A 114723-nucleotide genomic window follows, 5' to 3' on the forward strand; every position below is an offset into this window, starting at 1 on the left:
CGCTCGACTACGTCAGCCCCATGACGTTCGAGAAAAACTGGTTCGCCGCTCAACAGGGACGAGCCGCATAAATCTCTCAGCTATGGGATTCGCTAAACAGGGGCAAGGTCAAGCTTCCACCGCCGCCCTATGGACATCTCGTCTGCTCTCGAAACCTTCACCGTCGCGCTCGCTCTCTTTTGCGTCGCGCTGGTGCCGTTCGCCATCGGCCACGATCCCGGTCTCGCGCGGCGCATCGTGCAAATGGACAGCCTGCCTCGCGCACGCTGGCCGAATCTGCTGACACGCGCCGGCATTGCCTGCGTCCTCATGTCGTTCGCGCTTCTGCTGGTCGGCTGTTATTACATCATTGCCGGCGCAGGCCACTAACCATGCTAGCGGCGTCATATGCCGCCCCAACCGGCCGCGTACCCATCGCCCGGCGATCAATTCGCGGCTGCTTGATTTCCCGCCTTATCTCCCGCCTTATATCCATCCGTGAGCGTGTTCAAAAACGCCACCACGTCCTTGATTTCAGCCTCGTCGAGCACCGGCTTGTCACCCGGCTTGCGATCGAACGGCGGATCGGTATTCAGGTTGGTCCAGTAACGCTGCGGCAGATCGTCGAACTTCTGCACTTTGCCCTTCACGACCGGATAAAACTTTTCCGGGTTTGTGTCGCGTTGCGCATAAAAACGCACTGCCTGATCCAGCGAATGATAGATGCCGTTGTGGAAGAAACTCTTCTTCAACGCGACGTTGCGCAGCGTCGGCGTGCGGAAGATGCCGCAGAACTCGGCGCGGCCCTTCAGGTCGGTACGCTCCGGCCCGCATGCGCCGAGGTCGTAGAAATGCGGATCGCGATTCACCTGCAGCGCACGGTTGCGCGGCACGCCGATCGCAATCAGACCGAAGTCGCTAAACTGCGGCGGCGCACCGTCCATGGTGCGCTGGCTGATATGGCAGCTCGCGCAATTGCCCTTCTTTTCGTCGTTGAAGACTTCCAGACCGTGTAGTTCGGCCTTGGTCAGTTGCGTTTTGCCCGCCAGATACGCGTCGTACTTGCTGGTGTACGGGTAGAAAATCTCCGGCGCCTGTTCGAAGGTTTCCAGCGCTTGCAGCACGGCGTTGAAAGTGGCTTCGTCGCTATCGAAAATATGCGCGCCGAATGCCGTGCGGAAAACCGCCGCATACGGCGCGGCCTTCACCGCCGCCGTGACCTTCGCCGGTGTGCTGCCCATTTCGAACGACGACAGCAGCGGAATACGCGCCTGGTCCGAGCCGCGGTCGACCCGCCCGTCCCACGTCAAGCCGCCAGTCGGCCCGGCATCCACGCTCTCATCGCCTTCGTCGTCCGACTCGTGATAGTGCTCGGCGAACGCCGGCACCGATTGCAGGTACTTGAGCGTCGGCGCGGCGCGCATGCCGGTGCGGTGCATGTCGTTGCCACCCAGTTGTACCGACAGCGAGTTCGCCGGCGAAAAGCCGTGATCGGGGCTATGGCACGACGCGCAGGCCAGCTTGCCCGAGCCGGATAGCGACGCGTCAAAGAACAGTTGCTTGCCGAGGGCCGTCATCTGCCGCACGGATTCGTAGACTTGTGCGCGGGTCTGACCGGCTTCATGCGCCGCCACCTTCACGGAAGAGGCCGCCGTAGACGTAGAGGCCAGCGAAGCACTCGCCTGGGTCCCGACGCCTGTATTGGCATTGGCATTGCCGTTGGCGTTCGTATTCACGTCGGCACTCACTTGCGCGTTGCCGCTCCCGTCGGACTTCGCCCCCGCTGTCTGCGAGCCTGCGTCGCACGCCGCCAGCGTCACGGTCATAGCCGCAAGCGCAATCGCCAGCATCGAGCCAATGCCTGCCGCCCCTATGCGCCGCCGCGCCAGCGGCCGAACCGTCATTTTTCGAATCCCCGCGAGACCAGGCCGCATATGAATGATGTGAGTTTGCGATATTGAAGTCCGCGAGCGTATTTCATCGACATGTCGTTTAAATGACATACAGCCGACGGAAATATCGAAACCAAAGCTATTCGTAATTAGTTACATGTTTCTGTCAAATTCCTTGTTCAAACTTTCGCTCGCGGCCATCCGTGTAAGCAATGCACGCGGCCCGTCCCCAACGCGAGAGAGAGAACACATACCAAATGAACAAGAAACTGATCTGCGCGGCGCCTATCGCGATCGCGGCAGCGTTGAGTCTGTATGCGTGCGGCGGCGACAATGTCACCGCGCCACCGGACATCACGTCGATCAAGACGGTCGTGGTGATCTACGCGGAGAATCGCAGCTTCGACAATCTGTACGGCAACTTCCCCGGTGCTAACGGTCTGCAGAACGTGACGGCGGCGAGCGCCACACAGTTGGACCGCAACGGCACGGCGCTCGCGACGCTGCCGCAAGTGTGGAACGGTCTGACGCAAACCGGCGTGACGCCGGTCGTGACGCAAGCGATGACGGCCAACCTGCCGAACAGCCCGTTCGCCATCGACGACCCGAATGGTTTCAACACGCCGATCACCGCCACGACGCGCGATCTGTATCACCGCTTCTATGAAAACCAGATGCAGATCAATGGCGGCAAGAACGACAAGTTCGCCGCGTGGGCGGATTCCGGCGGCCTCGTCATGGGTCACTACACGCCCAACGCCGACAAGCTGCCATTGTGGAAGATCGCCCAGCAATACACACTGGCAGATAACTTCTTCATGGGCGCGTTCGGCGGCTCGTTCCTGAATCACCAGTGGCTGGTCTGCGCGTGCACGCCGACCTATCCGAATGCGGACAAGAGCCCGGCAGCCGCCTCGATCTCGTCAGTCGAAAGCGACGGTGTCACGCTAAAGCTTGCGACCAACTCGCCGGCTTCGGCGCTGAGCGGTCCGCCGAAATTCGTACTCTCGGGCAACCTGACGCCTGACTTCTACGCGATCAACACGATGCAGCCGCCGTATCAGCCGAGCGGCAACAAGGCGGCTTCGGGCGGCGACGCCAACCTGGCCGACCCGACTGCGGCCACTACGTTGCCGGCGCAAACGCAGCAGCACATCGGCGATCTGCTGAACAACGCGAAGGTGTCGTGGGCGTGGTACGGCGGCGCGTGGGGTGCGGCGGTCTCAGCGGCGCAAACCGGCACGGCGAATGTGATCTACGGCGCGAACCTGACGGCGCCGAACTTCCAGCCGCATCACCAGCCGTTCAACTACTTCGCCGATCTCGCACCGGGCTCAGCGAACCGTTCGCAGCATTTGCTCGACGGCGGTCTGGCAGGCTCCGAGTTCATCAAGGCGATCGACGCCGGCACGCTGCCGCAAGTGTCGTTCTACAAGCCGCAGGGCAACCTGAACGAGCACGCGGGTTACACCGACGTCGCCTCGGGCGACCAGCACATCGCCGACGTGATCTCGCATCTGCAGAAAAGCCCGCAGTGGAACAACATGCTGGTGGTCGTGACCTACGACGAAAACGGCGGCTTCTGGGACCACGTCGCGCCGCCGAAGGCCGACCGTTGGGGTCCGGGCACGCGGATTCCGGCGCTGATCATTTCGCCGTTCGCGAAGAAGGGGTTCGTCGATCACACGCAGTACGACACGACGTCGATTCTGCGTTTCATCACGCACCGCTTCTCGCTGCCGACGCTGCCGGGCATCGCCGCGCGTGATGCCGCACTGGTCAGCAATGGCAGCAAGCCGATGGGCGATCTGACGGCCGCGCTGAACATCAGGCAGTAATCCGTTAGCAACGGTCCGCCTGACGGTGGGAATTTGACGGGGCAGCTTCGGCTGCCCTTTTTTGTTTTCGTCGCGCGGATCACCCCATGGCGCACGCGACTCGTTATCGACGCAAACAGCGACACAACGCGTTTGCACGACCGGCGTATGCTTCGACGCAGGACTCGATCATTCCCGCCGATGGCGGCTCGAAACCCATAGCAACGTGTTGCAGGCTTGCCCACCTATTCAGGAGTTCGACAGCATGACGGAAAAAATCATCAAGGTACCCGGTCCCGATCATCCGATCACAATCGAGCCGGACAAAGCCCACGTGGTGGTGACGGTCGCCGGCCGCGTGATCGCGGACACGCGCAATGCACTCGTGCTGCGCGAGGCGGCGTATCCGCCGGTGTATTACATCCCGCGCAATGACGTCGAAATGACGCTGCTGGAACGTACCGATCACGTGACGTATTGCCCATACAAAGGCGATTGCGCGTACTACAGCATTCCGCTTGGCGGCGAGCGGGCAGTGAACGCGGTCTGGACCTACGAGTCGCCCTACGCGCCCGTGAAAGAGATCGCGCAGCATCTGGCGTTCTATCCGAACCGCGTCGATTCCATCGACGTGCAACCGGCGGAGTAAACGGCCACGCGCGCATCGCAGCGGTGAGGCTTCGATGCGCGGCGCAAGGCTTTTGAAGTACGGCAGGAGGGACTCGAACCCCCCACCCTCGGCTTAGAAGGCCGATGCTCTATCCAGCTGAGCTACTGCCGTATTGACGTGAGGCGATGCAAACACAAACGTGACCAACCTGCATCGCCCGCAATGAGAACCCGTAGAGGGCATTGGAACCTGTGCTGTATGACCGCCACAGGGTTCATGGGATACCGAAATTCTAACTGACCGGGCCGGGGACCGTGAAAATCCGATCCGGCACACGGCAACGCTGATCGGCAATCACCACACAGCATCACAAAACAAACGGGCCCGACGCGTTGAGCCGGGCCCGGATTATAACCGATCGCTTCTTACCCGCCAGTCGCACGCCAGCATCTGGCGGGCTGTAGCGGGCATGCCGAACGCAATCAGACCGGTTGCGGATGCAGCATGAACCAGCCGAGGAACACAATCCCCGCGATCACGCAGTACACGCCGAACGAAGCCAGACGTCCGCGGCCTTCGAAATAACGCATCAGGAAACGCACGCTGAGATACGCGGCGATTGCGGTCAGCACGCCGCCGAGCAAGGCATCGGCGAGCTGGTCCGGCGCATGGAACAGTTTCGGCAATTCGAGCACGCCGGCCGCGAAGATGATCGGCGTGCCGAGCAGAAACGAAAACTCGGCGGCCTTCTCCGTCGTCAGGCCGGCCGCGTTACCGGCAATCATCGTCAGACCGCTGCGCGAGAAGCCCGGAATCAACGCGCCGATCTGCGCGAGGCCGACGAAAAACGCCTGGCGGAAAGTCAGCTTCTCCGGCGCCTGATGCACGCGCGAACGTTGCAGGCGATCGCCGAACCACAGCAGCACGCCGTTCACGATCAGCGCGACTGCGACAATGCGCAGATCGTGAAAAATCAGCTCGAGACGTTTCTCAAGAATCAGCCCGACGAGGCCCGCCGGAATCGTGCCGATGATGAGCGCCCACATCATGTGCGCGTCGTCGTTGCGACGGCCGCCGAACGAAGCGAAGAAGCCACGCACCAGCGCGCACCAGCGCTTGCGGAAGTACCACAGCAGCGCGAACGCCGTACCGAGGTGCAACGCGACGAGGAACGGCAGCAATTGCGGCGCGTGCTTGTCGATATGCATGCCGAACAGGCCAGGCACGAGCAAAGTGTGGCCGAGGCTGCTGACCGGGAACAGTTCGGTGACGCCTTGCAGCACGCTCAGGAAAATCAGAAACGACAGGTTCACGCGGCGGTCCTTGTAAGGAAAATGTCGGGGAACAGCGCGCCGCACAAGGAAAACGACGGCGCGTCAAAAGCGCACCGATTATGCCTGGCTGCAAAGTCAGCGCCAAGCGTTTGAACCGCATTCGGGGAAATATTGATGCGCTGCGTCACAACTGGAAACCGTTGTTACGTCGCCGCAAAGAAACAGAGCGCCACCGGTGGCCGCCCTGCGTTTATGAAAAATTCAATGTACTGATGCGCGAGAGTTGTGCCAGGCCCGTCGTACTAGACCCGTCGTACCAGGCCCGCATTGACGGCCCAGCAGAAGGCCAAGCAGATGACTGGATCAGCGCTCGAGCTTGTAGAAAAAGTAGACCGTGCTTGCCGCGAACATGCCGAACAGCGCCACACCCATTGCCATTGCGAGATCCATAAAGCCTCCTGAGCCGATCTCGCCCGGTCGTTGATTGGCCGGGCAGTCAGTGGATTATCGACAAGGATAGTGCTTCCCGGACACCCGCAATTTCCCGAGAAGGGTTTCCCCGTAGCGCAAAGCAGCGCAAAATCGTTGCTTCGCGAGCGGTTATGCGGCGCAGTTCGAACGTCCACAACCCGCGTTCGAGCCGCGCTCAACTCACGTTTGAACGTCCCCCACCCTTTTCTCAACCAGCCCATCGACCATGCCCCTCTCCCCGCAACAGGACATTCTCGAGATCGCCCAGGACGCCTCCGTGCTCCGTTTCTCGCCGCAAGCCGGCGGCCGTCTTTTGTCGTGGATTATCGACGGCGAAGAGGTCATTCACTGGCCCGAGAACGCCGACTGGAGCCAGCCGGCCAGGATTCGCGGCGGCAATCCGCTGCTGTTTCCGTTTCTGGGCCGGCATCGCGTCGACGGCAAGATCGGCTTCTGGCGTGACGCACAAGGCACGGTGCGCGAATTACCGATGCATGGTTTCGCACGCGACCTGCCCTTCGAAGCCCACGCCGACGTGCACGGCGCCGGTTTGCGCATGACCCTCGCCGACAGCGACGCGACACGCGGCGGCTACCCGTTCGGCTTCCGTTTCGAGGCGACGTACCGGCTCGTCGATACACATACGCTGGAAGTCACACTGAGCACCGCCAATACCGGCGACACGCGCCTGCCCTACTACGCCGGCCATCACTTCTATTTCACGCTGCCGCACACACAGCGCGCCGAGACCTCGCTGGAGCTGCCACCCACCGAACGATGCTACCAGCAGAGCGACGGCTCGATCAGCGCGACCGAGCCGGGCGCAGCGCGCTACACGCTCGACGAGGCGCGCATTCTCGACCGCTTCCATTGCCTCGTGGGTGCGCCGGACCAACCGGTGCGCCTCGTCGCGCCCGGACTGAACCGGGTCATCACGATCGATCTGCAACGGCCGGACTCGGTGCCTTGGTACGCGGTCACGACATGGACCGAAGCCGCTGAGTCAGACTTTTACTGCGTCGAGCCATGGCTGGGTTTGCCGGATGCGATCCACAACGGCCTGGGACTGCGCTGGCTCGAACCAGGGCAAAGCGAGACAGCCGCACTGCGTATCAACGTCAGCAAGCTGCGCTGATGGCAGGTTTTCCGCTCATCTCGACGTGACGGGTTACGCGGCTTTTCGCCGCGTTCCCGCCGTGCCCGCCCGCCTCTGCATCCGTTTTTCGGATGCTGCAGCGCAAAACCGTTAGAATCGGACGCTTTGCATCTACCTGCCGCGTGATCGGGATCGGCGCGTGGCAGCGCTTTGCGAGGTCCAATGCTTAACACAACAAGAATGATGAAACGGCTCGCCTGCGCGTCGTTGCTGGCGGTGCTTGCCGCCTGCGGGTCCGCTCCGGTGGGGCCAGGCTTTTACCGCGTCGAACGGGGCGATACGCTGTCGAAGATCGCGCGCAGCAACCGGCAACCGGTGCAGAACATCGTGCGCTGGAACAACCTGACCAACCCGGACAGCATCGAGGTCGGGCAGGTGCTGCGTGTCGCGCCGCCGGGCAATGTGGCGTCCACAGGTGGCATCGCAGGTGGTGCAACGCGTAGCAGCGGTGCAGGAAGCGCGAGCGCTTCGGCGGCGCCCCGCGCGGCACCCGCCGATAGCGCGCCGTCGTCGGCACCGGCTCCGTCGATCTCGCTGATTTGGCCGGCCGACGGCACGGTGATCCGGCGCTTCGACGGCTCCAATTCGAAGGGCATCGATATCTCAGCGGCGACGGGCACCCCGGTGGTTGCCGCGGCGTCCGGCACGGTGGTCTATGCGGGTAACGGCTTGCGCGGCTATGGCAACCTGCTGATCCTCAAACACAACGCCGACTATCTGACTGCCTACGCGCACAACCGCGTGCTGCTGGTGAAGGAAGGCCAGTCGGTCTCCCGCGGCGATAAGATCGCCGAAATGGGCGACACTGACACCGACCGTGTCATGCTGCACTTCGAACTGCGCTATCAGGGCCGCTCGATCGACCCGTCGCGGGCGCTGCCGGCGCGCTAGCCGCCCGGCCTCAGGCATGCGCCCTGCAACAGCAGTTAAGGGAACCGCGCGTGCTAGAAAGCGCCCAATCCTATGCATGACGCGGCTTCGCGCCGCGTCTTCCCCTGTCATCTGTAAGGAACCTGCAATGAAGAGCGCTCTTGCGTCCATAACAACAGCTGCGGCGATCGGCCTCGGCCTGCTGACGCTCGGCAGCCTCGGCGGCTGTTCCAGCACCACCACCATGACTTACCTGCCAAGCGGCGATACTGGCTTTGCAATCAACTGCAGCGGCAGTGACGCGAGCTCCAGTTGGGCCGAATGCTACAAACGCGCGGGCGAGGTCTGCGGCAATTACGGCTACGACGTCGTTTCGAAGGACGTCGACAACGGCGCAACCTCGGGCGGCTCGGTTGGCGGAATTTTCGGTGCGAACGTCAAGAACCGGTCGATGGTGGTTCGCTGCAAGCAGTAAAAGGCAAACTGGCAACGCAATAACGCAGGCGCCAAGGCTGCTCGAGCTGGCGGCGCCGGCAGCCAGAGCGCAGATCGACGCGTGCGGCGAATGCGTACGACGAACGCGAACAGCGCGCCGAGCGCAATCGGCCCCAAAAAAAAGCCCGGCACGAGGCCGGGCTAACGGGGGTTCGGCGCATATCGGCAAAGGACCGGTTCACCATGCGCCAGAAGGAAATCTAACAACCCCCTTTTACAAGCGCAATCGATTAATTGCATGAGCAATGTGATGCGGCGTACGGATTCCGCATTACGTGAAGAGAAAATGTCGGAAATAAGCGAGATAAATGGCCTTGTCTGCCCCGTATGAAACCTCATAAAAGCGGCAAGTTAAAGTCGCGTGCGTGGCTCACCAAGCCTTATAAATCAACCACCTACCCGCGCACGCAGAAAAAGCCTGATGAAAGCCCGCTGGGCGATTCCCGTCAGCCCCGCCCAGCATGATCCGGACGCTTTATGTATTGCGAACCTTTGGTGCGCCAACGCACCATACAGATGCATTAGCGATTATCGAGCGGCACGAATAAGCAATCGCGCTTCTTCATAACAAATTCGCAAATAGCGAATACATTAAAAATCTTCAAATCCGCTGACAAATTGCGAGCTTGAAAATCGACCGCAGTTATTGACTCGATGAATTAGATGATAAGCACAGGCCTTGGTTCGTTCAAGCTGGCCGAATGGCTAAAATCGGCCAGCTTGCAGCGCAATCACATGACTCGCAGGCCCAGTTCGGTCACAAGCACCGCCGCCTGCTGATGCGAAATCGTCGCGCCCTTGAAGAGCGCCGCATCGACCAGCCGCACGCCGCTCAGATCCGCCTCGCGCAGGTCCGCGCCGTCAAAACGCGCGCCTTTCAGATGAGCATCCTTCAGACTGCCGCCGTCGAAGATCGCTTCGCGGAAATCGACGCCGGCCAGATCGGCGTCGGAGAAATCGAGCTGCTGGAGGGTGGCCTTGCGAAACGACAGGCCGCGCAAATGAGCGCCCACCAGCAAGGTCTCGACGAAGCTCAACCCAAGAGCCGTACAGGCTTCGAAATTGGCACCCGTCAGCTTGCAGCTGTGGAACGACGCCGAGGCAAGCTTGGTGCGCCGCCAACTGGTGTTGTTCAGATCGCTCGACTGGAACGCCGCGTCGACCAGATCCGCCGACGCGAAATCCGCCTGGCGGCCGCGGCAACGAACCCAGCGCGTGTGCGACAGCGTCGCGCCGAAGAACGACGTCTCGACGATCGTGCAGCGATGAAACTCAGCGCCGCGCAAATCGAGTCGCGACAGATCGGCGCCTTCGAAATCGCAGTCGGTGAAATGGAGCGGCTCTCTATTGCCCACCAAGCTCGTAGCGATGAGGCGCTCCACGTCGGTGCGCGTGAGTGTGGCGTCGGCCACTACGTGAGCCTGCGCGCCCACAGCGCGCGCCGTTGAATCCAGTGACATGAAGGTTCAGAATGAATTTTGCCGAAAGACCTCAAGCGTACCGGAACGCGCGCCGCCCTGGCGATCCGCGCCGATGGTTTATAGTAACGGCCCCGTCAGAACCCGCTTACGATGACTTCAAACGACGCCACTCATAGCCCGCTGTACGCCCAGTTGCTCGCCGAAACCGCCAAAATCGGCTGGACCGAACTCGAACGCTTTTTCGCGCGCGGCATGCTGCTGCGCGTCGCACGCGACCTCGATCTGGTGAGCGTCGCCGAAGCCATCGCCAGCGACGACACCACGCAGGTCACGCAATGGCTGTCTTCCGGCCTCGTCGAACGCGTGCAGGCGGAAACCGCAGCCGATTTCGCCGAGCGCGATCCCGACCTCTGGGCAGTGGTCGTCTCGCCATGGGTGTGCGTGCAGGAACGTAATTGAGCGACCCCGCGCACGCCCCAAAGGAAGCTCCCTTGGGGAATGGCGAGACAGCAAGCGTGGCGGCTCCCGCCGTCCCGGTGCACTGGCACCGCCGGGTGCTGACGCTGGCGTTTCCAATCGTCCTAGCCAATCTCACCCAGCCGATTCTCGGCGCAGTCGACACCGCCGTCGCCGGCCATCTGGACGGCGCGTCCTATCTCGGCGGCGTCGCGCTCGGCGGCCTGTTCTTCAACTTCGTGTTCTGGGGCTTCGGCTTCCTGCGCATGGGCACCACGGGCCTCGTCGCGCAAGCGCACGGCGCCAGGGATCAGGCTGAACTGAGCAACAACGTCGTACGCGCGTTGTTGCTGGCGGCGGCGATCGGCGCCGCGGTGCTTCTGTTGCAAGCGCCGTTGATCGATTACGCATTGCGCGTGATCGGCGGCAGCGACGCGGTGCAGCACCACGCGCAGATCTACTGCCACGCGCGCATCTGGGCCGCACCGCTCGCGCTCGGCAACTACGTGGTGCTCGGCTGGCTGCTCGGTACGCAACAGGTGCGGCTTGCGCTGCTGTCGCAAGTTTTCATCAACAGCGTGAACATCGCCGCGGTACTGTTATACGTGTATGTGTTCGATTGGGGCGTGGCCGGCATCGGCGCGGCCACGGCCACCGCCGACGCACTCGGCTTCGTGCTCGGCGCCGCGTTGCTGTGGCACGGCCGGCCGCGCGGCTTGCCTGCGCTAAACCGCGCCGCCCTCTTCGACGCCGCCGCGCTCAAGCGTCTCGTGGTGCTGAATCGCGATATCTTCGTGCGCACACTCTGTCTGCTGTCGTCGTTCGGCTGGTTCGCGCATCTCGGCGCGAAGCAAGGTGACGCCACGCTGGCCGCCAACGCGCTGCTGCTCAATTTTCAGACCTTCATGGCTTATGGACTCGACGGCTTCGCTCACGCGGCAGAAGCGCTGGTCGGCGCGGCGATTGGTGCGCGCGACCGGCACGCTTTCGCGCAGGCCATCAAGGTGACGGCGCTATGGTCCGCGCTCGGTGCGCTGGGCTTCTCGCTGGTGTATTGGGGCGCGGGCTCATGGATCATCGAAGGTCTGACCAATCAGGCTGTCGTGCGTGCCACGGCCGAGACTTATCTGCCATGGGCCGCGCTCTTACCGGTGATCTCAGTGTGGGGCTTTCTGCTCGACGGCGTGTTTATTGGCGCCACTCGCACGCATGAGCTGATGACGTCGATGGTGGTCTCGTTCGCGGTGTTCGTGGCAGCCTCGTGGGCCTTGCTGGCGCTGTATGGCAATCACGGCTTGTGGGCCGCGATGCTGATCTTCATGGCCGCGCGCGGCGTCACGCTCGCGCGCTTTTTGCCAGGCGTCGTGCGAGGCATGGCGAGGGCGGCGGTCTGAACGACAACGCCGCATACGCCGCACACGGTTACGGCTTGAAACAAGCGCACACATATCCCGCGTGCAGCTCGCCCTAGAATAATTGCAGCCCGCGCCGTCCGCGCGAATTATCTGCGCGGGTCAGAAGCGCCGGCGTGCCCGCGCCGGTGCTTCGCTTTCGTTCACGGCAAGCGCTCAGGGCGCGGGCGCCATGACGGGCGGACGGTCGTCGGTAGGCACACCGTGGTAGTCGACAGGATCTTTCGGCGGCGGGCCGCCATGGTGGCCGGAAGGTTCGTTGGCACAGCCGGCGAGTCCGGCAGCCAGCATCAACACAATCAACAAAACGCGGTTCATAGACTCTCGAAACAGAATGACAATAACGGCAACGAAGCGCCGAGAGTCTACCTGCAATTCGCATTCGACGATGTCGCGGCGGGCCGCGTCACCCTGCTACCCCCTGCCATTTTGTTACGCGTGTCCTACTATAGAGGCACGGCTGCGTGTCATAGGAGACTGCCATGGACGCTGAATCGATCGCAGGTCTGGTCGGACTTGCAATAGGCCTGCTCGTGCTGCTCGCTCTGTCGATTTTCGAATCGAGAACCTACCGGCGCGAACACGACGGCGAAGGCATGCTGCATCACTGGGTCACGCACCAGCACATGCCGCACTGGATGCGTCGCCGGCATTGAACGGACAAACCGGCGCGCCACACCGACACTTTTTTCACCCCGACGCAATTCGTGATTGACTCTGGCACCCAATGCCACGTAGAATCTCGGATTCGTCGGAGCGTAGCGCAGCCTGGTAGCGCATCTGATTTGGGATCAGAGGGTCGAAGGTTCGAATCCTTTCGCTCCGACCACGAAAAGCAATACGAAACCCGCGTAGCCTTCGGCTTCGCGGGTTTTTGCTTTTTGGGCGCCAAGGCCTCATGCGAACTGATGTGACCGTTCGGCACGTGCCACCGCCTTGCGCCCTCACAAGCCCGCATGCGACAGTGATTGAAAACCCGGCGCCGTTACCCACGCCGCAACCAGAGTCAAGGAGACACACATGAATCTGATCCTCTGGCGTCACGCCGAAGCCGAAGATTTCGCCGCTAGCGATCTCGCCCGCGCGCTCACCACGCGGGGCCGCAAACAGGCGCAAAACGTCGCCAAATGGCTGCGCACCCGCCTGCCCGACGACGCCGTGGTCCTCGCGAGTCCTGCGGTGCGCACCATCCAGACCGCAGAAACGTTGAGCGACCAGTATCGCGTGGTGCGCGAACTCGCGCCTAACGCCAGCGCAGACGACGTGCTCGAGGCCGCAGGCTGGTCAAAAGGCATCGCACCGACCGTCGTGATCGTCGGCCATCAACCGACGCTCGGCCACGTTGCGGCACGTTTGCTCGGCAACAGCGGAGCGAGTTGGCCCCTGAAGAAAGCCGGTCTGTGGTGGATCGAAAGCCGCGAGCGCGACGGCGACGACCAGGCCGTGCTGCGCGCGGCGATGAGCCCCGATCTGATCTGAGCGCTGGGCTGAACTGATCAGGTCACGCAACCCGGTTCTCAGAGAGGCCCAGCTGCGCCCGCCAGTCCCAGCGGTCGCGCGGAAACAACACATGACCCGCCCGGCCCACGACATTACAAGCCGCGCGCACGGAGCTTACGGGCAGTCATCCAATCGTCACAGCTTTGCCATGCGAGCGTCACCAGGCGTTACTACATTGGCGAAAAAAGAAATCTCCCTTTTTTCGACCAGGACGCCACATGCGAGAACTGCCGACGCCCACCCTGCCCCTGGCTTCGATCTTCGAAACGCGCCGCCTGCCGCGCGCCGAAGAGACAGTCACCGCCCAGCATCGCCTGCAAGTGACGTGGGCACGCACCGACGAGCAACTGCGCGAGGCCCAGCGTCTGCGCTACCGTGTATTCGCCGATGAAATGGGCGCCCGTCTGACGGGACCGGCCGGCCTCGACGTCGATGTATTCGATTCCTACTGCGATCACCTGCTGGTGCGCGATCTCGACACGCTGAAGGTGGTCGGTACCTATCGCGCGCTGCCGCCGCACCAGGCCGCCCGTATCGGCCGCCTGTATGCCGAAAGCGAATTCGACGTGTCACGTCTCACGCACCTGCGCGCGAAGATGGTCGAAGTGGGCCGCTCATGCGTGCACCCTGACTATCGCAGCGGCTCGGTGATCATGTCGTTGTGGGCAGGACTCGCCGCATACATGAAGCACAACGGCTACGAGACGATGCTCGGCTGCGCGAGCGTCGCGATGGTCGACGGTGGCCACTACGCGGCGAATCTTTACTGCTCGCTGCGCGACAACGCGATGACGGCGCCGGAATATCGCGCGTTCCCGCACACGCCGCTGCCGGTGGAAGAATTGCAAACCGGCGCCGACGTCGCACCGCCGCCGCTGGTGAAGGGCTATCTGCGCCTCGGTGCGAAGATTTGCGGCGCACCGGCCTGGGATCCTGACTTCAACACCGCCGACTTTCTGACGCTGTTGCGCCTGACGGATATCAACGCGCGTTATGCGCGGCACTTCCTCGGCGACGCAACGCCGCGCTGAACTGGGCTGGACACGCGAGCCGCCCGGCATATTCAGCGGGCGGCTGAGCGACTGAAAACTGATGCACATAAAAAAAGCCCGGCTCATCCACCGGGCTTTTTCATTTATCACGCATGATTCTCAATCGTCCGTGTACACCACGCGATAGGGAATGCCAACCTTCTCCCACTCCGCGGCTTCCTGGATCAGGCTGTAATCCGTCAGCGGGTTGTTAGCCACCCACTCGTTCGGCAAACGCACTTCATAACCGCCATTGACCTGCGCGACCGCGATACCCGGCAAGCCGACGTCCGCACGCCGGCGGCACAGCAGTGCCGCGAGCCGCAGGCAGAACAGCAGCGGCCATTCCACTTCGCGCGTTTGCGAGAGCTTGCCGAGTTTCCCCGCGTGGCCGAGCACCAGCGCGGCGAGCCGCGCCTGGTCGGTGCGCGAAAAGCCCGGCATGTCGGCGTTGCTGGCGATATAGGCGGAATGCTTGTGATAAGCGCTGTGCGAGATCGACAGTCCGATTTCGTGCAAGGCCGCAGCCCAGCCGAGGAACATGCGGTTCTCGGCGCGGCGCTCTTCGTCCGGTTCGGCAAACTGATCGTAAAAGCGCACCGCGAGTTCGCCGATACGCCCGGCCTGCGCGCGGTCCACGCCGTAACGGCGCATGAAGCCTTCCACCGTCACCGTGCGCATGTCCTCGTGCTGCGAACGGCCCAGCAAGTCGTACAGCACGCCGAGGCGCAGCGCGCCATCTGTCGTATCGACGTAATCGACGCCGAGTTCGTCGAACACCGCGATCATGATCGACAGGCCGCCGGCCAGCACCGGAATGCGATCGCCCTTCAACGCGACCAGCTTCAGACGATTGACGTTTTCCGCCTTGATCAACGCGCGCTTGAGGCGCTCCAGCCCACCGCGCGAGATGCCGTGCGTAACGCCCGGATCGTTGAAGCCGTTGGCCTCGACCAGTTCGGCGAGCGCCCGCGCGGTGCCGGACGAGCCAATCGCCTGTTCCCAGCCGGTTTTCTTGTATTCGGCGGAAATGATCTGAATTTCACGGCTCGCGGCAAGTTCGGCCTGGCGCATCGTGTATTCGTCGACATTGCCCGCCGGGAAGAATGCGCGGCTGTGGCTCACGCAGCCGATATACAGGCTCTCCATCTTGATCGGCGTGTAGTGCGACCCAATGATGAATTCCGTCGAGCCGCCGCCGATATCCACGACGAGACGTTTGCCCGCGCTGGCGGGCACGGAGTGTGCAGCCCCTGCATAAATCAGGCGCGCTTCTTCACGCCCGGCGATCACTTCGATCGGAAAACCCAGCGCGGCTTGCGCCTCGCCGAGAAACTCGCCCGCGTTCTTGGCGATGCGCAGCGTATTGGTGGCGACGGCGCGAACATGATCGGGATGAAAGTCGCGCAGGCGCTCGCCAAAGCGCTTGAGCGCGTCCCAGCCGCGCACTTGCGAGGCGCGGTCGAGCATCTTGTCGCGCGACAGGCCGGCAGCAAGGCGCACCGGCTCGCGCAAGGCGTCGACCTGATAGATCTGGCTGCCCGCGTCGGTTTCCTCGACCCGGCCCACGATCAGCCGGAAGCTGTTCGAGCCGAGATCGACGGCAGCAAGGAGTTGTGGAGTAGTGACCATCGAGTAAGCGGACTCCATGCGCGCGAGCGCGGCGGCGGTGGATGCGAAAGGTACCGGATGTCCACCGGATGCCTTGGGCGCCTTGTGGCCGGCCGCGCTGTTCAAAGACGCCATTCTAAGCGTACCGGACCTCACGATGTCGCCTCGCAGTAATGGGGGTGCCCTATGGTCCCACACACACTGCGTCATAATTACGACACGCAATGAATACGGCGTAGAATTTATAACTTCGAGAATGTCATAACAACGTCATCATACTGTGAGAATTTCCGAGCGTCTTTACGTCTCCCTTCCTGACATTCCATTCTCGCTGCCGATGTCCATCCGCTACCCCTTATTGAATCGCGAGCTGGGCATTCTGGGTTTCAACGAGCGTGTGTTGGCACAAGCTGCCGACCCTGCCGTCCCTTTGCTCGAACGCCTGCGCTTCATCTGCATCACCAGTAGCAACCTCGACGAATTCTTCGAAGTCCGCATGGCCGGACTGCAGGAACAGATGCGCGACAACCCGGGCGCGCTGTCACCAGACGGCATGTCGCTGCAGCACGTGTACGACCTCGTGGTCGAGCGCGCGCAGAGGCTCGTGCATCGCCAGTACACCATGCTGCACGACACGGTGCTCACCGCGCTCGAAGCAGAAGGCATCTATTTTCACGGCACTGAAGCGTGGAACGAAGCGCAGACCGAATGGGCGCGCAATTACTTCTTCGACGAACTGCTGCCGGTGCTCACGCCGATCGGCCTCGATCCGGCTCACCCGTTTCCGCGCGTGCTCAACAAGAGCCTGAACTTCGTCGTCGAACTCGAAGGCAAGGATGCGTTCGGCCGCCAGGCGATGATGGGCATCGTGCAGGCGCCACGTGCCTTGCCCCGGCTTGTGCGCATGCCGCAGGAGCTGTCGGGCTATCCGCATGGTTTCGTGCTGCTGAGCTCGTTGCTGCAGCGCTTTGTCGGCGAGCTGTTCCCGAATCTGGTGGTGCGTACCTGCAACCAGTTTCGCATCACACGCAATAGCGAACTGTTCGTCGATGAAGACGAAATCACCAATCTGCGTGTCGCGTTGCAGGGCGAACTGCCGGCACGGCATCTGGGCAATGCGGTGCGGCTCGAAGTATCGGCGGAGACGCCCTCGCATGTCGTGCGGCGCCTGCTCGACGAAAGCGGTCTGACCACCAAGGATTGTTATTTCGCCGACGGCCCCGTCAATCTGGTGCGGCTGATGCAATTGCCGGAAATGGTGGATCGGCCCGACCTGAAATTCGTTCCGCATATTCCGGCGATCCCGCCGCAGATCGCCAACAGCACCAGCATGTTCGACGTGATCGATCAGGGCGACGTGCTGCTGCATCATCCTTATGAGAGCTTTCAACCGGTGCTCGAGCTGCTGCTGCAGGCAGCCAAAGACCCGAACGTGATGGCCATCAAGCAGACCATCTATCGCACCGGCACCGACTCGCCGCTGATGGACGCGCTGATGCAAGCCGCGCGCAACGGCAAGGAAGTGACGGTGGTGGTCGAACTGCTCGCGCGCTTCGACGAAGAAACCAACATCAACTGGGCGTCGCAGCTTGAAGCGGTGGGCGCGCACGTCGTGTACGGCGTGGTGGGCCACAAGTGCCACGCGAAAATGATGCTGATCGTGCGGCGTGTGTCGTCGGGCGGCAAGACCACGCTCAAGCGTTACGTGCACCTGGGCACCGGCAACTATCACCCGCGCACCGCGCGTCTTTATACCGACTTCGCGCTGATGACCTCGGATCAGAAGATCTGCGAAGACGTGCACCACGTGTTCCAGCAACTGACCGGCATAGGTGGCGAACTGTCGCTGCACGAGTTGTGGCAGTCGCCGTTCACGCTGCATCCGAAACTGGTTGAAGCGATTCGTGCGGAAGCCGAGCATGCTCGGGCCGGCAAGAAGGCGCGCATCGTCGCGAAGATGAACGCGCTGCTTGAACCGACCGTGATTGCCGAGCTATACGAAGCGTCACAGGCGGGCGTGAAGATCGATCTGATCGTACGTGGCGTGTGTTCGTTGCAACCGGGTGTGCCGGGTTTGTCGGAGAACATCACGGTGCGCTCGATTGTCGGGCGCTTCCTCGAGCATCACCGCATCTTCTACTTCTACGACGGCGGCAAGGAGCAGGTGTATCTGTCGAGCGCCGACTGGATGGACCGTAACTTCTTCAGGCGTGTGGAAGTGGCGTTTCCGGTCAACAACCGTCGTTTGAAGCGGCGTGTGATTGCTGAAGGTCTGTCGGCCTTTCTCGGCGACAACCAATCCGCGTGGCTGATGCAGAGCGACGGCCACTATCGGCGCCGCCGGCCGGGCAAATCCTCGCGCAATGCGCAGATGAGTCTGCTGGGGAAATTCTGTTCGTGATTTCGTGATTCTCTGATCGCGTTTGGGCGCCGCTGAAGCAAGCGGCGCGGCGCATGAAAAAAGCCCGCCTGTATTGTTCCCGGCGGGCTTTTTTTCAGGTCAACGTTCTCATCTCAAGCCGGCGCCGGTTGCCGACGCGCCGTGCGAAACACCGGAAAGCGCACAGTGAACGTGCTGCCACGCCCCTCTTCGCTCTTCACGTCGAGCTGCGCATCGTGCCGTTGCAGCACATGCTTGACGATGGCGAGACCCAAGCCCGTGCCGCCTGTATCGCGCGAGCGGCTACGGTCGACGCGATAGAAGCGCTCGGTCAGACGTGGAATGTCCGCTGCCGGAATCCCCAAGCCGCTGTCCGTGACAGAAAAAACCGCACTGCCGCCGTTGGCCTGCCAACTCACCTTGATCGCACCGCCGTCGGGCGTATAGCGGATCGCATTGGTCACGAGGTTGCCAAGCGCGCTGAGAATTTCCGTTTCCACGCCAGTGACGGTGAGCCCTTCGTCGGCGTCGAACACGATCTTGTGATGGTCGCTCGACAGGCTTTGCGCGTCGTCCCGCAAATGCCGCAGCACCGCACGCATATCGATCATCTGATCGCTCGGCGGCTTGTTGTCGCCTTCGAGCTTCGCGAGCACCAGCAAGTCGTTGACGATATGGCGCATGCGCGAGGCCTGCTGCTCCATCAGTTCGAGATAGCGCCCGCGCTCGGCTTCGCTTAGCGGCAGCTCCCGCATCGTCTCGAGAAAACCCGACAACACGGTCAGCGGCGTCTTCAGTTCATGCGAGACATTAGCGACGAAATCGCGCCGCATCGCGTCGGTACGCTCCAGCTCGGTGATGTCTTGCGACAGCACCAGCTTGCGATTCTCGCCATACGGAAACACCTGCACCGACAGCACGTTCTGGCGCTTCTCGCCCATGCCGCGCATGATCAGCATCTGTTCGTAGCGCTGTGAATTCAGATAGCGCACGAAATCGGGCTGACGCACCAGATGCGTGATGTGCTGACGCAGATCGCGTTTCGCATCGAGCCCGAAATGGAGTTCGGAGATCGCGTTGCACCACTCGATCTGATCGTGATCGTCGAGCATCGCCACGCCGTTCGGCGACGCCTGGATCGCCTGGATGAAACGCGAATGCTGCTGCTCGACCTGACGCACCTGCGCATGCCAGCGCTTCGCGAGCTTATGCAGACGGTAGTAGATTTCGCCCCAGATGCCGGGAGCGCTCGGCACTTCGCCGTAGACCGGCGCATCGAGCAGGCGCCACAAACGCTGCTTGTGGAAGGTGCTAAAGAAGCTCTGCACGAGCAGCATGACGATCGCGAGGGCCAGCCCTGCCTTGACGTTCAGAAGTGCGCCGACCACCACGCACAGAACAGCCAGCAGCACGACCGACACGATGGAGCGCGCCCAGATGATGTTCATGTTCTAGCGATCGAAGAGAAAGGTGCTACCGCAGAGTCAGGCGCTCTTCGCGAGCCGGTAGCCGCTGCCGCGTACCGTCTCAATCATAGCATCGCACCCGGCCGGCTTCAGTGCCGCGCGCAGACGCTTGATGTGCACATCCACCGTGCGCTCTTCGACGAACACGTGGTCGCCCCACACCTGATCGAGCAGTTGTGTGCGGCTATGCACGCGTTCCGGGTGCGTCATGAAGAAATGCAGCAGACGGAATTCGGTCGGGCCGAGATCGAGCTTGATCTCGCTGCCTTCGGCGTGCGCGGCGACACGGTGCGTTGCCGGATCGAGCTTCAGACCGTTGATCGCAACCAGATCTTCGGTCAACTGCGGCGCACGGCGGCGCAACACCGCCTTGATACGCGCCATCAGTTCTTTTGGCGAAAACGGTTTGGTGACGTAGTCGTCGGCGCCGATTTCGAGGCCGAGCACCTTGTCCTGCTCATCGCCACGTGCGGTCAGCATGATGATCGGAATGTGCTTGGTGCGCTCGTTGTTGCGCAGATCGCGAGCGAACGCGATGCCCGACTTGCCCGGCAACATCCAGTCGAGCAGCACGAGGTCGGGCAGTACGTCGCTAATCAGGTTCTGCGCCTGCTCCGCGTTGTACGCGCGAATCGGGCAGTGTCCGGCGTGTTGAAGATTCACCGAAATCAGTTCGGAAATGGCGGGCTCATCTTCAATGACGAGAATGCTGCTGGGCATCGGCACCTCTGATCCTTATAACTGATTAACTGAGTGCTTCGCGTTCGAGCGCGTCGCGCGACTTGTGCCGCACGTCGGTGCCCTTGACGATGTAGATGATGAATTCAGCGATGTTTTTCGCGTGGTCGCCGATCCGTTCGATCGCCTTGGCGATAAACAGAAAATCGAGGCCCACCGAAATCGAACGCGGATCTTCAGTCATATACGAAATCAGCTTGCGAACGAAAGCGCGGAATTCTTCGTCGATTGCCTTGTCGTCGCGCATGATCTGCGCAGCGGCGACCGTGTCCAGACGCGCAAAAGCGTCCAGTGCGCGGCGCAGGATCGACACCGCCATTTCGCCCGACAATTTGATCTCGGCGATATTGATGCTGCGCGAAGCACCGTCTTCCATCAGACGCTTGGTCCGCTTGGCGATTTTTTCGGCTTCGTCGCCGGCGCGCTCGAGATTCGTGATGGTCTTCGAAATCGCGATCAGGAGGCGCAAGTCGCGCGCGGCCGGCTGACGGCGCGCGATGATGTTGCTGCACTCTTCGTCGATCTCGACTTCCATCGTGTTCAGGCGGTCTTCAGCGGCGATCACCTGCTCGCATACATCGAGGTCGAAGTTGTTGAGCGCGATCATCGCGTTGACGATCTGCGACTCGACCAGGCCGCCCATTTCGAGCACCTTCGAGGAAACGAGGTTCAGGTCGGCGTCGAACTGGCTGGACAGATGTTTATCGGACATGTCGTACTCCGTTGTTTTGCGCGGCGGCTTAGCCGAAGCGGCCAGTGATGTAGTCCTCGGTTTCCTTGCGGACCGGCTTGATGAAGATCTTTTCGGTGTCGCCGAATTCGATCAGTTCACCGAGGTACATATAGGCAGTGTAGTCCGAACAGCGTGCGGCCTGTTGCATGTTGTGCGTCACGATTACAACCGTGTAATCGCTCTTCAATTCAGCGATCAGTTCTTCGATGCGGCCCGTGGAAATCGGGTCGAGCGCGGAACACGGCTCGTCGAGCAGCAGCACTTCAGGACGGATCGCGATACCGCGCGCGATACACAGACGCTGTTGCTGACCGCCGGACAAACCGTAGCCGCTCTGGCCCAGTTTATCCTTGACCTCGTTCCACAGCGCGGCCTTGGTCAGCGCCCATTCCACGCGGTCGTCCATTTCCGAGCGCGGCAGCGTTTCGAACATCTTCACGCCGAACGCGATGTTGTCGTAGATCGACATCGGAAACGGCGTCGGCTTCTGGAACACCATGCCGATCCGCGCGCGCAGCAGCGAAATATCGCGCTTGGAAGTCAGCAGGTTTTCGCCGTCCATCAGAATCTCGCCTTCGGCCCGTTGCTCCGGATAGAGCGCGTACATCTTGTTGAGCGTGCGCAGCAGGGTCGACTTGCCGCAACCCGATGGGCCGATGAAGGCGGTGACCTTGCCTTCGGGAATCCGCAGATTGATGTTCTTCAGCGCGTGATACTTGCCGTAGAAGAAGTTCAGGTCGTTGATTTCGATCTTCGGACGCGACTGAGCTTGCGCCTGGCCGCTTTGGGCGGGATCGAAACCGGCGGGCGCCGTAGGACGCGTGCCCGGATTGAGTTGAGTTTCTGCCATATTCATCGGATTACACTCCGCCCTTACTTATTCGAAAAGATCGTGCGCGCGAGGATGTTCAATCCCAGCACCGCGAGCGTGATCAGGAAGACGCCGGCCCACGCGAGAGATTGCCACTGCGCAAACGGGCTCATCGCGAACTTGTAGATCGTGACCGGCAGGTTCGCAACCGGCTGGTCCATGTTCCACGAGAAGAACTGGTTCGACAGCGCGGTGAAGAGCAGCGGCGCCGTTTCACCGGCAATGCGCGCGACGCCGAGCAGGACGCCCGTGATAATGCCCGCGATCGAAGCCTTCAGCGTGATCGACATCACCATCTTCCACTTCGGCGTGCCGAGTGCGAAAGCGGCTTCGCGCAGCGCGTTCGGCACCAGCTTCAGCATGTTCTCGGTGGTGCGGATCACGATCGGAATCTGCAGCAGTGCGAGCGCGAATACGCCGGCCCAACCGCTGAAGTGGCCCATCTTCGCCACGACGAGCGCGTAGACGAACAGACCGACGACGATCGACGGCGCCGACAACAGGATGTCGTTAATGAAACGCGTGACACTGGCGAGCCAGCCCTTCTGACCGTACTCGGCGAGATACACGCCCGCCAGAATGCCGATCGGCGTGCCGACGAAAGTTGCGAGCGCAACCAGCATCAAGCTGCCGACGATCGCGTTGGCGAGACCGCCGCCATCGGTGTTCGGCGGCGGCGTCGACTGCGTGAACAATTCGACCGACAAGCCGCCGATGCCAAGGCGCAGCGTCGTATAAAGAATCCATACCAGCCACAGCAGACCGAACGCCATAGCCGCGAGCGACATGGTCAGCGCAACGGCATTCTTCGCGCGGCGGCGGCCTTGCAGGCGCACGCGCATCGCTTCGAGCGCAGCGGCGTCGTTCGAACCCGGCATATTCAAGGTGGGCTGGCTCATTTCGCGCCCTCCCCTTTTTCGAGGCGAAGCAGCATGATCTTCGAGATCGCCAGCACGATGAAAGTAATCACAAAGAGGATCAACCCGAGTTCCATCAGCGCGGACGTATGCAGGCCCGGATCCGCTTCCGCGAATTCGTTGGCGAGCGCCGAGGTAATACTGTTGCCCGGCGAAAACAGCGAGACGTTATCGAGCAGATTGGTGTTGCCGATCACGAACGTAACCGCCATGGTCTCGCCGAGTGCTCGGCCGAGGCCGAGCATCACGCCGCCGATCACGCCGCTCTTGGTGAAGGGCAGCACGATCTTCCACATCACTTCCCAGGTGGTGCAGCCGATGCCGTACGCCGATTCCTTCAACAGGACCGGCGTGACTTCGAACACGTCGCGCATCACCGAAGCGATGTACGGAATGATCATGATCGCGAGAATCACGCCCGCGCAGAGAATGCCGATACCGATCGGTGCGCCCTTGAACAACGCGCCGACGATCGGAATGCCGCTGAGGAGCGTGCCGAGCGGCTTTTCGAACCACGTCGCGAAGATCGGCGCGAACACCAGCAGACCCCACATGCCGTAGACGATCGACGGAATCGCGGCAAGCAGTTCAATGGCGACGCCGAGCGGACGGCGCAGCCACGCGGGCGCGAGTTCGGTCAGGAAAAGTGCGATGCCGAAGCTGACCGGCACCGCGATGATGAGTGCAATGAGCGAGGTCGCGATCGTGCCGTAGATAGGCACCAAGGCGCCGAATTGCTTGCTAGGTGGATCCCAGTCGGCGGTCCATAGGAACGCGAAACCGAATTGCTTGATCGACGGCAGCGAAGCGACGATCAGCGAAACGATGATGCCGCCGAGCAGCAACAAGGTGATGATGGCGGAGAGACGGGCAAGGCCGCCGAAGATAACGTCGCCAGCGCGGCTGGGCGCTTTCTGCTGCGACGTGCTGCCGGGCGGTGTCGACTTCGCCGCGCCAGACGCTAATTGGATATCGGACATGAGAGCCTGATGGACCTGTTTCCAGTTGCCGGACGACACTTGTCGCGCGGCGGACAATGCTGGCTGATGCCGGGGTAACGCCATTGGCCGTCCTCGAGTGAGGACGGCCAATGTATTGCTGGATGCTTACTGCATGCTACGTCGCTTAATTCTGCAGCTTAGTCAGCGATCGGCTTGCCCGCAGCGTCCTTCACCTTCGACTTCCACTGCGTGCGGATTTCCGACACAACCGAATCCGGCAGCGAGATGTAGTCCAGATCGTTCGCAGCCTGGTTGCCGTTCTTGAACGCCCAGTCGAAGAACTTCAGCGTTTCGGTGCCTTGCGCCGGCTTGTCCTGCGCCGTGTGCAGCAGCACGAACGTTGCGCCGACGATCGGCCATGCGTTCTTGCCCGGCTCGTTCGTCAGGATCTGGTAGAACGACTTCGACCAGTCCGCGCCCGCTGCCGCTGCCTTGAACGTTTCCGTCTTCGGCTCGACCACCGTACCCGACGAATTCTTCAGGCCGACATACGTCATCTTGTTCTGCTTTGCGTACGCCCATTCGACGTAGCCGATTGCGCCCGGCAGACGTTGCACGAAGGCTGCGACGCCGTCGTTGCCCTTGCCGCCCGTACCCGTCGGCCAGTTGACCGTCGAACCTTCACCAACCTTCGACTTCCAGTCTGCGTTGACCTTCGACAGGTAGTTCGTCCAGATGAAGCTGGTGCCCGAACCGTCGGCGCGGCGAACCACGGCGATGTCGGTATCCGGCAGCTTAGCCTTCGGGTTCAATGCAACGATCGCCGGATCGTTCCACTTCTTGATCTTGCCCAGATAGATGTCGCCGAGCACTTCGCCCGACAGCGTCAGTTCACCCGGCGTCACGCCCGGCACATTGACAACCGGCACCACGCCGCCGACAACCGTCGGGAACTGGAACAGGCCTTCCTTCGCGAGGTCTTCGTCCTTCAGCGGAGCGTCCGAACCAGCGAAGTCAACAGTCTTCGCGACGATCTGCTTCACGCCACCCGACGAGCCGATACCTTGATAGTTGACCTTGCCGCCACCCGACTTCTGGTAGGCATCGGCCCACTTCGTGTAGATCGGTGCTGCGAAGGTGCTGCCCGCGCCGGTGATGTCTGCGGCTTGCGCTGCGATCGCGAAAAGCGCGCCAGCGACGCCAGCGAACACGGTTTGCATCAATTTCATGAGACCTCCAAGGGTGTGAGCGGTGTGAGCGAATAACACGAACACCGCGAAGCTTAGGGTCTCTTTGTGACAGTAACGTGACTAACCGTGAAACGGATGTGACAGTGAGATTACTAAGGTGAAAGGCGCACGCGTGGACAAATCGCCGCTTTGGCGGCGTGGCAAGCGTCGCTTTACAGATTAGACGAAAAAAATGGGACGCGAACGTTTGCGAGTGTTTGGAGGGGCACTGCGGAGATGGACAGCGGAGGGGTGCGGCAGCGGGGACGCGCTCATGATCGTCCCTCGCCGCCGTAGGGCAGGCGCGGTTCAGGCCGTGGCCAGCTTGACCGCGTTGGCGATCGCTTCGGAGTGGCGAATGGCGTCGTCGACTTTTTCCGCCTCCACCATCACGCGCAGAACGGGCTCGGTGCCCGAGGCCCGAATCAGCACGCGGCCGCGGCCGTTCAGCGCTTCCTCGGCCGTGCTGATGGCGCGGCGGATGGCGTCGCTGCCTTTCCAGTCCGCGCCGGGCTGCATCCGCACGTTGATCAGCTTCTGCGGGAACAGCGTCACGCCGTGGAGCAGCTCGGCGAGCGTTTTGTCGCTGCGCTTCATCGCGGCCAGCACCAGCAGGGCCGACACGATGCCGTCGCCGGTCGAATGACGGTCGAGGGAGAGAATATGGCCGGAGCCTTCCGCGCCCAGCTGCCAGCCGTGTTCGCGCAACTGCTCGAGCACGTAGCGGTCGCCCACGGCCGCGCGGACGAACTTCACGCCAGCTTCCTGCAGCGCGACTTCGACCGCCATATTGGTCATCAAGGTGCCGACCGCGCCGTCCACTTTGCCGTCGGTCGCCATCCGGTCCTTGACCAGTACGTAGAGCAGTTCATCGCCGTTATACAGGCGGCCTGCCGAATCCACGACCTGCAGCCGGTCGGCGTCGCCGTCGAGCGCGATGCCGAGGTCCGCGTGATTTGCGCGCACCGCGCGCACCAGCGCGTCCGGCGCGGTCGCGCCGACGCCGTCGTTGATGTTGAAACCGTTCGGCGCGACGCCGATCGGAATCACATCCGCGCCGAGTTCATGGAACACGTGCGGCGCGACGTCGTACGCGGCGCCGTGCGCGCAGTCGACCACCAGCTTCAGGCCGCGCAAGTCGAACGCCGCTGGGAACGTGCTCTTGCAGAACTCGATATAGCGGCCGGCTGCGTCGTCGAGGCGCCGCGCCTTGCCGAGTTGCTCGGAGGCGGCGCATGCGAGCGGCAGATCGAGTTGTTCTTCGATCTGCAATTCCACTTCGTCGGGCAGCTTGTTGCCGTCGGCGGAGAAGAATTTGATGCCGTTGTCGTAGTACGGGTTGTGCGACGCGCTGATCACGACGCCCGCGGCGAGCCGCAGTGCGCGCGTCAGATAGGCAATGCCCGGGGTCGGCATCGGCCCGGCCAGCATGACGTCGACGCCCGCCGCGGAAAAGCCCGCTTCGAGCGCGGCTTCGAGCATATAGCCCGACACCCGGGTGTCTTTACCGATCAGCACCGTGGGCCGCGCGCCCGTTCTCGCCCAGCGGTCCGCGCCCGCGAGCACCTTGCCGGCCGCGTAGCCGAGCCGCAATACAAACTCCGGCGTAATCGGCCCTTCGCCGACCTTGCCCCGAATCCCGTCCGTTCCGAAATAACGACGTGCCATGTTTTATGTTCCTCCTTGGCTTGTGGGTTCAGCCGCGCGCGCGGCTGTGATTCGCCGCGTCGCGCATGGCCGCCCATACTTTCAATGCATCCACTGTTTGCGCGACGTCGTGCACGCGCAGAATTGCCGCACCGCGCCCGGCGGCACACACCGCAGCGGCGATGCTGCCCGCGACGCGCTCCGGCGCCGGGCGTCCGACAACCGCGCCGACCATCGACTTGCGCGACATGCCGGCCAGAATGGGGTACGGCGGCTCGGCCCGCGGCGCCGTGTCCGGCAGATGCGCGAGCAGGGCGTAATTGTGTTCGATCACCGCTTTGCCGAAACCAAAGCCCGGGTCAACGCTGATGCGAGCACGAGCGATGCCCGCCTGCTTCAGGGTCGTCACCCGTTCTTCGAGAAACTGCCGAACTTCGCTTACCACGTCGTCATAGGCAGGCTCACCGAGCTGCATGGTCTGCGGCTCGCCGAGCATATGCATCACGCACAGACCGCATTCGCTGTCGCGAACGGCGTCTACCGCACCGGGCATCCGGAAACCCCAGATATCGTTGATCAGGTCCGCACCCGCGGTCAATGCGTGACGCATCACTTCCGGCTTGTACGTATCCACCGACAACGGCACATTCGCGCCGCGCAGCAGTTCGACCAGCGGGATCACCCGCTCCAGTTCTTCGTCGAGCGGCACGGGCGGCGCACCCGGACGGGTCGACTCGCCGCCGATGTCGATGATGTCCGCGCCGTCGAGCAACATGCGCTCGGCCTGGCGCAGCGCATCGCCGCGCATCGCGTACTGGCCGCCATCGGAAAACGAATCGGGCGTGACGTTGAGGATGCCCATGACTAACGGGCGTTCAAAGGTCAGCTTGAAGCGGCCGCATTGCAGCGGTTCGGGGACGGGAAGAGAAGGGAATTCGACTTTCGACACGTAGCGGTCAATCACGTAAAACGAATAAATGCAAAACGGGCCGGTGTGAATCACACCGGCCCGCACTTTCTACTGGTCGCCGATCAGGCCGGCGCGGTCGCGCTGCCCGGCTTGACCTCGGTGCCCGGGCTGCCGCCCGACGAGGCGTCGCTTGCCGACGGCGGCGAGCTCTTCGGCGAACGCGGCGGACGGCCTGCCATGATGTCGTTGATCTGATCAGCGTCGATCGTTTCCCACTCCATCAGTGCGGCGGTCATCGCTTCGACCTTGTCGCGGTTCTCGTCCAGCAGGCGCTTGGCGAGGTTGTACTGCTCGTCGAGCACGCGGCGAATTTCCGCGTCGACCTTCTGTTGCGTCGCTTCCGAAATGGTGCGCGTGAAGCCACGGCCAAACGGCGTTGCGTCGTTTTCGTCGTCGACGTAAACCATCGGTCCGAGTGCGTCCGTCATACCGAAGCGAGCCACCATGGCGCGGGCCGTAGCCGTTGCCTTGTTGAAGTCGTCCGATGCGCCGGTGCTGATCAGGTTCAGGAACAGCTCTTCCGCGACACGGCCACCGAACAGGATCGCAAGGCGGTCCAGCAGGTAGTCTTTCGAATACGTTTCGTTGTCATGCTCCGGCAACTGCCACGTGACGCCCAGCGCACGGCCGCGCGGGATGATCGTGACCTTGTGCACCGGATCGGCTTTCGGCAACAGCTTGGCGATGACCGCGTGACCCGACTCGTGATACGCCGTAGCACGCTTCGATTCTTCGCGAATCACGGCCGACTTGCGCTCCGGACCCATGAAGATCTTGTCTTTCGCGTCTTCGAAGTCGTTCATTTCGACGATGCGCTTGCCGCGGCGAGCCGCGAACAAGGCTGCTTCGTTGACCAGGTTCGCCAGATCGGCGCCCGAGAAGCCCGGCGTGCCGCGTGCGATCACCGCCGCGTCGACGTCGTTCGAAATCGGCACCTTGCGCAGGTGAACCTTCATGATGTGCTCGCGGCCACGGATGTCCGGCAGACCGACGTACACCTGACGGTCAAAACGGCCCGGACGCAGCAGCGCCTTGTCGAGCACGTCCGAACGGTTCGTGGCAGCGATCACGATCACGCCCGAGTTCGCTTCGAAGCCGTCCATCTCGACCAGCATCTGGTTCAAGGTCTGTTCGCGTTCGTCGTTACCGCCGCCCATGCCGGCGCCGCGATGACGGCCGACCGCATCGATTTCGTCGATGAACACGATACATGGTGCATGCTTCTTGGCCTGCTCGAACATGTCGCGCACCCGAGCCGCACCGACACCCACAAACATTTCCACGAAGTCCGAACCCGAGATGCTGAAGAACGGCACCTTCGCCTCGCCGGCGATAGCGCGCGCCAGCAAGGTCTTACCCGTTCCCGGAGGGCCCACCAGCAGCACGCCGCGCGGAATGCGTCCGCCCAGCTTCTGGAATTTCTGCGGATCACGCAGGAAGTCGACCAGTTCGGAAACTTCTTCCTTGGCTTCGTCGCAACCGGCGACGTCGGTGAAATTGATAGCGTTGTTATTTTCGTCGATCAGACGTGCACGGGATTTACCGAACGAGAACGCACCGCCTTTCCCGCCTCCCTGCATCTGTCGCATCATGTAGAACCAGAAGCCGATGATCAGGATCGTTGGTCCGAGGTAATACAGCGCGGACACCAGCGCATTCGGTTCGTCATCAGCCTTGCCGCTCACCTGAACGCCATACTTCATCAGATCGCCAACCATCCAGATGTCGCCGGGCGACACGATCTGGTACTTCTGGCCGTCTGCTGGAGTGACCGTGAGGTTCCGCCCCTGGACAATGACGTTCTTGACTTTGCCGTTCTTCGCGTCGTCCATGAACTGCGAATAGGAAACGCCTTCCTGGACACGGGGCTTGTCGAACTGCTTGAACACCGTAAACAGCACCAGTGCGATAACCAGCCACACTGCTGCTTTCGAAAACATATTGTTGTTCAAAGCACCACTCCTTCACTTAGACGGGCGCCTACATTTGCCTTGCGGCACCACGAAAGCATTCTAATCCAGTCCGCAGACCCCTGCCATAAGGTTTCGCTACCACACAAATAGCGCAGCGGGCCATCACAGCGCCAATTTCTAGTGCTGTGGGCACATTATCGGCAGATGCGGAACCTTCCTGCAGCGCACCTACGCGGGGCGCTTCAGATGCTTACCCAAAATAAACGTTTCTGACGATTTGTCCCGCGAGGCTTTCGGCTTGCGGGCCGCCACCACCTTGAACTGGCGCTTGAACTTTTCGACAATCTGGCTATAACCGCTGCCATGAAAACATTTGACTAAAAGGGCGCCATCCGGCTTCAGGTGGTTTTGCGAAAATTCCATCGCGATATCGCACAGATGCTCGATTCGCGCGGCATCCGCCACCGCCACTCCCGACAGGTTGGGCGCCATATCCGAAATTACAAGATCAACCTGGCGTTCTCCGACTAATTCTTCGAGTTGCTCGAGAACCGAGTCTTCGCGGAAGTCGCCCTGAATGAAATGGACGTCGGCGATCGGTTCCATCGGCAGCATGTCCAGCGCGATGATCGTGCCGTCAATGCCGCCCTCGCGCTCGGCGTCGCGCTGCGAGCCCTTGGCGAGCTTGTTGCGGGCGTACTGGCTCCAGCTGCCCGGCACCGAGCCGAGATCGACAATCACCTGGCCTGGCCGGATCAGCTTGTCCTGCTCGTCGATTTCCTTCAGCTTGTAGGCTGCGCGGGCGCGATAGCCCTCCCGCTGCGCCATTTTGACGTACGGGTCGTTGATGTGATCATGCAACCACGCCGTGTTGAACTTGTTTTTTGCCATTAAAGGTGAACTCTTGCTGCGAAATGTGGCGCTTTAGGGGATAATACGCGGTTAATTCGCGCGGCCACCGCCAAAACTGGCAGTCATCCGCGATTCTGTTGTTCTGACGCGCCGCCCTGCGCTATTGGCCGAATCTCTCGGAAATGCAGGTGCCGCCATTTTAGTCGAGTCTCCCACTTTCCATGCCAGCCCTTAAAGTCTCTTCCGACCAACGCGCCGAGTTGCGCTCCCAGGCACATGCGCTCAAACCGGTCGTGCTCGTCGGCGCCGAAGGCTTGACCGACGCTGTGCTGTCGGAAATCAAGGTCCACCTTGGCGCGCATCAACTGATCAAGATCCGCGTGTTCGGCGACGAACGCGAAGAACGCATCGCCATCTACGAACAGATCTGCGACACGCTGAACGCCGCGCCGATCCAGCATATCGGCAAGCTGCTGGTGATCTGGAAGCCGGAAGCCGCAGTACAACCGGCTGTCAAGGCCAAGCGCGGCGCCCTGCCGAGCGCTCGTGAAGCGGCTGTCGAAGCCAAACCGGGTAAAGGCCGCGCACCGCGCGTGGTCACCGTGGTGAAGCCCAGCGAAATCCCGATGCGCAAGCCGAAGGCAAAAGCGGTCGTGGTGCGCGGCAATGAACGCGTCACGCAAGGCGGCAATATCAAACGCGCCAAGAAGCGCCAGACCAGCGCGAAGCGCGCGCATCAGTCGTCGAAGTAAGCGAATGATGAGGGTGCGGGCGGTGTCCGCACCTTCGGGTGAACTGCTCAGGCGGCCGGGGTGATGCCTACTTGGGTAGCGCGGCAGGTAAACCCGCTCAAGCACGGTAGAACCATACCACTCAACTGGTTACTTTCCCCGCAGCACCGCGAGCGCCCTGCTCCGCGGCCACGATGCCGACGCTCGCCGGCAGCTTCCACACCAGCGCCACACCGAGCAGGCTCTCGATCAGGTAAAACAGGCTCGATACGCCGTGCAGGATGCCGAAGCGCGTCGCATAAGCCGAATGCCCGACATCACTGCCCGCTTCCAGCGCGGCAATGCGCATGGCATTCATGAACGGCTGCAGCGCAAAGTAACCCACCAGCACGCACACCAGCATGCCGACGATCAACCAGCGCAAACGGCGATAAGCGTCGCTGCCCCGGCGCACCAGTACGTTCGCCAAGCCCAGCAGCAAAATGCCGCACACCGCACCCAGCACGCCCTCGATACGAAACAGTTGCGCCGCCACGGCGCCCGCCGTCATACGATCGAGCGACGTGAACAACACCGGCGCGACGGCATAGCCGATAGTCAACAGACTACCGACCCACACTACCGTCAGCAGACGGAACAGTCGATGCGGCATCAAGGACACCGGGGCCGCCTTCAAACGTAGCTAACCGCGATGATTTCGTACTCCCGCACGCCGCCCGGCGCCTGCACCGATGCAACGTCGCCTTCCGACTTGCCGATCAATGCGCGCGCGATCGGCGAGCTGATCGAGATCAGACCGTGGTCGATGTCCGCTTCATCGTCGCCGACGATCTGGTATTTGACCTTCGCACCCGAATCGAGGTCTTCGAGTTCGAGCGTCGCGCCGAACACCACGCGCCCGTCCGCTTCGACCGCCGCCGGGTCGATCACCTGCGCTCCGGCCAGCTTCGATTCGATTTCGGCAATACGGCCTTCGATGAAGCCCTGCTTTTCCTTCGCCGCGTCGTATTCCGCGTTTTCCGACAGATCGCCCTGGGCACGCGCTTCCGCGATCGAATTGATCACCGAGGGACGCTCAACCGATTTCAGGCGCTGCAATTCATCGCGCAACATTTCTGCGCCGCGCTTAGTCAATGGAACAGTGCTCATAAACAACTCTATGCAAAAAACAGCCGTAAAAAAAATCACCGCGGTTAAGTGCATTCCGCGGGGGCCAGAGCGCCGGACAAAGCCCGGGACCCAGCACCTGCGGAACGCCGCTTAACCGCGGCACTTACATCTTGGACAGGTATTCGAAGCCTTAGTTTAGGCGAGCGTGAAGACCTTGTAAATCATAGACTTCCAGGTCCTTCAAATAGCGCAAACCTTCAACCGCGGCCCGTGCACCGGACATCGTCGTGTAGTACGTGACCTTGTTCGCCTGCGCGCTCATGCGGATCGAACGCGAGTCGGCGATCGCGGCACGGGTTTCGTCGACGGTCGTGAAGACCAGCGCGATTTCACCGTTCTTGATCATGTCGACGATGTGCGGACGGCCATCCTTCACCTTGTTGACGACCTTGACCGGCACACCGGCCGCTTCGATCGCGGCTGCCGTGCCCTTGGTCGCGACGATCGGGTAGCCGAGTTCGTGCAGCATGCGCGCGACTTCAACGGCCTTCGGCTTGTCGGCGTCCATCACGGTCAAGAGCACCGTGCCCGACTCCGGCAGACGCGAACCTGCCGCGAGTTGCGACTTGAACAGCGCTTCGCCGAACGTTTGACCCACGCCCATCACTTCACCGGTGGAGCGCATTTCCGGTCCGAGCACCGGATCGACTGCCGGGAACTTGACGAACGGGAACACGGCTTCCTTCACGCTGAAGTACGGCGGATCGATTTCCTTCGTCACGCCCTGTTGCGCGAGCGTCTGGCCGACCATCGCGCGCGCGGCGATCTTGGCGAGCGGCAGGCTGGTCGCCTTCGAGACATACGGCACGGTACGCGAGGCACGCGGGTTCACTTCGAGCACGTAGATCACGTCCTCTTTCGAGCCATCCGCCTGCGGCACCTGCTGGATCGCGAACTGCACGTTCATCAGGCCGATCACGTTCAGCGCCTTGGCCATTGCGCCGGTCTGGCGCTTCAGCTCGGCAATGGTTTCCTTCGACAGCGAATACGGCGGCAGCGAGCAAGCCGAGTCGCCCGAGTGAACGCCAGCCTGTTCGATGTGCTCCATCACGCCGCCGATGAACACGGCTTCGCCATCCGAGATGCAATCCACGTCGCATTCGATCGCGTCGTTGAGGAAGCGGTCGAGCAGCACCGGCGAATCGTTCGACACCTTCACGGCCTCGCGCATATAGCGCTCGAGGTCACGCGGCTCGTGGACGATTTCCATCGCGCGGCCACCCAGCACGTACGACGGACGCACCACCAGCGGGTAGCCGATTTCTTCAGCGAGCTTGAGCGCTTCGTCTTCGGCACGCGCGGTACGGTTCGGCGGTTGACGCAGGCCGAGGTCCTGCAGCAGCTTCTGGAAACGCTCGCGGTCTTCCGCGGCGTCGATCATGTCCGGCGACGTGCCGACGATCGGCACACCGTTCGCTTCGAGATCGAGTGCGAGCTTCAGCGGCGTTTGACCACCGTACTGAACGATCACGCCAACCGGCTTTTCCTTGTCGACGATTTCGAGCACGTCTTCGAGCGTCAGCGATTCGAAGTACAGACGATCGGACGTGTCGTAGTCGGTCGAAACGGTTTCAGGGTTGCAGTTGACCATGATCGTTTCGTAGCCGTCTTCGCGCATGGCGAGCGCAGCGTGCACGCAGCAGTAGTCGAACTCGATACCCTGGCCAATCCGGTTCGGGCCGCCGCCCAGCACCATGATCTTCTTGTTGTTAGTGGGGTTCGCTTCGCACTCTTCCTCGTAGGTCGAGTACATGTAGGCGGTTTTCGTGGCGAACTCGGCCGCGCACGTGTCGACGCGCTTGTAGACCGGGCGCACGTTCAACTCGATACGGCGCTGGCGCACTTCCGCCGGCTTCGCACCGAGCAGCTTGGCCAGGCGGCGATCCGAGAAGCCGCTTTGCTTCAGATACTTGAGTTCTTCCTTCGACAGACTTGCCAGCGTACGACCGGCCAGCGCCTTTTCCTTCAGGATGATCTGTTCGATCTGCGCGAGGAACCACGGGTCGATCGAGGTCTCTTCGAAGATCTCTTCGGCCGTCATGCCGACCCGGAACGCGTCGCCGACATACCAGATACGATCCGGACCGGCTTCGCCGATCTCGCGGATAATCTCGTCGCGGTTATTGGTCTTTTCGTCGAGACCATCCACGCCCACTTCGAGACCGCGCAGCGCCTTCTGGAACGATTCCTGGAAGGTGCGGCCGATTGCCATCACCTCACCGACCGACTTCATTTGCGTGGTCAGACGCGCATCGGCTTCGCGGAATTTCTCGAACGCGAAACGCGGAATCTTGGTGACGACGTAGTCGATCGTCGGTTCGAACGATGCCGGAGTCTGGCCGCCGGTGATTTCGTTCTTCAACTCGTCCAGCGTGTAGCCGACTGCCAGCTTCGCGGCGACCTTAGCGATCGGGAAGCCGGTCGCCTTCGAGGCCAGTGCCGACGAACGCGACACGCGCGGGTTCATTTCGATCACGATCATCCGGCCATCTTTCGGATTGATCGAGAACTGCACGTTCGAACCGCCCGTGTCCACACCGATCTCGCGCAGCACGGCGAGCGATGCGTTACGCAGGATCTGGTATTCCTTGTCGGTGAGCGTTTGCGCCGGCGCGACGGTGATCGAGTCGCCGGTGTGGATGCCCATCGGGTCCAGATTTTCGATCGAGCAAACGATGATGCAGTTGTCCTTCTTGTCGCGGACCACTTCCATCTCGTACTCTTTCCAGCCGAGCAGCGATTCTTCGATCAGCAGCTCACGCGTAGGCGACAGGTCGAGACCGCGCTTGCAGATCTCTTCGAATTCGTCGCGGTTGTACGCGATGCCGCCGCCCGAACCACCCAGCGTGAACGAAGGACGGATCACGACCGGATAACCGCCGCTACCCGTTTGAGTCGCGATGTCGGCCTGCACCTGCAGTGCTTCTTCCATCGAATGCGCGGTGCCCGACTTGGCCGAACCGAGGCCGATCTTGGTCATCGCGTCTTTGAACTTCTGACGGTCTTCCGCCTTGTCGATCGCTTCCGGCGAGGCGCCGATCAGCTCGACCTTATACTTGTCCAGCACGCCGTGCGCGTGGAGATCGAGCGCGCAGTTCAGCGCGGTCTGGCCGCCCATCGTCGGCAGGATCGCGTCCGGGCGCTCCTTGGCGATGATGCGCTCCACCACTTCCCACGTGATCGGCTCGATGTAGGTGACGTCGGCCGTGTTCGGGTCGGTCATGATCGTCGCCGGATTGCTGTTGACGAGAATGACCTTGTAGCCTTCCTCACGCAGCGCCTTGCACGCCTGCGCGCCCGAGTAGTCGAACTCGCACGCCTGGCCGATGATGATCGGACCCGCGCCGATGATGAGGATGCTTTTAATGTCTGTCCGCTTGGGCATAACGCTCTCGCTAATGTATTCCTGAATTCTTTCCGTCGGCGCGCTGCGTTGATACGTTGCGCGCGCTCTGTTGTGTGCGGCTCGCTGCGCTCGTGCGCTGAGGCGCTGTTCGCGCCGCGAGCCGTGCGCCGCCTGGGCGCCTCACACTCTATTGCTTATGCCGCTGTCGCCTTGCCGGCCTTCTTCGTGTCCATCAACGCCGTGAAGCGATCGAACAGATAGGCGATATCGTGCGGACCGGGCGATGCTTCCGGGTGGCCCTGGAAGCAGAACGCCGGCTTGTCGGTCAGCGCGAAGCCTTGCAGCGTGCCGTCGAACAGCGAGATGTGCGTGACCTTGGCGTTGGCCGGCAGCGTGTCGGCGTCGACCGCGAAACCGTGGTTCTGCGACGTGATGACCACGCGGCCGTCTTCGAGATCCTTGACCGGATGGTTCGCGCCGTGGTGGCCGGTCTTCATCTTCAGGGTCTTGGCGCCGAGCGCGAGGCCCATGATCTGATGGCCGAGGCAGATGCCGAAGGTCGGGATGCCGCGCTCGATCAGCTCTTTGGTCGCCGCGATTGCGTAGTCGCACGGTTCCGGATCGCCGGGGCCGTTCGACAGGAACACGCCGTCCGGGTTGAGCGCGAGCGCATCAGCCGCGGAAGCTTGCGCCGGCAGCACGGTGACGTGGCAGCCGCGCTCAGCCAGCATGCGCAGAATGTTGTACTTCACGCCGTAATCGAACGCGACCACGCGGTACTTCGGCGCGTTCTGGGTGCCGTAGCCGGTGCCCAAACGCCACTCGGTCTGGGTCCATTCGTAGCTTTCCTTCGTCGACACGACCTTCGCGAGGTCCATGCCCGACAAGCCCGGGAACGAGCGCGCGAGTTCGATTGCCTTCGCTTCGTCATCCGAACCGGCCAGAATGGCGCCGTTCTGCGCACCCTTGTCGCGCAGCACGCGCGTCAGCATACGGGTGTCGAGACCGGCGATGGCGACCACGCCTTCGTCCTTCAGGTATTGCGGGAGCGTGCGCTCCATGCGGAAGTTCGACGCGAGAACCGGCAGATCGCGGATGATCAGGCCGGCGGCATGGACTTTCGTGGCTTCGACGTCTTCGGCATTCACGCCGACATTACCGATGTGCGGATACGTGAGGGTCACGATCTGGCGCGCGTAGCTCGGGTCGGTCAGGATTTCCTGATAACCGGTGATAGCGGTGTTGAACACGACTTCGCCGATCGTATGCCCGGGGGCGCCGATCGAGTAACCACGAAAGACCGTGCCGTCGGCGAGTGCGAGCAAAGCGGGAGAAAATGACGGCAACACGGGAGACTCCTTGGGGAACACCCTGTTGCCGACCTGTCTATCCGACTGCGAGCCGCAGCGAAACGCACCGGCAAGGATGCGCGCGCAGACTCGCTCGCGTACTGCTAGCGACGTCGCAAGGGGCGCGATGGGTCCATTGTGTGGACGGCTCGGCTGGGGTGCGGGGCGTCAAAAGCGCGCGGCGGATGAACGGTATGGGAGAGGTAGGCGCTAGGGTGCGGGTTGATAAGCTCAAACCTTGAAATTATAGCGTGAAACTACCCTTCCCTCCAAATCCGAGATGGGGAGCCGGCGTAGCGAAGCGCCCTCCCAAACGGGTCGAAGTCTTGCTGCACATGGCTCAGAAGCCGGTCGACAAAATTTGTGCGGCCCAGAATCGGGATAGAGCCGGTAAATATAACCCGGCCCGGCGAACCATCCACGACGGCCTTAAACCTGCCGTTCGGCGTGCGCGTGCGCCGGCTGAAGCCCTGCGCGGCCGGGCAATACGTACCAGATCGCGCTTAGCAATTGCAGCGCCATCAGAATGCCCCAGGCGGTCAGATGCGCGGCGGCCGGATAGTGTCCGCCACTGGCCGACCAGTGCGACAGCACCGCTCCAACACCAATCTGGAAGCCGAAAATCAGCAAAAAAATGATCAGCGTCAGAGTGGTATTCACCCGGCCGATCATCTGCGCCGGGAAGTGCCGCGCCATCACCGCGTAGCTGAGAATCCCGGTCCCGCCGAAGATCCCATACGCCGCCCACAGCAGGCTCGCGGGCAGCGGCGCATTGAACATGATCAGCAGCTGGGTGACGACGAACAGCGCCATGCCGATGCCGCAAAACACGTACAGCGAGATACCGCGCCGCTCCAGGCTGCGCGCCGCCGCGCCGAAGCCCACGCAGCCGGCCATCATCGCGAAGCCGAGAATCGATACCAGCGCTGCAGCTTCTCGCGGCTCGAAGCCCTGCACGTCGCGCAACCAGGCGCCGACCCATAGCGATTGCATCGCGTAGAACACGCCTTGCGTGACGACCGAAAACGACGCGATCTTCCAGAATGCCGCGCTCTTCAAGATGTGCACAGTGCCCTTGAACTGGGCCCCGAGACTTGCCTGATGATGGGTTTCCTTTGCGTCCGGCGCGAGGGTCCACTGCGCGACCGCCACAAGAACCGTCAGCAGACCCAAGCCGATGCAGACCGCGCGCCAACTGGCGAAGCCCAGCACCCACGTGAGCGGCGACCCAACCATCACGCCGCCGAACCCGCCGATTGCCATCACCAGCCCGTTCATCAGCGGCAGCCGTGCCGACGCGAAATGCTGGGCCAACGCCTTGAAGGCGGCGCCGAGACACACGGACACGCCGACGCCGATCAGCAGACGCCCGATCATCATCGCGCCAACGCCGTGCGCCGCGCCGAACACCCAGATTCCCAGCGCGGCAAATAGCAGGGTAACTGCCGTCACCCGACGCGCGCCGAAGTGGTCGAGCAAGACGCCCGCCGGAATCTGCGCGCCCGCGAAGCCGAGGAAATACAGACTGGTCAACAAGCCGAGATCAGTGGCCGACAAGCCGAGATCGTGCGTGATGAAGGGTGCAAAGCCCAGATTGACGCCGCGAAACACATACGAAACAAAGTAACCGGCGGAAAACAGGAGAAAAACGCGCAACTGGGTGGACGACATGGGCTTCGAAAAGAGCGGCCGACAAGGCCCGAGCACGAACGATAAATGAAATGAGCGAAATTCGCCTGATTTGATCTGCAGAATGAAAAACGCCGTCACCCTGAGGTGACGGCGTCGGAATAACACGGTGCGTGATCGGAGCGCAATTCATGCGCTGCCCCCGCAACGCATGTGGTCACTACCGTGGAGCCGCTTTTTGGTCTACTTACCCTTCTTCGCGTTGGCCACGGTCTTCTGGCGGCTATCTGCCGCGGCCTTCGACGCCTTGCTGGACGTGGAAGCCGACACCTTCGTCACCTTGCCCTTGGTGGCGCCTGACGTTGCCGGCTTGCTCGCTTTACCCACCGGCTCAGACACCTTGACCACGGCGGAGCGGCCACGACCCTTCTTCTTATCGTAGCGCGAATCGTTCTTCGTGTCTGTGACACGGGTGCCGATCTTCTCGACGCCGCCGCCCTGCACGTCGGTTGCGATGCGCTCCGGACCCGGTTCGCTCGGCATCGCCTTGCCAACCGGCACGTGCAGCACAATCACCTGGCCGCGCGAAACCTGATCGCGATGCGTGCGATTCCACGCTTTCAATTGACCGATCGAAACGCCGTAACGCACTGCGATCGCGGCCATGGATTGATTGCGACGCACGCGAATCAGCATCTTGCGGGTGTCGGGAACGTCAGGCTCCATGGCGAGCACGGCGCTTTCGGCGACGTCGGCGCTGATGTCTTCGTCGTCGTCCGAACCACGCGGCACCACGATTGTGGAACCCGGTTTCAAACGCATGCCGGCCGGAATCTTGTTCACTTCCATCAGCGTGTCGGCGTCGACACCGATTTTTTGCGCGATCGCCGCCGGTGCCGAACGCTCCGTTACCGTGTACGTAGTCCAGGACGACAGCGAACCGGAGTAGGCCTTCAGATTGCGCTCAAAGGCGCTCGCGTTATCGAACGGCAGCAGGATTTGCGGCTGCGTGGCGCCGAGAATCACCGGCTTCCTGAACGACGGGTTCAGCGAGCGGAATTCGTCCGGCGACAGATTGGCGAGTTTCGCCGCCATGTCCACGTCGATGTCGTGCGAGGTCGTGACCGTGACGAAATACGGGTGATTTGGAATCGACGGCAGCGTGAGCCCGTACATCTGCGGGTTCATCACGATGTTCTTCACGGCCTGCAGCTTGGGCACGTAGTTGCGCGTCTCGTTCGGCATGCGCAGGCTGAGGTAGTCGGTGGGCAGACCCGCCGCTTCGTTGCGCGCGATCGCGCGCTGCACATTGCCCTCACCCCAGTTGTACGCGGCGAGCGCCAGTTGCCAGTCGCCGAACATGTCATGCAGACGCGACAGGTAGTCGAGCGCGGCGCTGGTCGAAGCCAGCACGTCGCGGCGCTCGTCCTGCCACATGTTCTGCTTGAGGTTGTAGGTGCGGCCCGTGCCCGGCATGAACTGCCACATGCCGGCGGCCTTTGCTACCGACAACGCCTGCGGGCTGTACGCGGATTCGATGAACGGCAGCAACGCGAGTTCGGTCGGCATATTGCGCGCCTCGAGCTCTTCGACGATGTGGTACAGGTATTTCTGCGAGCGCTCGGTCATGCGCTGCACGTAATCCGGGCGCTGCGCATACCAGTTGACCTGCATGTCGACGAGGTCGGTTTGCAGATCCGGCATTTGAAAACCACGGCGAATACGGCCCCACAAATCGGCATCGGCGCTCGTCAGTTGACTGACCGAGCCTTGATCGACGTTGATCGTCTCTTTGGCGGTGGCTGTCTTGCGAAGGGCGTCGGCTACGGCTTGCTGGCTGGCGGGGTTTGTTGCGGTGGTAGGGCTATTCGTCGCCGGTCCCTGACTCGCGCAAGCGGCGAGTGTCAGGACCAACAACGCACTAAAGATAAATCGCATGAACGTCTCGGCTTCCACAAGGGCTGGAATTTGCAGCCGATAGTACGAAACGGCAACGTTTACGTCAATCGGAAAATTACGAAAAAAATCAAGGAAATCTTGGGCTTGGCGAATTTTTGCGATTCTTCGCGTGAGCAATACCCTGATGCCGAACGGGTCAACGGAAGCGGTTTTTCCATTCACGCATCAGCGTAAATGCCGATAAACGATCGGACACTTTTTCGTGCAACTGCTCCTGCAAGGTGGCGCGAATCGCCGGACTGTCAGCGCGTAAAAACGGATTCACGGCGCGTTCGTGGGCGATGGTGGTGGGAAGCGTCGGCACATGGCGCGCGCGCAATTCGCTCGCCGTGTCGCGCCAGGCTTGCAGTTCGGCGTTGCCCGGCTCGCAGGCGAGCGCGAAACGGATGTTCGACAAGGTGTACTCGTGGGCGCAGTGAACCTCGGTCGCGCCGGGCAGCGCGGCGAGCGCATCCAGCGACGCCAGCATCTCCGTGGGCGTGCCTTCGAACAAGCGGCCGCAGCCACATGCGAACAGCGTGTCGCCACAAAACACGTGCGGCGTGCCGCGCGGGTCGGCCGCCTGAAAATAGGCAATGTGGCCGCTCGTGTGACCGGGCACGTCGAGCACGCTGAACTCGAGTGCTGGGGCCGCAATCGTCACGTGATCGCCGTTTTTGAGACGATGCGTGAGATGCTGGATCGCCTCACCAGCGGGGCCGTACACGGGAACGGCCTGGCCGTTCAGCAGATCGGCCACCCCACCGACATGGTCTTGGTGATGGTGGGTGAGTAAAATAGCGCTCAGCCGCCAACCCCGTTTCGCCAGATATGCGCGCACGGGGGCGGCCTCACCCGGATCGACGACCACCGCATGATGCCCGTCGGAAACGACCCAGATGTAATTGTCTTCAAACGCCGGGACCGGTACGTACTCGAGCGCATTCATAGGCGACGCATTCTCTGATATGACTGATCGAGCAATTATAGACTGGCCTGCCTGGACCGATTCGCCACCCGGGCGCTACGTACTCGAGTGGGAACAGACCCAGCTCGACCGCGTGGTGTCCGACGTGTTCGGTTACCATGCGCTGCAACTCGGCCTGCCGCAGCTCGACGCCTTGCGCGAGAACCGCATGCCGTGCCGCGGGCTCGTGCTCGACGCAGCGAGCGGTGCGAGCGCGCCCTACACTTTCCCGCGCGGCCTCGGGCGCGCCGGGAACGGCTCGGGCAAGAACATGGGTAACAGCGCCGCAAAAGGTCTGCCTGCGGGTCTGCCCGCGGGTTTGCCTGCGCCCGCTGGGCGCAGCGCGGTCTGGTGCGATCTGCTCGACTTGCCGTTCGAAGCACAAAGCGTCGACCTGATCGTGATGCCGCATACGCTGGAATTCACGAGCGACCCGCACCGGCTGCTGCGCGAAGCGGAGCGCGTGCTGATGCCCGAAGGGCAGTTGATCATCCTCGGCTTCAATTCGCTGTCGCTGTGGGGCGCGCGCCAATCGGTCGGCAAGATGACCGGCCGGCCGTTCGTGCCCGCCGCGGTCGACCTGATCGCCTTCACGCGCCTGAAAGACTGGATCAAATTGCTGGGTTTCGATCTTGAACGCGGGCGCTTCGGCTGCTATCGTCCGCCGCTCGGCAGCGAACAATGGCTGTCCCGCTATGGCTTCATGGAAGCCGCCGGCGACCGCTGGTGGCCGATTTTCGGCGCCACTTACATGATCAAGGCGATCAAGCGCGTGCGTGGCATGCGCCTCGTCGGCCCGCTGAAAGTTAAGAAACCTGTCCTCGCCGCGGGCCTCGCGCCCGCCGCCACTCCGAACACACGCAACCACACTCAATGACTCCCGACATCATCGATATTTATACCGACGGCGCCTGCAAGGGCAACCCTGGCCCCGGCGGCTGGGGTGCGTTGCTGCGCTTCGGCGACCAGGAAAAAGAACTGTTCGGCGGTGAGCCCAACACCACCAACAATCGCATGGAACTGATGGGCGTGATCGGCGCGCTCGAGGCGCTCAAGCGCCCCTGCAAGGCCGTCGTGCACACTGACTCGCAGTACGTGCAAAAAGGCATCAGCGAATGGATTCACGGCTGGAAGAAAAAAGGCTGGATCACCGCCGCGAAGCAACCGGTGAAGAATGCCGATCTCTGGAAGCGACTCGATGCGCTCGTCGCGCAGCACGAAATTGAATGGCGCTGGGTGCGCGGTCATAACGGCCACCCGGAAAACGAACGTGCGGATCAACTGGCCAATCGCGGCGTCGCGTCACTCGCGGAAATGTGATGCATGCCGTGATGCCCGCGGCGACACCCACGCGCGCGCCCTTCTTTTTTGCTGATTTTTTTAGAGCAGGCTAATCCGACATGCGTCAACTCATCCTCGACACCGAAACCACCGGCCTGAATGCACGAACCGGCGACCGGATCCTTGAACTCGGTTGCGTCGAAATGGTGAATCGCCGGCTCACGGGCAACAACCTGCATTTCTATATCAATCCGGAACGCGAAAGCGATCCAGGCGCTTTGGCGGTCCACGGGCTGACCACCGAGTTCCTGAGCGACAAGCCGAAGTTCGCCGAGATTGCCGATCAGATTCGCGACTTCATTCAGGACGCGGAACTGATCATTCACAACGCGCCGTTCGACATCGGCTTTCTCGATGCCGAATTTGCGTTGCTGGGATTGCCGCCGGTAAAAACCTACTGCGGCGAGATCATCGATACGCTGGCGCGCGCCAAGCAGATGTTCCCGGGCAAGCGCAATTCGCTCGATGCGCTGTGCGACCGCTTCGGCATCAGCAACGCACACCGCACCTTGCACGGCGCACTGCTCGACTCGGAACTGCTTGCCGAGGTTTATCTGGCAATGACGCGCGGCCAGGAAAGCCTCGTCATCGACATGCTCGGCGATTCGCACGGCAGCGGCGATGCGAGCGCACCGCGCATAGCGATCGACTCGCTGAATCTGGTCGTGATCGCCGCGAGCGACGACGAAGTTGCCGAACATCAGGCCGTGCTCGACGGTCTCGACAAAGCGGTCAAAGGCACGAGCGTGTGGCGTCTCGAACCGGCTCCGGCTGCACCCGCGGATGAGCAAACCGCTTAAAAAGTACTAGACGAGTCGAAAAATCCCTGACATAATTCGGCTCTCTTCGGGTGGTTAGCTCAGCGGTAGAGCACTGCCTTCACACGGCAGGGGTCACAGGTTCAATCCCTGTACCACCCACCAGATTCGCTGGTTCCCGAAGAACCGCAAGAGAAAGCCCTTAGACGAAAGTCGAGGGCTTTTTTGTTTTTGCTTCCGCCTGATTCTGTTTGTTTCCAGGCATGCGCACGCATCATTGATCAAGTGTGCGCCCGTTGATACGCATCTGCGCCCGCTCTGCTTCGAAGTCAACATCGAACTTTCGTACGATTGCGGCGGCCAAATACTGCTGATATAGTCAGTTCTCGGGCACTCGCCCCGTCCATTCCTTCACTTCATTCGACTACAGGGAGGCGTCACATGTTCGCAGTGCATATCGCTCTCCCTGGGATGGCCTCACGACCATTCTCGCGACCTTAAGTTTGTCGCGTTGTCGCTCACGCGGTTCTGCCTGACCAGGCATTCCGCGCAATTCCCAGACAGTCCGTAGTCCCATTGCCGGCATTGCTGTCAACACAGCGCGGCTCGCTTGACTGTCTCTTCCTTTCGCTTCTTGACTGGAACCTCGGTGCGCTCGCGCGCCACCGGGTCGTGGCAAATGACTAGAAAAAAACTCGACTTTCGTGGACAAGCCTTCAAGGACGTCCTCGGCTTTACCTTCCGTCACTGGGCCAAACAGCCCTGGCGCATCTTCGTCACTGCGGCGTTGGTGCTGCTCTCGGCATTGGCCGACGTACTCACGCCGATGTTCGCCGGACGACTCGTCGACGCGATCGCCTCCGGCTCCGCCAGCGACGCCATCGCGTGGCACGCGGCGATCACAGCCTTCTGCTTGCTGGGCGCGCTCGGGCTCGGCGCCACGCTGCTTCGCCAGGGCGTGTTCTTCAACCTCATCAGGCTGACGCTCAAGATGATGAGCGAGATCGCCGGCAACGCCTTTCATCGCGTGCAGCGCTTTTCGACGGACTGGCACGCCAACAGCTTCGCCGGATCCACCGTGCGCAAGATCACGCGCGGCATGTGGGCGCTCGACCTGCTCAACGACACGTTGCTGGTCGCGCTGCTGCCGTCGCTGGTCATGCTGGTCGGCGCAACGGTGCTGCTCGGCTGGCGCTGGCCGATGATGGGCGCGGTTGTCGGTATCGGTTCGGTGCTCTATATCGCGGTGACCGTGGCGCTGTCGCTCGGCTTCGTTGCGCCCGCCGCACGCCTCGCTAACGCGTGGGACACGCGCATGGGCGGCGCCCTCGCCGACGCAGTCAGCTGCAACGGCGTGGTGAAAGCGTTCGGCGCCGAAGCGCGCGAAGAAGCCCTGCTCGAGCGTGTGATTGTGAAGTGGCGTCATCGCACGCGCCGCACGTGGATTCGCGGCACGATCAACGGCGGCGTGCAAGGCGGCATGCTGGTGGCGATCCAGGCCGCCATTCTCGGCGCCGCGTTGCTGTTGTGGGTGCGCGGCGAAGCGAGCGTCGGCGACATCACGTTCGCGCTGACGATGTTCTTCATGCTGCAAGGCTATCTGCGCGACGTGGGCATGCACATCCGCAACCTGCAGCGTTCGGTCAACGACATGGAAGAACTGGTGTCGCTCGAGAGCCAGCCGCTGGGTATCGAAGACCGCCCCGGCGCAGGCCCGATCGCAATCGGCAAAGGCGAAATTCGCTTCGAGCACGTCACCTTCCACTACGGTGCGAAAGCCACGCCGCTCTATGACAACTTCTCCGTGCGCATCGCGCCGGGAGAACGCGTCGGACTGGTCGGACATTCGGGTTCGGGAAAGACGACTTTCATCAAGCTGATCCAGCGGCTCTACGACATTTCGGAAGGCCGGATCACGATCGACGGTCAGGATATCGCCCGTGTCCGGCAGGCGTCGTTGCGCAGCCAGATCGCGATCGTTCAGCAGGAGCCGGTGCTGTTTCACCGCTCCTTGGCGGAGAACATCGCCTATGCGCGGCCCGACGCGAGCCGTGCCGAGATTGAACGCGCCGCGAAGCTCGCCAGTGCGCACGGCTTTATCTCGGCGCTGCCTCAAGGTTACGACACGCTGGTCGGCGAACGCGGCATCAAGCTCTCGGGTGGCGAACGTCAGCGTGTAGCAATTGCGCGGGCGTTTCTCGCGGACGCGCCGATCCTGATTCTGGACGAAGCGACCTCGAGCCTCGACAGCGAAAGCGAAGTGCTGATCCAGCAGGCCATGGAACGGCTGATGATGGGCCGTACGACGCTGGTGGTGGCGCACCGTCTGTCCACCGTGCGAGCGCTGGACAGACTGCTAGTGTTGGACAAGGGCAAGGTCATCGAGGAAGGCAGCCACGAGGCGTTGATCAGACTCGAGAACGGCTTGTACAGGCGCTTGTTCGAACGTCAGGCGCTGGAGTTGATCAAGGGTCTGGGCGATTCTGAGGTCATGCACAAGACCAATGGCGCGAAGGCGAATCGACTCGACGATTCGGACTTGCTAGTCGAGAAGTAAATTGTGAAGAAGCGTGAGGGACGTCCTGCAGAAGCCGCCGTAACAGGCGTTTTCTGCAGGCTTATGGCCACTCACGCACACCCACCTACACCACGCCCGCAGGCAGCCCGATGCCGCGCGCCATGCCGGTCGCCGCGAACACCATCAACACCAGTAGCACGGTCTGGATCACACTGAAACGCGCATAACTACGCGCCTTTCGCAAATCAGGCGGGGCGCCTTTTCTGATACTGGCGCGCCAGCGCATCAGGCCGAGCATCGTCGGGACTTCGAGGATGAGGATCAGCACGAGCAGCGTCATCTTCAAGTGAAAGAGCGGCTCATGCAGGTAGTAGTCGGCGCCCTTTTCGAAACCGCCGAAAGCGCGCATCAGACCGGTGACGATCAGCACCAAAGCCGAAATGCCCCACCGCGCGTCGGCGCGGAATACGGATCGCAACGCAGCAGGCACGCTGGCTCGCCGAAGGGACCAGGTGCGCCGAAGAATCGACGCGAGGGCAAAACCATAAGCAAGCAGATGAAGGGCGGCAAGCAACCAGCGAACCAGCATAGCGACTCCTGCAAACGACGCAATACGATCGATGTATATCTTCTCACTCGCCCGCTGAAACACCGGGCGGCACTTTTTCTTACACGTCTTATTATCGACTACCGCACCTTACGACGTCTGCTTCGCCCGTGTGTTGTAGCTGACTGAACGAAGCGACAGTTTCAGACTTGCCGCAACGATGTATCGAGCGCTCGCGCGGCGACCCGATCGCCCTCGGTTGTCAGTGCGGCGCGGAACACGGTTTGCCGATTGTGGCCCGCCGCAGCCGGCGAATCCCACAGCAATTCTATTTTCGGACGTCGGCCGAAGCCGCCGCGTACCAGCGCAGGCGCGCCGACCGAACCGAGCGGCGCCGCAGCGCCACCCGCCTCGCCGGCAACACCGAACGCCACCGCCGGAGCAGGCGCCGACGGTGCGCTCATGCCCGGGGCCGCCGCCCAGCGCACCGACAATTCGCGGGCGTCGTACTGCCCCACCTTGCGACGCTCGGCCCAGACGACCACCGTGCGTGTGGCCGGATCGAGCGCAACCGCATAGCGGCCGATCGCAAAGCGTCGCGCGGCGATATTGGTCCGCCACAGCGCGCGCGGCCGGCAAATCCACACGACCGCCGCGTACAACGCCGGTGCCGCCAACAGCCAGCCGTTGGTAGCCGCCACCGCCTGCGCGGCGCGCCGCCAACCGGCACTCGCCGCAAATGCGCCGACCGACCAGACAGCAAACAGGAATCCGAGGAAAGCAAACAGACGCACCGCCTGCCGCAACCATTGCGGCAGCGGATGCAACGGACGCTCGGCCACGGCGCGCGCGCCCGGCAGGAAGATCAGCAGGAACAGGAACACCAGGTTGATGCATGCCCACGGCGAGGACACCATCGCCGACAACGACGCGCCCAGGTCCATCTGCGCCATCGAAAACAGCCAGCGAGCGAGGAGCACGAGACCGATGGCGCGCAGCGCGAAAATCATTCCGGCGCCGGGCGCCGCGTTCGCACGCGTCTCTTTCGTTCTCGCCAAAGCATCCTCCTGTCGTCGACGGCGCCGCAGCCAGATTTGCGGCAGGGCCATTATAGGGATATTACCGAGACAGGCTCATGCTTGCCGGTCCCAAAACCGTACTTTCTGCCGCATACGCGCAAAATCGCGGCGCGCATGCAACAACGCCCCGCAGGCGAGATGCACGCGGGGCGTTGCTGGGGCAGCCGGGCCATCGATCACTGGGCGCCGAAAGTGCGCGCCCGGCCAGCCGGTCTGGCTGCTTTTACTTAGACGGCGCTCAGCTGGCGTTAACTTCGCGCAGCACCGTGCGATGCTTCTGACGCAGCAACTCTTCGTAGGCGGCGACGTAGTTCTGCGCCATCACTTTCGACGAGAAGCGCGATTCGAATGCGGCACGCACCTTGCCGCGCGGCAGCGTGTGCAGACGCTTCACTGCGGCGACCGCGCTGATTTCGTCTTCGACGACGAAACCCGACACGCCGTTTTCGATCACTTCCGGCACCGAACCACGGTTGAACGCGATCACCGGCGTACCGCAAGCCATGGCTTCGATCATCACCAGACCGAAGGGCTCCGGCCAGTCGATCGGGAACACCAGTGCATGCGCGTTGCCGAGGAACTCACGCTTTTCGGCTTCGCCGATTTCGCCAATGTATTCGACGTGCGGGAGCGCCATCAGCGGCTTGATCACTTCTTCGTAATAGGCACGATCGGCCTTGTCGATCTTGGCGGCGACCTTGAGCTTCATGCCTGCCTGGCCAGCGATGCGGATCGCACGGTCGAGACCCTTCTCCGGCGAGACGCGGCCAAGGAATGCGAGGTAACCCGGCTCGACGTCCTTGATCGGCGTGAGCACGTTTTCCGGCAGACCGTGATAGACGGTTTGCAGCCAGTTTGCCTGTTGCAGCGGGATGCGCTGGTTGTCCGAAATCGACACCACCGGCACGTCGCTGAACGTGTTGAAGATCGGCTGCAGTTCCGGCAGGTCGAGACGGCCGTGCAGCGTGGTCAGGAACGGCACCGGCTGGCGGGCGAACAGCGAGAACGGGTAGTAGTCGATGTGGAAATGCAGCACGTCGAATTCGTCCGCGCGGCGGCGCACTTCTTCGAGCAGCAGCATGTGCGGTGCCATCACGTCGCGGATGGTCGGGTCGAGGCGCAGCGCCTGCGGCCAGAACGCTTCGAGCTTCGCGGAGGTTTGCGAATCGCCGCTTGCGAAAAGCGTGACGTCATGGCCCTGTTCAACCAGCGCTTCGGTCAGGTAGGACACCACGCGTTCCGTCCCGCCATAAAGCTTGGGAGGAACCGCCTCGTGCAAGGGAGCGATTTGAGCGATTCGCATAATGAAGAACTCCTCGTAAAAAATCAGGCAAAAGTATTGCGTTTGGTAAAAGCGACTCGCTTGCTCGCCAGGGCAGTCTGGCCGGATATGCCGGCGCGGGCCTGATTCTTTCGAGAAATCCTGCGATGGATCGCTTGGGTAGTGAGCCCAGATCAGCAGTTTGCTGTCTGCGCATGTGCCGGTAAACGCACACATGACACCTACGTTGACAAACTGTCAGATATTTCGGTGGGCTAGCAGAGCATGCATTATCAATGCCGGGGATCTCGCTGCACCACAACATTTCAAAGTCTTTACGTTGTTACAAAGGCGAAACACTTTACAAACCCTTGTTTTATAAGACAGTTCTACAGTAGCAACTGGCTTGCAACGCTGACCCGAAGACGGCAGCTGTAAGGTCCTGTGTCAACTTTGCCGGCAGGCGCTGAAGAAATGCCGCATCGCAGTTGAATGCAATTTGTAATTATATCCCGAAATATTCCGCAGCCTGCGTGAACCACCGCCCCATCGGCGGGTCGAGCAACAGTAGGTCGCGGTCGTCTATCGCGAAATCAGTCGCGCCATCGCCCGGATACACAGGGCGCAATCGCTTTTGCATGTTTACAATGCGAAGCATCGGCTTCGCGGCGAGCGCTTTTGCTGTGGCCCATGCCTTGCATGCACAACCTGAACCACACCGACCTCACGATCAATTGGAACACTTAACCATCGCCCAGCGTAATGCCCAGAACGCAAAGCTTGCGAGCTATGCGCACCGGCCGCTTGCGTTTCTTTTCCGCTTTATTCGCCGCCATCCGCTCGCGCACGCGATCGTCCTGTGCAGCGTGTTCGCGGCCGTGGGCTGTGCGCTCGCTTCGCAATACGCGATCAAGCATCTGATCGATGTGCTCGGCGAAGGCCGGCATCATCCCGGTCCGCTGTGGGGCGCGTTCGCCATCCTGGTTGGCCTGATTGCCGCCGACAACCTGCTGTGGCGGGTCGGCGGATGGGTGGCCGCGCATACCTTCGTGGCCGTGACCGGCGACCTGCGGCGCGACCTCTTCCAGTATCTGAGCGGCCACTCGCCGACTTACTACTCGGAGAAACAGCCGGGCATGCTGGCGAGCCGCATCACGGCAACCTCGAACGCGGTCTACACCGCCGAGAACACCACCGCCTGGAACGTGCTGCCGCCGTGTATCGCCGTGCTCGGCGCGATCGTCATGATCACCGCCGTCAATCCGCTGATGGCGGGCGGCCTGATGCTGTGCTCGGCCATTCTGTCGGTCGTACTCTACAAACTTGCCGGGCGTGGCTCCGCGCGGCATCACCATTTCGCCACGAAAGCGGCGTCGGTGGACGGTGAGTTGGTCGACGTGATCAGCAACATGGGCCTCGTGCGCGCCTTCGGCATGACGTTTCGCGAGCAGCAGCGTTTCGGCGCGACCGTCAAAGCGGAAATGGAGGCGCGCCAGCAGAGCCTGCTGTATCTGGAAAAGCTGCGCCTGCTGCATGCGGTAATCACCGCGCTGCTCTCGGCAGGCTTGCTCGGCTGGGCGCTATGGCTGTGGGATCAAGGCAAGGCGACCTCCGGCGACATCGTGCTGGTCAGCTCGCTCGGCTTCACGATTCTGCATGGCACGCGTGATCTGGCCGTGGCGCTGGTCGACGTCACGCAACACGTCGCGCGGCTCGCGGAAGCCGTTCGCACCCTGCTCGAGCCGCACGGCATGCCGGACCGTGATGGCGCCACCGAGCTCGTGCCGCAAGGCGGCCGGGTCGATTTCGAGGGCGTGACGTTCGCCTACCCGCGCCGCCGGCCGATTCTCGATCACTTCGATCTGCACATCGAGCCGGGCCAGCGTGTCGGCCTGATCGGCAAGTCGGGCGCGGGCAAATCCACCGTGCTGGCGCTGCTGCAACGCTTCTACGAGACGCAGGGCGGCGCCATCAAGATCGACGGCCAGGACATCGCCGCGATCACCCAGGACAGCCTGCGCCACGCAATCGCACTGGTGCCGCAGGATATTTCCCTGTTCCATCGCACGGTGTACGAAAACATCGCCTACGGCCGCCCTGAGGCGACTCGGGAAGAAGTGGTCGCAGCCGCGCGCGAAGCCCGTTGCAGCGATTTCATCGAAGCCATGCCGGAAGGCTTCGACACGATCGTCGGCGACCGCGGGGTGAAGCTCTCCGGCGGACAGCGCCAGCGCATCGCGATTGCGCGCGCGATCCTCAAGAACGCACCGATCCTGCTGCTCGACGAGGCCACCTCGGCGCTCGACAGCGCATCGGAAGAAGCGATCCAGAAGGCGCTCGACCGTTTGATGGTGGGCCGCACGGTGATCGCGATCGCACACCGGCTGTCGACGCTGAATAACTTCGACCGGATCATCGTGATGAGCCAGGGCAAGGTTATCGACGACGGCAGTCCGGAAGAGTTGCGCCAGCGGCCGGGCCTGTATCGCGATCTGCTCTCGAAGCAGTACGGCAAGGGCACCACGCTGCATGTCGGCGGTAAGAAGGTAGATGAGCAGCACGTGGTCTAACCAACGCACCGCCTTTTGCTGCTTCAGCAACACCACGCAGCAACAAACATAAAAGCCGCTCTCGAGCGGCTTTTATGTTTTCCAGAGGCAGTTCTAATCAGGCCTGAAACCCACCTATCCGACCGTGGTTTCGCGCGCCGTCTTCTTGCCCGATCCGGCACGCACCTTCACGGTTCTGGTGCGCTTCGCACCATCGACGCTCTGAAGATCGCGCATGAAATTATCGCGCCACACCGACACGTTGTTCTCGCGCAGTTGCACCATCATGTCGCGATGACGTGCCTGACGCTCCACAAGCGGCATCTCCAGCGCTTTCGCCAGCGCCTCGGCCATACCGTCGATATCGACCGGATTCACGATCAGCGCGCCATCCAGTTCCTGCGCAGCGCCGGCAAAGCGTGACAGCACGAGCACGCCCGGATTGTCCGGATCCTGCGCCGAAACATACTCCTTGGCGACGAGATTCATGCCGTCGCGCAACGGCGTGACGTACCCGACATGCGCGGTGCGAAACAGCGCGGCCAGCACCGAGCGCTCGTACTGCTTATGAATGTAAAGGATTGGCGTCCAGTCCAGTTCGGCAAAGCGGCCGTTGATGCGGCCCGACTCCCCTTCGAGTTGCAGGCGGATGTCCTGATACGCGTGCATGTCGGCACGCGTCGGCGGTGCGATTTGCAGGAACGACACCTGGTTGCGTTGCGCCGTGAAATGTTCGAGCAAGCGCTCGAACGCTCGGAAACGTTCGACTAGCCCCTTCGAATAATCGAGGCGGTCCACGCTCATGATCAGCTTGCGCGAATGCAGCGCCGTCTTCATCGTGCGAACCGGCTTGCCGCGCTCGCCCGCCTTCGCGAGCTCGGCGATTTCGTCCGGATAGACGCCGATCGGATAAGCCGCCGCGCGCAAGGTGCGGCCGAACGCATGGACGCTCAGCGGTCCGCTGGTGGACACGTCGACGGTGCTGTGCGCCTCATTGACGATGTAGTCGCAGAACGCCCGCAAATCCGGCGCGGTCTGGAAGCCGAGCAGATCGAATGAGCACAGCGCTTCGACCAGCTCGCGATGCGGCGGCACCGCCAGCAGTACCTGCGACGCCGGAAACGGAATATGCAGAAAGAAGCCGATGCGATTTTTCACGCCGGCCGCGCGCAACGCCTGGGCGAACGGAATCAGGTGATAGTCGTGGACCCAGATCACGTCGTCCTCGCGCAATAGCGGGACCAGTTGCTGGGCGAGCCACGCGTTGACGCGGCAATAGCCTTCGAAATCGTGCCGGTCGTATTGCAGCAGATCAGCGCGATAGTGGAACGCGGGCCACAGCGTGGCGTTCGAGAAACCGCGGTAGTACTGGTCGTAGTCGCGGCGCATCAGCGCGATGGTCGCGAAGGTCACCGGTCCGCGCTCTTCCACCTTGATCTGCGGCTGGCCGGAGCTCAGCACGTCGCCACTCCAGCCGAACCACATACCGCCGGTTTCCTTCAGCGCGTCGTACACGCCGACTGCCAGGCCGCCCGCCGCCGGGCCGCCCTCCGAGATCGGCGCAACCCGGTTCGATACGATGATCAGTCGGCTCATGAAGCGCGATTCCCGATGCAGTAAGTCATGGTCGTTAGGGGATGAGGCGCCACGGGCGGTGTCAAGATCACGCTCCGCGCGCGGCCGCGACAATCGATTCCAGCCAGTCGAGCAGCGCCGTGACCGACTCGATGCGCGTATGCGCCATCGTGTCGCCCGCGCCTACCTTGATCGACAGGCCACCGCGCTCGTTGACGACGGCAAAGCCTTTCTCGTCGGTCAGATCGTCGCCGGCAAACACCGGCGTACGGCCCACGAATGGCGGCTCTTCCAGGAACGCGCGCATCGCGCGGCCCTTGTCGACGTCCTTCGGCTTGATTTCGTAGACCATCTTGCCCGGCTGCAACACATACGAGCCGGGATAATCGGCCACCAGCCGCTCGGTCGCCTCGCGCGCCACCGGCTCGCGGTCGGGCGCGTTGCGGTAGTGCAGCGCGAGCGCCGCCCCTTTGATCTCGAGCAGCATGCCGGGATGTTCGTTGACGACCTGCGCGAGCACCTGCTCCATACGCAACAGGCGCTCGTCGTGAAAACCGATGCGCTGTGTGTCGCCGTTCGCGTCGCGCCGCTCGGCGCCATGGAGACCCGCGATCGGCAGATCGGGCATGCCGAGAAATCCGTCGATGCTGTCGATGCCGCGGCCCGACACGATCGCGACCGCGCCGTTCGTGAGACTGCGCAACTCGGTCAGCAGCACGATCACGCGCGGTTGCACCAGCACGCCGTCCGGCGTGGGCGCGAGTTCGACGAGCGTGCCGTCGAAGTCGAAGAAAAATGCCGTCTCACCAGGAGACAGAACAGCCGGAAGTGCTTGCATCGGTTAATTTTGCCTTTCAGCCTTCTGCGGCCGGAAAAGTGTGCGCATCTTACCGCGCATCCGTCAATTTTTCGAGAAAGTAAGCCGGGACACAAGCCTGGCTGGGCAGCGCAGCCGACGCCGCTCACGATTGCGTTCAAAAAGAGAACAATCGGGCTTCAGCGAGCTTTCAGCCGCCTGCGTCAAATTGCCTCGCAAACCGCCCGCCCGCAGGCGCTGCGCGACGTCATCGAAGATTTTGCGATACAGTCGCTGCCACGCAGACCATTGCAGCGACGACCCTATTCGCACACCATGACGGGCCGCGCGCCTGGCACGAATCAACCGAGTCCGTTCACGGGCAGCGTCACGCGCCGCTCTTCAATCGAGTCATTGAACCCTGCTTTGTTCCCCATCCTCTCGTCCCGCCACCAACAGTCGAACCGCTTAACGCCACGCCGGCCGTGGCTCGGGCGCCTGGTCGCGTTGACCGCCATGGTGGGCGCACTCGCAGCGCTAACCGGCTGCACGCATCCCACCGAACCGTTCCAGTTAACCAACGTGACCGGCCACCTGCCGGATCTCGACTTCACGCTAACCGGCGATGATGGCCGCTCCGTAACGGGCGATTCGTTCAAAGGCCGCACGTCGCTCGTCTACTTTGGTTATACGCATTGTCCGGACGTCTGCCCAGAAACGATGGGCCGCCTGATGCAGGTGCTCGGCAAACTCGGCCCGGACGCGCAAAAAGTGCGCATCCTGTTCATCACCGTCGATCCGGCGCGCGACACGCCCAAAGCGCTGCATGATTACGTCGGCGCTTTCGACTCGCAGCACGCCGAGGGCCTGACCGGCACCGACTGGCAGATCGAGTCGCTCGCCAAGCGCTACCGGGTCGCCTATCAGATGGAAAAGCGCGACCCCAACGGCAACTACGAAGTCACTCATAGCTCGGCCGTCTATGTGTTCGACCCGCAAGGCCACGCGCGCCTGCTCGCCACCGATCACGATACGCCCGATGCGATCGCACAGGACCTGCGCCGCATCGTTGATGACCGTTCCTGACCTTTCCCGAGTTCACCCATGTCGATCAAGATCAAAACGTTCGCCGCACTGAGTTGCACCCTCGCCCTCTCATTCGGTTTCGCATCGGCTGCACATGCCGCCGGCGCGAACGCGATCAGCGTCAAGGACGCGTGGGTGCGCTGGCTGCCGAACAATCTCCCCGCTGCCGGCTACGTGACGTTAGTGAACGCGAGCGACAAGCCGGTTGACCTCGTCGATATTTCCAGCAACGACTACGGCGACGCGATGCTGCATCAAACCGTATCGAACGGCTCGACGCAAAAGATGGTGATGGTCGACAAGCTGACGGTGCCCGCGCACGGCCAGGTGGCAATTGCGCCAGGCGGCTATCACGTGATGCTCGAAGACGCGAAGCACAAGGTCGCGCCGGGCGACACCGTGCATCTGACGCTGAAGTTTTCCGACGGCGAAACGCTCGATACACCGTTCGCCGTCAAGTCGCCCGCCCAGACCAAGTAACGCCCCGCGATGAACCTGCTCTACTGGCTCGACCCCTGGGAGTTTTCGCCGACCGTCGTCATCGCCTTGCTGGTGCCGGCGATTCTTTTCGTGCGTGGTGCGCACAAGGCGAAAGTGTCGATTCGACGGCGCATTTCCTTCTGGTTTGGGTTGGTCGCGTTGTATGTCGCGCTGCATACGCGGCTCGATTATTTCTTCGAGCATGAGTTCTTCATGCATCGCGCGCAGCATCTGGTGCTGCATCACCTCGGGCCGTTCTTTATCGCCCTCTCGTATCCGGGCGCCGCGTTGCGCGCGGGCATTCCATTCACCTGGCGGCAACGCTTCGTGCGGCCGGCGCTGGAGACTGCCGTAGTACGCAAGCTGCTCGACGTGGTGATGCATCCGGTAGTCGCCGTCACGTTGTTCGTCGGGCTGATCTACTTCTGGCTGATGTCGCCAATTCATTTCGTGGCGATGCTCGACTGGCGGCTTTATCGCGTGATGAACTGGAGCATGGTGATCGACGGGCTGCTGTTCTGGTGGCTCGTGCTCGATCCACGTCCGGCGCCGCCCGCGCGTTTGTCGCCCGGCAAGCGCGTCCTGGTGGTGATCGCTGCGATTCCGCCGCAGATCATGCTCGGCGCCTTTATCTTCTTTACGCCGCGCGAGCTGTATCCGATCTACTCGATTTGCGGTCGCGCCTTCACGTGGCTCAGCCCGATGCGCGATCAGCAAATCGGCGGGCTGTTGCTATGGATTCCAGGCTCGATGATGAGCGTGATTGGCGCGTTGTTGGCGTTGCGTCACTGGATGCGATTGTCGGCTCGCGGACGGCTGCGCGGCGAGCGGCGCGTTAAGGCGACGCCAGGCTTGACGCAACCGGCGTCAGCGCCTGCGAGCAGCCAGCGATAAGCATTCTCTCGAATCGATTGAAGTCGGCGCGGTTGAAGCCGGTCGGCACGCGAGCGCCGAGTCCAGTTGCGCCCCGGTTTTTTAAGCCGAACGCATCCACACATGCGGGATGCCGTCCTCTTCGTGAATCTCCGACACCGGCGTAAAGCCAAACGCCCCGTAGAAGCCTTGCAGATGCGCCTGCGCATGCAAACGGATCGGCGTACCAGGCCACTGCGCCCGGATGTGCGTGAGCGAGCGTTCGAGCATCGCATTGCCGACGCCGATGCCGCGGAATTCCGCCGTGGTCAGCACGCGGCCGATGCGGATATCGGTGTCGTCGGCGTCCGGCAACAGCACGCGCAAATAGCCCGCTAGCGGTGGCTTCTTTTCACCGGGGCCAAAGGCAAACAGGTGCCAGGCATCTGAATCGAGCCCGTCGATATCGCCATACAAGCAGTTTTGCTCGATGACGAACACCGCGCTGCGCGCGGCCAGCATCGCATAGACTTCCGCGGCCGTGAGGTCTTCGAACGCTTTCCAGCGCCATTCGAGTTGCGCCAGTCGCGTGGCGGCGGTTTGCTGCGGTTCAGTCATGGAAAGGCTTCAAAAAGAGGTACGCCTGGAGAGATGGCGGCAATGCGAAATTATGCCGCGCGTGGCGATCTTAGGCTATGCCGCGCCGATCTTGGCGAGTTCGGCGGTAACCGACGACCCACACGCACGCATGCCGCGTTCAGCCGTCATGCGCCCGACCGCACCGCCGTTACGCCACGCATTCAGGACGCTTCGTGGTCAATTGCATCGGTACGACCGCCAGCCGCAACCCCGCTACGCGCTTGCAAAAACCGGCTCGACGGGCTGTGCGAGACAGTCGATCAGGTTACCGGGTCCGCACAGATGCAGCGCGCCCACCACCACCAAGGTCCGCTCCGGCCGTCCGAGCAGCGCCGTCACGCGCGCCGCCCACGCGTGATTGCGCGCATCGAGAATGGCGTGGCGGATGCCGGGCAAGTTGAACATCGGCGACTCGACGGCAATCTGGTGTACAGCCTGCAAATCGCCATGCAACCACGCGGTGTGCATCCGCTCGAGCGTGCGCTGCGGCTCGTCGAGATCGGACATCAGCATGCCGAGCGCGGTGCCGACTGCTTCAAGCGAAATCGATTCGAGCGACGCCGCCACTTCCTGCGCGGTCTCGAGATACTGGTACGGTTTGGCTTGCGTGAGCGCCGAGCGCAGCATCCGCGGCTCGACACCTTCGACGACCTGCTGGAACAGCGTCGGCGCGACGATCAGCGCGGCCCACGGACGTAGCGCGACGAGCGGCGCCAGCGGACCCTCGACGGGCCACACAGCCTGGAGCTGATTCCAGGCATCGGCGGATAGCAAAGGCTGCAACTGATCGGCACCGCCCTGCGGGGGAGCCTTGAGAAACGGCAGGATCGTCGGCGGATCGGATTCGAAGACCAGCGATTCGGCCCAGTCATACGCTTCGGCAATCCATGGCGGCGTTCTGCGGCTCGTCGCAGGAAACAGATGCATCGAGCCGAGCAAACGGACGTTGGTGCCGGTGAGTTGTAGGTACATGCAGCCTCGTGAAGACGGGCAATTGCGCAAAGCGGCAATCGGGCAATTCAATCAGCGGCGCGCAGCGCGGCAGCCCGGCTCGCGGCCCCTCGCCACGCGGTCCGCACCGTGAACGCGACGAACAGCAGGAAAGCAATCTGCGAAACGTACAGGTCCGTGCGGATCGGATGATGCAGCGCGAACCATGAATTGTGCACCACGTCTGTCACGATGACAGCGACACAGAGGATCAGCCCTGCTCTCGGACTCAGCAGCAATAGCAGAACCGTTAGCGGATCGATGAAGAGCAGTGACGTCCAGTAGATTTGTGTCAGCGGCGCCGCACCGCCGTAGTCCCACCAGAGCCCGTGGACCAAAGCCACTTGCAGATGCGTCCAGGTGGCGCCGCAAAGGCATAGCGCGTAGATCAGGCGCAAATGGAAGGAGCGGCGTTCGATATCGTGGATGCGCATGATGTCGATGCGAGAGCGTTGGAGTCTGCGAACTATAGCGTTGCGCGCAGATGGACGCAGCGGCGTATCGTAAGCGGCGACCTGAGTACCGAGGCTAAAATGAGAGACACGAAGTATGAGGTGCACGACGCCGGATAAAAGAAAAGCCCCGACAAGTCGGGGCTTTTCCTTACATCAACTACTGGAGGCGCGAGCCGGAGTCGAACCGGCCTAAACGGCTTTGCAGGCCGCTGCATAACCGCTTTGCTATCGCGCCGCAAGCGGACTGGAATCTAGCTGCAGATTCTCAGATTTGTCTGGCGGGCGACCGTAAGGACTGACCCACCAAACAAAAAGGGAAGCGTTGCTTCCCCTTATGTATGGAGCGGGAGACGAGGCTCGAACTCGCGACCTCAACCTTGGCAAGGTTGCGCTCTACCAACTGAGCTACTCCCGCATTGCCCTACTTCACAACGCCTTGCACTTTTACTTCGCCAAACAACGCGTTGCTTCAAAATTTGGAGCGGGAGACGAGGCTCGAACTCGCGACCTCAACCTTGGCAAGGTTGCGCTCTACCAACTGAGCTACTCCCGCAATGTGCTGCTAACTTCTGCCTTGTTACTGCAACTACTCTCTTACTGCTACCGCGCTTCAAACTGCGTGCATCGGAGAAACGAGATTATGGAGAAACGACTGAAACGTGTCAACCCCTTTTGCGAATGTCTTTAACTGAAAAGATTTCACTCACGCTTGCCCGACGTTCGGACACGCTTCAGCCACTCGGGCATCGCACCCCGAACGTTTTCCAATCAGGCGACGCCACTGCGCTCACGAATCTGCGGCCACGCTAGTTTCATGTAATAGAGCATCGACCAGATCGTCAGGAACGCAGCCAGATAGATCAGCCACAGGCCCCACACGCGCGTATCGACAGACACCCCGCCACCGAACGGCAACGGCCCGTAGAACAGCAGCATCGGAATCGCGACCATCTGGCACACCGTCTTGAACTTGCCGAGCGAGTTCACCGCGACACTCTTCGATGCGCCGATCTGCGCCATCCACTCACGCAGCGCCGAGATGGCGATCTCGCGTCCGACGATCACCAGCGCGATCGCCGAATCGATCCGTGCCAGTTGCACGAGCACCAGCAGCGCAGCCGTCACCATCAGCTTGTCGGCGACCGGATCGAGAAACGCGCCGAACGCCGAAGTCTGATTCCATTTGCGGGCCAGAAAGCCGTCGAACCAGTCGGTGAGCGCCGCCAGAATGAAAATCGTCGCGGCGGCCAGATTGCGGTGCGCCGGGCTCATCATCATGTCGGGCAAATAGAACACGCCGACGACGAGCGGAATCAGGACGATCCGCAGCCAAGTCAGGAAAATCGGGAAATTAAACGGCATGGGCAGGCGCAGCGTCTGACAAGGGAGATGCAATTGTGCCGTGTCACAGGGCCTGCCACAAGCAAAGCGGCACGCGGGGCCCGGCAGGCGCCGCGCCGGAGCACCGTTTGTCGGGCACTTATCAGCCGCTTGCTGAGCGCTTCTGCGCCACCCATTGGCCGCACGTTGCCCGCCTGGGGCAGCGTGGCGTACTACAGATCAGTGCAATTGCCGATAGATCTGCTCAGCAAGCGCCTGCGAAATTCCTTCGACGCTCGCCAGATCCTCGACGCTGGCCGCAACCACCCCACGCAGCCCGCCGAAGCGCGCCAACAGCCGCTGACGCCGCTTCGCGCCCACTCCTTCGAGTTCTTCGAGCCGTGAAGTCTGGCGAGTCTTGCCGCGCTTCGCGCGCATGCCCGTAATCGCAAAGCGGTGCGCCTCGTCACGAATTTGCGCGACCAGCATCAGTGCCGCGCTTTCCTTGCCGAGCTCGAGCGCCGCGCGGCCGTCCGCGAAAATCAAGGTTTCGAGGCCGACCTTGCGTCCCTCGCCCTTCGCGACACCGACCAGCATGCCTGTATCGAGACCCAGTTCGGTGAACACCTGGCGCGCGATTTCAACCTGACCCTTGCCACCGTCGATCAACACGATGGTCGGCAGGATGCCGCCGGCCGCAGCCGGTTCCGCGGCATCCGCTGCAAGCGACGGGTCCGCGGCCGCGTCGCTTTGCAATTCGGCGGCTTCGTCCGCGGCGTTCGCAGCAGCCTGCGCGACCATCTTCTCGTAGCGGCGCGTCAGCACCTGACGCATTGCCGCGTAGTCATCGCCGGGCGTAATGCCGGTGATGTTGTAGCGACGGTATTCGGACGACTGCATCTTGTGATGGTGGTACACCACGCACGACGCCTGCGTCGCCTCGCCCATCGTGTGGCTGATGTCGAAGCATTCGATACGCAGATGCGCGAGGTCGTCACACTCCATGCCGAGCGTGTCGGTGAGCGCGCGCGTGCGAGCCTGCTGCGAGCCTTGTTCCGAGAGCAGGCGTGCGAGCGCGAGCCGCGCGTTCTGCTCGGCCATCGCGAGCCATGCGCGCCGCTGGCCTTGCGGCTGGCGCAGCACCGTCACCTTGTGGCCGGCCTGTTCGATCAGCACGTCGACCAGTTCGCGCGTGGACGGCGCATGGCTGACCACGAGCACGGGCGGGACGCGATTGCCGATGTAGTGCTGCGCAATGAACGCCTCCAGCACTTCAGATTCGATACCGCCGACGGTTGCACGACCTTTGCGTGGCGCCGAAGGCTCGACCGCGTCATCCGCGTCATCCGCGTCGTCTTCGGCCTCGGCAGCAGCATCTGCCTCGTCATCATCCTCTTCGGACGGCATCTCCCCAGCGATTGCGAGCGCGTCAGTTGCATCGGACGATGCGTTCACGCTGTTTGCAACCTCGTCAGACACCAGGTCCGCATCGCTCGCGACATCGACCAGCAGCTCGTCGTCGCCGCCTTGTTCAAGGCCGCCCTCGCCGACCGTCAACGCGCTTTCCACGTGCGACGGAAAATACGCCTTGTCGCCCAGATGCCGTCCGCCGCGCACCATCGCGAGATTCACGCACACGCGCCCGCCGAGCGCGACCACCGCGAGAATGTCCACATCGCTATCGCCGCCGACTTCGATCGCCTGCTGATGCAGCACTGTCGACAGCGAACTCATCTGATTGCGCACCGCCGCGGCCTGCTCGAACTTCAGCTCGCTGGCGAACGCGTGCATTTTCTGCTCGAGCTCCTTCATCACCTCGCCCTGCCGGCCAAGCAGAAAGCGCGAAGCATTGGCGACATCGCGCGCGTAATCTTCTTCGCTAATCGCCGCGACGCACGGCGCCGTGCAGCGGCCGATCTGATGCAGCAGACACGGCCGCGTGCGGTTGTTGAACACTGAATCCTCGCACGTGCGCAACTGGAAGACGCGCTGCAGGATCTGGATGCTTTCGCGCACCGCCCACGCACTCGGGAACGGCCCGAAGTACTGGTTCTTGCGATCCACCGAGCCGCGGTAATACGCCATGCGCGGAAACTTGTGACCGGTCAGTTTGAGATAGGGATACGACTTGTCGTCGCGAAACAGGATGTTGTAACGCGGCGCGAGCGCCTTGATCAGGTTGTTTTCGAGCAGCAGCGCTTCGGCCTCGGAGCGCGTAACGGTCGTCTCGATGCGCGCAATGCGCGTCACCATCATCGCGATGCGCGGCGACAGTTGCGTCTTCGTGAAGTAGCTCGACACGCGCTTCTTGAGATCGCGCGCCTTGCCCACGTAAAGCACCGTGCCCTGCGTATCGTAATAGCGATAAACGCCGGGCAGATGCGGCAATTGGGCGAGCACTTTTTTCGGCTCGAAAACGTCGGTTGCTTCGGGTTCGGTCATGCAGAATCGGTTGGCTGGGACAGTGTCGCGAAGCCTCTGCTCACGCGCTGCGCGCCAAGTGGTCACTAAGGCGCGGAACCGTGTGCGAGTGCTTTAGAATCGCCAGTTTAGAGCATTCCGCGTGCGTTCGAACCCTGCTGCATCGAATGGTGTGATGCTCCGGTAGAAGCCGGCGGCTGAAGCCGCTTGCACCACCCGCTGGCAAGACCCTGCAGAACCCGACCGCGCCACCTGTTCCACTCTGCGACCACGCCACCATGTCCTCCGCTTCCTCCGTTAGTCCCGTCTCCGAACAACGCGCAGCTGCCCCCACAGAGATTGCCTGCGACATTTTCTGCACGGTGATCGACAATTTCGGCGACATCGGCGTGTGCTGGCGTCTCGCGCGCCAGTTGGCAAGCGAGCACGGCTGGCAGGTGCGTGTGTTCGTCGACGATCTGCATGCGTTTCAGAAACTGTGCCCGTCGCTGGCGCTGGATCGCGCGCGCCAGGCAGTCGGCGGCATCATCGTCGAGCACTGGCACGAGCCGGCCCACGCGGGCGATACGCTCGAAGTGGCTGACGTCGTGATCGAGGCATTCGGCTGCGAGTTGCCGCCGATCTATGTCGCCGCAATGGCGCGGCGCGAGCGAGCGCCGGTCTGGTTCAACCTCGAATACCTGAGCGCCGAAGACTGGGTCGCGGATTTCCATCTGCGGCCGTCGCCGCATCCACGCTACCCGCTGACCAAGACCTTCTTTTTCCCTGGACTCGGTCCAGGCACCGGCGGCGTACTCAAGGAGCGGCATCTAGACGCCGCACGCGCGGCCTTCGAGGCCTCGCAACCGGAGCGCGAAGCGTGGTGGCTCAAGACCACCGGCCGCGCGCCACCATCGCCCACGGCCACGGTCGTCTCGCTGTTCGCCTACGAAAACCCCGCCATCGACAGCCTGCTTGAACAATGGCGCGACAGCGTTGAACCGGTCGTACTGCTGGTGCCGGAAGGCCGGATTTCGGGCGCGGTCGCGCGCTTTTTCGGGTTGCCGGCGTTCCCAGCCGGTTCGCATGCCGAGCGCGGCAGCCTCAGCGTTCACGCGCTCGCTTTCACCGAACAACCGGGTTACGACACGCTGCTGTGGGCCAGCGACGTCAATTTCGTGCGCGGCGAAGATTCGTTCGTGCGCGCCCAATGGGCCGACAAACCATTTGTCTGGCACATCTACCCCCAGTCCGACGACGCCCATCTGCCGAAGCTCGATGCCGCGCTCGCCCACTACGCCCGCACGCTGCCCGCCGACGCGCGGGACGCCCTCGCGCGCTTCTGGCACGCATGGAACGGCGCGGGGCGGCCGGACTGGGCGGAATTCCAACGCCACCACGCGGCGCTGAAGCAGCGCGCGGCCGAATGGGCCGGCGAACTCGCCCGGGTAGGCGACCTCGCCGGAAATCTGGCCTTGTTCGCAAAAACTCAGTTAAAATAAGCGGTTATCCAACGGCCGACGACGCAAGCGCGGCCCGATCGTGGCGAATGGTTTAGCAAGGTGCGGCAAATTCAGGTTTGCCAAACTCGTTTGACCAATTCCTCTGGCAGACTCGTCTTGCAAATTCGTCTGGCAAATTCGCCCGGATAACGGGGCCAGACTTAGGGTCCAGACTTAGGGACCAAACTCAGGGGCTAGCCCCACGGGCCAGACCAATTCGCAAGGCAAACCCGGCAGGCCAATCCGCTTGCGCCGTATGCCGTTGAGCAAAAGTTGAAGCTACTAATTTCGTACAGGACAGTTTTATGAAGACCGCACAGGAACTCCGCACCGGTAACGTCGTAATGATCGGCAGCGACGCGATGGTCGTGCAAAAGGCCGAATACAACAAGTCGGGCCGTAACTCCGCCGTCGTGAAGATGAAGTTCAAGAACCTGCTGACCGGCGCAGGCATGGAAAGCGTGTACAAGGCTGACGACAAGTTCGACGTCGTCGTGCTGGAACGCAAGGAAGTCACGTACTCATACTTCGCTGACCCGATGTACGTGTTCATGGACGCCGACTACAACCAGTTCGAAGTCGAAGGCGAAATGATGGGCGACGCCCTCCATTACCTCGAAGACGGCATGGCTTGCGAAGTCGTGTTCTACAACGAGAAAGCCATCTCGGTCGAACTGCCGACCACGCTGGTCCGTGAAATCATCTACACGGAACCGGCAGTCAAGGGCGATACGTCGTCGGGCAAGGTGTTGAAGAACGCCAAGCTGACCACCGGTTTCGAACTGCAAGTGCCGCTCTTCTGCAACATCGGCGACAAGATCGAAATCGACACGCGTACGCACGAGTACCGCAGCCGCGCCTAAGCGCCTGCAGCCTGAATCCCGCGGCGGAGCCAAGTCCGGCGCGGCGAAAAATAAATGGCAACAAAAAGCGCCCGCTTTGGGCGCTTTTTCTTTTTTGCGCCGCCGTGTATGGTTGTGGAAATCTTTACCGGCCCTTTCTCAAAAATGCCTGTCCGTTGTGCTTCCCGTCCTGTCTTGCGTCGAACAAACCATTGATAAGCTTAAGTAATTGGCTGTGGCACAGTCCATGCTTCTCTCCAATTCAGGCCAGTAAGGCTTGATTCCCTCAACTCCGGAGATGCGACATGAACCACGACATCGCTGAAGGCAAGTGGAAGCAAATGCTCGGCAGGGCCAAGACAGCATGGGGTGAATTGACGGACGATGAACTGGCCAAGGCAGAAGGCCGGGTCGACAAACTTTCCGGGCTGATCCAGGAACGCTACGGTAGGACCCGCCAGCAGGCGGAGCTTGAAGTACGGCGGTTCTTCGACAGCAATCGGGATTTCTGACCGGTCGAATGAAGAAAATACAGGTGCCCCTCCACGCGTCACATCGCGTCAGGGCGGGCATCCACTGAAAAGCAAAGGACCAGAACTACGTGAGTCAAATCGCCCCAGATCCGCTTGCAGGCCGTGTTCCGCGGCTTGCGCCGCGCCCATGCCAATCGGGCTGCGGCTATTCCGCCGCCCCGGCAGACGCTGCCCATGCGGTCGGGTATTCGACCAGCAGTACCGGCCAGCCATCGCGCCCGTGCCGCGCGCCAGAGTACTGGCGCGGCGTATCGGGTACTCCGTCCATCCAAAAATAGCGCTCGCCATGCCACACGCCCTGATTGTTGAAGACGATCCCAATAGCCTGTCAGGCCTGTCCGCCATCCTCGCTGCCGACGGATTCTCCGTCGACACCGCGACCACCATCGCCGAGGCCCGGGCGGCATTGACGCGCTTCATTCCCGATGTCGTGCTGGTCGACCTGAATCTGCCGGACGGCAGCGGGCTCGACGTGTTGCAGCATCTGCCCGCGCATCCGCCCGGCGGCGCCCTGCCCGTGATCGTGATGACCGGTAACGCGACGGTCGAGAGCGCGATCGAGGGTCTGCGGCACGGCATCTGGGACTATCTGCTCAAACCGGTCAATATTCCGCGTCTGCGCAGCCTGCTCGCCCGGATTCCGCGCCCGTACGAACTGACCGAAGAAGTCCAGACGTTGCGCGCGTCGCTGCGCCGGCTCGGTCGCTTCGGCTCGCTGCTCGGCCGCAGCGGTGCGATCCAGCATGTCTACGACACGATCGAACATATCGCGCCGACCGAAGCCGCTGTGCTGATTTCCGGTGAAGCCGGCACGGGCAAGCAGATTGCCGCGCGCACGCTGCACGACATGAGCCGGCGCCGCAAAGGACCGTTCATCACATTTGACTGCCGGACGGCGGCCAGCGTCGCGGCGCATCGCTCGCTCGATAGCCTGCTGTTCGGCCACGAGCGCGGCGCGTTCAGCGGCGCCGAACAGCGCGAGCCGGGCCTGTTCGAGCAGGCCAGTGGCGGCACGCTGTTCATCGACGAAGTCGCCGAACTGCCGCGCGCCCAGCAGGAAGCGCTGCTGCGCGCACTCGATTCGCAGACCTTCATGCGGGTCGGCGGCACGAATCAGGTGACGACCGACTTCCGGCTGATCGCCTCAACGCGCAAAAACCCGCGCGCGGCGGTCGCCGACGGCAGCCTGCACGAAGACCTCGCACTGCGTCTCGAAGCGGCCGCGATATCACTGCCGCCGTTGCGCGAGCGCGGCGACGATCCTACGCTGATCGCGCAAGCCGTCGTTGACGAGTTGAATCACGAAGCGATCACGCGCGGCACCTCGGAAACGGCCAAGCAGGTCGGACCCAACTTCCTGCGCGAGTGCCTCTCGTACGAGTGGCCGGGCAATGTGCGCGAATTGCAGGATCGCGTGCGCCGGGCGTATCACGCGTCGGGCGACGTCCTGGAATCGTTGCGCGCCGATGAGGCGGGCTCGGTGAACGGGCGCGATCTGAACGGCAGCCGCGTGCAGGTCACCGTCGGCACGCCTCTCGCGGACGTCGAGGAAATGCTGATTCGCGCAACACTCGATGCGGTTGGCGGCACGCGCCATCGCGCGGCGTCGCTGCTGGGGATCAGTCCGAAGACGCTCTACAACAAGCTGCAGCGGATGCGCTTGAACTGACGGGGTGAGGCCGGCTTTGCGGCAGGCCTCGCTTGAATGGAAAAACGGCGCCTGAAAGAGGCGCCGTTTTTTTGTTCGATGCAAACGCTTGAGTTGTAGATCTGTTCTCTATCAGTTGCAAGCGGCTGCTGTCGATTGCTCAAGCAAACGCACTGCGCAACAAAGTTTGCGCTTGCAAATACTGCGGCTCGGCGACCAGCTTGCTCCACTTGAGCGCCTTGCCGCGCGGCCGCATGCGTTTGAGCCGCTGCTGCGACTCCTTCGACGGCGTGAAGCGCAGCGCGTCCAGCACCTTTTCCGCTTCGTCCGGCTGATTGCAGATCAGCACCATGTCGCAGCCGGCCTGCAGCGCGGCGGTCGCGCCTTCCGTCAGCGTGCCGCCCTGGCGCGCGGCTTCCATCGAAAGATCGTCGCTGAAGACCGCGCCTTCGAAGCGCAATTTCTTGCGCAGGATGTCCTGCAGCCAGACACGCGAAAAACCCGCCGGCTTCGAGTCGACCTGCGGATAAACCACATGGGCAGGCAGCACGGCCCCGAGCGACACGTCGAGCCAGTCATACGGCGCCGCGTCCTCGCGCAGGATCTCGTCGAGCGAGCGATCGTCGACCGGCATCGCGACGTGGGAGTCCGCGTGCGCGAAGCCGTGTCCTGGAAAATGTTTGCCGCAATTGCTCATACCGGCCAACGCAAGGCCGTGACTGAGGCTCTTCGCCAGCAAGGTCACGACGCGCGGATCGCGATGGAACGCGCGATCGCCGATCACTTGCGACTGCCCGTAATTCAGATCGAGCACCGGCGTAAAACTCATATCGATGCCGCATGCGCGCAACTCAGACGCGAGAATGTAGCCCACCGCGGTCGTCACCTTCGTGGCGTGCAGCACGTCGCTGTCCCACAGCGTGCCAAGCTTGCCCATGGCCGGCAGCACCGTGAAGCCGTCGGTGCGAAAGCGCTGCACCCGGCCGCCTTCGTGGTCGACGGCAATCAGCAGATCGTCTCGAATCGCGCGGATCGAATCGGTCAGCGCGATCAATTGCGCGCGGCTCTCGTAATGGCGTGTGAACAGGATCACGCCGCCGGTCATCGGATGGGCAAGGCGGCGTTTGTCGTCGTGGTTCAGCGTTGTGCCGACCACGTCGAGCATTACCGGTCCGGGAGTGAGTTTCATCGAATTCCGCTAGAAAAAGCTTGAAGCAAAGAGAGACACGGCCGACGTGCGCCGCGTTCAGAATATTTTTATTCGTCGCTGGCGGGTGCGTGGGGGGCGTCCGGCCCTCGCGCCACTTCCCCGGTTTCCGCAATCACAAACGACACCGCGTAATCGCGTTCGTCGCTGATCGTCACGCGCGCCGTGATACCCCGCGCGTCGAGCCATTCGGCCAGTTCGCCCGATGCCACCACCATCGGCTCGCCGCTCGGCTTGTTGAGCGTTTGGAGCGCGCGCCAGGTCATCGGCCAACGCATGCCGAGGCCGATCGCTTTCGAGAAGGCTTCTTTGGCCGAGAACCGCGTAGCGAGAAATGCGAGCCCACGCGCCGCCGACCGCGCGTGACGCGCGTGGTACACGCGCAGCTCGTCCGGGCCGAGCACCTTCTCGGCGAAGCGGCCGTTGGTGCGTGTCATGACCGCGGCCACGCGGCTGACCTGAACGATATCCGTACCGATGCCATAGATCGTCATGGGCGGCGCCGCGGCGTTACGCGCTTGCGCCGAGACGGGCGGCGACCATGATCGCCTTCATCTCGCGCACGGCGTTGTCCCAGCCGGCGAAGATCGCATGCGCGACGATCGCGTGGCCGATATTGAGCTCGACGATGCCTTCGATCGCGGCGATCTGCTGAACGTTGGTGTAGTGCAGGCCATGACCCGCATTGACCTTGATGCCGAGCGCCGCGCCGAATTCGACGGCACGCACCACGCGTTCATATTCGCGCTGCTGTTCGGCCGGATCGTGCGCTTCGGCATAGCGGCCCGTGTGCAGCTCGATCACCGGCGCGCCCGCTTCGTGCGCGGCGCGGATTTGCGTCTCGTCCGGATCGATGAAGAGCGACACGCGCGAGTTCGCTTCGGCGAGCTGCTTGCATGCGGCGCGCACGGCTTCGAACTGGCCGGCGACGTCGAGGCCGCCTTCAGTCGTCAATTCCTGGCGCTTTTCCGGCACGAGGCAAACATCGTGCGGCTGCACTTCGCAGGCGATGTCGAGCATCTCCTGCGTGACCGCGCATTCCAGATTCATGCGTGTTTTCAGGAGCGGCCGCAGCTTGCGCACGTCGGCGTCGACGATATGGCGGCGGTCTTCACGCAGATGCAGCGTGATCACATCGGCGCCGGCCTCTTCGGCCATCAGTGCGGCGCGGATCGGATCGGGGTAAGACGTGCCGCGCGCGTTGCGCAGCGTGGCGACGTGATCGATGTTCACACCCAGGTCAATCACATTCGGCGACGTAAGAAAGAAGCTCATAAGTTCTGCAAGTCGATCAGTATCTGGCGCGTCGCGAGCGGCGTGCCGCCAAGGTAAGTGTTGAGCAGAAAGCGCATCAGCGTTTTGCTTTGCGCCACAGTCTGCGCTCGATGGTAATCGTCCTTTTCCATATCGAGCAAGGTCTGTCCGGCGATCACCGGCCATTGCGCGGGCAGATCGTCGGACGCTTCGCGCACGCCGCGCTCCGGATCGAACACGTAGCGGCCTTCGGCCTGCACCGCTTTGCGCGCGACAGTGCGATCGAGCGCCATCGCATAACCGGTTTCCCGCAGCAGCACGCGCTCGAACGAACGCAGCACCTGCACGGGCGGCTCGTCATGCGCGAGGCGCGTCATCGTGACGACGTAATGATGGAACAGTTGCGGATGCGGGTCTTCGCGTGCGCAGAATTTGACCAGCAGCTCGTTGACATAGAAACCGCAGAGCAACGCGTCGCCCGCCAAAGGCAGCATGCCGCCGACCCATTCGGCGCCGGTCAGCGTGCGCACTTCGGATTTGCCGGTCCACGACAAGGCGAGCGGCTGGAACGTCTGCAGCACGCCGCGCAAAGCGGAGTGGGGACGCTTCGCGCCCTTCGCGACAAGCGCGAGACGGCCGTGATCGCGCGACAGCACGTCGATGATCAGGCTGGTCTCACGATACGGATAGCTGTGCAGGACAAAAGCGGGTTGCTCAGCGATCCGGTAATCGGACGCGGAGGTGCGAGGCGCGCGGCGCGGCGGCGCTTTGCGCGGCTCGCCTTCGGCGCCTTGAGCGCCGCTTTGAGCACCCTGAGCGCTTTTGGCGCTCGATGAGGATTTTTTGGTACTGCGAGCCGGTTTGGACGGCTCGCGTGCCGGCGCTGCCGGCGCCGAGTCGTCCGGGTCAGCGTCGGAATTCAGCGTCATCCACGCGTCATTCGTACCCATACGCACGGAGTCCGGCTTCGTTGTCAGCCCAGCCGCTCTTCACCTTGATGAAGGTTTCCAGATACACGGGGCCGTCGAACAGTTTTTCCATATCAAGGCGCGCTTCGGTGCTGATCTGCTTCAGCTTGGCGCCCTTCTGGCCGATGATCATTGCTTTTTGCGTATCGCGCTCCACCAGGATGGTCGCGAAAATGCGGCGCAGACGCCCTTCGGTTTCGAACTTGTCGATCAGCACGGTGCTCGTGTACGGCAGTTCGTCGCCGGTCCAGCGGAACACTTTTTCGCGCAGGATTTCGGCGGCAAGAAAGCGCTCGCTACGATCGGTCAGATCGTCCTCACCGTAGATCGGTGCACCTTCCGGCAGGAACGGCTTGATCGTCTCCAGCAAACGCTTGATGTCGTCCGGATTTTTCGCCGACAGCGGCACGATCTCGTTGAACTGACGCAGCGCACTCACCTGCTGCATGAACGGATACAGCGAGTCCTTATCCGACACGCGATCGAGCTTGTTCGCGATCAGCAGCGTAGGCACCGACGGCGGAATCAGGTCGAGCACCTTCTGGTCGTCCGGGCCGAAGCGGCCGGCTTCGATCACGAACAGAATCGCGTCGACCGAACTCAGCGTGGACGTGACCGCGCGGTTGAGCGAACGGTTCAGCGCGCCGCTATGCTTGGTCTGGAAACCCGGCGTGTCGACGAAGATGTACTGCGCGTCTTCAAACGTATGAATGCCGGTGATGCGGTGGCGCGTGGTCTGCGCCTTGCGCGACGTGATACTGACTTTCTGGCCGACCAGCGCATTCATCAGCGTGGACTTGCCGACGTTCGGGCGGCCGACTATCGCGACCATGCCGCAGCGAAAACCAGTGGGAGTGGGAGCGTTCATATTCGGGCTACGGCAGGTTCAGATCGACGCGCGAGGAATGGCGCGCCGATGGCAATCAATGGCCCGCATCGGCGACGCGGGTTTGCACCGCGTCGGCTACGCCGGGTTCGTGTTCGATAGGTGCCGACACGCCAGGCGTGGGCACAGCCGCGCCGGGTGTGGCTTCACGGCTGCGGTGTTTGTCGGCGCTGCGGACGACGGCTTCTGGCTTGGTTTCGGCGGCCTTTGCATCTGCGGGCTTTGCTTCAGCAGCCTTTGCGTCCGCGGGCTTCGCGGCTTCGGATCTGATTTCAGCAGATTTGGCGTCCGGCTTGTCGGCTGGCTTGTCCGCTGCCGCTTTGTCAGCCGACCTGTCAGCTCTCTCAGCGCGCTCCGACTTGTCCTGCCCGCTGTACTCCACGTGCGCGGCGCGAATCACGGCCAGCGGCGCGGACGTCGCAGTCAGGGTCGGCCGTTCGGCTGCAGACTCCGCCGCCGGTGCCGTGCGTGTTTCACCCCGCCCAGCCCCGCGTTCGCTCTTGCGATCCGGGCTGCGCAAATCGAGCGCGGCCTGTACGCCGGTCACGCCGGGCACGACCTCCTGCTCGGCATTCTTCGCGGCACGGGCACCCTTTGAACGCTTTGGCTTGGCGACCACGGCAGGCGCGGCGGCCATGACTTCGTCAAGCGCCTTCTTGGCCGCGGCCTGCTCGGCCGCACGACGACTCGCGCCGGAGCCGGACACCTTGACGTCCAGCTTCGGCACCGTGCATTCGACTTCAAATTGCTGATTGTGCGCTGCACCATGGGTCGCGACGACCGTGTACGTAGGCAACGCGATCTTGTGGCCCTGCAGATATTCCTGCAGCAGCGTCTTGGCGTCCTTGCCGAGCGTGCGCGGGTCGATGTGATCGAGAATCGGCACGTAAAGGCGCTTGATGACCGTCTGGGCGGCATCGAACCCGCCGTCGAGGAACACCGCGCCCAGCACGGCTTCGAGCGTGTCAGCCAGGATCGACGGACGGCGGAAGCCGCCGCTGCGCAGTTCGCCCTCACCGAGACGCAGGCCTTCGGAGATATTCAGGGCCTGAGCGATTTCGTAAAGCGACTGCTGTTTGACCAGATTGGCGCGGACGCGCGACAGGTCGCCTTCGTCCAGTTTGCCGAAACGTTGGAACAAAAGCGCAGCCACCGCGCAATTTAGAACGGAGTCGCCGAGAAACTCGAGCCGTTCGTTGTGCGTGGAGCTATGACTGCGGTGCGTTAAAGCCTGGCGCAACAATTCCGCATTGCGAAATTCGTAGCGCAGACGGCTTTCCAACGGAGATAGGGGCATGGGCAGAGTATAACGCGGGCGCCTGCCCCGGCGAAAACGCGGGACGGCCAGCGGAAAAAGCGTGGTGAAGCGACGTTACCGCAGATTCTTAAAGTAGCGTGATAACACGCCGCGACTGATGTGACCTAAGTGTGGGCCACCCGCGCGGCGTGTTGTGCGATCAAGACATGCGTGCTCAGTGGAATGAGCCGATGCGTTTCAGATCGCTGAAGTTCATCCAGATGAAAAACGCGCGGCCGACGATATTTTTGTCCGGCGCGAAACCCCAATAACGGCTGTCCGCGCTGTTATCGCGGTTGTCGCCCATCATGAAGTAATTGCCAGGCGGCACTTTGCAGATCACGCCACGTGCGTTGTACGTGCAGTTATCGCGATACGGATAATCTTCCGCGCCAACGATGAACGGCGGCACGGCCGGGTTGTTCAGAATCGCGTTCTTGCGGCCGTCGAGATTTTCTTCGAATTGCTTTGCGTAGCCGAGACGCTCTTCGTCGAGGTAGTCAGGCAGCGGCGTTTCCGGCACCGGCTTGCCGTTGATCGTCAGTTGCTTGTCCTGATAAGCAACGGTGTCGCCCGGCAGGCCGATCACGCGCTTGATGTAGTCGACCGATTCGTCTTTCGGGTAGCGGAATACCACCACGTCGCCGCGCTCGAGCGGACGACCTTCGGTGATCTTCGTGTTGGTGATCGGCAGACGGATACCGTAGTCGAATTTATTGACGAGGATGAAGTCGCCCACCAGCAGCGTCGGCACCATCGAACCCGACGGAATCTTGAACGGCTCGACCACGAACGAGCGCACCACGAACACCACCAGAATCACTGGGAAAAAACTCGCCGAATACTCGAGCCACCACGGTTGACGCAGCTTGTCGTCACGCAGACGGGCACGCGTTTGCGCCGCGTTTTCGTCGGCGAAACGCTCGCCAACGCGCGCCTGCTGGCGGTCGAACTCAGCGACCACGGCTTCCGCCGCGCGCCGCCGTTGCGGCATGAAGACCAGTTTGTCTGCGACCCATGCGACGCCCGTCAAAATGACGAGCACAAAAAGAATCAGCGCAAAATTCATAGGGTTCCGTTGTTCGTCTTATTTGTCTTCGACACGCAGAATCGCGAGGAAAGCCTCTTGCGGAATCTCGACGGACCCGACCTGCTTCATTCGCTTCTTGCCTGCCTTTTGTTTCTCGAGCAGTTTCTTCTTACGGGAAATGTCGCCGCCGTAGCATTTTGCCAGCACGTTCTTACGCAAGGCTTTAATGTTCTCGCGCGCAATAATGTTCGAACCGATGGTGGCCTGAATCGCCACGTCGTACATCTGGCGCGGAATCAGTTCACGCATTTTCGCCGCGACTTCACGGCCGCGATACTGGCTTTGCGAACGGTGCACGATCACGGACAAAGCATCCACCTTGTCGCCGTTGATCAGCATGTCGACCTTCACGACGTCGGCCGCGCGATATTCCTTGAACTCGTAATCCATCGACGCGTAGCCGCGCGAGATCGACTTCAGACGATCGAAGAAATCAAGCACGACTTCGCCCATCGGGATTTCGTAGGTCAACTGCACCTGACGGCCGTGGTACTGCATGTTGATCTGGTTGCCGCGCTTTTGCGTACACAGCGTGATCACCGAGCCGACGTAGTCTTGCGGCATGTACAGATTCACGGTGACGATCGGCTCGCGCACTTCTTCGATCTTCGAGGGCTCCGGCATCTTGGCCGGGTTTTCGACCATCAGGATCGTGCCGTCGCGCTGCAGAACTTCGTACACCACGGTCGGCGCCGTGGTGATCAGGTCCATGTCGAACTCGCGCTCGAGACGCTCCTGCACGATCTCCATGTGCAGCAGGCCGAGGAAGCCGCAACGGAAACCGAAGCCGAGCGCCTGCGACACTTCCGGCTCGTACATCAGCGAGGCGTCGTTCAGCTTCAGCTTTTCCAGCGAATCGCGCAGTGCGTCGTACTGGTTCGCTTCGACCGGATAGAGACCGGCGAACACCTGCGGCTTCACTTCCTTGAAGCCCGGCAGCGGTTCGGCAGCAGGACGGTTCAGCAGCGTGACGGTGTCCCCCACCTTCGCAGCGGCCAATTCCTTGATGCCGGCGATGATGAAACCCACCTGCCCCGCGGACAGCGATTCGAGATTCTTCGACTTCGGCGTGAACACGCCGATATGCTCGACCGGATACTGCGCGCCGGTCGCCATCATGCGGATCTTGTCTTTCGGACGCAGCGTGCCGTTGACGATACGCACCAGCATCACGACGCCCACGTAGTTGTCGAACCACGAGTCGATGATCAGCGCCTGCAGCGGTGCTTCCGGATCGCCCTTGGGCGGCGGCACTTTAGCAACCAGCGCTTCGAGCACGTCTTCCACGCCGAGACCGGTCTTCGCGCTGCAACGCGTGGCGTCGGTTGCGTCGATACCGATCACGTCTTCGATTTCTTCGATTGCGTTCTCAGGATTCGCGGCTGGCAGGTCGATCTTGTTGAGCACCGGAATAACGTCGACACCAAGCTCGATCGCCGTGTAGCAGTTGGCGACGGTTTGCGCTTCCACGCCCTGGCTTGCGTCGACAACCAGCAACGCGCCTTCACATGCGGACAGCGAGCGGCTGACTTCGTACGAGAAGTCGACGTGGCCCGGCGTGTCGATCATGTTCAGGTTGTAGATCTGCCCGTCACGGGCTTTGTACGTCAGTGCAGCGGTTTGTGCCTTGATGGTAATACCGCGCTCGCGCTCGAGATCCATCGAGTCGAGCACTTGAGATTCCATCTCGCGGTCGGACAAGCCACCGCAGATCTGGATGATGCGATCAGCGAGCGTCGACTTGCCATGGTCGATGTGCGCAATGATCGAGAAGTTACGAATATGATCCATTCAGTGCCGATCAAGCAAAAAAGGCGCGCTCGGACAATAGCGGAGCACGCCTTGTAAGTAGGTGAAAAACCTATCTATTTTAGCCGAAAAGGCTATCGCCCGGCGCATCTTGCAAGGCTCGGGCGGAAAAGACGGCTCAGGAGAGGCGTGAAACGGGGTGTGAACAGCGCACGTTCGTGCCTGTTGGACCCTTAACTGGATCCCGGATGGGTCACTGCAACGCGTGCAGCAAGCGCGGCACGAACCCGCGCCACGTCAAGGTGATAGTGACACAGTTCGACGCCGTCACAGACCAGAACCGGAACCAGCTCGTTATAACGGGCTTCCAGCAAAGGATCCGTGTCGACGTCGATCACGACGACTTGCGCAGCGAATTCGGCCAGCAACGGCTCGAGCGCGGCGCGCATGTCGTCGCATAAGTGGCACCACGCGCGCCCGTAGAGCGTGAGTGGCGCCATTGACTTCATTTCTGGGCGCTGCGCGGGCGAATCGGCACGAACTGCGTGTTCTCGCCACGACGGACCAGCAACGCAACCATCTTCTGCGAGTCGAGGTGAGCGGTCAGTTCGTCGAACTGCTTCGCGCTCGTGATATCCGTATCGCCCACACGCAGGACGATGTCGCCCTTTTGCAATCCAACGCGCACGGCCGGGCCGTCTACCGCGTCGATCTGCACACCGTTGTGCAGTTTCAGCGCCTTCATCTGATCGGCAGGGATATCGCTAACGGCAAGACCCAACACGTTCGTGGCGCGTTGCTTCGGCACCGGCGGCTTTTTGTCATCCGCCTTGGTGGTCTTGTCCGGCTGCATCTCGGCAATCGTGACCGGCAAATCGCGCGTCTGACCCTTGCGCCAGATCGTAATGGTCGACTTGGTGCCCGGCTTCGTATCGCCGACCATACGCGGCAAGTCCGTTGCGGTGTCGACCGAATGGCCATTGAACTTCTGGATGATGTCGCCCGGCTGCACGCCGGCTTTGTCTGCCGGGCCACCCGGTTCGACGCTGCTGACCAGCGCGCCCTGCGCCTTCGGCAGACCGAGCGAATCGGCAACATCTTTCGTCACTTCACCGATCGCCACCGCGATCCGGCCGCGCACGACCTTGCCCGATGCCTTCAACTGATCGGCCACGCGCATGGCCTCGTCGATCGGAATTGCGAACGAGATGCCCATGAAGCCGCCAGTACGGCTGTAAATCTGCGAATTGATGCCGATCACTTCGCCCTGCATATTGATCAGCGGACCGCCCGAATTACCCGGATTGACGGCCACGTCGGTCTGGATGAACGGCAGGTAATCGCCCGTATCGCGCCCCTTGGCGCTGACGATACCGGCTGTCACCGTGTTCTCGAGACCGAACGGCGAACCGATCGCGACCACCCACTCACCCACTCGCACCTTGTTCGAGTCACCGATCGTGATGGTCGGCAAGTTGGCCGCGCTGATCTTCACGACGGCGACATCGGTCCGATCGTCCACGCCGATCAGTTTGGCCTTGAACTCGCGCTTGTCGGTAAGAGTGACGTAAATGGTGTCCGCGTCGTCCACGACGTGCGCGTTGGTCATCACGTAGCCGTCCGCCGACAGAATGAAGCCTGAGCCGACGCCGCTGTTCTGTTCGGGATCGCTGTTATCCGGCGAGTCCTGGTTGCCGCCGCTGCCGCTGCCACCGTTATCTCCACCGCGTGGCGAACCCGGCGACTGCGGCGACTGCGGCAACGGGATGCCGAAGAAGCGCCGGAAAAACTCCGACATGTCGCCGTCGTCCATGCCTGGCGGCAACCCGCCGCGGGCACCGCTGTTCGACACGCGCGTGGTCGTGCGAATGTTGACGACTGCCGGGCCGACCTTGTCGACGAGGTCAGTAAAGTCGGGCAGATTGGCTGCGGGAGCGGCCGATGCCGTGTGCGGCACGAGCGGCAAACACGCCGCTACCACCGCGGCCGCGAGGAATTTGCGCACCGAGAAAGTCGTCATATCGTAGCAAGCCGAGGGATTCGTGTGATTCGGAGGATTACTTCGGAGCTTTATATTCTATGGCAGACGCAAATTGCTGCAATGTGGTCTGGGGCACTTCACCAAGCAGAGTAATCCAGAAGTCGCCGCGCCGCTTGACCAGCACGTGCGTGGCGCCGCTACTGCCTGCGCCTTCCTTGCGAGTATTGTTCTCGACCGGCTCGACGAATACCGAAATGGCCGCGAGGCCATCGGAGAATACAGCCTGATCAACCGGAATGGTGGGCTGGCCCGCGTCACGCGCGGCCATGGGACGGCGAAGCTCGCGAATCTTGCGGAAGCCCGGTACCGTCGGTGTGATCTGCCAGCCTTGCGCAGCCATATCGACCGGTTCGACCGGCGGACGCACTACCGTCCAACCCGTTGTATTACGAATGCCGTTGACGATGGCGGTCTTGTCGACCGGCACGCCGATGCGAATCTGCGAAAACGACAACTGCTCGAGCACCTGACCATTCGGGTCTAGCGTTTGGGCACGCAGAAGCAGGCCCGTCTTCTTGTCGGCCCAGAGCTTGTAAGCAAAGCGGTAGGCGTCTTTCGGATCGAGCTCGATCACCTGGCTGTCGATCCCCGCAACGCGGTCGTCGCCGAGCAGCTTCGGCTCGTAGACGGACAGCACCTGCTCGCCGCTTACAGCGAGCAGAGCAGGAAACGAATCCTTGTTCTGGCGCTTCTCGACCACGCACAGATGCCGCTCAGGCACGAACGTATAGAGATCTTCGTTGTGACGAAGCATTTTGCGCGGCTTGCCGTCGAGGCTTTCGAGTTGCTCGAATTCGCCGTCAGTACGGGTCGCGTAGTGCGCGATCCGCGACGTCTGAACGAAATTGCCCCGCTGATAGACGAACGCGCCCTCGTAGTTCTGCTGCTGGGCGGCCTGATGGATGCGATCGAGCAGCTCCGCGGCTGTGCGACGGGCGACGAGCGGATCGTCGGTTTGTGCAAAGACCCGCGGCGTGGCGGACAACAATACGGCTGCGCAGAACAGAAATGCCGGCAGCCGCCCCCAGATAGTCGTTTTATTCAACCGCGGAGTCTGCATCAAACTATTGGCCTTGCGTAGAAACGGCGGCAGCGCGAATCAGCGGCATCGAGCCCGGCATGACCGGTTGTTGCGCGAATTGCTGGTGAGCTTCCAGATACTGATCGAGACTGGCGTCACGAATGATGTTGGCGTCTTGCGCAACCGGCTGAAGCGTAGCGGCCGGCACCGATGCCATGGCCACGCGTTGCAGCGAATCGCCATGCGACTGGATCGACGCGACTTGCGCCACACCCGGGCCGCCCGGCACGCCTTGCAATTGCGGCACGACGATCCACGTCAGCGTGGCAGCAGCAGCGGCAACAGCAAACGCCGGCACAACGCGGCGACGCAGCGCCAGCAAACGACGCGCGACCGGCATTACGGCAGGCGCGAGCACGTGCGGCTCATTGTCGAAACGTGCGGCAAAACCGCTCAGGAACGCGCTGCTCGCCGCCGGGCTGACCGCCAGATCGTCGGAACGCAACGCGTCGCCGATCAGGTGATAGCACGACCAGGCGGCACGATCTTCGCCGTCCAGTTCGGAAACAAACGTGTTCAGATGCTCTTCGCCGAACAGCTCACCGTCGACAAAAGCGGACAGACGCTCGCCGCGCGAGCTGGCTTGCGATTGCATCGAGACCGACCCCATGATGCTCCCCATCTTACAAATACCCCGTAGTGACACCACTAATCCAGATATTGCACCCGCGCCCCGTCCGGCGGGCCGGTGTTTACCAGCGCTTGCCTTCAGGTGTGTCAAGCAACGGACGCAATTTTGCCGCAATGGCTTCGCGAGCGCGGAAAATTCGTGATCTGACTGTGCCAATTGGGCAACCCATCATCTCAGCGATTTCCTCGTAACTCAAACCTTCAATTTCACGAAGAGTAATGGCGGTGCGCAACTCTTCCGGTAAAACCGCCATCGCAGCATTGACCGTCTCAGCGATCTGCTTGCTCATCAACATCGACTCAGGCGTGTTGATATCCCTTAGTTGGTCGGCGTCCGAGAAAGTTTCAGCTTCTTCAGCATCTGCTTCGGTCGAAGTCGGTGCGCGCCGCCCTTGGGTCGCAAGGTAGTTCTTGGCCGTATTGACCGCAATCCGGTACAACCACGTATAAAAGGCCGATTCGCCGCGAAACTGCGGCAACGCCCGGTACGCCTTGATAAAGGCGTCCTGCGCGACGTCTTCCACTTCGGCCGGGTCCCGCACGAGACGGGAGATCAGCCGGAGAATCTTGCGGTGGTATTTGGAGACCAGAAGCTCGAACGCGGCCTTGTCGCCCTTCTGGACGCGCTCGACCAGCACCTGATCAATTTCTTTTTCGCTCACCTGATAAATCCGTTAACTATGGGGCGCATGGCGGGGGACCATTGTAGCGTCCCCATCATCGCGGCACGTTACTCCGGTAACAGCGGTTACAGTCGTTACAGTCAGGCGCTGGCGCCACGCCGACCCAGCACCGCCAGCTCCCGGAAAACGGCCGCAGGAAGCGCGTCAGCAGCAAGAAGCAGCGTGCGGGAGCGCCCATGATCCGGCGCCAGCGCCAGAACGAGCAGGCGACCGCTCCATTGCGAACAGCCGGCAATGCGGCCCTGCGCCAGCAAATTACCGGCCCGGTTCCAGGCGGACACTCCGTCCGGGCCGATTTTCAATGCAGCCGGCTGCGCATGCTCATGCTTTACCGCACAGAGCGTCAGCAGCGCCCACACGGCAAGCGTCAACGGAACCGCCTGCCAGGTGCCCAGATGCGGCGCGAAGCAGGTGTAGGCAGCGCCAGTCGCCATCAGGACGAACACACCCAAAGCGGCGCGCATGGCGACGGAGCGCCGCAACGTAATCCGCTGCGGCGCTCCGTCGGGCGTTGCCGATTCGAGGGAAACCGCCGGGCAAGCCGGCGTTTTCGACTGGCGTGTCAGCAAGCGATCAGGCGCGCTTAAAGACCAGCGTGCCGTTCGTGCCGCCGAACCCGAACGAGTTCTTCAGCGCGACGTCAATCTTCATCTCACGCGCAGTGTTGGCGCAGTAATCGAGATCGCAGGCCGGATCTTGATTGAAGATGTTGATCGTCGGCGGCGACACCTGATGATGCACGGCGAGCACGGTGAACACGGACTCCAGACCGCCGGCGCCGCCCAACAGGTGACCTGTCATCGACTTGGTCGAATTCACGACCATGTCTTTGGCGTGGTCGCCGAAAGCGCGCTTGATGCCGGTGGTTTCAGCCAGGTCGCCCAGCGGCGTGGACGTGCCGTGCGCGTTCAGGTAATTCACCTGGTCCGAATTGATGCCCGCGTTCTTCAAGGCGGCCAGCATGCAGCGCCGTGCGCCGTCGCCATTTTCCAGCGGAGCGGTCATGTGATAGGCGTCGCCGCTCATCCCGTAGCCGCTAATTTCGGCGTAAATCTTCGCGCCGCGTGCCTTCGCATGTTCGTACTCTTCGAGCACCATCACGCCGGCGCCCTCGCCCAGCACGAAACCGTCGCGATCCTTGTCCCACGGACGGCTCGCCGTTGCCGGATCGTCATTGCGTTGCGACAGCGCACGCGCCGCCGCAAAGCCGCCGACGCCGAGCGGCGACACGGTCGATTCGGCACCGCCTGCGATCATCACGTCGGCGTCGCCGTATTCGATCAGGCGCGAGGCCTCGCCGATACAGTGCAGGCCCGTCGTACACGCGGTAACGATGGCGAGATTCGGACCCTTGATGCCGAACTTGATCGACAGGTGGCCGGAGATCATGTTGATGATCGATGCCGGCACGAAGAACGGCGAAATACGGCGCGGGCCGCGATTGAGCAGCTCGGTTTGCGTCGCTTCGATCATCGGCAGGCCGCCGATGCCCGAACCGACCACCACGCCGATGCGCTCCGAATTCTCGTCGGTGACTTCGAGGCCGCTGTCCTGCATCGCCTGGATGCCGGCCGCGACGCCGTAATGGATGAACGTATCCATGTGGCGCGCTTCCTTACCGGGGATGTAGTCCTCGATATTGAAGCCCTTCACCTCGCCGGCGAAACGAGTCGAAAAGTTCGACGCATCGAACTTCGTGATATTGGCAATACCCGACTTGCCGGCGACCAGATTGGCCCAGCCGTCGGCAACATTATTGCCAACAGGCGAAATCAGCCCCAGGCCTGTAACAACAACACGACGGCGGCTCACGGTAACCCCTTTTTCATAGATGACAAAAGCACAAAAGCCACAGCGGCCACAGGAACCTGCCCTGTGTGCCCTGTGGCTGTTAGCCGCCCCCTACCCCCGGCGCTTCGCACCAGGTCCCCCCGAGAGGGGCAAGAAAACTTGGGGCGGCCCGGCGTTTTCTTGAAAGTCGGCAATCGCGCGAAAAGTTGCGCTGTCAACATCGCTGGCTCCTGCACGGCAAAAAGCGCCAGCCCTGCTGGCGTCGGAACCCGACACGGCAGGGCGTCATACGCCGCCAACGCAGAAACGCAGGCGTGAATGACTTTAGGCCTTGACGTTCGCGCGAGCGTAGTCGATCGCTTGCTGAACGGTAGTGATCTTCTCGGCTTCTTCATCCGGAATTTCCATGCCGAATTCGTCTTCGAGGGCCATCACGAGTTCAACGGTGTCGAGCGAGTCGGCGCCGAGGTCGTTCACGAACGAAGCTTCGTTCTTGATCTCAGCTTCTGCAACGCCCAGTTGTTCTGCGACGATCTTCTTGACGCGCTGTTCGATATTGTCCATTACCCCTCCAAGGGAAAAGAAGTTCAAAAATACAGGTGCGCGCATTTTATCAGGTTTGACCCGGCAAAAAAGCGGCGCATCGGGTTCCTGTCAAGGCATGCGCCTTACGCTTTTGCAAACGCGTCAAGGCGCGGATAGTAACCGAATTTGGTTACGACATGTACATTCCGCCGTTCACATGCAATGTCGTGCCGGTGATATAGCCCGCTTGCGGCGACGCGAGGAACGCCACAGCGTGCGCGATATCGTCCGGGCTGCCGAGGCGGCCGAGCGGAATCTGCGTCTTCAGTGCGGTTTGCTGCTCTTCCGGCAGGGTCTTGGTCATGTCGGTGTCGATGAAGCCCGGCGCCACGCAATTCACCGTGATGCCGCGGCTGCCGATCTCGCGTGCCAGCGCACGCGTCATGCCTGCTACGCCCGCTTTTGCAGCTGCATAGTTGACCTGCCCCGGGTTGCCGGCCGAGCCCACCACCGACGTGATGTTGATGATGCGGCCGCCCTTGGCCTTCATCATCGGACGCAGCACTGCGCGCGACAGGCGGAAGACCGACTTGAGATTGGTGTCGATCACCGCGTCCCAGTCGTCGTCCTTCATGCGCATGGCGAGCTGATCCTGCGTGATGCCGGCGTTGTTCACCAGCACGTGCAGCGCGCCGAATTCCTTCACGGTGCCGTCAATCAGCGCTTCGGCTGCTGCGGCGTCGTTCACGTTGAGCACCGCGCCACGGCCATTCACGCCAGCCGCGTTAAAGGCTTCGCTGATCGCTGCCGCACCGCTTTCGCTGGTTGCCGTGCCGATCACCGTCGCGCCCTGGCGCGCCAGTTCCAGCGCGATCGCACGGCCGATGCCGCGCGATGCGCCCGTCACGATTGCGATTTGCTTGTCGAGAGTCTTTTCCATCTGTCAGTCCGGATGCCCTTTCGGAGGGCTGATTGATTCTTGATGTCAGGCCTGGTGCCCTGCTGGCGCCCCAGGAGGCTGCGTTTAGCCCGCCGTCACCAGCTTGAGCGTTTCTTCGAGCGAAGCCGGATCGAACACCGAAGCGCCGATCAGATTGCCGTCGATACGCTTCGTCAAGCCCGCGAGGACTTTGCCGGGACCGCATTCGATCACATGCGTGACGCCTTGCGCCGCCATTGCCTGCACGCTTTCGACCCAACGCACCGGACCGGCTGCCTGACGCACCAGCGCGTCCTTGATCTTCGCCGGCTCGTTGACCACGGCGACGTCGACGTTGTTGATCACCGGAATCGACGGCACCTGCACGTCGACGCTGGCGAGATATTCGCGCAATTGATCCGACGCGGGCTTCAACAGCGACGAGTGGAACGGCGCCGACACCGGCAGCGGCAACGCGCGCTTGGCGCCCTTCGCCTTCGCGACTTCGCAAGCCTTTTCGACTGCAGCCTTGTGACCGGCAATGACGACTTGCGCCGGCGCGTTGAAATTCACCGCTTCGACGACACCCGCGATCGATGCTTCGGCGCAAACCGCTCGGACCGTGTCGTCATCGAGCCCGAGAATCGCGGCCATGCCGCCAACGCCGACCGGCACAGCCGTTTGCATGGCTTGGGCGCGAAAACGCACGAGCGGCACAGCATCGCGAAACGCGATCGCGCCCGCCGCGACCAGCGCGGTGTATTCGCCGAGGCTATGACCGGCGACGATAGCCGGCTTCGGGCCACCCGCCTGCTGCCACGCGCGATAAATCGCGTATGCGGCGGTCAGCATGACCGGTTGGGTATTGGTGGTGAGGTTCAGATCTTCGGCTGGGCCTTCGGCGATCAGCTTGCCGAGGTCCTGATTGAGCGCGTCGGACGCTTCCTGAACCGTCTCACGCACGACCGCATGATCGGCGAATGCGTTAAGCATGCCAACCGACTGCGAACCTTGCCCAGGAAAAACGAACGCAAATTTCATATCGTCCCCAAAATCGATGTTGTCAGATGTGGGTGGCGCGCCCGGTTGATGGCAAGCGCGCTCAAGCGAAGCCGAGCGCCGCAAAGAGCGCTCGCCATAACGTCGCCGCTATCAGTAGCGGATAACCGACGCGCCCCAGGTGAAGCCGCCGCCGACGCCTTCGATCAGCACGTTCTGGCCGCGCTTGATGCGGCCGTCGCGCACCGCGACGTCGAATGCGAGCGGAATGGACGCAGCCGACGTGTTGCCGTGCTCGCCCACCGTGACGACCATGCGTTCCTGCGGCAAGCCGAGCTTGCGGCAGGTGCTTTGCATGATGCGGATATTGGCCTGATGCGGAATCAGCCAGTCGATCTGCTCGGCCGACAGATTCGCTTTTGCAAGCGCCTCGACCGCGACCTTTTCGAGCACATTGACCGCAAGCTTGAACACGGCTTGCCCGTCCATATGCAGGAACGCGCTGCCTTCGATCACGCCGCCGTTCACATTGCCCGGCGTGCAGAGAATGTTCGAATGGCTGCCGTCGGCGTGCAAAGCGCTCGCCAGCACGCCCGGCTCTTCGGACGCCTGCAGGATCACCGCGCCGGCGCCGTCGCCGAACAGCACGCAGGTGGTGCGGTCCTTGAAATCAAGAATGCGCGAGAAGGTTTCCGCGCCGATCACGAGCGCCGTACGATGCTGGCCGCTACGAATGAAGCTGTCCGCCGTGGCCACCGCATAAGCGAAGCCCGAGCAGACAGCCTGCACGTCGAATGCCGCGCCGTGGTTCTTGATGCCGAGTTTGTTCTGCAACAGGCACGCCGTGCTCGGAAACACAAAGTCAGGCGTGGAGGTTGCAACGATGATCAGATCGATGGATTGCGGATCGATATCCGCTGCTTCGATCGCGCGTTGCGCGGCGATCAGCGCCAGATCGCTCGTGGTGACATCGGGTTCGGCGAAGTGACGTGCATGGATGCCCGTGCGGGCAACGATCCATTCGTCGCTCGTCTCCACACCCTGCTTGGCGAGACGTTCGGCCAGATCCTGATTGGTGACGCGCCCGGGCGGCAGGTAGCTGCCGGTGCCCAGCACGCGGGAATAAATTGTCGATTGAGCCATTATGCCTTCGAGGATTGCGCAGCGTAGGGCTCGGCTGGCTGGCCTGCGATCGGGCTTGCGTGACCCGCACCGCTTGCATCGCGCGCTGCCTGTTCGAGAGAACCTGCATTCTCTTCCATTGCTCGCGCAAGGCGTTCCAGCACGCCGTTTTTGACGGCATCATACCCGCGTTTGATAGCCCACTCAAACGCGTAGGCATCCGCCGAACCGTGGCTTTTGATCACCAGCCCACGCAGGCCCAGCAACGCGGCGCCGTTGTATTGCCGATGATCGACGCGTTTCTTGAAGCGCATCAATACCGGCAAGGCGAGCACCGCCATCACCTTGGTGAGCCACGAGCGGCCGAACTCTTCCTTGATGATGTTGGAGAGCATCTGCGCGAGGCCTTCCGACGTTTTCAGCGCGACATTGCCGACAAAACCGTCGCAGACGATCACGTCGACCGTGCCCTTGAAGATGTCGTTGCCTTCAACGTTACCGTGAAAGTTAAGTGTACTCGCGCGCAGCAGTTCGCCGGCACGTTTGATGGTCTCGTTGCCCTTGATGACTTCTTCGCCGATGTTGAGCAGGCCGATGGTGGGCCGCTCCTTGCCCTCGAGCGCGGACACGAGCGCGTGCCCCATCTCCGCGAACTGCAGCAGATGCTGCGGCTCACAATCGACGTTGGCGCCCAGGTCGAGCATCATCGTGTAGCCATTGGGATTGGGCAGTGCGGACGCAATGGCCGGGCGTTCGATGCCCGACAGCGTTTTCAGCACATAGCGCGAGACCGCCATCAGCGCGCCGGTATTCCCGGCGGAAATGCAGGCTTGCGCCTCGCCTTCCTTGACGCGATTGAGCGCCACACGCATGGATGAGTCTTTTTTCTTGCGCAGCGCGACTTCGACCGGATCGTCCATGGCGACAATCTCGGAAGCAGGTACGACGGTCAGCGCCGGCAGGTCTTGAGCCTTCAACTTCTTCAGCTGCGCACGAATCGCACTTTCAATGCCGACGAGCAGCAACTCAGCATCGGGATGCGAACGAACGAAGTTGACGGCTGCGGGAACGGTCACGGACGGGCCGTGGTCGCCTCCCATGCAATCTATCGTGAGCTTTACTGTCATGGAGTGCGACGAATTTCAGGCGCCCTGCATGGGACCACAGTAAGCGCTAACGCGCCAACTGCGATCGACACAAAAAAGCGGCAGATGAATGCCGCCTTTTTGCCGAGCCGGGAAAATGTCAAGCGAGCCGATCGCCACGCGAAACGCCAAGGGGCGCAACGCAGTGAAACGATTAGTCGTTCTTCGTCTTGACGACTTTCTTGCCGCGATAGTAGCCGTTCGGGCTAACGTGGTGACGCAGATGCACTTCGCCCGTGCTCGGTTCCACGGCCAGCGGCGCTGCCGTCAGGAAATCGTGCGAACGGTGCATGCCGCGCTTCGACGGCGACTTCTTATTTTGTTGAACTGCCATGACTAACTCCTAAAAATTTTCCGAATTCTAACACAGCCCGACCCGGTGTCCGCCATTGACCGAATGGCCAATGCGCCCGCTTCGCGCTCCCATGCAACTGTTCAGTGCTTCTTGTCGCCCGGCTCACCGCGTTTGAGACTTTCGAGCGCCGCAAACGGATTGGGCCGCTCGGGCTCACCACCCTCACCAGCTTCGTCCGGCGCAGCCTCGTCGCCCTCGCCTTCTGCTCCAGCCACACCAGAGACGAGGCTCTCGTGCACTTCGGGACACACCTCGTGCTTGGGCACGAGCGGCAAGGAAAGCAGCAACTCTTCTTCGATCAAGTCGATGAGATCGAACTGGCGCGAGCCCACGATCACTTCGACTTCATCCTCGTCGAGCGGAAACTCTTCGGCTTCCGCCTCAGTGTTGACGATCCGGTAAGTTGCATCGACATTGAACGTCTGCAGATACGGTGTCATGCACCGCTGACATTCGAGCCATGCAGCACCGTGAATCGCCAGCCTCAGATAAGGCTGCGGCCCCTCGGTGCCGTCGTCCTGCAATTCCGGCTGCGTCGCCCCTTCGGCTTGCCAGGTGAACGCGGTATCGCGGTCTGGCGCTTCAACCGGGACTTCGTTTAACATGCGCGGCAGTTGCGAGACGCGCACGACACCCGCGGCCTGACGCCCACTCCGCGCAAATTCGAACAGATCGATATCGTGCGGGTCGGACAGACCAGCAGGGTTGCCAGGATGTTGAGTCATGTGCGCTCCTGCGTCGGCAAGGATTTCGCCGGGGGTAAATCGGTTTGCAAAGCAGTCCGCGAAACTCATGCGCTGCCCGGCGTTGCTCAGTCGGTATTGCTCAATGACCCAAGCGCGTTACCTAAGCAGCGGCCCGCCTGTGCAATAGCATACCGATGAAAAGCCCGAAATCATATCCGTTTTGTCTTTTCGAGTCAAACACTTAAGCCCGTACACGTGCGCCACCCGCACAGCCCCGTACGACCCGCCTCTCTAGCCGTTGGTTGCACATGCCAGATTCCCTCAACCGCCCGCCACGCCTGATCCTGGCGTCGAGTTCACCTTACCGTCGCGAGCTGCTCGAGCGCCTGCGTATTCCGTTCGAAGTCGTCGTGCCGGCGATCGACGAAATGCCACTCGCCGGCGAAACGCCCGAAGTGACGGCCCTGCGCCTCGCCGAGGCAAAAGCCCGCGCGGTGGCAGCGAGGCTCGGCGCCGGTGAAGCCTCGCTCGTCATCGGCTCGGATCAGGTTGCCACTTACGACGGTCTGCAGATCGGCAAACCCGGCACGCATGACAAGGCGCTCGCCCAGTTGCAGGCAATGCGCGGCCGCGAAGTGCTGTTCCATAGTGCACTGTGCCTGTTCGACAGCCGTTCGGGGGCGGCGCAAACCGCCGACATCATCACTCGCGTGCAATTCCGCGACCTCCCGGACGCCGCGCTGGAGGCCTATCTGCTTGCCGAAACGCCCTACGACGTCGCGGGCAGCGCCAAATCCGAAGGCCTCGGCATCGCGCTGCTCGAAGCCATTCACTCGGACGACCCGACCGCGCTGGTCGGGCTGCCGCTGATCGCACTGTCGCGCATGCTGCTCGCAGTGAACTATCCAGTCCTGGGGGCGTAATGAGCGGCACCTTATATCTGATCCCGAACACGCTCGGCGAAGGCGATGCCGACGCGCTCGACGCCGTCCTGCCCGCGCCGGTGCGCGCCCGCGCGGCCTCGCTCAGCTATTACATTGGCGAAAACGCGAAAACCACCCGCGCGTTCCTGAAGAAGGTCGGCACCGAAAAGCCGATCCAGGAAATCGAGATTCGCGAACTGAACGTCAACACGCCGGCCGGTGAGATCGACAAATTGCTCGCGCCTTTGCTGGCGGGGACGGATGCGGGTCTCGTGTCCGAAGCCGGCTGCCCGGCGGTCGCCGATCCAGGCGCCCTGCTGGTGCGCCGCGCGCATGAGCGCGGCGTGAAGGTCGTGCCGTTTGTCGGACCGAGTTCGATTCTGCTGGCGTTGATGGCTTCCGGCCTGAATGGCCAGAGTTTTGCGTTCCACGGCTATCTGCCGGTCGACGCCACCGAACGGGCCAAGCGCCTGCGCGATCTTGAACAGCAGTCGCGCAAAGCCAAACAAACGCAGATCTTTATCGAGACGCCCTATCGGAATAAGCCGCTGCTCGACACCTTGCTGGCAACGTGCGCGCCGTCCACGCTGGTCTGCGTCGCCGTCGATCTGACGCTGGAAACGGAAACCATCGCCAGCCGCACTGTGGCCGACTGGAAAAAGAGGCCGGCGATCGATCTCCACAAGCGGCCGGCAATTTTCCTGATCCTCGCCGTCTGACCGCTGCTGCCGCGGCTCAAGCCGATCAGCTTGCCAAAGATCGGTCGCGGTCTAACTAACGGCGAAAACAAAAAAGCCCCGCGCGATCAGCACTCCATCGCACGGGGCTTTTTCCATATCGAATTACCGCAAGCTCATCTTCCCGCCAAGCGCCATCGCGTGAACGGCGCCGCTGCCGACTGCCGCGCCGAACTTGCGCGCCACGCGGTCCGTAATGCTCTCTTTGACCGTGTAGTCGACGATATCCGGCGCCTTGAAAAGGTCGCGCGCAACGTAATCCGCGTCGCCGAAACCGTCTGCAAGCCCCAGCTCGACGCTCTTCTGCCCCGTCCAGAAGAGGCCTGAGAACATATCCGGCGTTTCATGCAGGCGCTTGCCGCGACCTTCACGCACGGCGTCGATGAACTGCGCATGAATCTGATCGAGCATGTCCTGCGCATGTTCGTCCATCTTCGGCGTTTCCGGCGAGAACGGATCGAAAAAGCCCTTGTTCTCACCGGAAGTATGCAGGCGGCGCTGGATCCCCAGCTTGTCCATCAAGCCAGTAAAACCGAAGCTGTCCATCAGCACGCCAATCGAACCAACGATGCTCGCCTTGTCGACGTAAATCTTGTCCGCAGCCGCGGCCGCGTAATAGCCGCCCGACGCGCACATATCGCCAACCACCACATACAGGGGGATGGACGGATACTTGGCGCGCAGCCGGCGAATCTCGTTGTAGATAATGCCCGCCTGCACCGGACTGCCGCCCGGGCTGTTACAGCGCAGGATCACGCCTGCCGTACCCGCATCGTCGAACGCACTTTCCAGCGCGGTGTTGATATCTTCCGCGTTCGCGTTCGTATCAGCGGAGATTTCGCCGTCAAGCGTGATCATGGCCGTATGCCGGCCAGTGGTCGTTACCTTGTCGCCCGAGAAATCGAACGCGCCCCATACCGCCAGCAGCAGGACGATCAGGAACACAAACCGGAAGAAGATCTTCCAGCGGCGTGCCGCGCGTTGCTCGGTGATGGCCGCAAGCGCGATGCGCTCGAGCGCGGCGCGCTCCCAGCCCGGCTCATCGGCAGGCGTGCGGGGGCGGCCTGTCAGGGACGGTTCTTTCGGTTCGGGAGTCAAATTGTCGGACATGCGGTGCAGTGGAAAGATCGAAGAGGAGAAAAATCAGGGCGTGGCTGGGCGCAATTCGCCGTCCGGCAGCCAGAACACGGCACGGCCTTCAGGTGTATCCCGCTCGTCAACCTGGACGGGACGCAAGCGGCCGCCACGGCACGGGCCACCGACACATTTGCCCGTATCTGGCGCGTAAATCGCGCCATGTGTAGCGCACATCAAGTATAAACCGGACGATTCGAAGAACTGCCCTTCGGCCCAGTCGAGCTCCATCGGCACGTGGGCGCAGCGATTCAAATAGCCGTATGCACGGCCATCATAGCGAACAAAAAATACCACGACGTCGCCACCACCGAGCCGGGCCGCGCGCCGCACGCCGGCGCCGCCATCGACCAGTTCTTCGGACGCGCAAATGCGAACCGCTTCCGTCGCCGTTTCGGTCATACCCGTGTTCACGCGTTCTCTCGCAACCAGCCGGACAGGTCGGTCACGCTGGAGGCGACGAATTTCGGCGACAAAGCCGTCAACGAGCCGGCAGGATGCGCGCCGTATGTGACACCAATGCCCGCGACGCCGGCATTGATCGCCATTTGCAGATCGTGCGTCGTATCCCCCACCATCACCGTGCGCGCCGGATCCTGCCCCAGTTCACGCGTAAGCTCGTGCAGCATCGCGGGATGCGGCTTCGAGAAGGTTTCGTCCGCACAGCGAGTGCCGTCGAACAGGCTCGTCAGGCGCGACTGGTCGAGCGCGCGGTTCAGCCCGACGCGACTCTTGCCGGTCGCCACCGCCAGCAGATAACCCTGATCGCGCAATTCCTGAAGCATCTCACGCACACCGACGAACAGCTCGGTGGTCTGATCCTTCACTAAATAGTGGAAGCGATAGCGCTCTGCCAGACGCGGGTAGTCGGACGGATCGAGCGTAGGCGCGGCGATTTGCAGCGCGTCGCGCAGACCGAGGCCGATCACGTAGCTGGCGGCCTCATCGGCGGGAACCGGCAGACCGAGATCGCGGCATGCCGACTGGATGCTGCGCGTGATGTGCGCGGTCGAATCCATCAGCGTACCGTCCCAGTCGAAGACGATCAGATCAAATTGCTCTCTAGCCATGCGGTGTCGTCTCCGGGTTTGACCCATTTTGTGATTCACGTAATTCATTGAGCTGCGCCACGAAACTGCGGCAGTCGGCCGGCAGCGGCGCTTCGAACTGCACGGGCGCGCCGCTTGCCGGATGCGTCAGCTTAAGGCGGTATGCGTGCAGGAACATGCGTTTCAGGCCAAGCTTGGCGTTGGCGCGCGCCAGCGCCTTGTTCAGCGCGAAGTCGCCGTATTTGGCATCGCCGACGATCGGCAGTTCCAGATGCTGCAAATGGACGCGGATCTGATGCGTGCGGCCGGTCTTCAGTTCCGCCTCGAGCAGCGCGTACTCCGGCCAGCGGTCGATCAGATTAAAAACCGTGTGCGATGCGAGGCCGTCGGCCTGGACGCGCACGCGCCGCTCGCCATCCGCGGTCAAATACTTATGCAGCGGCTCCTTGACGGCGCGGCGGCGGCCCCAGTCGCTCGCCCATTCGCCGTGGACGCACGCATAGTAGCGCTTATCCATCTTGTTCTCGCGAATCTGCTCGTGCAGATTAACCAGCGCGGAGCGCTTCTTGGCGAGCATCAGGATGCCGGAGGTCTCACGGTCCAGCCGATGCACCAATTCGAGGAATTTCGCCTGCGGCCGCGCTTCGCGCATCTGTTCGATCACGCCGAACGCCACGCCGCTGCCCCCGTGGACCGCCACGCCGGCCGGTTTGTCGATCACGAGCATGTGCTCGTCTTCAAAAATAATTTTGAAATCGGCGCTCGGCACCGGCGCCTGGGCGATCGCCTCGTTTGGTTGAGCGACGCGAATGGGCGGCACGCGCACCAGATCGCCCAGCTCGAGGCGGTACTGCGCGTCTATCCGGCCCTTATTCACACGCACCTCGCCGCTGCGCAGGATGCGGTAGATATGGCTTTTTGGCACGCCCTTACAGACGCGCAAGAGGAAGTTATCAATGCGCTGTCCGGCCGCACTGTCGTCGATCTCGATCATCGAGACCTGGTCGCTTGCGACCGATTTCTGGGATATTTTGCCTAACTCTTTCATTATGAATATAATTTGCCCAGCAGTCTGCGGCGGCCGGCGCAGTGTCCGGAATTCGGGCGGATTGCGCAGGTGCAAGCGATAAATCGTTATTTTACTTGCGCCGGGGTCTGGTTGCTCACCCTGAAAATGAGATGCAACATGTTGCACGCACGAAGTCAGTGCCCGGCAGGGACGGCGCCCACAGGCGCGTTCGGTCAAGGTCGGCTTCGACGGTAACGGAATTTTGGTAAAAAAGAATTTAACTTTCAGCTTCAGTATCGGGCGGTCTGACGCCCTGCCGTAGGAAGCTGCGAGTTGCGAAAATACGGCGTGCGCCCGAGGCGTCTTGTAGAAAATACAAGACATGGCGACGTCAAAATGAGGCGAGACACCCCCAGCGAGAAAAGACGCGCCGACTGCGCGAACTTCCCGCTGCGGCATGACCGCAGCCTCCGGCCCTCCGGTCACGCGCCCAGTTGGCGCACCGGCGCGAGTGGACGAAAGGCTTATGAAGGTCTGCTGGCAGAACCCGCGGCGTGTCGGGTCGTTATTTGAAGCCGTGTTCGCATGTGCCCTGCGGCACCGCGCCCATTTTTCAATGGGGCCGGGCCCTCTCAGGCAATTCTCCCGCCATTTTTCCCGCTCCAGCGTGCTTGTGAAAACACAATAAGGCGCGGCATGCCGCTGCCCTCGTGGCTCTCGCGACTGACAACCGCGCAGCTGAGGGCTAGCTAAGCCGCCTGGAGCCGTTCAATGAAACGAATGTTGTTCAACGCGACGCAGCAGGAAGAACTGCGCGTCGCCATCGTCGATGGGCAAAAACTCATCGATATCGACATCGAAACCGCCGGGCGCGAACAGCGCAAAGGCAATATTTACAAGGGCATCATCACCCGCATCGAGCCGTCGCTCGAAGCCTGTTTCGTCAACTACGGCGAAGACCGCCACGGCTTTTTGCCGTTCAAGGAAGTCGCTCGCCAGTATTTCCGTGACGGCGTCGACATGCGCTCCGCGCGCATCCAGGACGCCCTCCGTGAAGGCCAGGAACTGATCGTTCAGGTCGAAAAGGAAGAACGCGGCAACAAGGGCGCGGCCCTCACCACCTTCATCTCGCTCGCCGGCCGGTATCTGGTTCTGATGCCGAACAACCCGCGCGGCGGTGGCGTATCGCGCCGGATCGAAGGCGACGACCGCCAGGAACTGCGCGAAACCATGGCGCAACTGCAATTGCCGGAAGGCATGAGCATCATCGCGCGTACGGCCGGCATTGGCCGCTCCGCCGAAGAGCTGCAGTGGGACCTGAACTACCTGATGCAACTGTGGCGCGCCATCGAAGCCGCGTCGCAAAGCGGTTCGAGCGGCCAGCCGATGCTGATTTATCTCGAATCGAGCCTCGTTATTCGCGCGATTCGTGACTATTTCCAGCCGGATATCGGCGAAATCCTGATCGACACCACCGAAATCCATGACCAGGCTCGCGCCTTCATGGATATCGTGATGCCGGATAATGTCAGCAAGGTGAAGCGGTATCACGACGACGTGCCGCTCTTCTCGCGTTTCCAGATCGAACACCAGATCGAAACCGCGTACTCGCGCACGGTCCCGCTGCCTTCGGGCGGCGCCATCGTGATCGACCACACGGAAGCGCTGGTCGCAATCGACGTGAACTCGGCACGCGCCACCAAGGGCGCTGACATCGAGGAAACGGCTGCACGCACCAACCTCGAAGCCGCCGACGAAGTGGCCCGCCAGTTGCGCCTGCGCGACCTGGGCGGCCTGATCGTGATCGACTTCATCGACATGGAATCGGCCAAGAGCCAGCGCGAAGTCGAGCAACGCCTGAAAGACGCGCTGAAGCACGACCGTGCACGCGTCCAGATGGGCAAGATCTCACGCTTCGGCCTGATGGAACTGTCGCGTCAACGTCTGCGCCCGGCCCTGTCGGAAGGCAGCCATGTGACCTGCCCGCGCTGTAACGGTACGGGCCACATCCGCGATACCGAATCGTCCGCGCTGCAAGTGCTGCGGATCATTCAGGAAGAAGCGATGAAGGAAAACACCGCGGCGATCCATTGCCAGGTGCCGGTCGAAGTGACCGCCTTCCTGTTGAACGAAAAGCGCGCCGAAATCAACAAGATCGAATCGCGTTTCAAGGTCAACGTCGTTCTGATCCCGAACAAGCATCTCGACACGCCGCATTACAAGCTCGAGCGCCTGCGTCACGACGACGCGCGCCTCGACGAGCCGCGCGCTTCGTGGAAGATGGCCGAAGAAGCGGCCCGTGAACTGGAATCGGAAACCGGTTACAGCAAGCGCGCCGAAGAAGTGAAGCCGAAGCAGGAAGCCGCGGTCAAGGGCATCACGCCCGAGAAGCCGGCCCCGAGCGCGCCGGTCCGTCCGGCGGCAACGCCGGCTCCGGTGGCCGTCACCCCGGCTACCGGCGGCTTTATCGGCTGGTTGAAGAATCTGTTCGGCATGCAGCCGGCCGCGCCGGCGCCTGTCGCACCGGCTACGACCGAAAAGCAGACGCGTCCGCAACGCGGCGAACGCACGGAGCGCGGTGAGCGCACCGGCGAACGCGGCGGCGATCGCAACCGTAACCGCCGTAGCGGCGCAGGTGGCCGCGATGCAGCGGGTCGTGGCGAAGGCGCGACCGGTGGCCGTCAGGCTCAGGGTCAGCAGCCGTCGCAGCGTCGCGAGGAACGCGAACCGCGTGAAGGTCGTGAAGCACGCGAAGGTCGTGAGCCGCGTGAAGCACGTGAATCGCGCGAGCCGCGCGCTAACCGTGAGCAGCGTGAACCGCGTGAGGCCCGTGAAGGCCGCGAACCGCGCGAGGCTCGTGAGCCGCGTGAAGGTCGCGAGGGCCGCGACCGCGACAATCGCGGCAGCGATCGTGCGGAAACCGTCGAGGGCGCACCGCGCGCCGAGCGTGGTGAACGCCAGGAACGCGGCGAACGCCGTGAGCGTGGCGAGCGCGCTGAACGTGGCGAACGCCGCAAGCAGCAACCGGAAGCCGCAGATGCACTGACGCAGAACGACGCGCAAACGGCGGAAGAACTGGCGCAAAACCAGACCGCCTTGGGCGAAAACGGTATGCCGGTCGATCAGGAAGCGGTGGCGCGTGAAGGTGAAGAGCGTCGTCGTCGCCGTCGCGGCCGTCGTGGTGGCCGTCGTGAGCGTGAAGAAGACGTGAACGGCAACCTGGCTGCGGACGTTGCGGAAGGTGAAGGCGACAACATCAATGTGACCGATGACGCACCGGTGCGCACCGCGCACCAAGCGGTCGAGCACAAGGCTGAAGTCAACGAAGCGGCTGCAGTCAAGCCGGTGGAAGTGGTTGTTGCTGCTGTCGCGACGGAAACCGTTGTGGTCAGCGAACTGCACGCTGTAACCGAAACACCGGCGCTGGCCGCCGAGCAGGCTACGAAGACGGAAACGGTTGTGCCGGTCGCAGAAGCGCCGGTTGCACCGGTTGCGGTCGAGCAGGCCGTGGAAGCGCCGGTGACGCAAGCCGCCGCGCCGGTCGAAGCCGCGCAAGCTGCGCCGGCCGCCAGCGAGACGGTTTCGCTCGCCGAACCGGTCGCTCGCTTTGAAGCCCCGGTTGAAGCACGGGTCGAAACGCCGGCAGTTGCTCCGGTGGTTGAGGCGCAAGCCGCACCGGCTCCTGTGGAAACCGTGGCTCCGGCAGTAGTGGTCGAAGCACCGGCCGCCCAGCCGGCACGGCAAGCCGATATCTTCGAAGCGCAACCGGTCGTTGCAGCGGTCGCACCGGCAGTTGAAGCGGTCGTTGAACCGGCAGCGGTCGAGCCGGCGCCCGTTGCAGCTGCTGCGCCGCAAGCGCCGCGTAACGCCGCTGTGTCGGCGGAAGCCCTGAAGCCGGTGCTGGAACAAGCCGGTCTCGTCTGGGTGAACACCGACGCTGACAAGCTGCGGGCCGCGCAGGAAGCGGCTGCGCAAACGGCCAAGCCGGTTCGCGTGGGTCGCGAGCGTAAGGCGTTGCCGCCGGTTGAAACCGCGCCGATGCAAATGGTGGAAACCGGTAAGCATCCGCAGTAAGCGAACCGCCGCCATGCAAAAAGCCCGCCCTCACCGGCGGGCTTTTTGTTTTATGGGCGCCCGCACCCATCCGATCGCGGGCTTTATGCCACTCCCCGTATACCCGGACGGCGTCTGGAGGCTGGCAGCCGCCAGGTGCATTTCCGCTAGAATGAAGAACCAGGTTCCAATCGCCGCGCCAACCGCAGTTGCGATCGCAGCACTTAAGCAGCCCGAAACGAAGCATCAAGCGAAGCAATTCATGTCCCGACGCATCATCCCTGTTGCCGATCTCAGCGCGGTGCCGGTCATTACCGGCCCCGTGCAGGCGCCCAGCGGCGCGCTGCACGACACGCTGGCGCGCCCGCTGCGCGATCTGCGCATCTCGGTGACGGATCGCTGCAATTTCCGCTGTGTCTACTGCATGCCGCGCGCGGTGTTCGACAAGGATTACGCGTTCCTGCCACATAGCGCACTACTCAGCTTCGAAGAAATCGAACGGCTGGCGCGGCTCTTCGTCGCGCACGGCGTCGAGAAAATCCGTCTTACGGGTGGCGAGCCGCTGCTGCGCAAAAATCTGGAATTCCTGATCGAACGACTCGCGCAACTCACCACGCCGGAAGGCCGCCCGCTCGATCTGACGCTGACCACCAACGGCTCGCTGTTGGAGCGCAAGGCGCGCAGCCTGAAAGACGCCGGCCTGACCCGCGTGACGGTCAGTCTCGACGCGCTCGACGACACCCTGTTTCGCCGCATGAACGACGCCGACTTCGCGGTCGCCGACGTGCTGGACGGGATCGCCGCGGCGCACGCGGTGGGACTCGCGCCGGTGAAAGTCAACATGGTCGTCAAACGTGGCACCAATGACGGCGAAATTGTGCCGATGGCGCGTCATTTTAAGGACTCGGGCGCGGTGCTGCGCTTTATCGAGTACATGGACGTGGGCACGTCGAACGGCTGGAACATGACCGAGGTGCTGCCTTCCGCCGACGTCGTGACGCGCATCGCCGAGCATTTCCCGCTCATGCCGCTCGAAGCACATAGCGCAGCCGAAACCGCCCAGCGCTGGGGTTACGTGGACGGTAGCGGCGAGATCGGCGTGATTTCGAGCGTGACGCGCGCGTTTTGCGGCAGTTGTACGCGAGCGCGTCTGTCGACCGAGGGCAAGTTGTACCTGTGCCTGTTCGCCTCGTCCGGTCACGATCTGCGCGCGTTGCTGCGCAACGGCGCGAGCGACGCCGCTATCGCCACCGCCGTCGCCGAAATCTGGCAAGGCCGCGGCGACCGTTATTCGCAATTGCGCGGCAGCAATGCAGCCACACTCCGCACGCAGGACGCCCGCCGCGTGGAAATGTCGTACATCGGCGGCTAAGCGGCCGCGCCCATGAACCCGGCTCGCGAACACATCACCGGTTTGGTCCTCGCGGGCGGACGCGGCATGCGTATGGGCGGCGTCGACAAGGGACTGCAAACCCTGCGCGGCGAGCCGCTCGCCGCCCACGTGCTGAAGCGGCTCGCACCGCAAACCGGCGCCCTGCTGATCAGCGCCAATCGTCACCCTGAGGTCTACACGGCGCTGGGCGCGCCGTTCGGCGCCAAGGTGCTTGCCGATACCCTGCCCGGCTTTCCCGGCCCGCTGGCGGGCCTGCTCGCCGGTCTGCGCGCGGCCGGCACTGCCTACGTGCTAAGCGCGCCCTGCGACACACCCGGACTGCCCGCTGATCTCGCGGCCCATCTCGCGCAGGCACTCAGTTCGCATCAGGCCGATATCGCCACCGTCACGACCACGAACGCCGAAGGCCATGTCTCGCTCCATCCCGTGTTCGCGTTGCTGCGCACGAGTCTCGCCGACGACCTGGCGGCCTTTCTCGACGCCGGCGAGCGTAAGGTTCGCGCGTGGTACGCGCGCCACAAGACGGTCGAAGTCGCCTTTACCGACGAGCGCGCGTTTTACAATATCAATTCGTTACAAGAACTCGCCGACCTCGAGCGTTGTTGAGGCCCCGGTTGAAATCCCGCTCCGGCCGCACGGCAACAGCCGCTTCCGCCGCCGATCGCGACGTCCAGCCCTTCATGACCACGCTTAACGAATTTTCCCGCTGCGTCGCGCAGTACGATCCTCATGCGCTACCTGTTTCGGCCGCCCAGGCGATCGTCCGTCAATGGGCCACGCCCGTCACGGCGGTCGAACGCGTGCCCTTGCGCGATGCGCTCGGCCGCGTGCTCGCAGCCGATATCGTTTCGCCGATCGACGTCCCGTCGCACGATAATTCGGCCATGGACGGCTACGCGTTCAACGGCGCGGCATTGGCAACGAGTGAAACCACGGTCAATTTGACAATCGCCGGCAAAGCGCTGGCGGGTCACCCGTTCCCGGGCCACGTCGACACGACGCAATGCGTACGCGTCATGACGGGCGCCTCTATGCCGGCTGAGTGCGACACCGTCGTGCCGCAGGAGCTTGTCGAGCGCAGCGCCGATTCCACCTCGATCCGTTTTGCGGCCAACGCCTTGCGAGCCGGCGCCAACCGGCGCCTCGCCGGCGAAGACCTCGCCCGCGGGCATGCCGCGCTACGCGCCGGCCGCATCATGCGTGCGTCGGACCTCGGCTTGCTGGCTTCGCTTGGCATCGGCGAAGTCAACGTGCGGCGGCGCTTGCGCGTCGCGTTTTTCTCAACCGGCGACGAATTGCGCTCGCTCGGCGAGCCGCTCGACCCGGGTTCGGTGTACGACAGCAACCGCTACACGCTGTTTGCGATGCTTCGGCGCCTGAACATGGACACGCTCGATCTGGGCGTAGTGCGCGACGAACCCGCGGCGCTCGAAGCTGCACTGCGCAGCGCCGCAGCCAGCGCCGACGTGGTGTTGACGTCGGGCGGCGTCTCGGTCGGCGAAGCGGATTTCACCAAACAATTGCTGCAGACGTTCGGCGACGTCGCCTTCTGGAGTCTCGCAATGCGTCCGGGACGGCCGCTCGCTTTTGGCCGCGTCTGGTCCGGCGAACGTCCGGGTCTCGGGCTACCCGCGTTATTCTTCGGCTTGCCGGGCAATCCCGTGGCCGTGATGGTGACGTTCTACCAGATCGTGCGCGAAGCGCTGCTGCTGATGTCCGGCGCAACGCCGCAGGCGCTGCCGGTCTTGCGCGCCGCCAGCCGCCAGGCCATCCGCAAACGGGCCGGCCGCACCGAATACCAGCGCGGCGTCGCGGGGCAGGATGCGCACGGCCAATGGCATGTCACGCCGACCGGCTCGCAAAGCTCCGGCGTGCTGAGTTCGATGAGCGAAGCAAATTGTTTCATCGTTCTCGGGCACGATGAAGCCGATATTGGCGAGGGCGAGCACGTCGATATCATGTTGTTCGACGGCCTGATCTGACGCCTGACTGAACGCTTGCGTGGCGGCGTTTTGCGGCCGCGTTGGCAGCCTCGTTTGCACGCTTTACCCATTACCACTACGACACACGGGTTTGACTTACATGAAAAAACAGATCTCGTTCATTGCACCGGGACAGACGGCCAAAGCGCTTATCCTCGTGTACCTGACATTCTCGGTGCCGATCGTGCTGCTCGGCGTGCTGGTGGCGTTCATCCGCTATGGCTCGGTCGAACTGAGCACCGTGTTCAGCGCGCTGCTGCTGAACGCGATTCTCGGCTTCATCCTGCTGTGGATTGCATGCCACGCCTACAACTGGGTGGCGTCGCGCTTTGGCGGTATCGAAATCCAGCTGACCGACGCGCCGGAAGAAGCGTAATGCCCGCAACGATCCGCGCCGCGACGCCTGCGGATACGGCCGCTATCTTCGCGCTGACGTACGAGCTGGCCGAATTCGAGAGTCTCACGCACGTATTCGTCGCGACCGAAGACGGATTGCGCGACGCCCTGTTCGGCGTGCGGCCCTCGATCGAAGCGCTGGTGGCGGAAAACGAAGGACGCATCGTCGGCTATGCGCTGTTCTTCCACAATTACTCGAGCTTCGCAGGCAAGCGCGGACTATATCTCGAAGATGTCTACGTGCAACCGGGTCAGCGCGGCAGCGGGCTAGGCGCTGCGATGCTCGCGAGGCTCGCGGCACTGGCAGTCGAACGGCAATGCGGACGCTTTGAATGGACCGTGCTCGACTGGAACAAGCAGGCCATTAGCTTCTACGAAAAATTGGGAGCGACAGTAATGCCGGATTGGCGTGTCGTGCGTCTGACGGGCGACGCGCTGGAACAATTGGCCGCAGCAGCCGCTTCCTGAGTTTGAATTCGGGCCAACCGTCAGACTCTACTGCTCGTCGGGATCCACACCCGTTAGCGCATCGCCGAGCAGCCCGCTCGCCTCTTCACCCGGCAACGCCTCGACGTCACGCAGCTTGCGGTTCATGACGCGTGTGCGCGTTTCCGCGGCTTCGATCGAACGCGTGACGGTTTCAAGTTGCGCCTTGGTCTTGGCCAGCACGTCACCGAATTTTCCGAACTCTGTTTTCACCGCGCCGAGCACTTGCCACACTTCGCTCGACCGCTTCTCGATCGCCAGCGTGCGGAACCCCATTTGCAGACTATTGAGCAAGGCGGTCAGCGTGGTCGGGCCGGCAATCGTCACGCGATAGTCGCGTTGCAGCAGGTCCGTCAGGCCCGGCCGACGCAGGACTTCCGCGTACAGACCTTCGGTCGGCAGAAATAGCAGCGCGAAATCCGTGGTGTGCGGCGGCGACACGTACTTCTCCGCGATCGTGCGCGCCTCGGCGCGTATCCGCGCTTCGAGCGCGCGCGACGCCTCCTCGACCGCAATCGGATCGGCGCGTTCCTGAGCCTCGATCAGCCGCTCGTAGTCTTCGCGCGGGAACTTGGCGTCGATCGGCAGCCAGACCGGCGTAGCTGGACCACCCACCTCCGCGCGGCCCGGCAGTTTGATCGCGAATTCGACGCGATCGGCGCTCTTAGGCACCGTCGCGACATTCTTTGCGTATTGATCCGCCGTGAGCAGTTGTTCGAGCAATGCTTCGAGCTGCACTTCGCCCCACGTGCCGCGCGTTTTGACGTTAGTGAGTACTTTCTTCAGATCGCCGACACCCGCAGCCAGCGTCTGCATTTCACCCAAACCGCGATGCACCTGCTCCAGCCGGTCGGACACCAGCTTGAACGATTCGCCGAGGCGTTGTTCGAGCGTGGCGTGCAATTTTTCGTCGACAGTGCGGCGCATCTCGTCGAGCTTGGTCGAATTGTTCGCCTCGATGTCTTTCAGCCGCTGCTCGATCGTCGCGCGCACTTCGGCGAAGCGGCGATCGTTCGACTCGGTGAGCTGGCCCAGTTGCAGAGTCAGCGTGTCGCCGAACTGCTTGAGCGTGCGCCCTTGCTCATCGCGTGCCTGCTGCGCCTGCTGCTGCAGGCTGTGACGCACGGCGTCGAGTTGCTGCGCGAAACCGTCGATCTTGCCGCCCTGCACCGTCGTCATACTGCTGAATTGCGACGCCAGCGTTTGCTGAAAGTGCGCGAATCCACTGCTCTGCTCGGTACGCGAGACGCGCGCTGTTTCCGTGATGTCGTTGCGCAGTTGCCGCTCGAGCCGCTCATAAGCATGCGACTGCGCATCCGCCGCTGTGTCGATACGCTCACTGAGAATCTCGAACTGCTCGCTTCCGTCAACGCGACTACCGCGCATCAGCAACGCCAACGCGATGACCAAGGCGACCGCCAGCACGGCAACGGCCGCCACCAGAATCATTGTCATGAACGCGCCTTGCCGATGACCTCGGGGTTGATCGGATTCGGCGGGCGGCCAGCGCGCGGGCCTTCACCCAGCGCCGCGATCAGATTGTCCGCAGCGAGGTTCGCCATGGCGCGGCGCGTTGCTTCGGTCGCGCTGGCGATATGCGGTGTCAGTACGACATTCGGCACCGTCAGCAGATCCGGATTCAGACGCGGCTCGCCTTCGTAAACATCCAGACCCGCTGCGGCAATCTGTTTCGTGCGGAGCGCTTCGACCAGCGCCGCATCGTCGACGATGCCGCCGCGTGCGATGTTGGTGAGCGTTGCGGTCGGCTTCATCTGCGCGAGTTCGGCAGCACCGATCGTATGGTGGTTTTCCTTGGTGTACGGCAAGACGAGCACCACGTGATCGGCGCGCTGCAGCAGGTCCTGTTTGGACGCGTATTCCGCGTTCAACTCCGCCTCGATCTCCGGCGCGACACGTGAACGGTTGTGATAAATCACCTGCATGTTGAAACCCTTGGCGCGACGCGCCAGCGCCTGCCCGATCCGGCCCATGCCGATCACGCCGAGTGTCGAACCGTACAGGTCGGTGCCGAGAAAACCGTCATAGGTCCACTTCTGCCATTTGCCCGCGCGCAACCAGTGCTCCGATTCGGCAATGCGGCGCGCCGCGGCCATCATCAGCGCCCAGCCGAAATCGGCGGTCGATTCGTTCAGCACGTCCGGCGTGTTGGTGCCGAGCACGTTCGCCGCGTTGAACGCAGCCATGTCGAAGTTGTTGTAGCCCACGGCCATGTTCGACACCACCCGCAGACGCGGCGCCGCGGCAAGCGCCGCCGCGCCGACCGGATCGCCCGCGGTCAGCGCGCCGTCTTTATCCGCGAGACGTCGCGTCAACTCGTCTGCAGGCAAGACTTCACCCTGGTGCCAGTCGACATCGAAATACTGTTTGAGCCGTTCGATCACATCGGGAAAGATCGGACGGGCGACGAGGATCTTCTGCATTGCAATTCTCCGGATAGCGCGTCGAGTCCAACGACCTCGGCGTCAGAATAAGCGTGAAATCAGGCGTCAAAAAAACAGCCAACCGGTGACGAGAAACAGCGGCATGAGCACCACAACCGACCAGCCGAGATACGCGAAAAAGCTTGGCATGCGAACGCCGCGCGACTCCGCGATCGCTTTCACCATGAAGTTCGGCGCATTGCCGATATACGTGTTGGCGCCCATGAACACCGCACCGGCCGAGATCGCCGCAAGCGTCGTGGCGCCGGTGGTCATCAGTGTCTGCGCGTCGCCGCCGGCCAGGTTGAAGAACACCAGGTAGGTCGGCGCATTGTCGAGAAACGACGATAGCAGGCCGGTCGCCCAAAAGTACATCAGGTCGTGGGGCTGGCCGGACGGGTTGACCAGATGGACGATGCCGGCGAACGCGCCCGCCTCGCCGGCCCGCAGGATCGTAATGACCGGCGCGATCGTCACGAAGATGCCCGCAAACAGTTTGGCGACCTCTTCGATCGGTGCCCAGTTGAAGTCATTGCCGGCGCGTGCCGCGCGCGGTGTCAAAGCCAGCGAGAGCAAGGTGACGCCGATCAGCGCGACATCGCGCACGGCATTTTGCAACGCGACGTGCGTACCGAAAACGTCGAACACCACGTCGGATTTCCAGAGTCCGCTCATCAGAACCAGCGCAATCACTGCAGCGAGCAGCACGAAGTTGATCTTGCCGTCGACGCCTAGCGGCGGCGAATCCGGCGTCGGATCGAGAAAGCGCGAACGCTCTTCTTCACGCCGATGAAAATAGTACGAATCCAATGCATAGAACGCGGCCAGCAGCACGACGCAGACAAACAGCATCGGCAACGCCAGATGCGTGGTGGTCCAGAAGAAACTGACGCCTTGCAGAAAGCCGAGAAAGAGCGGCGGATCGCCGAGCGGCGACAACGAGCCGCCCGCATTCGCGACCAGAAAGATAAAGAACACCACCACATGAACGACGTGCTTGCGATTGTCGTTAGCGCGCAGCAACGGACGGATCAACAGCATCGCAGCGCCGGTCGTGCCCATGATGCTGGCCAATAGCGTGCCGAGCGCGAGAATTGCGGTATTCAGGCGCGGCGTGCCATGCAGATTGCCGCGCACGCAGATGCCGCCCGCGACCGTATAAAGCGCCGTCAGTAATACGATGAACGGAATGTATTCTTCGAGCACCGCGTGCACCAAGGTCCCGAATGCGACGCCCGTGCCGAAGGTAAGCGCAAACGGCACCAGGAAGAGCAGTGCCCACGCTGCCGCGATCTTGCCGAAATGGTGATGCCAGAATGCCGGGGCGACCAACGGAAACACCGCGATCGACAACAGCACGCCCGCAAACGGCAGGCCCCACATCGCCGACAGCGTCGCGCCGTCAAGCGTAGCCGCCGATGCTAGTTGAGGCCACCCGGCCAACGTCAGAGCAGCAGCGAGCGTCATGCTCGCCCACACGGCATGTCGTTTCATATTCTTGAAGTCCTTATTAGCGCGAGTGACGGTGCGGGGCCGAAGGCCTGGCCGCTCGCCACGCTCAAGCGCCACGCACGACGATCACATGCACCCGATACGGCCCATGTGCGCCAAGCACGATAGTCTGTTCGATATCGCCGGTGCGCGACGGCCCGGAGACAAAATTGACCGCGCGCGGAAGTTCACCGCGTTCGCTGCGGATCAGCCCAAACGCCTCTTCATGTCCTGAGACGATGCGCGAAGCCGGCACGATTGCAATATGCGTTTCCGGCAGCAAGCCTGCCGATGCGTAGGTTTCCGGTCCGGACAACAGAACAAGCGTGCCCGTCTCCGCAGTCGCGCAGAAGCAGCCAGTGAGACCGACCACGTCGCCGTCTTCAGGTTTGCGGAATTCGACGTGAAGGCCGGCTTCGGCCCATTGAAGATCTTGCAGGGTTTGCCATGCGATCGCTTGCAGCGGCAAAGCGTGTTCAGTGAGGTAGCGATGCGTGGCGGAAGGCACGTCTCCCAGCGAGTCGACCGTGTCGACCGTAGTGGCCATTCTCTGCGCTTCTTCGATGAAGCGCGTGGTCAGATCGGCCGGCATCTCCGGACGCGGACCCTCGGGATGGCGCGCCAGATAATCCTGAGCCGCTTCGCGCTCGGCAGCAGACGGCTCAGGCTCGCGCCCTTGCGCCGCGCGGATACGCGCCAGGATGTTGCGGCGGGCAATCGATGTGTCCATATGCGAAATCCTCGTGTCGACAGCCGTGCGATATGGCGGGAATTATACCGGCCACCCTGCGCGCGAACACCCTGGCCGAACGGCTTAAGGCAGCGTATCGGCCACACGGCGGGCACGATCTCAGCGAGATCCCAGCAAAATATCGGTGCAAGACAGCGGCACAAGACAGCGGCGCATAAGTCACACACGCGCCGCACAGACGTCACGTTACTTCGCCGCGTCTTCCTCGGGCTGCGCAATGCCGAACACCTGGCGCAGATACGCGAGATAGGCCTTGTCTTCGCACATGTTCTTGCCCGGCGAGTCCGACAGCTTCGCCACCGGCTGACCGTTGCAGCGAACCATCTTGATGACGATCTGCAAGGGGCTGTAGCCGAGATCGTTTGTCAGATTCGTTCCTACGCCGAATGCCAGCTTGCAGCGGCCGCGGAAACGCTCGTACAGTTGCAGCACCTTCGGAATGTCGAGTGCGTCGGAGAACACGAGGATCTTGGTGCGCGGGTCGCAGCGGTTCGCCTCGTAGTGCTTGAGCAGGCGCTCGCCCCAGTCGAAGGGGTCGCCGGAATCGTGGCGCGCGCCGTCGAACAGCTTGCAGAAGTACATGTCGAAGTCGCGCAGGAAGGCCTCCATGCCGTACACGTCCGACAGTGCGATACCCAGATCGCCGCGATATTCCTTCGCCCACATTTCGAAGCCGAAGATCTGCGAATCGCGCAGCCGCGGACCGAGCGCCTGACACGCCTGCAGGTATTCATGCGCCATCGTGCCGAGCGGCGTGAGGCTGTGCTTCATCGCGTAGAAGACATTGCTGGTGCCGGCGAATTGTTCGCCGAGGCCGTCTTTCAGCGTGAGGATCACTTCTTCGTGCCATTGCTTCGAGAAGCGGCGGCGCGTGCCGTAGTCGGCGATCTTGCAGTCGGCGAATTCCGGGCGCGCGCCGAGCAGCTTGATCTTCTCGACGAGACGGCCGCGCCCTTCACTGTAGTCAGGCTTCTGCTGGGTGTTGCGGAAGTAGACTTCATTGACGATCGCGAGCATCGGGATCTCGAACAGGATCGTGTGCAGCCACGGCCCCTTGATCTCGATGTCGATTTCACCATTGCCCTTCGGCGAAGGCGAAATCGAAATGTATTTCTCGTTCAGATGGAACAGCGCGAGAAACTCGATGAAGTCGCCCTTGATGAAGCGCATGCGCCGAAGGTAGTCGAGCTCGTCGTCGGTAAAGCGCAGATCGCAGAGCTTGCGCACTTCGTCGCGAATCTCACTGATATACGGCACGAGGTCGACATTCGGCGTGCGACAGCGAAACCGGTACTCGACATTCGCCGCGGGAAAGTGATGCAACACCACTTGCATCATCGTGAACTTGTACAGATCGGTGTCGAGCAGCGAAGTAATAATCATGATGGTGCGAACTGGACTGCAGGAAAAACGGAAGGCTTGGCTCGACCAACCACGTCAACCCATGCGCGTGCGGCGCGCCCCGTGCGCGCCAACCTGACGCATGTTACCCGAATGCATCCGGATTCAGCGCGCCGGCGGGCGGCGCTCGCCGGACGCCATAAACTAATCACAAAAACGTATAAAAGCCGCTGTCCGATGCTGCATGCGGCTCTTGACGTTACGTTACAATAGCGTTTTTGGCGTTTCGCCTCCCCTGATTCCGCATGCAGGAGCTGCCTGAATGACTCACGTTGTGACCGAAAGCTGCATCAAGTGCCGCTATACCGACTGCGTCGATGTGTGCCCGGTGGACTGCTTTCGCGAAGGTCCCAACTTCCTCGCGATCGACCCCGATGAATGCATCGACTGCGCCGTGTGCGTGGCCGAATGCCCGGTGAACGCCATTTATGCCGAAGAAGACGTGCCGGGCGACCAGCAGCACTTCACCGAGCTGAATGCCGATCTCGCGAAGAACTGGCCGAGCATCACCAAGACCAAAGCGCCGCTGCCGGAAGCCGACGAATTCAAGGACGTGAAGGAAAAGCTGGCCCTGCTCGTACGCTGAGCGGCGCGGCCTGCGCCCCGCCGTTGCATTCGGACCAAATCGAGATGAATGCAGGGTATTGACAGGCGCTTAGTCACCTCCTACAATTTCGCTTCTCTGCTGTTTGTTGTTCTGTTCCTCGATAGCTCAGTCGGTAGAGCGCCGGACTGTTAATCCGTAGGTCCCTGGTTCGAGCCCAGGTCGAGGAGCCAAGAATTGCAAAAGCCCGTTAACCAATACGGGCTTTTTTATGTAGATCAAGTTGTACTGCTGTTCCTCGATAGCTCAGTCGGTAGAGCGCCGGACTGTTAATCCGTAGGTCCCTGGTTCGAGCCCAGGTCGAGGAGCCAAAATCTTTGAAAGGCCCGCATTCGTGCGGGCCTTTTTGTTTTGGTCTGGGCTTTTGGTCTGGCCTGTTTCAATGCCGGATCCGGTGCCTTGAATCGGCGGGCGACGCGGTCGGCTCCGGCCGGAAGATAGCGCATGACCTGGGGCATTTGCACTGACCCTCTGGCGGCCACGCCGTTATACGATGGTGCTTTATCGGCGCGGATCTCTCGCGCCCAACCCAAGCACTCATTCCCGGCCCTCCCATGAAACCCACCGTGATGCGCCTTTCGCTTGCAGCCGCCACAGCCCTTTCCATCCCACTCGTTCACAGCGAAGAAGTCGCCAGCGTCAATACCAACTTCCGCATTACCGGTTCCGACCGCGTGGTCGTCGAGGCCTACGATGATCCGCTCGTCCAGGGCGTGACCTGCTATGTCTCGCGGGCGCGCACGGGCGGCGTCAAGGGCACGCTCGGCATCGCCGAAGATCCGACCGAAGCGTCGATCGCGTGCCGGCAAGTGGGCGCGATTCATTTCACCGGCCCCGTGAAGCAGCAATCCGACGTGTTCTCGGTCAGCATGTCGCTGATCTTCAAATCGCTGCATGTGGTGCGGGTGGTCGACACGAAGCGCAACACGCTGGTGTACATGACGTACAGCGATCGCGTAGTCAGCGGCAGCGCGAAAAACAGCGTGAGCGCCGTGCCGATGCCGGCCGGCACGACCATTCCAGTCAAGTAGTCGCCACTCCCCGGCCAGGCTCACTACGCAAGAACGTACACGCATGCGCGACCGCAACGGCCGCGGCGCGCTACACTGACCGGTCATGCCGGACCGCAGGATCGACAGATTTTCACCATGACCGCCCATCGTTTCCAGGATTCCGCCCGCTACTGGCGCACGCCGCTTTTGCCCGGCGCGGATCTGCTCACGGCGGAATATCACGATCACGAGTTCTCGCCGCATTGGCACGATGCGTACACGATTCCGGTGATCGTCGCCGGCGCCGAGGGCTATCGGTATCTCGGCTCGGACTATGTCGCCGAAGCAGGCAGCGTACCGATCATCAATCCCGGCGAACTGCACACGGGCTCCAAGGCGGTCGAGGCGGGCTGGCGCTATCGCGTGATGTATGCGCCGGTGGATTTCATTCACGAGCTTGCCAACGACGTTGCCGGCAAGCCGCAAGCATTGCCGTGGTTCGCGCCGGGCGTCATCCGCGATCCCGATCTGGCGCAGCGGCTGGCACGTGCGCACTGTCTGCTGGAGGCCGGCGACGATCCGCTCGCCGCCGAGGCGGCGATGCTCGACGCGCTGTCCACCTTGCTGGTCCGCTACTCCCAAACGCAGCCGGAACCGTGGCGCCTCGCCACCGACGACGCACGCGTCGCGACGATGCAGGAGCGCCTGACCGGCGACCTCGCAGAAGCCGTCACGCTGGCCGAGGTCGCACGGGCAGCGGGACTCTCGCCCTTCCACGCCGCGCGCCTTTTCACGCAGACCACCGGCTTGCCGCCGCACGCGTGGCGCAACCAGGTGCGCTTGCAGCGCGCGCTCGCGCCATTGCGAGCGGGCGTTTCGGTGACGGATGTCGCCGCGGCGAGCGGTTTCACGGATCAAAGCCATTTCACGCGCCATTTCCGGCGCATGTTCGGCGTGCCGCCGGGGCGTTGGCAGGGTAGCTGACGCACGCTTCTCCCTATCCACCGCAAGAACGTACAAGCCTCCGCTCAGCCTTGCCCGCTATCCTTCGCGCATCAAGGAGGCAAGATTGACCCATTCCAACCCCGGCCAGCCCTCAAGCACAGGCCACTTAAAAGAATTCACCGCCGGCACGCGCGACATCATCCCGATGATGGTCGGCGCAGCGCCCTTCGGCGTGATCTTCGGCACCCTCGTCGCATCCGGCCCGCTGCATCTATGGCACGGGCAGTTGATGTCGCTCGTCGTATTCGCCGGTTCCGCGCAATTCATCGCGCTGGGCCTGATCGCCGGCCACGCGAGTTTTGCGGTGATCTGGGCGACCACGCTCGTCGTCAACCTGCGTCACGTACTGTATAGCGCGACGCTCGCGCCGCACGTCGCGCATCTGCCCTCGCGCTGGCGCTGGGCGCTCGGCGCGCTGCTCACCGACGAAGTCTTCGCGGTCGCATGGGAACATTACCGGCATCGGGAGCCCGGCACGGTCGGCCCGCACTACTTCTTTGGCGCGGGTCTGGCCATGTACCTGAACTGGCAGCTCTGGACAGTCGCCGGCCTGCTGTTCGGCGCGGCCTTTCCGGGCCTGCAGTCGCTCGGGCTCGACTTCGCGATGGTCGCCACGTTCATTGCGATCGTCGTGCCGCAGCTCGTCGCGCTGCGCTATATCGCGGCGGCCGCAACCGCGGGCACGCTGGCTTTCTTCTGGCAGGCGTGGCCGTACAAGCTCGGCCTGCTCGGCGCCGTGTTCGCGGGCGTGGCGATCGGTGTCCTGCTGTCGGCGCCGCGCTTTGGGCGAGGCGCGCGGGGAAATCACGAAGGCTCGCGAGCAGCGTCGCGCGAAAGCTCACAGGGCCCCCGCCGGGACGCCCTGCGGCAAACCTCGAAGGAAACCATGGAGGCGTCGCGATGAACTACGTCGTTCTGATCCTCGGCATGGCCGCCATTACGTGGGTGATCCGCGCCGCCGTCTTTGTGCTCGGCGACCGGCTGGTGTTTCCGCCGCTCGTGCGCACGGCGCTCGGCTTCGTGCCCGTTACCGTGCTGACGGCGATCATCGTCCCGATGGCGGTCTCGCCGCACGGCGCCGGCGCCGAACTGACCTGGCGCAATCCGCAACTGGTCGGGGCGCTGGCCGCCATCGTCGTCAGCGCGCTGACGCGGCGACCGCTCCTGACCATCGCGGTCGGCCTGACCGTTTTTTTTGTCTGGCAAGGCGTTGTGCTTAAATAGGCGCTGTTTGAAGCGCAGTTCGAGGCCTACATCGCGTGCAAACGGCGCCCGCGTTGCCATAGGCGCCAAGCTCGGCGGCCTCGCCACAGGGCGGCGCCCGCCGCTCGCCACCGTCGCAGGCGACGCATCCCTCTAAAGCCGCCGCCAACGCCCCCCACGCCCTTAAGTTTTCCCTGAATCCGCCGATAAGAAGTCGAGGTCCGCTCATCGGGATTCGTCCCGCTGATTACGCGGCAACAAGCAGGAATCAACCGCGCCAGCACGGGCGTCGCGTCTCACGGGGTCCGTGCGCGAACCAACGTCACGACAATGCAGCGCGGCAGGACCAAACGGGATAACACATGGGTCAAATCACCCTCACGCTCAAAGACGAGACCATTGCGACGCTGCGCAAGGACTTCGACGCTTTTCTGCGGGTTTCGCTGAAACTCGATCCGCAGTTCGCGACGCCGTCGTTTGAGGACTTTTTGCGCGCCAAGCTGCTCGACAACATGGTGCCGCTAACCGAACACGCGGTGCAGCGGATGTTGCAGGGCGGCCAGTACGCATGGGCGAAACGCACGCTGGACAAGGAATTCCCGGATGTCGTCGCGATTCTGATGAGGCAGGCGGGGGAATTCGGGTTCGGCTTTGCGGCCCGTTCGGAATGGACGCCGGAAGAACTCGCCAAGCAGTGCCGCGACTGGGCGGCGGCCATCGTCAAGGAAGCGGAAGGCGACGCGGCGTTGATCGATCCGCTCGCGGCGCAGATCAAGAGCGCCGCGCAGGATATCCAGGCGCTCGAGGAAGTCATGCAGACGCCGGCCTGGCGTCTGGTGGAATCGCTGCGTCAGCGCGTCTATGAAGCGAAAGTGGCATGCGAAACGAGCGTGGGTAGCACGGCGCGCGAAAAGCTCGGCGAACTGCGCGGACTGTTGCGTCTCGGCATTTCGCACGGCTCGTTCCAGAAGCAGGAAGCGCAGCAGATCATGGAGTATCTGCGCCTGCTGAAGCCGGAAATCTTCGTCGAAGAACCGTATGACGTGTTCTCACGCCTCGCCGCCTGGTTGCGCAATTTCTTTGTGCCGCCGCGTCCGGCGCCGCAACAGCAACAACGGCAGTCGCGGTAAAAGCAGGTTCAGTCCCACATCTTCCTGAGCTTCGCGCCGATCTCGATCTTCGCCTGCGCCGCAGCGGCCAGTCCCGCCGCTGTCGGCGCGCTCGGCACCGGCACGCGCGGCCAGGCGTAGGCGTCGAACAAAGGCATCAGATGCGCTGGAATGAAGCGCGTGCGCGACGCCCACACATGACGGTCGCCCATATGCGTCTGGTTGTGCACGTAAAAGCGCTGCGGCACGACGATATGCAGGTCTTCCTTTGCACGCGTCATCGCCACGTATAACAGGCGGCGCTCCTCGTCGATTTCCTCTTCGCTGCCGGTGCCGAGATCGGATGGAATGCAACCGTCGACACCATTCAACACGAACACGTTGCGCCACTCCTGACCTTTCGCCGAATGAATCGTGGACAGGATCAGGTAGTCCTCGTCGATCAGGGGCACGCCCGATTCGTCGCTGGTGGCGTCAGGCGGATCGAGCGTTAGCTCGGTCAGGAAGCGTTCGCGCGACGCATAGGTGCCCGCAATGCTTTCCATCTGCAGCACGTCCGCGTGACGGATCGCCGCGTCCTCATGGTTGCGCTCGAGATGCGGCTCGTACCAGCGCCGAACCATTTCGAACTCGGCCGGCCACGGCGTCTGCCGCCCGTACACACTCGACATCAGCTTGACGAACGGATGCCAGTCCTCCTGCGCGCGAGCCGGCGGCGCAAAGGCGGCCAGCGCACCACCGGCGCTATGGGTGAAATCGGCCGGATTGCCGGCGCCCGCCCGGGCCACGACCTCGTCCAGCACCTTCGCCGCTGTGGCGGGGCCGATACCCGGCAGCAACTGCACGACGCGAAAACCCGCGACACGGTCGCGCGGATTCTCCGCCCAGCGCAGCACGGCGAGCACATCCTTGACGTGCACCGAATCGAGAAACTTCAGGCCGCCGAACTTCACGAACGGAATGTTGCGCCGGGTCAGTTCGATCTCGAGCGCGGCGCTGTGATGCGCGGCGCGAAACAGCACCGCCTGTGACTTGAGCTTCATGCCCTGCTCGCGCGCTTCGAGCACCTGTTCGACGATATAGCGCGCCTGATCCGCTTCGTCGGCGACCGTCACCAGACGCGGGCGCTGTGCCGAGGCTTTGTCGGTCCACAGATTCTTCGTATAGCGTTCGCTGGCGAGCTCGATCACCGCATTCGACGCCGCCAGAATCGGCCCGGTTGAGCGGTAATTGCGCTCGAGCGTGATCTGCCTCGCGGGCGGATTGAAGTGCGCCGGGAAGTCGAGAATGTTGCGCACGGTCGCGCCGCGAAACGAATAGATCGACTGGGCGTCGTCGCCGACCACGGTCAGGCCGCGGCCGTCGGGTTTCAGCGCGAGCAGGATCGACGCCTGCAGGCGGTTGGTGTCCTGATACTCGTCGACCAGAACGTGATCGAAGCGCGCCGACAGATCGGCCGCGATCGCCGGCTCCGCGGCCATATGCGACCAGTAGAGCAGCAGGTCGTCGTAGTCGAGCACGCTCTGCTTCTGCTTGGCTTCGACGTATGCGGCGAACAGCCTGCGCAGATCGGCTTCCCACTCGCGGCACCAGGGAAAGGCGCTGTTGAGCACGTCGGCGAGCGACGCGCCGGTGTTCACCACGCGCGAGTAGATCGCAAAGCAGGTGCCCTTGGCCGGAAAACGCCGCTCTTTCGCCGACAAACCGAGCTCGTGGCGCACCAGATTCATCAGGTCGGCGGAATCCTCGCGGTCGTTGATCGTGAAGGCGGGCGCGAGGCCGATCAGCTCGGCGTATTCGCGCAAAAGCCGCGCGCCGACGCTATGGAAGGTCCCGGACCAGGTCAGCCCTTGCGCCAGCGCAGCCCGCGTACCAAGCGCCGCTCCGGCGATTCGCGTGACACGGCGGGTCATTTCGAGCGCCGCGCGGCGTGAGAAGGTCAGTAGCAGAATACGGCGCGGATCGGCGCCCTTCACCACCAGATTGGCGACCCGGTGGGCCAGCGTGTTGGTCTTGCCGGAGCCGGCCCCCGCGATCACCAGCAGCGCGCCCGGCGGCGCGTTGGGACTGTCGGCACCGTATTCGACGGCCTCGCGTTGCGCGTCGTTGAGCTTTGCCAGCCAGGCGGCGGTATCGGTATCGTTCTCGATACCGGAAGCAGACGGTGGCGAAGATTCAGCGACGGAGAGCACAGTGGATTCGGGCCTGAGGTTGAGTTGACGCGGCGACGCATACTGTATATCCATACAAGTATCGGAGACAAGCGACCCTTTTTTCCGTCCCGCGCCCCAAAAGAAACGGCCCGGGCGCATAGGCGCTCCGGGCCATTTCTTTGGCAAGGCACTGCGTGACGTTGACCGCGCCCCACAGCAAGCTTGGCTGAGAGGCGACGGCTAAGCTTGCTGTCGCAGCGCCTTGTGCCTCAGAACAACTCGGGCTTAGTGCTTCACGTCGGCGCCGTTGTCCTGATCGGACGCCTGGCCTTGCATGTTCATCTTCATTTCGTTATTGGCTGCCTGCTTGTCAGCCTTCTGGTTGATCTTGGCGTCGCGCACCTGCTCCTTGTACTGCGAGTTGGCAGCCTTTTGCTGCTGTGCCAGTTCCGCCTTGGACGCCTTCTTCGACGCCTTGTATTCGGCGTTAGCCTGCGCGTTGGCGTCGCGCTTCTGGACCAGCGGATCGGTCGAGCCCGATGCCGTCAGACGCGTCGGCGCCGGTGTCACCGGCTGCACACCTTGCGCGGCCGGTGCGGCGGGCGCGACATCGGCGCCTTGGGCCTGGACCTGTACCTGGCCGTTCATACCGGCGGCCGGTTGCACGGTCTGCGCGAAAGCAGCGGTAGCAGCAAAAGAAGTCAGGGCGGTACCGATCAGGAGCGTACGAATCTGAGTCATGGCTAAATCCTCTCTAAGGTTGTTGTGACGCGGGCGCCGTATCCGGCGCGGCACATTGACGTGTGCTTCATGCCATGCGCGCCTCGCCCGGTCTATTCGTCGCCGGAAAAATCCAGCAAGCTTTCTTACAGACCCGCACTTTACGAGTGAAGTTCGTAATATACGACCCGTGTTACGGAACGTTTCATTTTCTGACAACTACATAACATCTGCTTGCAATTGCCCGAAAATGGTCTGGGAGCACACGGGCTATTCATTAGGGCAAGCTTGTGGCTTATGATGCGAACCC

General features: G+C 62.3%; 104 protein-coding genes, 8 tRNA genes and 1 pseudogene. 43 read left to right on the forward strand and 70 right to left on the reverse strand.

All coding sequences use genetic code 11. From position 1 onward, the window contains the following. Positions 1–129: 129 nt before the first annotated feature. A complete protein-coding gene (locus KHO33_RS08770) occupies positions 130–369 on the forward strand; it encodes a hypothetical protein (RefSeq protein ID WP_054036300.1) in 240 nt (79 codons plus the stop codon). A gap of 56 nt (positions 370–425) precedes the next feature. On the opposite strand, the gene KHO33_RS08775 is transcribed toward KHO33_RS08770, so the two are convergent. Next, positions 426–1883 carry a cytochrome-c peroxidase gene (locus KHO33_RS08775; RefSeq protein WP_054036298.1) on the reverse strand — a complete coding sequence of 486 codons (1458 nt, stop codon included), beginning with the start codon at positions 1881–1883 and terminating at the stop codon, positions 426–428. A 245-nt stretch (positions 1884–2128) separates the two neighbouring features. Here KHO33_RS08775 and KHO33_RS08780 point away from each other — a divergent pair, with 245 nt between their 5' ends. Beyond that, on the forward strand, positions 2129–3709 hold the full coding sequence (locus tag KHO33_RS08780; RefSeq protein ID WP_054036295.1) for an acid phosphatase: 1581 nt from the start codon (positions 2129–2131) through the stop codon (positions 3707–3709). Positions 3710–3953: 244 nt separating this feature from the next. Beyond that, positions 3954–4337: a DUF427 domain-containing protein gene (locus KHO33_RS08785; RefSeq protein WP_054036292.1), complete on the forward strand. Its 384-nt coding sequence runs from the start codon at positions 3954–3956 to the stop codon at positions 4335–4337. 58 nt (positions 4338–4395) lie between these two features. Here KHO33_RS08785 and KHO33_RS08790 read toward each other — a convergent pair. Beyond that, positions 4396–4469: transfer RNA gene (locus KHO33_RS08790), tRNA-Arg, on the reverse strand. 311 nt (positions 4470–4780) lie between these two features. After that, a complete protein-coding gene (locus KHO33_RS08795; RefSeq protein WP_054036290.1) occupies positions 4781–5611 on the reverse strand; it encodes an undecaprenyl-diphosphate phosphatase in 831 nt (276 codons plus the stop codon). A 658-nt stretch (positions 5612–6269) separates the two neighbouring features. On the opposite strand from KHO33_RS08795, the gene KHO33_RS08800 reads away from it, so the two are divergent. From KHO33_RS08800 to KHO33_RS08810, 3 genes are all read left to right on the forward strand, one after another. After that, positions 6270–7178 (forward strand): aldose epimerase family protein, encoded by a 909-nt coding sequence (locus tag KHO33_RS08800; protein ID WP_200564593.1) that lies wholly within the window; start codon positions 6270–6272, stop codon positions 7176–7178. Positions 7179–7361: 183 nt separating this feature from the next. Continuing rightward, positions 7362–8090, forward strand: a complete 729-nt coding sequence (locus KHO33_RS08805; protein WP_200564594.1) for a peptidoglycan DD-metalloendopeptidase family protein — start codon at positions 7362–7364, stop codon at positions 8088–8090. 127 nt (positions 8091–8217) lie between these two features. Next, positions 8218–8544, forward strand: coding sequence for a hypothetical protein (locus KHO33_RS08810; protein ID WP_054036284.1), 327 nt, complete (start codon positions 8218–8220; stop codon positions 8542–8544). A 751-nt stretch (positions 8545–9295) separates the two neighbouring features. Here the strand turns inward: KHO33_RS08810 and KHO33_RS08815 are convergent. Continuing rightward, positions 9296–10024, reverse strand: a complete 729-nt coding sequence (locus KHO33_RS08815; protein ID WP_200564595.1) for a pentapeptide repeat-containing protein — start codon at positions 10022–10024, stop codon at positions 9296–9298. A 111-nt stretch (positions 10025–10135) separates the two neighbouring features. On the opposite strand from KHO33_RS08815, the gene KHO33_RS08820 reads away from it, so the two are divergent. Continuing rightward, positions 10136–10444, forward strand: a complete 309-nt coding sequence (locus KHO33_RS08820; RefSeq protein WP_054036282.1) for a DUF2288 domain-containing protein — start codon at positions 10136–10138, stop codon at positions 10442–10444. 32 nt (positions 10445–10476) lie between these two features. Then, positions 10477–11835: an MATE family efflux transporter gene (locus KHO33_RS08825; RefSeq protein WP_200564596.1), complete on the forward strand. Its 1359-nt coding sequence runs from the start codon at positions 10477–10479 to the stop codon at positions 11833–11835. A 174-nt stretch (positions 11836–12009) separates the two neighbouring features. Here KHO33_RS08825 and KHO33_RS08830 read toward each other — a convergent pair whose 3' ends face one another. Next, positions 12010–12171 carry a hypothetical protein gene (locus KHO33_RS08830; protein WP_200564597.1) on the reverse strand — a complete coding sequence of 54 codons (162 nt, stop codon included), beginning with the start codon at positions 12169–12171 and terminating at the stop codon, positions 12010–12012. A 164-nt stretch (positions 12172–12335) separates the two neighbouring features. Between KHO33_RS08830 and KHO33_RS08835 the strand changes: the two genes are divergently transcribed. The 4 genes from KHO33_RS08835 to KHO33_RS08850 all read left to right on the forward strand — a co-directional run bounded on the left by KHO33_RS08835 (position 12336) and on the right by KHO33_RS08850 (position 14384). Continuing rightward, the gene (locus tag KHO33_RS08835) at positions 12336–12509 is read left to right on the forward strand and encodes a hypothetical protein (protein ID WP_172737684.1); all 174 of its coding nucleotides are present in this window, start codon (positions 12336–12338) and stop codon (positions 12507–12509) included. 96 nt (positions 12510–12605) lie between these two features. After that, positions 12606–12682, forward strand: a tRNA-Pro gene (locus tag KHO33_RS08840). 191 nt (positions 12683–12873) lie between these two features. After that, positions 12874–13332, forward strand: coding sequence for a phosphohistidine phosphatase SixA (gene sixA / locus KHO33_RS08845; RefSeq protein WP_054036280.1), 459 nt, complete (start codon positions 12874–12876; stop codon positions 13330–13332). Between the two features lie 239 nt (positions 13333–13571). After that, positions 13572–14384, forward strand: a complete 813-nt coding sequence (locus KHO33_RS08850) for a GNAT family N-acetyltransferase (protein ID WP_054036277.1) — start codon at positions 13572–13574, stop codon at positions 14382–14384. Positions 14385–14504: 120 nt separating this feature from the next. On the opposite strand, the gene ppx is transcribed toward KHO33_RS08850, so the two are convergent. Further along, on the reverse strand, positions 14505–16130 hold the full coding sequence (ppx, locus tag KHO33_RS08855) for an exopolyphosphatase (protein WP_054036274.1): 1626 nt from the start codon (positions 16128–16130) through the stop codon (positions 14505–14507). 202 nt (positions 16131–16332) lie between these two features. Here ppx and ppk1 point away from each other — a divergent pair, with 202 nt between their 5' ends. Then, positions 16333–18396 carry a polyphosphate kinase 1 gene (gene ppk1, locus KHO33_RS08860; RefSeq protein ID WP_172315761.1) on the forward strand — a complete coding sequence of 688 codons (2064 nt, stop codon included), beginning with the start codon at positions 16333–16335 and terminating at the stop codon, positions 18394–18396. Positions 18397–18509: 113 nt separating this feature from the next. On the opposite strand, the gene phoR is transcribed toward ppk1, so the two are convergent. The 11 genes from phoR to KHO33_RS08915 form a co-directional block, all read right to left on the reverse strand. Further along, positions 18510–19823: a phosphate regulon sensor histidine kinase PhoR gene (phoR, locus tag KHO33_RS08865; protein WP_054036272.1), complete on the reverse strand. Its 1314-nt coding sequence runs from the start codon at positions 19821–19823 to the stop codon at positions 18510–18512. Positions 19824–19859: 36 nt separating this feature from the next. Then, on the reverse strand, positions 19860–20561 hold the full coding sequence (phoB, locus tag KHO33_RS08870; protein ID WP_028199153.1) for a phosphate regulon transcriptional regulator PhoB: 702 nt from the start codon (positions 20559–20561) through the stop codon (positions 19860–19862). 25 nt (positions 20562–20586) lie between these two features. Continuing rightward, positions 20587–21291, reverse strand: coding sequence for a phosphate signaling complex protein PhoU (gene phoU, locus KHO33_RS08875; RefSeq protein WP_054036271.1), 705 nt, complete (start codon positions 21289–21291; stop codon positions 20587–20589). 28 nt (positions 21292–21319) lie between these two features. Further along, positions 21320–22168: a phosphate ABC transporter ATP-binding protein PstB gene (gene pstB, locus KHO33_RS08880; RefSeq protein WP_054036269.1), complete on the reverse strand. Its 849-nt coding sequence runs from the start codon at positions 22166–22168 to the stop codon at positions 21320–21322. A 17-nt stretch (positions 22169–22185) separates the two neighbouring features. Further along, positions 22186–23082 (reverse strand): phosphate ABC transporter permease PstA, encoded by an 897-nt coding sequence (pstA, locus tag KHO33_RS08885; RefSeq protein ID WP_054036267.1) that lies wholly within the window; start codon positions 23080–23082, stop codon positions 22186–22188. Then, positions 23079–24080, reverse strand: coding sequence for a phosphate ABC transporter permease PstC (gene pstC, locus KHO33_RS08890; RefSeq protein WP_054036353.1), 1002 nt, complete (start codon positions 24078–24080; stop codon positions 23079–23081). Before pstC ends, pstA begins: the two co-directional genes overlap by 4 nt. Before the next feature lie 158 nt (positions 24081–24238). Continuing rightward, complete coding sequence (gene pstS / locus KHO33_RS08895) at positions 24239–25270, reverse strand: phosphate ABC transporter substrate-binding protein PstS (RefSeq protein WP_054036265.1); 1032 nt, start codon at positions 25268–25270, stop codon at positions 24239–24241. Positions 25271–25579: 309 nt separating this feature from the next. Further along, positions 25580–26938 (reverse strand): phosphoglucosamine mutase, encoded by a 1359-nt coding sequence (gene glmM, locus KHO33_RS08900; protein ID WP_054036263.1) that lies wholly within the window; start codon positions 26936–26938, stop codon positions 25580–25582. A gap of 28 nt (positions 26939–26966) precedes the next feature. Further along, positions 26967–27866 (reverse strand): dihydropteroate synthase, encoded by a 900-nt coding sequence (folP, locus tag KHO33_RS08905; protein WP_054036351.1) that lies wholly within the window; start codon positions 27864–27866, stop codon positions 26967–26969. An 83-nt stretch (positions 27867–27949) separates the two neighbouring features. Then, the gene (gene ftsH / locus KHO33_RS08910) at positions 27950–29839 is read right to left on the reverse strand and encodes an ATP-dependent zinc metalloprotease FtsH (RefSeq protein WP_054036261.1); all 1890 of its coding nucleotides are present in this window, start codon (positions 29837–29839) and stop codon (positions 27950–27952) included. Positions 29840–30028: 189 nt separating this feature from the next. Beyond that, complete coding sequence (locus KHO33_RS08915; RefSeq protein ID WP_054036258.1) at positions 30029–30691, reverse strand: RlmE family RNA methyltransferase; 663 nt, start codon at positions 30689–30691, stop codon at positions 30029–30031. Positions 30692–30873: 182 nt separating this feature from the next. Between KHO33_RS08915 and KHO33_RS08920 the strand changes: the two genes are divergently transcribed. Continuing rightward, positions 30874–31404: a YhbY family RNA-binding protein gene (locus KHO33_RS08920; protein ID WP_093640370.1), complete on the forward strand. Its 531-nt coding sequence runs from the start codon at positions 30874–30876 to the stop codon at positions 31402–31404. A 121-nt stretch (positions 31405–31525) separates the two neighbouring features. Here KHO33_RS08920 and KHO33_RS08925 read toward each other — a convergent pair whose 3' ends face one another. From KHO33_RS08925 to gloB, 7 genes are all read right to left on the reverse strand, one after another. Next, positions 31526–32035, reverse strand: a complete 510-nt coding sequence (locus KHO33_RS08925) for a DUF4149 domain-containing protein (RefSeq protein WP_200564598.1) — start codon at positions 32033–32035, stop codon at positions 31526–31528. 20 nt (positions 32036–32055) lie between these two features. Continuing rightward, positions 32056–32532, reverse strand: a complete 477-nt coding sequence (greA, locus tag KHO33_RS08930; protein ID WP_054036257.1) for a transcription elongation factor GreA — start codon at positions 32530–32532, stop codon at positions 32056–32058. Positions 32533–32683: 151 nt separating this feature from the next. Further along, positions 32684–35938 (reverse strand): carbamoyl-phosphate synthase large subunit, encoded by a 3255-nt coding sequence (carB, locus tag KHO33_RS08935; RefSeq protein ID WP_093640376.1) that lies wholly within the window; start codon positions 35936–35938, stop codon positions 32684–32686. A gap of 155 nt (positions 35939–36093) precedes the next feature. Next, a complete protein-coding gene (carA, locus tag KHO33_RS08940; RefSeq protein ID WP_054036255.1) occupies positions 36094–37248 on the reverse strand; it encodes a glutamine-hydrolyzing carbamoyl-phosphate synthase small subunit in 1155 nt (384 codons plus the stop codon). A gap of 429 nt (positions 37249–37677) precedes the next feature. After that, positions 37678–38919, reverse strand: coding sequence for an MFS transporter (locus KHO33_RS08945; protein ID WP_054036348.1), 1242 nt, complete (start codon positions 38917–38919; stop codon positions 37678–37680). Between the two features lie 201 nt (positions 38920–39120). After that, positions 39121–40815, reverse strand: coding sequence for a transglycosylase SLT domain-containing protein (locus KHO33_RS08950; RefSeq protein WP_054036346.1), 1695 nt, complete (start codon positions 40813–40815; stop codon positions 39121–39123). A gap of 157 nt (positions 40816–40972) precedes the next feature. Next, on the reverse strand, positions 40973–41764 hold the full coding sequence (gene gloB / locus KHO33_RS08955) for a hydroxyacylglutathione hydrolase (RefSeq protein ID WP_200564599.1): 792 nt from the start codon (positions 41762–41764) through the stop codon (positions 40973–40975). A 19-nt stretch (positions 41765–41783) separates the two neighbouring features. Here gloB and KHO33_RS08960 point away from each other — a divergent pair, with 19 nt between their 5' ends. The 5 genes from KHO33_RS08960 (at position 41784) to KHO33_RS08980 (ending at position 46438) form a co-directional block, all read left to right on the forward strand. Further along, positions 41784–42659: a class I SAM-dependent methyltransferase gene (locus KHO33_RS08960; RefSeq protein WP_200564600.1), complete on the forward strand. Its 876-nt coding sequence runs from the start codon at positions 41784–41786 to the stop codon at positions 42657–42659. Then, complete coding sequence (gene rnhA / locus KHO33_RS08965) at positions 42656–43102, forward strand: ribonuclease HI (protein WP_093640388.1); 447 nt, start codon at positions 42656–42658, stop codon at positions 43100–43102. Before KHO33_RS08960 ends, rnhA begins: the two co-directional genes overlap by 4 nt. 80 nt (positions 43103–43182) lie before the next feature. Continuing rightward, positions 43183–43923 carry a DNA polymerase III subunit epsilon gene (gene dnaQ / locus KHO33_RS08970; RefSeq protein WP_200564601.1) on the forward strand — a complete coding sequence of 247 codons (741 nt, stop codon included), beginning with the start codon at positions 43183–43185 and terminating at the stop codon, positions 43921–43923. A 48-nt stretch (positions 43924–43971) separates the two neighbouring features. After that, a tRNA-Val gene (locus KHO33_RS08975) sits at positions 43972–44046 on the forward strand. Positions 44047–44560: 514 nt separating this feature from the next. Next, positions 44561–46438: an ABC transporter ATP-binding protein gene (locus KHO33_RS08980; protein WP_200564602.1), complete on the forward strand. Its 1878-nt coding sequence runs from the start codon at positions 44561–44563 to the stop codon at positions 46436–46438. An 85-nt stretch (positions 46439–46523) separates the two neighbouring features. Here the strand turns inward: KHO33_RS08980 and KHO33_RS08985 are convergent, their stop codons facing one another. The 3 genes from KHO33_RS08985 to KHO33_RS08995 all read right to left on the reverse strand — a co-directional run bounded on the left by KHO33_RS08985 (position 46524) and on the right by KHO33_RS08995 (position 49328). Continuing rightward, the gene (locus KHO33_RS08985; protein WP_054036251.1) at positions 46524–46988 is read right to left on the reverse strand and encodes a DUF2214 family protein; all 465 of its coding nucleotides are present in this window, start codon (positions 46986–46988) and stop codon (positions 46524–46526) included. 161 nt (positions 46989–47149) lie between these two features. Continuing rightward, entirely contained in the window at positions 47150–48004 is an 855-nt protein-coding gene (locus KHO33_RS08990) for a hypothetical protein (protein ID WP_200564603.1), read from the reverse strand. Between the two features lie 259 nt (positions 48005–48263). Further along, the gene (locus KHO33_RS08995; RefSeq protein WP_200564604.1) at positions 48264–49328 is read right to left on the reverse strand and encodes a glycosyltransferase family 4 protein; all 1065 of its coding nucleotides are present in this window, start codon (positions 49326–49328) and stop codon (positions 48264–48266) included. 692 nt (positions 49329–50020) lie between these two features. On the opposite strand from KHO33_RS08995, the gene KHO33_RS09000 reads away from it, so the two are divergent. Then, positions 50021–51856, forward strand: a complete 1836-nt coding sequence (locus tag KHO33_RS09000; RefSeq protein WP_200564605.1) for an ABC transporter ATP-binding protein — start codon at positions 50021–50023, stop codon at positions 51854–51856. A 114-nt stretch (positions 51857–51970) separates the two neighbouring features. Here the strand turns inward: KHO33_RS09000 and otsA are convergent, their stop codons facing one another. Beyond that, on the reverse strand, positions 51971–53431 hold the full coding sequence (gene otsA / locus KHO33_RS09005; RefSeq protein ID WP_200564606.1) for an alpha,alpha-trehalose-phosphate synthase (UDP-forming): 1461 nt from the start codon (positions 53429–53431) through the stop codon (positions 51971–51973). 67 nt (positions 53432–53498) lie between these two features. Continuing rightward, positions 53499–54248, reverse strand: a complete 750-nt coding sequence (otsB, locus tag KHO33_RS09010; protein ID WP_054036247.1) for a trehalose-phosphatase — start codon at positions 54246–54248, stop codon at positions 53499–53501. Between the two features lie 474 nt (positions 54249–54722). Here otsB and KHO33_RS09015 point away from each other — a divergent pair, with 474 nt between their 5' ends. From KHO33_RS09015 to KHO33_RS09025, 3 genes are read left to right on the forward strand one after another with little or no spacing between them, the layout of a single operon-like run. Then, complete coding sequence (locus tag KHO33_RS09015) at positions 54723–55292, forward strand: SCO family protein (RefSeq protein ID WP_200573902.1); 570 nt, start codon at positions 54723–54725, stop codon at positions 55290–55292. An 18-nt stretch (positions 55293–55310) separates the two neighbouring features. Beyond that, complete coding sequence (locus KHO33_RS09020; protein ID WP_054036246.1) at positions 55311–55772, forward strand: copper chaperone PCu(A)C; 462 nt, start codon at positions 55311–55313, stop codon at positions 55770–55772. Between the two features lie 9 nt (positions 55773–55781). Next, complete coding sequence (locus KHO33_RS09025) at positions 55782–56666, forward strand: cytochrome c oxidase assembly protein (RefSeq protein WP_200564608.1); 885 nt, start codon at positions 55782–55784, stop codon at positions 56664–56666. A gap of 81 nt (positions 56667–56747) precedes the next feature. Here the strand turns inward: KHO33_RS09025 and KHO33_RS09030 are convergent, their stop codons facing one another. From KHO33_RS09030 to uvrC, 8 genes are all read right to left on the reverse strand, one after another. Beyond that, positions 56748–57242: a GNAT family N-acetyltransferase gene (locus KHO33_RS09030; protein ID WP_200564609.1), complete on the reverse strand. Its 495-nt coding sequence runs from the start codon at positions 57240–57242 to the stop codon at positions 56748–56750. A gap of 234 nt (positions 57243–57476) precedes the next feature. Continuing rightward, positions 57477–58235, reverse strand: a complete 759-nt coding sequence (locus KHO33_RS09035; protein WP_200564610.1) for a TraB/GumN family protein — start codon at positions 58233–58235, stop codon at positions 57477–57479. A 47-nt stretch (positions 58236–58282) separates the two neighbouring features. Further along, a complete protein-coding gene (locus KHO33_RS09040; RefSeq protein WP_200564611.1) occupies positions 58283–58687 on the reverse strand; it encodes a hypothetical protein in 405 nt (134 codons plus the stop codon). Positions 58688–58869: 182 nt separating this feature from the next. Further along, positions 58870–58943: transfer RNA gene (locus KHO33_RS09045), tRNA-Cys, on the reverse strand. A 104-nt stretch (positions 58944–59047) separates the two neighbouring features. After that, a tRNA-Gly gene (locus KHO33_RS09050) sits at positions 59048–59123 on the reverse strand. A gap of 62 nt (positions 59124–59185) precedes the next feature. Continuing rightward, a tRNA-Gly gene (locus KHO33_RS09055) sits at positions 59186–59261 on the reverse strand. 215 nt (positions 59262–59476) lie between these two features. Then, positions 59477–60070: a CDP-diacylglycerol--glycerol-3-phosphate 3-phosphatidyltransferase gene (pgsA, locus tag KHO33_RS09060; protein ID WP_054036235.1), complete on the reverse strand. Its 594-nt coding sequence runs from the start codon at positions 60068–60070 to the stop codon at positions 59477–59479. Positions 60071–60268: 198 nt separating this feature from the next. Continuing rightward, positions 60269–62470 carry an excinuclease ABC subunit UvrC gene (gene uvrC, locus KHO33_RS09065; protein ID WP_200564612.1) on the reverse strand — a complete coding sequence of 734 codons (2202 nt, stop codon included), beginning with the start codon at positions 62468–62470 and terminating at the stop codon, positions 60269–60271. 257 nt (positions 62471–62727) lie between these two features. On the opposite strand from uvrC, the gene earP reads away from it, so the two are divergent. The 4 genes from earP to KHO33_RS09085 all read left to right on the forward strand — a co-directional run bounded on the left by earP (position 62728) and on the right by KHO33_RS09085 (position 66974). Next, the gene (gene earP, locus KHO33_RS09070) at positions 62728–63930 is read left to right on the forward strand and encodes an elongation factor P maturation arginine rhamnosyltransferase EarP (protein ID WP_200564613.1); all 1203 of its coding nucleotides are present in this window, start codon (positions 62728–62730) and stop codon (positions 63928–63930) included. Positions 63931–64235: 305 nt separating this feature from the next. After that, positions 64236–64793 carry an elongation factor P gene (gene efp / locus KHO33_RS09075; protein ID WP_054036233.1) on the forward strand — a complete coding sequence of 186 codons (558 nt, stop codon included), beginning with the start codon at positions 64236–64238 and terminating at the stop codon, positions 64791–64793. 284 nt (positions 64794–65077) lie between these two features. Further along, positions 65078–65284, forward strand: a complete 207-nt coding sequence (locus KHO33_RS09080) for a CsbD family protein (RefSeq protein WP_200564614.1) — start codon at positions 65078–65080, stop codon at positions 65282–65284. Positions 65285–65591: 307 nt separating this feature from the next. Further along, complete coding sequence (locus tag KHO33_RS09085; RefSeq protein ID WP_200564615.1) at positions 65592–66974, forward strand: sigma-54-dependent transcriptional regulator; 1383 nt, start codon at positions 65592–65594, stop codon at positions 66972–66974. A gap of 139 nt (positions 66975–67113) precedes the next feature. Here the strand turns inward: KHO33_RS09085 and nagZ are convergent, their stop codons facing one another. The 22 genes from nagZ to KHO33_RS09195 all read right to left on the reverse strand — a co-directional run bounded on the left by nagZ (position 67114) and on the right by KHO33_RS09195 (position 87420). Next, positions 67114–68142, reverse strand: coding sequence for a beta-N-acetylhexosaminidase (gene nagZ, locus KHO33_RS09090; RefSeq protein ID WP_054036231.1), 1029 nt, complete (start codon positions 68140–68142; stop codon positions 67114–67116). 68 nt (positions 68143–68210) lie between these two features. After that, positions 68211–68654 carry a holo-ACP synthase gene (gene acpS, locus KHO33_RS09095; RefSeq protein WP_054036229.1) on the reverse strand — a complete coding sequence of 148 codons (444 nt, stop codon included), beginning with the start codon at positions 68652–68654 and terminating at the stop codon, positions 68211–68213. Between the two features lie 16 nt (positions 68655–68670). Beyond that, positions 68671–69435: a pyridoxine 5'-phosphate synthase gene (pdxJ, locus tag KHO33_RS09100; protein ID WP_200564616.1), complete on the reverse strand. Its 765-nt coding sequence runs from the start codon at positions 69433–69435 to the stop codon at positions 68671–68673. Further along, positions 69432–70364 carry a DNA repair protein RecO gene (recO, locus tag KHO33_RS09105; protein ID WP_200564617.1) on the reverse strand — a complete coding sequence of 311 codons (933 nt, stop codon included), beginning with the start codon at positions 70362–70364 and terminating at the stop codon, positions 69432–69434. Before recO ends, pdxJ begins: the two co-directional genes overlap by 4 nt. Further along, positions 70351–71250: a GTPase Era gene (gene era / locus KHO33_RS09110; protein WP_054036226.1), complete on the reverse strand. Its 900-nt coding sequence runs from the start codon at positions 71248–71250 to the stop codon at positions 70351–70353. The genes recO and era overlap by 14 nt, the downstream gene beginning before the upstream one ends. Before the next feature lie 55 nt (positions 71251–71305). After that, positions 71306–72565: a ribonuclease III gene (gene rnc / locus KHO33_RS09115; protein WP_128576400.1), complete on the reverse strand. Its 1260-nt coding sequence runs from the start codon at positions 72563–72565 to the stop codon at positions 71306–71308. A gap of 175 nt (positions 72566–72740) precedes the next feature. Then, positions 72741–73634 carry a signal peptidase I gene (lepB, locus tag KHO33_RS09120; RefSeq protein ID WP_054036224.1) on the reverse strand — a complete coding sequence of 298 codons (894 nt, stop codon included), beginning with the start codon at positions 73632–73634 and terminating at the stop codon, positions 72741–72743. A gap of 18 nt (positions 73635–73652) precedes the next feature. Next, on the reverse strand, positions 73653–75446 hold the full coding sequence (gene lepA, locus KHO33_RS09125) for a translation elongation factor 4 (RefSeq protein ID WP_093640463.1): 1794 nt from the start codon (positions 75444–75446) through the stop codon (positions 73653–73655). Between the two features lie 191 nt (positions 75447–75637). Continuing rightward, positions 75638–75913 (reverse strand): glutaredoxin family protein, encoded by a 276-nt coding sequence (locus KHO33_RS09130; protein ID WP_054036220.1) that lies wholly within the window; start codon positions 75911–75913, stop codon positions 75638–75640. After that, positions 75910–77424 carry a DegQ family serine endoprotease gene (locus KHO33_RS09135; protein ID WP_054036218.1) on the reverse strand — a complete coding sequence of 505 codons (1515 nt, stop codon included), beginning with the start codon at positions 77422–77424 and terminating at the stop codon, positions 75910–75912. The genes KHO33_RS09130 and KHO33_RS09135 overlap by 4 nt, the downstream gene beginning before the upstream one ends. A gap of 37 nt (positions 77425–77461) precedes the next feature. Next, on the reverse strand, positions 77462–78505 hold the full coding sequence (locus tag KHO33_RS09140) for a MucB/RseB C-terminal domain-containing protein (RefSeq protein WP_054036337.1): 1044 nt from the start codon (positions 78503–78505) through the stop codon (positions 77462–77464). Positions 78506–78509: 4 nt separating this feature from the next. Further along, positions 78510–79136 carry a sigma-E factor negative regulatory protein gene (locus KHO33_RS09145; protein WP_200564618.1) on the reverse strand — a complete coding sequence of 209 codons (627 nt, stop codon included), beginning with the start codon at positions 79134–79136 and terminating at the stop codon, positions 78510–78512. 82 nt (positions 79137–79218) lie between these two features. Beyond that, the gene (gene rpoE / locus KHO33_RS09150) at positions 79219–79818 is read right to left on the reverse strand and encodes an RNA polymerase sigma factor RpoE (protein WP_006051939.1); all 600 of its coding nucleotides are present in this window, start codon (positions 79816–79818) and stop codon (positions 79219–79221) included. 101 nt (positions 79819–79919) lie between these two features. Continuing rightward, positions 79920–80303: a protein YgfX gene (locus KHO33_RS09155; protein ID WP_054036214.1), complete on the reverse strand. Its 384-nt coding sequence runs from the start codon at positions 80301–80303 to the stop codon at positions 79920–79922. Between the two features lie 109 nt (positions 80304–80412). After that, positions 80413–81651, reverse strand: a complete 1239-nt coding sequence (fabF, locus tag KHO33_RS09160) for a beta-ketoacyl-ACP synthase II (RefSeq protein ID WP_054036211.1) — start codon at positions 81649–81651, stop codon at positions 80413–80415. Between the two features lie 303 nt (positions 81652–81954). Further along, positions 81955–82194 (reverse strand): acyl carrier protein, encoded by a 240-nt coding sequence (acpP, locus tag KHO33_RS09165; protein WP_004197638.1) that lies wholly within the window; start codon positions 82192–82194, stop codon positions 81955–81957. Between the two features lie 151 nt (positions 82195–82345). Then, entirely contained in the window at positions 82346–83095 is a 750-nt protein-coding gene (gene fabG / locus KHO33_RS09170) for a 3-oxoacyl-ACP reductase FabG (RefSeq protein ID WP_054036210.1), read from the reverse strand. A gap of 84 nt (positions 83096–83179) precedes the next feature. Beyond that, a complete protein-coding gene (fabD, locus tag KHO33_RS09175; RefSeq protein WP_054036208.1) occupies positions 83180–84115 on the reverse strand; it encodes an ACP S-malonyltransferase in 936 nt (311 codons plus the stop codon). A gap of 111 nt (positions 84116–84226) precedes the next feature. Beyond that, on the reverse strand, positions 84227–85216 hold the full coding sequence (locus KHO33_RS09180) for a beta-ketoacyl-ACP synthase III (RefSeq protein ID WP_054036206.1): 990 nt from the start codon (positions 85214–85216) through the stop codon (positions 84227–84229). Beyond that, complete coding sequence (plsX, locus tag KHO33_RS09185) at positions 85216–86322, reverse strand: phosphate acyltransferase PlsX (RefSeq protein WP_054036204.1); 1107 nt, start codon at positions 86320–86322, stop codon at positions 85216–85218. Before plsX ends, KHO33_RS09180 begins: the two co-directional genes overlap by 1 nt. Positions 86323–86494: 172 nt before the next feature. Next, entirely contained in the window at positions 86495–86674 is a 180-nt protein-coding gene (rpmF, locus tag KHO33_RS09190) for a 50S ribosomal protein L32 (RefSeq protein ID WP_006051932.1), read from the reverse strand. Between the two features lie 101 nt (positions 86675–86775). Then, positions 86776–87420, reverse strand: a complete 645-nt coding sequence (locus KHO33_RS09195) for a DUF177 domain-containing protein (protein WP_054036336.1) — start codon at positions 87418–87420, stop codon at positions 86776–86778. Between the two features lie 269 nt (positions 87421–87689). On the opposite strand from KHO33_RS09195, the gene KHO33_RS09200 reads away from it, so the two are divergent. Both KHO33_RS09200 and KHO33_RS09205 read left to right on the forward strand, forming a co-directional pair. Further along, complete coding sequence (locus tag KHO33_RS09200; protein WP_200564619.1) at positions 87690–88304, forward strand: Maf-like protein; 615 nt, start codon at positions 87690–87692, stop codon at positions 88302–88304. Further along, positions 88304–89023 carry an SAM-dependent methyltransferase gene (locus KHO33_RS09205; protein WP_054036200.1) on the forward strand — a complete coding sequence of 240 codons (720 nt, stop codon included), beginning with the start codon at positions 88304–88306 and terminating at the stop codon, positions 89021–89023. Before KHO33_RS09200 ends, KHO33_RS09205 begins: the two co-directional genes overlap by 1 nt. A gap of 123 nt (positions 89024–89146) precedes the next feature. On the opposite strand, the gene KHO33_RS09210 is transcribed toward KHO33_RS09205, so the two are convergent. From KHO33_RS09210 to KHO33_RS09225, 4 genes are read right to left on the reverse strand one after another with little or no spacing between them, the layout of a single operon-like run. Then, on the reverse strand, positions 89147–90151 hold the full coding sequence (locus KHO33_RS09210) for a S49 family peptidase (RefSeq protein ID WP_200564620.1): 1005 nt from the start codon (positions 90149–90151) through the stop codon (positions 89147–89149). Between the two features lie 33 nt (positions 90152–90184). Next, positions 90185–90577 (reverse strand): Rieske (2Fe-2S) protein, encoded by a 393-nt coding sequence (locus KHO33_RS09215; RefSeq protein ID WP_200564755.1) that lies wholly within the window; start codon positions 90575–90577, stop codon positions 90185–90187. Between the two features lie 8 nt (positions 90578–90585). Then, complete coding sequence (locus KHO33_RS09220) at positions 90586–91245, reverse strand: HAD-IIIA family hydrolase (protein WP_093640503.1); 660 nt, start codon at positions 91243–91245, stop codon at positions 90586–90588. Then, the gene (locus KHO33_RS09225; protein WP_200564756.1) at positions 91238–92272 is read right to left on the reverse strand and encodes an RluA family pseudouridine synthase; all 1035 of its coding nucleotides are present in this window, start codon (positions 92270–92272) and stop codon (positions 91238–91240) included. Before KHO33_RS09225 ends, KHO33_RS09220 begins: the two co-directional genes overlap by 8 nt. 732 nt (positions 92273–93004) lie before the next feature. On the opposite strand from KHO33_RS09225, the gene KHO33_RS09230 reads away from it, so the two are divergent. From KHO33_RS09230 to KHO33_RS09255, 6 genes are all read left to right on the forward strand, one after another. Next, positions 93005–96307 (forward strand): Rne/Rng family ribonuclease, encoded by a 3303-nt coding sequence (locus KHO33_RS09230; protein ID WP_200564621.1) that lies wholly within the window; start codon positions 93005–93007, stop codon positions 96305–96307. A gap of 241 nt (positions 96308–96548) precedes the next feature. Further along, on the forward strand, positions 96549–97658 hold the full coding sequence (gene moaA / locus KHO33_RS09235; RefSeq protein ID WP_200564622.1) for a GTP 3',8-cyclase MoaA: 1110 nt from the start codon (positions 96549–96551) through the stop codon (positions 97656–97658). 12 nt (positions 97659–97670) lie between these two features. Then, complete coding sequence (mobA, locus tag KHO33_RS09240; protein ID WP_054036191.1) at positions 97671–98285, forward strand: molybdenum cofactor guanylyltransferase MobA; 615 nt, start codon at positions 97671–97673, stop codon at positions 98283–98285. A 74-nt stretch (positions 98286–98359) separates the two neighbouring features. After that, on the forward strand, positions 98360–99661 hold the full coding sequence (gene moeA / locus KHO33_RS09245) for a molybdopterin molybdotransferase MoeA (protein ID WP_200564757.1): 1302 nt from the start codon (positions 98360–98362) through the stop codon (positions 99659–99661). A gap of 100 nt (positions 99662–99761) precedes the next feature. After that, on the forward strand, positions 99762–100037 hold the full coding sequence (locus KHO33_RS09250; RefSeq protein WP_054036190.1) for a hypothetical protein: 276 nt from the start codon (positions 99762–99764) through the stop codon (positions 100035–100037). Continuing rightward, positions 100037–100525 carry a GNAT family N-acetyltransferase gene (locus tag KHO33_RS09255; protein WP_200564623.1) on the forward strand — a complete coding sequence of 163 codons (489 nt, stop codon included), beginning with the start codon at positions 100037–100039 and terminating at the stop codon, positions 100523–100525. Before KHO33_RS09250 ends, KHO33_RS09255 begins: the two co-directional genes overlap by 1 nt. A 27-nt stretch (positions 100526–100552) precedes the next feature. Here the strand turns inward: KHO33_RS09255 and KHO33_RS09260 are convergent, their stop codons facing one another. The 5 genes from KHO33_RS09260 to pncB form a co-directional block, all read right to left on the reverse strand. Then, complete coding sequence (locus KHO33_RS09260) at positions 100553–101998, reverse strand: DNA recombination protein RmuC (RefSeq protein WP_054036188.1); 1446 nt, start codon at positions 101996–101998, stop codon at positions 100553–100555. Continuing rightward, positions 101995–102984 carry a 2-hydroxyacid dehydrogenase gene (locus tag KHO33_RS09265; protein WP_200564624.1) on the reverse strand — a complete coding sequence of 330 codons (990 nt, stop codon included), beginning with the start codon at positions 102982–102984 and terminating at the stop codon, positions 101995–101997. The genes KHO33_RS09260 and KHO33_RS09265 overlap by 4 nt, the downstream gene beginning before the upstream one ends. A 66-nt stretch (positions 102985–103050) precedes the next feature. Continuing rightward, entirely contained in the window at positions 103051–104478 is a 1428-nt protein-coding gene (locus KHO33_RS09270) for a sodium:proton antiporter (RefSeq protein ID WP_054036186.1), read from the reverse strand. Positions 104479–104542: 64 nt separating this feature from the next. After that, a complete protein-coding gene (locus tag KHO33_RS09275) occupies positions 104543–105205 on the reverse strand; it encodes a LutC/YkgG family protein (protein WP_054036183.1) in 663 nt (220 codons plus the stop codon). A gap of 207 nt (positions 105206–105412) precedes the next feature. Continuing rightward, a complete protein-coding gene (gene pncB, locus KHO33_RS09280; protein WP_054036181.1) occupies positions 105413–106609 on the reverse strand; it encodes a nicotinate phosphoribosyltransferase in 1197 nt (398 codons plus the stop codon). A gap of 280 nt (positions 106610–106889) precedes the next feature. Between pncB and fdxA the strand changes: the two genes are divergently transcribed. The 8 genes and pseudogenes from fdxA (at position 106890) to KHO33_RS09320 (ending at position 111561) form a co-directional block, all read left to right on the forward strand. Then, positions 106890–107213, forward strand: coding sequence for a ferredoxin FdxA (gene fdxA, locus KHO33_RS09285; protein WP_054036179.1), 324 nt, complete (start codon positions 106890–106892; stop codon positions 107211–107213). A gap of 115 nt (positions 107214–107328) precedes the next feature. Continuing rightward, positions 107329–107404, forward strand: a tRNA-Asn gene (locus KHO33_RS09290). Positions 107405–107466: 62 nt separating this feature from the next. Continuing rightward, a tRNA-Asn gene (locus KHO33_RS09295) sits at positions 107467–107542 on the forward strand. A gap of 243 nt (positions 107543–107785) precedes the next feature. Then, positions 107786–108262 carry a CreA family protein gene (locus KHO33_RS09300; RefSeq protein WP_200564625.1) on the forward strand — a complete coding sequence of 159 codons (477 nt, stop codon included), beginning with the start codon at positions 107786–107788 and terminating at the stop codon, positions 108260–108262. Positions 108263–108379: 117 nt separating this feature from the next. Next, positions 108380–109207, forward strand: a complete 828-nt coding sequence (locus KHO33_RS09305; RefSeq protein WP_054036175.1) for an AraC family transcriptional regulator — start codon at positions 108380–108382, stop codon at positions 109205–109207. Positions 109208–109292: 85 nt separating this feature from the next. Continuing rightward, a pseudogene (locus KHO33_RS09310) lies at positions 109293–110048 on the forward strand (AzlC family ABC transporter permease); the annotation flags it as partial. A gap of 80 nt (positions 110049–110128) precedes the next feature. After that, a complete protein-coding gene (locus KHO33_RS09315) occupies positions 110129–110452 on the forward strand; it encodes an AzlD domain-containing protein (protein WP_154560628.1) in 324 nt (107 codons plus the stop codon). A 341-nt stretch (positions 110453–110793) separates the two neighbouring features. After that, positions 110794–111561, forward strand: a complete 768-nt coding sequence (locus KHO33_RS09320; RefSeq protein ID WP_054036173.1) for a DUF4088 family protein — start codon at positions 110794–110796, stop codon at positions 111559–111561. Between the two features lie 8 nt (positions 111562–111569). Here the strand turns inward: KHO33_RS09320 and KHO33_RS09325 are convergent, their stop codons facing one another. Both KHO33_RS09325 and KHO33_RS09330 read right to left on the reverse strand, forming a co-directional pair. Next, positions 111570–113786, reverse strand: coding sequence for an ATP-dependent helicase (locus KHO33_RS09325; protein ID WP_200564626.1), 2217 nt, complete (start codon positions 113784–113786; stop codon positions 111570–111572). 192 nt (positions 113787–113978) lie between these two features. Next, positions 113979–114434, reverse strand: coding sequence for a hypothetical protein (locus tag KHO33_RS09330; protein WP_200564627.1), 456 nt, complete (start codon positions 114432–114434; stop codon positions 113979–113981). Positions 114435–114723: the final 289 nt, after the last annotated feature.

The sequence above is a fragment of the Paraburkholderia nemoris genome (assembly GCF_905221015.1).
Classification (GTDB): Bacteria; Pseudomonadota; Gammaproteobacteria; order Burkholderiales; family Burkholderiaceae; genus Paraburkholderia; species Paraburkholderia nemoris.

Coding starts and splice junctions, on each gene's coding strand:
- KHO33_RS08770 (WP_054036300.1), top strand. CDS start 130: ATGGACATCTCGTCTGCTCTCGAAACCTTCACCGTCGCGCTCGCTCTC.
- KHO33_RS08775 (WP_054036298.1), bottom strand. CDS start 1,883: ATGACGGTTCGGCCGCTGGCGCGGCGGCGCATAGGGGCGGCAGGCATT.
- KHO33_RS08780 (WP_054036295.1), top strand. CDS start 2,129: ATGAACAAGAAACTGATCTGCGCGGCGCCTATCGCGATCGCGGCAGCG.
- KHO33_RS08785 (WP_054036292.1), top strand. CDS start 3,954: ATGACGGAAAAAATCATCAAGGTACCCGGTCCCGATCATCCGATCACA.
- KHO33_RS08800 (WP_200564593.1), top strand. CDS start 6,270: ATGCCCCTCTCCCCGCAACAGGACATTCTCGAGATCGCCCAGGACGCC.
- KHO33_RS08805 (WP_200564594.1), top strand. CDS start 7,362: ATGCTTAACACAACAAGAATGATGAAACGGCTCGCCTGCGCGTCGTTG.
- KHO33_RS08810 (WP_054036284.1), top strand. CDS start 8,218: ATGAAGAGCGCTCTTGCGTCCATAACAACAGCTGCGGCGATCGGCCTC.
- KHO33_RS08815 (WP_200564595.1), bottom strand. CDS start 10,024: ATGTCACTGGATTCAACGGCGCGCGCTGTGGGCGCGCAGGCTCACGTA.
- KHO33_RS08820 (WP_054036282.1), top strand. CDS start 10,136: ATGACTTCAAACGACGCCACTCATAGCCCGCTGTACGCCCAGTTGCTC.
- KHO33_RS08830 (WP_200564597.1), bottom strand. CDS start 12,171: ATGAACCGCGTTTTGTTGATTGTGTTGATGCTGGCTGCCGGACTCGCC.
- KHO33_RS08835 (WP_172737684.1), top strand. CDS start 12,336: ATGGACGCTGAATCGATCGCAGGTCTGGTCGGACTTGCAATAGGCCTG.
- sixA (WP_054036280.1), top strand. CDS start 12,874: ATGAATCTGATCCTCTGGCGTCACGCCGAAGCCGAAGATTTCGCCGCT.
- KHO33_RS08850 (WP_054036277.1), top strand. CDS start 13,572: ATGCGAGAACTGCCGACGCCCACCCTGCCCCTGGCTTCGATCTTCGAA.
- ppx (WP_054036274.1), bottom strand. CDS start 16,130: ATGGCGTCTTTGAACAGCGCGGCCGGCCACAAGGCGCCCAAGGCATCC.
- ppk1 (WP_172315761.1), top strand. CDS start 16,333: ATGTCCATCCGCTACCCCTTATTGAATCGCGAGCTGGGCATTCTGGGT.
- phoR (WP_054036272.1), bottom strand. CDS start 19,823: ATGAACATCATCTGGGCGCGCTCCATCGTGTCGGTCGTGCTGCTGGCT.
- phoB (WP_028199153.1), bottom strand. CDS start 20,561: ATGCCCAGCAGCATTCTCGTCATTGAAGATGAGCCCGCCATTTCCGAA.
- phoU (WP_054036271.1), bottom strand. CDS start 21,291: ATGTCCGATAAACATCTGTCCAGCCAGTTCGACGCCGACCTGAACCTC.
- pstB (WP_054036269.1), bottom strand. CDS start 22,168: ATGAATATGGCAGAAACTCAACTCAATCCGGGCACGCGTCCTACGGCG.
- pstA (WP_054036267.1), bottom strand. CDS start 23,082: ATGAGCCAGCCCACCTTGAATATGCCGGGTTCGAACGACGCCGCTGCG.
- pstC (WP_054036353.1), bottom strand. CDS start 24,080: ATGTCCGATATCCAATTAGCGTCTGGCGCGGCGAAGTCGACACCGCCC.
- pstS (WP_054036265.1), bottom strand. CDS start 25,270: ATGAAATTGATGCAAACCGTGTTCGCTGGCGTCGCTGGCGCGCTTTTC.
- glmM (WP_054036263.1), bottom strand. CDS start 26,938: ATGGCACGTCGTTATTTCGGAACGGACGGGATTCGGGGCAAGGTCGGC.
- KHO33_RS08915 (WP_054036258.1), bottom strand. CDS start 30,691: ATGGCAAAAAACAAGTTCAACACGGCGTGGTTGCATGATCACATCAAC.
- KHO33_RS08920 (WP_093640370.1), top strand. CDS start 30,874: ATGCCAGCCCTTAAAGTCTCTTCCGACCAACGCGCCGAGTTGCGCTCC.
- KHO33_RS08925 (WP_200564598.1), bottom strand. CDS start 32,035: ATGCCGCATCGACTGTTCCGTCTGCTGACGGTAGTGTGGGTCGGTAGT.
- greA (WP_054036257.1), bottom strand. CDS start 32,532: ATGAGCACTGTTCCATTGACTAAGCGCGGCGCAGAAATGTTGCGCGAT.
- carB (WP_093640376.1), bottom strand. CDS start 35,938: ATGCCCAAGCGGACAGACATTAAAAGCATCCTCATCATCGGCGCGGGT.
- KHO33_RS08945 (WP_054036348.1), bottom strand. CDS start 38,919: ATGTCGTCCACCCAGTTGCGCGTTTTTCTCCTGTTTTCCGCCGGTTAC.
- KHO33_RS08950 (WP_054036346.1), bottom strand. CDS start 40,815: ATGCGATTTATCTTTAGTGCGTTGTTGGTCCTGACACTCGCCGCTTGC.
- gloB (WP_200564599.1), bottom strand. CDS start 41,764: ATGAATGCGCTCGAGTACGTACCGGTCCCGGCGTTTGAAGACAATTAC.
- KHO33_RS08960 (WP_200564600.1), top strand. CDS start 41,784: ATGACTGATCGAGCAATTATAGACTGGCCTGCCTGGACCGATTCGCCA.
- rnhA (WP_093640388.1), top strand. CDS start 42,656: ATGACTCCCGACATCATCGATATTTATACCGACGGCGCCTGCAAGGGC.
- dnaQ (WP_200564601.1), top strand. CDS start 43,183: ATGCGTCAACTCATCCTCGACACCGAAACCACCGGCCTGAATGCACGA.
- KHO33_RS08980 (WP_200564602.1), top strand. CDS start 44,561: ATGACTAGAAAAAAACTCGACTTTCGTGGACAAGCCTTCAAGGACGTC.
- KHO33_RS08985 (WP_054036251.1), bottom strand. CDS start 46,988: ATGCTGGTTCGCTGGTTGCTTGCCGCCCTTCATCTGCTTGCTTATGGT.
- KHO33_RS08995 (WP_200564604.1), bottom strand. CDS start 49,328: ATGCGAATCGCTCAAATCGCTCCCTTGCACGAGGCGGTTCCTCCCAAG.
- otsA (WP_200564606.1), bottom strand. CDS start 53,431: ATGAGCCGACTGATCATCGTATCGAACCGGGTTGCGCCGATCTCGGAG.
- otsB (WP_054036247.1), bottom strand. CDS start 54,248: ATGCAAGCACTTCCGGCTGTTCTGTCTCCTGGTGAGACGGCATTTTTC.
- KHO33_RS09015 (WP_200573902.1), top strand. CDS start 54,723: ATGGTGGGCGCACTCGCAGCGCTAACCGGCTGCACGCATCCCACCGAA.
- KHO33_RS09020 (WP_054036246.1), top strand. CDS start 55,311: ATGTCGATCAAGATCAAAACGTTCGCCGCACTGAGTTGCACCCTCGCC.
- KHO33_RS09025 (WP_200564608.1), top strand. CDS start 55,782: ATGAACCTGCTCTACTGGCTCGACCCCTGGGAGTTTTCGCCGACCGTC.
- KHO33_RS09030 (WP_200564609.1), bottom strand. CDS start 57,242: ATGACTGAACCGCAGCAAACCGCCGCCACGCGACTGGCGCAACTCGAA.
- KHO33_RS09035 (WP_200564610.1), bottom strand. CDS start 58,235: ATGTACCTACAACTCACCGGCACCAACGTCCGTTTGCTCGGCTCGATG.
- KHO33_RS09040 (WP_200564611.1), bottom strand. CDS start 58,687: ATGCGCATCCACGATATCGAACGCCGCTCCTTCCATTTGCGCCTGATC.
- pgsA (WP_054036235.1), bottom strand. CDS start 60,070: ATGCCGTTTAATTTCCCGATTTTCCTGACTTGGCTGCGGATCGTCCTG.
- uvrC (WP_200564612.1), bottom strand. CDS start 62,470: ATGACCGAACCCGAAGCAACCGACGTTTTCGAGCCGAAAAAAGTGCTC.
- earP (WP_200564613.1), top strand. CDS start 62,728: ATGTCCTCCGCTTCCTCCGTTAGTCCCGTCTCCGAACAACGCGCAGCT.
- efp (WP_054036233.1), top strand. CDS start 64,236: ATGAAGACCGCACAGGAACTCCGCACCGGTAACGTCGTAATGATCGGC.
- KHO33_RS09080 (WP_200564614.1), top strand. CDS start 65,078: ATGAACCACGACATCGCTGAAGGCAAGTGGAAGCAAATGCTCGGCAGG.
- KHO33_RS09085 (WP_200564615.1), top strand. CDS start 65,592: ATGCCACACGCCCTGATTGTTGAAGACGATCCCAATAGCCTGTCAGGC.
- nagZ (WP_054036231.1), bottom strand. CDS start 68,142: ATGAAACTCACTCCCGGACCGGTAATGCTCGACGTGGTCGGCACAACG.
- acpS (WP_054036229.1), bottom strand. CDS start 68,654: ATGACGATCTATGGCATCGGTACGGATATCGTTCAGGTCAGCCGCGTG.
- pdxJ (WP_200564616.1), bottom strand. CDS start 69,435: ATGAGCTTCTTTCTTACGTCGCCGAATGTGATTGACCTGGGTGTGAAC.
- recO (WP_200564617.1), bottom strand. CDS start 70,364: ATGGGTACGAATGACGCGTGGATGACGCTGAATTCCGACGCTGACCCG.
- era (WP_054036226.1), bottom strand. CDS start 71,250: ATGAACGCTCCCACTCCCACTGGTTTTCGCTGCGGCATGGTCGCGATA.
- rnc (WP_128576400.1), bottom strand. CDS start 72,565: ATGCCCCTATCTCCGTTGGAAAGCCGTCTGCGCTACGAATTTCGCAAT.
- lepB (WP_054036224.1), bottom strand. CDS start 73,634: ATGAATTTTGCGCTGATTCTTTTTGTGCTCGTCATTTTGACGGGCGTC.
- lepA (WP_093640463.1), bottom strand. CDS start 75,446: ATGGATCATATTCGTAACTTCTCGATCATTGCGCACATCGACCATGGC.
- KHO33_RS09130 (WP_054036220.1), bottom strand. CDS start 75,913: ATGAAGTCAATGGCGCCACTCACGCTCTACGGGCGCGCGTGGTGCCAC.
- KHO33_RS09135 (WP_054036218.1), bottom strand. CDS start 77,424: ATGACGACTTTCTCGGTGCGCAAATTCCTCGCGGCCGCGGTGGTAGCG.
- KHO33_RS09140 (WP_054036337.1), bottom strand. CDS start 78,505: ATGCAGACTCCGCGGTTGAATAAAACGACTATCTGGGGGCGGCTGCCG.
- KHO33_RS09145 (WP_200564618.1), bottom strand. CDS start 79,136: ATGGGGTCGGTCTCGATGCAATCGCAAGCCAGCTCGCGCGGCGAGCGT.
- KHO33_RS09155 (WP_054036214.1), bottom strand. CDS start 80,303: ATGCGCGCCGCTTTGGGTGTGTTCGTCCTGATGGCGACTGGCGCTGCC.
- acpP (WP_004197638.1), bottom strand. CDS start 82,194: ATGGACAATATCGAACAGCGCGTCAAGAAGATCGTCGCAGAACAACTG.
- fabG (WP_054036210.1), bottom strand. CDS start 83,095: ATGGAAAAGACTCTCGACAAGCAAATCGCAATCGTGACGGGCGCATCG.
- fabD (WP_054036208.1), bottom strand. CDS start 84,115: ATGAAATTTGCGTTCGTTTTTCCTGGGCAAGGTTCGCAGTCGGTTGGC.
- KHO33_RS09180 (WP_054036206.1), bottom strand. CDS start 85,216: ATGGCTCAATCGACAATTTATTCCCGCGTGCTGGGCACCGGCAGCTAC.
- plsX (WP_054036204.1), bottom strand. CDS start 86,322: ATGACAGTAAAGCTCACGATAGATTGCATGGGAGGCGACCACGGCCCG.
- rpmF (WP_006051932.1), bottom strand. CDS start 86,674: ATGGCAGTTCAACAAAATAAGAAGTCGCCGTCGAAGCGCGGCATGCAC.
- KHO33_RS09195 (WP_054036336.1), bottom strand. CDS start 87,420: ATGACTCAACATCCTGGCAACCCTGCTGGTCTGTCCGACCCGCACGAT.
- KHO33_RS09200 (WP_200564619.1), top strand. CDS start 87,690: ATGCCAGATTCCCTCAACCGCCCGCCACGCCTGATCCTGGCGTCGAGT.
- KHO33_RS09205 (WP_054036200.1), top strand. CDS start 88,304: ATGAGCGGCACCTTATATCTGATCCCGAACACGCTCGGCGAAGGCGAT.
- KHO33_RS09210 (WP_200564620.1), bottom strand. CDS start 90,151: ATGTCCGACAATTTGACTCCCGAACCGAAAGAACCGTCCCTGACAGGC.
- KHO33_RS09215 (WP_200564755.1), bottom strand. CDS start 90,577: ATGACCGAAACGGCGACGGAAGCGGTTCGCATTTGCGCGTCCGAAGAA.
- KHO33_RS09220 (WP_093640503.1), bottom strand. CDS start 91,245: ATGGCTAGAGAGCAATTTGATCTGATCGTCTTCGACTGGGACGGTACG.
- KHO33_RS09225 (WP_200564756.1), bottom strand. CDS start 92,272: ATGAAAGAGTTAGGCAAAATATCCCAGAAATCGGTCGCAAGCGACCAG.
- KHO33_RS09230 (WP_200564621.1), top strand. CDS start 93,005: ATGAAACGAATGTTGTTCAACGCGACGCAGCAGGAAGAACTGCGCGTC.
- moaA (WP_200564622.1), top strand. CDS start 96,549: ATGTCCCGACGCATCATCCCTGTTGCCGATCTCAGCGCGGTGCCGGTC.
- mobA (WP_054036191.1), top strand. CDS start 97,671: ATGAACCCGGCTCGCGAACACATCACCGGTTTGGTCCTCGCGGGCGGA.
- moeA (WP_200564757.1), top strand. CDS start 98,360: ATGACCACGCTTAACGAATTTTCCCGCTGCGTCGCGCAGTACGATCCT.
- KHO33_RS09250 (WP_054036190.1), top strand. CDS start 99,762: ATGAAAAAACAGATCTCGTTCATTGCACCGGGACAGACGGCCAAAGCG.
- KHO33_RS09255 (WP_200564623.1), top strand. CDS start 100,037: ATGCCCGCAACGATCCGCGCCGCGACGCCTGCGGATACGGCCGCTATC.
- KHO33_RS09260 (WP_054036188.1), bottom strand. CDS start 101,998: ATGACAATGATTCTGGTGGCGGCCGTTGCCGTGCTGGCGGTCGCCTTG.
- KHO33_RS09265 (WP_200564624.1), bottom strand. CDS start 102,984: ATGCAGAAGATCCTCGTCGCCCGTCCGATCTTTCCCGATGTGATCGAA.
- KHO33_RS09270 (WP_054036186.1), bottom strand. CDS start 104,478: ATGAAACGACATGCCGTGTGGGCGAGCATGACGCTCGCTGCTGCTCTG.
- KHO33_RS09275 (WP_054036183.1), bottom strand. CDS start 105,205: ATGGACACATCGATTGCCCGCCGCAACATCCTGGCGCGTATCCGCGCG.
- pncB (WP_054036181.1), bottom strand. CDS start 106,609: ATGATTATTACTTCGCTGCTCGACACCGATCTGTACAAGTTCACGATG.
- fdxA (WP_054036179.1), top strand. CDS start 106,890: ATGACTCACGTTGTGACCGAAAGCTGCATCAAGTGCCGCTATACCGAC.
- KHO33_RS09300 (WP_200564625.1), top strand. CDS start 107,786: ATGAAACCCACCGTGATGCGCCTTTCGCTTGCAGCCGCCACAGCCCTT.
- KHO33_RS09305 (WP_054036175.1), top strand. CDS start 108,380: ATGACCGCCCATCGTTTCCAGGATTCCGCCCGCTACTGGCGCACGCCG.
- KHO33_RS09315 (WP_154560628.1), top strand. CDS start 110,129: ATGAACTACGTCGTTCTGATCCTCGGCATGGCCGCCATTACGTGGGTG.
- KHO33_RS09320 (WP_054036173.1), top strand. CDS start 110,794: ATGGGTCAAATCACCCTCACGCTCAAAGACGAGACCATTGCGACGCTG.
- KHO33_RS09325 (WP_200564626.1), bottom strand. CDS start 113,786: ATGGATATACAGTATGCGTCGCCGCGTCAACTCAACCTCAGGCCCGAA.
- KHO33_RS09330 (WP_200564627.1), bottom strand. CDS start 114,434: ATGACTCAGATTCGTACGCTCCTGATCGGTACCGCCCTGACTTCTTTT.